Source organism: Frigidibacter sp. SD6-1 (assembly GCF_030143255.1).
Taxonomy (GTDB): Bacteria; Pseudomonadota; Alphaproteobacteria; order Rhodobacterales; family Rhodobacteraceae; genus TMP-24.
The window spans coordinates 1-111,811 of the sequence record NZ_JARJNR010000001.1; the positions used below are offsets into that span (position 1 = coordinate 1).

110 protein-coding genes (1 of these 110 cut by a window edge) are annotated in these 111,811 nt (G+C 66.2%); 55 read left to right on the plus strand and 55 right to left on the minus strand.

Annotation, left to right across the window (positions count from 1 at the left end):
• Positions 1–8,087: non-ribosomal peptide synthetase (locus tag P0645_RS00005; RefSeq protein ID WP_284162484.1), on the minus strand; the 8,087-nt coding region annotated here is incomplete at its 3' end.
• A 659-nt stretch (positions 8,088–8,746) separates the two neighbouring features.
• The gene (locus tag P0645_RS00010) at positions 8,747–9,331 is read right to left on the minus strand and encodes an FMN-dependent NADH-azoreductase (RefSeq protein WP_284162485.1); all 585 of its coding nucleotides are present in this window, start codon (positions 9,329–9,331) and stop codon (positions 8,747–8,749) included.
• A gap of 102 nt (positions 9,332–9,433) precedes the next feature.
• Here P0645_RS00010 and P0645_RS00015 point away from each other — a divergent pair, with 102 nt between their 5' ends.
• A complete protein-coding gene (locus P0645_RS00015; RefSeq protein WP_284162486.1) occupies positions 9,434–10,321 on the plus strand; it encodes a LysR family transcriptional regulator in 888 nt (295 codons plus the stop codon).
• Positions 10,318–11,217 carry a DMT family transporter gene (locus P0645_RS00020; RefSeq protein ID WP_284162487.1) on the plus strand — a complete coding sequence of 300 codons (900 nt, stop codon included), beginning with the start codon at positions 10,318–10,320 and terminating at the stop codon, positions 11,215–11,217. The genes P0645_RS00015 and P0645_RS00020 overlap by 4 nt, the downstream gene beginning before the upstream one ends.
• 27 nt (positions 11,218–11,244) lie before the next feature.
• Here P0645_RS00020 and P0645_RS00025 read toward each other — a convergent pair whose 3' ends face one another.
• The 3 genes from P0645_RS00025 to P0645_RS00035 all read right to left on the minus strand — a co-directional run bounded on the left by P0645_RS00025 (position 11,245) and on the right by P0645_RS00035 (position 15,840).
• A complete protein-coding gene (locus P0645_RS00025; RefSeq protein WP_284162488.1) occupies positions 11,245–13,266 on the minus strand; it encodes a glycoside hydrolase family 99-like domain-containing protein in 2,022 nt (673 codons plus the stop codon).
• 228 nt (positions 13,267–13,494) lie between these two features.
• On the minus strand, positions 13,495–15,213 hold the full coding sequence (gene metG, locus P0645_RS00030; protein WP_284162489.1) for a methionine--tRNA ligase: 1,719 nt from the start codon (positions 15,211–15,213) through the stop codon (positions 13,495–13,497).
• A gap of 60 nt (positions 15,214–15,273) precedes the next feature.
• Positions 15,274–15,840, minus strand: coding sequence for a YceI family protein (locus P0645_RS00035; protein WP_284162490.1), 567 nt, complete (start codon positions 15,838–15,840; stop codon positions 15,274–15,276).
• Positions 15,841–15,984: 144 nt separating this feature from the next.
• On the opposite strand from P0645_RS00035, the gene P0645_RS00040 reads away from it, so the two are divergent.
• The gene (locus P0645_RS00040) at positions 15,985–17,025 is read left to right on the plus strand and encodes an aldo/keto reductase (protein WP_284162491.1); all 1,041 of its coding nucleotides are present in this window, start codon (positions 15,985–15,987) and stop codon (positions 17,023–17,025) included.
• Positions 17,026–17,131: 106 nt separating this feature from the next.
• Here P0645_RS00040 and P0645_RS00045 read toward each other — a convergent pair whose 3' ends face one another.
• Positions 17,132–18,103, minus strand: coding sequence for a GlxA family transcriptional regulator (locus P0645_RS00045; RefSeq protein ID WP_284162492.1), 972 nt, complete (start codon positions 18,101–18,103; stop codon positions 17,132–17,134).
• A 130-nt stretch (positions 18,104–18,233) separates the two neighbouring features.
• Here P0645_RS00045 and P0645_RS00050 point away from each other — a divergent pair, with 130 nt between their 5' ends.
• Positions 18,234–18,575, plus strand: coding sequence for a hypothetical protein (locus P0645_RS00050; RefSeq protein ID WP_284162493.1), 342 nt, complete (start codon positions 18,234–18,236; stop codon positions 18,573–18,575).
• Positions 18,563–19,066 carry a lipocalin/fatty acid-binding family protein gene (locus P0645_RS00055; protein WP_284162495.1) on the plus strand — a complete coding sequence of 168 codons (504 nt, stop codon included), beginning with the start codon at positions 18,563–18,565 and terminating at the stop codon, positions 19,064–19,066. Before P0645_RS00050 ends, P0645_RS00055 begins: the two co-directional genes overlap by 13 nt.
• 11 nt (positions 19,067–19,077) lie before the next feature.
• Here the strand turns inward: P0645_RS00055 and P0645_RS00060 are convergent, their stop codons facing one another.
• Positions 19,078–19,944 carry a helix-turn-helix domain-containing protein gene (locus tag P0645_RS00060; RefSeq protein WP_284162496.1) on the minus strand — a complete coding sequence of 289 codons (867 nt, stop codon included), beginning with the start codon at positions 19,942–19,944 and terminating at the stop codon, positions 19,078–19,080.
• Between the two features lie 300 nt (positions 19,945–20,244).
• On the opposite strand from P0645_RS00060, the gene P0645_RS00065 reads away from it, so the two are divergent.
• Entirely contained in the window at positions 20,245–21,156 is a 912-nt protein-coding gene (locus tag P0645_RS00065) for a fatty acid desaturase (RefSeq protein ID WP_284162497.1), read from the plus strand.
• A gap of 11 nt (positions 21,157–21,167) precedes the next feature.
• Here P0645_RS00065 and P0645_RS00070 read toward each other — a convergent pair whose 3' ends face one another.
• A complete protein-coding gene (locus P0645_RS00070) occupies positions 21,168–21,863 on the minus strand; it encodes an NUDIX domain-containing protein (protein WP_284162498.1) in 696 nt (231 codons plus the stop codon).
• Complete coding sequence (locus P0645_RS00075) at positions 21,850–22,266, minus strand: DUF983 domain-containing protein (protein WP_284162499.1); 417 nt, start codon at positions 22,264–22,266, stop codon at positions 21,850–21,852. The genes P0645_RS00070 and P0645_RS00075 overlap by 14 nt, the downstream gene beginning before the upstream one ends.
• Before the next feature lie 154 nt (positions 22,267–22,420).
• On the opposite strand from P0645_RS00075, the gene P0645_RS00080 reads away from it, so the two are divergent.
• The 4 genes from P0645_RS00080 (at position 22,421) to P0645_RS00095 (ending at position 24,533) form a co-directional block, all read left to right on the plus strand.
• A complete protein-coding gene (locus P0645_RS00080; protein ID WP_284162500.1) occupies positions 22,421–23,020 on the plus strand; it encodes a CREC-EF hand family protein in 600 nt (199 codons plus the stop codon).
• An 86-nt stretch (positions 23,021–23,106) separates the two neighbouring features.
• Complete coding sequence (locus P0645_RS00085) at positions 23,107–23,706, plus strand: sigma-70 family RNA polymerase sigma factor (RefSeq protein WP_284162501.1); 600 nt, start codon at positions 23,107–23,109, stop codon at positions 23,704–23,706.
• A gap of 4 nt (positions 23,707–23,710) precedes the next feature.
• The gene (locus tag P0645_RS00090; protein WP_284162502.1) at positions 23,711–24,061 is read left to right on the plus strand and encodes a hypothetical protein; all 351 of its coding nucleotides are present in this window, start codon (positions 23,711–23,713) and stop codon (positions 24,059–24,061) included.
• Between the two features lies 1 nt (position 24,062).
• The gene (locus P0645_RS00095) at positions 24,063–24,533 is read left to right on the plus strand and encodes a periplasmic heavy metal sensor (RefSeq protein ID WP_284162503.1); all 471 of its coding nucleotides are present in this window, start codon (positions 24,063–24,065) and stop codon (positions 24,531–24,533) included.
• Positions 24,534–24,553: 20 nt separating this feature from the next.
• On the opposite strand, the gene P0645_RS00100 is transcribed toward P0645_RS00095, so the two are convergent.
• Positions 24,554–25,936, minus strand: a complete 1,383-nt coding sequence (locus P0645_RS00100) for a diguanylate cyclase domain-containing protein (protein WP_284162504.1) — start codon at positions 25,934–25,936, stop codon at positions 24,554–24,556.
• A gap of 118 nt (positions 25,937–26,054) precedes the next feature.
• Here P0645_RS00100 and P0645_RS00105 point away from each other — a divergent pair, with 118 nt between their 5' ends.
• From P0645_RS00105 to P0645_RS00125, 5 genes are all read left to right on the plus strand, one after another.
• The gene (locus P0645_RS00105; protein WP_284162505.1) at positions 26,055–26,339 is read left to right on the plus strand and encodes a DUF3572 domain-containing protein; all 285 of its coding nucleotides are present in this window, start codon (positions 26,055–26,057) and stop codon (positions 26,337–26,339) included.
• 71 nt (positions 26,340–26,410) lie between these two features.
• Entirely contained in the window at positions 26,411–27,115 is a 705-nt protein-coding gene (locus P0645_RS00110; RefSeq protein ID WP_284162506.1) for an HAD family hydrolase, read from the plus strand.
• Positions 27,116–27,212: 97 nt separating this feature from the next.
• Positions 27,213–28,766: a trimethylamine methyltransferase family protein gene (locus P0645_RS00115; protein WP_284162507.1), complete on the plus strand. Its 1,554-nt coding sequence runs from the start codon at positions 27,213–27,215 to the stop codon at positions 28,764–28,766.
• A 194-nt stretch (positions 28,767–28,960) separates the two neighbouring features.
• Positions 28,961–29,530 (plus strand): heme NO-binding domain-containing protein, encoded by a 570-nt coding sequence (locus tag P0645_RS00120; RefSeq protein ID WP_284162508.1) that lies wholly within the window; start codon positions 28,961–28,963, stop codon positions 29,528–29,530.
• Positions 29,531–29,541: 11 nt separating this feature from the next.
• Complete coding sequence (locus tag P0645_RS00125; protein ID WP_284162509.1) at positions 29,542–30,570, plus strand: GGDEF domain-containing protein; 1,029 nt, start codon at positions 29,542–29,544, stop codon at positions 30,568–30,570.
• A gap of 39 nt (positions 30,571–30,609) precedes the next feature.
• Here P0645_RS00125 and P0645_RS00130 read toward each other — a convergent pair whose 3' ends face one another.
• From P0645_RS00130 to carB, 3 genes are all read right to left on the minus strand, one after another.
• A complete protein-coding gene (locus tag P0645_RS00130) occupies positions 30,610–31,185 on the minus strand; it encodes an HNH endonuclease (protein ID WP_284162510.1) in 576 nt (191 codons plus the stop codon).
• A complete protein-coding gene (locus tag P0645_RS00135; RefSeq protein WP_284162511.1) occupies positions 31,182–32,153 on the minus strand; it encodes a DNA cytosine methyltransferase in 972 nt (323 codons plus the stop codon). Before P0645_RS00135 ends, P0645_RS00130 begins: the two co-directional genes overlap by 4 nt.
• 101 nt (positions 32,154–32,254) lie before the next feature.
• Positions 32,255–35,626, minus strand: a complete 3,372-nt coding sequence (gene carB / locus P0645_RS00140) for a carbamoyl-phosphate synthase large subunit (protein ID WP_284162512.1) — start codon at positions 35,624–35,626, stop codon at positions 32,255–32,257.
• Positions 35,627–35,820: 194 nt separating this feature from the next.
• Here carB and P0645_RS00145 point away from each other — a divergent pair, with 194 nt between their 5' ends.
• Positions 35,821–36,447 (plus strand): CPBP family glutamic-type intramembrane protease, encoded by a 627-nt coding sequence (locus P0645_RS00145; protein ID WP_284162513.1) that lies wholly within the window; start codon positions 35,821–35,823, stop codon positions 36,445–36,447.
• Here the strand turns inward: P0645_RS00145 and P0645_RS00150 are convergent.
• Both P0645_RS00150 and P0645_RS00155 read right to left on the minus strand, forming a co-directional pair.
• On the minus strand, positions 36,417–37,718 hold the full coding sequence (locus P0645_RS00150) for a glycosyltransferase family 87 protein (protein WP_284162514.1): 1,302 nt from the start codon (positions 37,716–37,718) through the stop codon (positions 36,417–36,419). The genes P0645_RS00145 and P0645_RS00150 overlap by 31 nt on opposite strands.
• Entirely contained in the window at positions 37,715–38,980 is a 1,266-nt protein-coding gene (locus tag P0645_RS00155) for a glycosyltransferase 87 family protein (protein WP_284162515.1), read from the minus strand. Before P0645_RS00155 ends, P0645_RS00150 begins: the two co-directional genes overlap by 4 nt.
• A 318-nt stretch (positions 38,981–39,298) precedes the next feature.
• On the opposite strand from P0645_RS00155, the gene aspS reads away from it, so the two are divergent.
• Positions 39,299–41,074 carry an aspartate--tRNA ligase gene (gene aspS / locus P0645_RS00160; RefSeq protein ID WP_284162516.1) on the plus strand — a complete coding sequence of 592 codons (1,776 nt, stop codon included), beginning with the start codon at positions 39,299–39,301 and terminating at the stop codon, positions 41,072–41,074.
• 126 nt (positions 41,075–41,200) lie between these two features.
• On the opposite strand, the gene P0645_RS00165 is transcribed toward aspS, so the two are convergent.
• Entirely contained in the window at positions 41,201–41,329 is a 129-nt protein-coding gene (locus tag P0645_RS00165; RefSeq protein WP_284162517.1) for a hypothetical protein, read from the minus strand.
• Between the two features lie 217 nt (positions 41,330–41,546).
• Between P0645_RS00165 and P0645_RS00170 the strand changes: the two genes are divergently transcribed.
• Positions 41,547–42,269, plus strand: coding sequence for a GNAT family N-acetyltransferase (locus P0645_RS00170; protein WP_284162518.1), 723 nt, complete (start codon positions 41,547–41,549; stop codon positions 42,267–42,269).
• Positions 42,270–42,306: 37 nt separating this feature from the next.
• On the opposite strand, the gene P0645_RS00175 is transcribed toward P0645_RS00170, so the two are convergent.
• Entirely contained in the window at positions 42,307–43,005 is a 699-nt protein-coding gene (locus tag P0645_RS00175) for a response regulator (RefSeq protein ID WP_284162519.1), read from the minus strand.
• A gap of 160 nt (positions 43,006–43,165) precedes the next feature.
• On the opposite strand from P0645_RS00175, the gene mce reads away from it, so the two are divergent.
• Together mce and P0645_RS00185 are read left to right on the plus strand one after the other, a co-directional pair.
• Positions 43,166–43,570 carry a methylmalonyl-CoA epimerase gene (gene mce / locus P0645_RS00180; RefSeq protein ID WP_284162520.1) on the plus strand — a complete coding sequence of 135 codons (405 nt, stop codon included), beginning with the start codon at positions 43,166–43,168 and terminating at the stop codon, positions 43,568–43,570.
• Complete coding sequence (locus P0645_RS00185) at positions 43,570–43,851, plus strand: DUF1467 family protein (protein WP_284162521.1); 282 nt, start codon at positions 43,570–43,572, stop codon at positions 43,849–43,851. The genes mce and P0645_RS00185 overlap by 1 nt, the downstream gene beginning before the upstream one ends.
• A 6-nt stretch (positions 43,852–43,857) precedes the next feature.
• Here P0645_RS00185 and P0645_RS00190 read toward each other — a convergent pair whose 3' ends face one another.
• The 3 genes from P0645_RS00190 to P0645_RS00200 all read right to left on the minus strand — a co-directional run bounded on the left by P0645_RS00190 (position 43,858) and on the right by P0645_RS00200 (position 46,366).
• Positions 43,858–44,547 carry an EI24 domain-containing protein gene (locus tag P0645_RS00190; protein ID WP_284162522.1) on the minus strand — a complete coding sequence of 230 codons (690 nt, stop codon included), beginning with the start codon at positions 44,545–44,547 and terminating at the stop codon, positions 43,858–43,860.
• Positions 44,544–45,122, minus strand: coding sequence for a nitroreductase family protein (locus tag P0645_RS00195; RefSeq protein WP_284162523.1), 579 nt, complete (start codon positions 45,120–45,122; stop codon positions 44,544–44,546). Before P0645_RS00195 ends, P0645_RS00190 begins: the two co-directional genes overlap by 4 nt.
• A gap of 146 nt (positions 45,123–45,268) precedes the next feature.
• Entirely contained in the window at positions 45,269–46,366 is a 1,098-nt protein-coding gene (locus P0645_RS00200) for a histone deacetylase-like amidohydrolase (protein ID WP_284162524.1), read from the minus strand.
• A gap of 59 nt (positions 46,367–46,425) precedes the next feature.
• Here P0645_RS00200 and P0645_RS00205 point away from each other — a divergent pair, with 59 nt between their 5' ends.
• On the plus strand, positions 46,426–46,677 hold the full coding sequence (locus tag P0645_RS00205; RefSeq protein WP_284162525.1) for a DUF167 domain-containing protein: 252 nt from the start codon (positions 46,426–46,428) through the stop codon (positions 46,675–46,677).
• Here the strand turns inward: P0645_RS00205 and P0645_RS00210 are convergent.
• Positions 46,674–46,913, minus strand: coding sequence for a DUF8831 family protein (locus tag P0645_RS00210; RefSeq protein ID WP_284162526.1), 240 nt, complete (start codon positions 46,911–46,913; stop codon positions 46,674–46,676). The genes P0645_RS00205 and P0645_RS00210 overlap by 4 nt on opposite strands.
• A gap of 156 nt (positions 46,914–47,069) precedes the next feature.
• On the opposite strand from P0645_RS00210, the gene P0645_RS00215 reads away from it, so the two are divergent.
• The 4 genes from P0645_RS00215 (at position 47,070) to P0645_RS00230 (ending at position 48,698) form a co-directional block, all read left to right on the plus strand.
• Positions 47,070–47,354 carry a DUF6455 family protein gene (locus tag P0645_RS00215; protein WP_284162527.1) on the plus strand — a complete coding sequence of 95 codons (285 nt, stop codon included), beginning with the start codon at positions 47,070–47,072 and terminating at the stop codon, positions 47,352–47,354.
• Between the two features lie 43 nt (positions 47,355–47,397).
• Positions 47,398–47,751 carry a YigZ family protein gene (locus tag P0645_RS00220; RefSeq protein WP_284162528.1) on the plus strand — a complete coding sequence of 118 codons (354 nt, stop codon included), beginning with the start codon at positions 47,398–47,400 and terminating at the stop codon, positions 47,749–47,751.
• Positions 47,752–47,794: 43 nt separating this feature from the next.
• Positions 47,795–48,157 (plus strand): diacylglycerol kinase, encoded by a 363-nt coding sequence (locus tag P0645_RS00225; RefSeq protein WP_284162529.1) that lies wholly within the window; start codon positions 47,795–47,797, stop codon positions 48,155–48,157.
• 124 nt (positions 48,158–48,281) lie between these two features.
• Entirely contained in the window at positions 48,282–48,698 is a 417-nt protein-coding gene (locus P0645_RS00230) for a BrnA antitoxin family protein (RefSeq protein ID WP_284162530.1), read from the plus strand.
• 354 nt (positions 48,699–49,052) lie between these two features.
• On the opposite strand, the gene P0645_RS00235 is transcribed toward P0645_RS00230, so the two are convergent.
• The 4 genes from P0645_RS00235 to P0645_RS00250 all read right to left on the minus strand — a co-directional run bounded on the left by P0645_RS00235 (position 49,053) and on the right by P0645_RS00250 (position 52,330).
• A complete protein-coding gene (locus tag P0645_RS00235) occupies positions 49,053–50,408 on the minus strand; it encodes a reverse transcriptase domain-containing protein (RefSeq protein ID WP_284162531.1) in 1,356 nt (451 codons plus the stop codon).
• Complete coding sequence (locus tag P0645_RS00240; protein ID WP_284162532.1) at positions 50,398–50,976, minus strand: SLATT domain-containing protein; 579 nt, start codon at positions 50,974–50,976, stop codon at positions 50,398–50,400. The genes P0645_RS00235 and P0645_RS00240 overlap by 11 nt, the downstream gene beginning before the upstream one ends.
• Positions 50,977–51,292: 316 nt before the next feature.
• Positions 51,293–51,718: an OsmC family protein gene (locus tag P0645_RS00245; protein WP_284162533.1), complete on the minus strand. Its 426-nt coding sequence runs from the start codon at positions 51,716–51,718 to the stop codon at positions 51,293–51,295.
• Between the two features lie 27 nt (positions 51,719–51,745).
• Entirely contained in the window at positions 51,746–52,330 is a 585-nt protein-coding gene (locus P0645_RS00250) for a flavin reductase family protein (protein WP_284162534.1), read from the minus strand.
• A gap of 75 nt (positions 52,331–52,405) precedes the next feature.
• Here P0645_RS00250 and P0645_RS00255 point away from each other — a divergent pair, with 75 nt between their 5' ends.
• The 3 genes from P0645_RS00255 to P0645_RS00265 all read left to right on the plus strand — a co-directional run bounded on the left by P0645_RS00255 (position 52,406) and on the right by P0645_RS00265 (position 54,443).
• Positions 52,406–52,894: a GNAT family N-acetyltransferase gene (locus tag P0645_RS00255; RefSeq protein WP_284162535.1), complete on the plus strand. Its 489-nt coding sequence runs from the start codon at positions 52,406–52,408 to the stop codon at positions 52,892–52,894.
• A gap of 50 nt (positions 52,895–52,944) precedes the next feature.
• Positions 52,945–53,703: an EcsC family protein gene (locus P0645_RS00260; RefSeq protein WP_284162536.1), complete on the plus strand. Its 759-nt coding sequence runs from the start codon at positions 52,945–52,947 to the stop codon at positions 53,701–53,703.
• Between the two features lie 197 nt (positions 53,704–53,900).
• Positions 53,901–54,443: a hypothetical protein gene (locus P0645_RS00265; protein WP_284162537.1), complete on the plus strand. Its 543-nt coding sequence runs from the start codon at positions 53,901–53,903 to the stop codon at positions 54,441–54,443.
• 490 nt (positions 54,444–54,933) lie between these two features.
• Here P0645_RS00265 and P0645_RS00270 read toward each other — a convergent pair whose 3' ends face one another.
• Complete coding sequence (locus P0645_RS00270; RefSeq protein WP_284162538.1) at positions 54,934–55,851, minus strand: PHP domain-containing protein; 918 nt, start codon at positions 55,849–55,851, stop codon at positions 54,934–54,936.
• Positions 55,852–55,957: 106 nt separating this feature from the next.
• On the opposite strand from P0645_RS00270, the gene P0645_RS00275 reads away from it, so the two are divergent.
• From P0645_RS00275 to P0645_RS00290, 4 genes are all read left to right on the plus strand, one after another.
• Entirely contained in the window at positions 55,958–57,196 is a 1,239-nt protein-coding gene (locus tag P0645_RS00275; protein WP_284162539.1) for a 3-deoxy-D-manno-octulosonic acid transferase, read from the plus strand.
• 144 nt (positions 57,197–57,340) lie between these two features.
• Positions 57,341–57,811, plus strand: a complete 471-nt coding sequence (locus tag P0645_RS00280) for an NUDIX hydrolase (protein ID WP_284162540.1) — start codon at positions 57,341–57,343, stop codon at positions 57,809–57,811.
• A gap of 62 nt (positions 57,812–57,873) precedes the next feature.
• Positions 57,874–58,293: a DUF1178 family protein gene (locus P0645_RS00285; protein WP_284162541.1), complete on the plus strand. Its 420-nt coding sequence runs from the start codon at positions 57,874–57,876 to the stop codon at positions 58,291–58,293.
• Positions 58,294–58,316: 23 nt separating this feature from the next.
• On the plus strand, positions 58,317–58,946 hold the full coding sequence (locus tag P0645_RS00290; protein WP_284162542.1) for an SDR family oxidoreductase: 630 nt from the start codon (positions 58,317–58,319) through the stop codon (positions 58,944–58,946).
• A gap of 17 nt (positions 58,947–58,963) precedes the next feature.
• Here the strand turns inward: P0645_RS00290 and P0645_RS00295 are convergent, their stop codons facing one another.
• Together P0645_RS00295 and P0645_RS00300 are read right to left on the minus strand one after the other, a co-directional pair.
• Complete coding sequence (locus tag P0645_RS00295) at positions 58,964–60,304, minus strand: DEAD/DEAH box helicase (RefSeq protein ID WP_284162543.1); 1,341 nt, start codon at positions 60,302–60,304, stop codon at positions 58,964–58,966.
• 234 nt (positions 60,305–60,538) lie between these two features.
• Entirely contained in the window at positions 60,539–61,549 is a 1,011-nt protein-coding gene (locus tag P0645_RS00300; protein ID WP_284162544.1) for a Hint domain-containing protein, read from the minus strand.
• Positions 61,550–61,643: 94 nt separating this feature from the next.
• Between P0645_RS00300 and P0645_RS00305 the strand changes: the two genes are divergently transcribed.
• Positions 61,644–62,423, plus strand: coding sequence for an SDR family oxidoreductase (locus tag P0645_RS00305; RefSeq protein WP_284162545.1), 780 nt, complete (start codon positions 61,644–61,646; stop codon positions 62,421–62,423).
• Positions 62,424–62,529: 106 nt separating this feature from the next.
• On the plus strand, positions 62,530–63,612 hold the full coding sequence (locus P0645_RS00310; RefSeq protein WP_502854672.1) for an ABC transporter ATP-binding protein: 1,083 nt from the start codon (positions 62,530–62,532) through the stop codon (positions 63,610–63,612).
• A gap of 52 nt (positions 63,613–63,664) precedes the next feature.
• On the opposite strand, the gene P0645_RS00315 is transcribed toward P0645_RS00310, so the two are convergent.
• Positions 63,665–64,372: a helix-turn-helix transcriptional regulator gene (locus tag P0645_RS00315; RefSeq protein WP_284162548.1), complete on the minus strand. Its 708-nt coding sequence runs from the start codon at positions 64,370–64,372 to the stop codon at positions 63,665–63,667.
• A gap of 31 nt (positions 64,373–64,403) precedes the next feature.
• Positions 64,404–64,730 (minus strand): hypothetical protein, encoded by a 327-nt coding sequence (locus P0645_RS00320; RefSeq protein WP_284162549.1) that lies wholly within the window; start codon positions 64,728–64,730, stop codon positions 64,404–64,406.
• Between the two features lie 191 nt (positions 64,731–64,921).
• Here P0645_RS00320 and tatA point away from each other — a divergent pair, with 191 nt between their 5' ends.
• From tatA to P0645_RS00340, 4 genes are read left to right on the plus strand one after another with little or no spacing between them, the layout of a single operon-like run.
• On the plus strand, positions 64,922–65,128 hold the full coding sequence (tatA, locus tag P0645_RS00325) for a twin-arginine translocase TatA/TatE family subunit (RefSeq protein ID WP_284162550.1): 207 nt from the start codon (positions 64,922–64,924) through the stop codon (positions 65,126–65,128).
• Positions 65,129–65,157: 29 nt separating this feature from the next.
• Positions 65,158–65,817 (plus strand): Sec-independent protein translocase protein TatB, encoded by a 660-nt coding sequence (gene tatB, locus P0645_RS00330; RefSeq protein ID WP_284162551.1) that lies wholly within the window; start codon positions 65,158–65,160, stop codon positions 65,815–65,817.
• Positions 65,814–66,665, plus strand: coding sequence for a twin-arginine translocase subunit TatC (gene tatC / locus P0645_RS00335; RefSeq protein ID WP_284162552.1), 852 nt, complete (start codon positions 65,814–65,816; stop codon positions 66,663–66,665). The genes tatB and tatC overlap by 4 nt, the downstream gene beginning before the upstream one ends.
• A complete protein-coding gene (locus P0645_RS00340; RefSeq protein WP_284162553.1) occupies positions 66,662–67,504 on the plus strand; it encodes an ATP-binding protein in 843 nt (280 codons plus the stop codon). The genes tatC and P0645_RS00340 overlap by 4 nt, the downstream gene beginning before the upstream one ends.
• A 51-nt stretch (positions 67,505–67,555) precedes the next feature.
• On the opposite strand, the gene P0645_RS00345 is transcribed toward P0645_RS00340, so the two are convergent.
• The 3 genes from P0645_RS00345 to P0645_RS00355 form a co-directional block, all read right to left on the minus strand.
• Entirely contained in the window at positions 67,556–68,470 is a 915-nt protein-coding gene (locus P0645_RS00345; RefSeq protein ID WP_284162554.1) for a carbohydrate ABC transporter permease, read from the minus strand.
• 10 nt (positions 68,471–68,480) lie between these two features.
• Positions 68,481–69,584, minus strand: a complete 1,104-nt coding sequence (locus P0645_RS00350) for a carbohydrate ABC transporter permease (RefSeq protein ID WP_284162555.1) — start codon at positions 69,582–69,584, stop codon at positions 68,481–68,483.
• Between the two features lie 94 nt (positions 69,585–69,678).
• A complete protein-coding gene (locus tag P0645_RS00355; protein ID WP_284162556.1) occupies positions 69,679–71,307 on the minus strand; it encodes an extracellular solute-binding protein in 1,629 nt (542 codons plus the stop codon).
• Positions 71,308–71,553: 246 nt separating this feature from the next.
• Here P0645_RS00355 and P0645_RS00360 point away from each other — a divergent pair, with 246 nt between their 5' ends.
• The 5 genes from P0645_RS00360 to P0645_RS00380 all read left to right on the plus strand — a co-directional run bounded on the left by P0645_RS00360 (position 71,554) and on the right by P0645_RS00380 (position 75,450).
• A complete protein-coding gene (locus P0645_RS00360) occupies positions 71,554–72,630 on the plus strand; it encodes an ABC transporter ATP-binding protein (protein ID WP_284162557.1) in 1,077 nt (358 codons plus the stop codon).
• A 3-nt stretch (positions 72,631–72,633) separates the two neighbouring features.
• The gene (locus P0645_RS00365; RefSeq protein WP_284162558.1) at positions 72,634–73,281 is read left to right on the plus strand and encodes an SGNH/GDSL hydrolase family protein; all 648 of its coding nucleotides are present in this window, start codon (positions 72,634–72,636) and stop codon (positions 73,279–73,281) included.
• A gap of 1 nt (position 73,282) precedes the next feature.
• The gene (locus P0645_RS00370) at positions 73,283–73,735 is read left to right on the plus strand and encodes an RbsD/FucU family protein (protein ID WP_284162559.1); all 453 of its coding nucleotides are present in this window, start codon (positions 73,283–73,285) and stop codon (positions 73,733–73,735) included.
• A 3-nt stretch (positions 73,736–73,738) separates the two neighbouring features.
• Positions 73,739–74,659, plus strand: coding sequence for a ribokinase (locus P0645_RS00375; protein ID WP_284162560.1), 921 nt, complete (start codon positions 73,739–73,741; stop codon positions 74,657–74,659).
• Between the two features lie 86 nt (positions 74,660–74,745).
• A complete protein-coding gene (locus P0645_RS00380; RefSeq protein ID WP_284162561.1) occupies positions 74,746–75,450 on the plus strand; it encodes an SGNH/GDSL hydrolase family protein in 705 nt (234 codons plus the stop codon).
• Here the strand turns inward: P0645_RS00380 and P0645_RS00385 are convergent, their stop codons facing one another.
• Complete coding sequence (locus tag P0645_RS00385) at positions 75,451–75,672, minus strand: hypothetical protein (protein ID WP_284162562.1); 222 nt, start codon at positions 75,670–75,672, stop codon at positions 75,451–75,453.
• Positions 75,673–76,109: 437 nt separating this feature from the next.
• On the opposite strand from P0645_RS00385, the gene P0645_RS00390 reads away from it, so the two are divergent.
• The 10 genes from P0645_RS00390 to argE all read left to right on the plus strand — a co-directional run bounded on the left by P0645_RS00390 (position 76,110) and on the right by argE (position 86,944).
• On the plus strand, positions 76,110–77,738 hold the full coding sequence (locus P0645_RS00390; RefSeq protein WP_284162563.1) for an OpgD/OpgG family glucan biosynthesis protein: 1,629 nt from the start codon (positions 76,110–76,112) through the stop codon (positions 77,736–77,738).
• Positions 77,735–77,920: a hypothetical protein gene (locus tag P0645_RS00395; RefSeq protein WP_284162564.1), complete on the plus strand. Its 186-nt coding sequence runs from the start codon at positions 77,735–77,737 to the stop codon at positions 77,918–77,920. Before P0645_RS00390 ends, P0645_RS00395 begins: the two co-directional genes overlap by 4 nt.
• A 3-nt stretch (positions 77,921–77,923) precedes the next feature.
• Complete coding sequence (gene mdoH / locus P0645_RS00400; RefSeq protein ID WP_284162565.1) at positions 77,924–79,741, plus strand: glucans biosynthesis glucosyltransferase MdoH; 1,818 nt, start codon at positions 77,924–77,926, stop codon at positions 79,739–79,741.
• A complete protein-coding gene (locus P0645_RS00405) occupies positions 79,734–80,951 on the plus strand; it encodes an OpgC family protein (RefSeq protein WP_284162566.1) in 1,218 nt (405 codons plus the stop codon). Before mdoH ends, P0645_RS00405 begins: the two co-directional genes overlap by 8 nt.
• A gap of 143 nt (positions 80,952–81,094) precedes the next feature.
• On the plus strand, positions 81,095–82,237 hold the full coding sequence (locus P0645_RS00410) for an aromatic ring-hydroxylating oxygenase subunit alpha (RefSeq protein WP_284162567.1): 1,143 nt from the start codon (positions 81,095–81,097) through the stop codon (positions 82,235–82,237).
• Positions 82,238–82,261: 24 nt separating this feature from the next.
• Complete coding sequence (locus P0645_RS00415) at positions 82,262–83,536, plus strand: flavin-containing monooxygenase (RefSeq protein WP_284162568.1); 1,275 nt, start codon at positions 82,262–82,264, stop codon at positions 83,534–83,536.
• A gap of 75 nt (positions 83,537–83,611) precedes the next feature.
• Positions 83,612–84,028 carry a RidA family protein gene (locus P0645_RS00420; protein ID WP_284162569.1) on the plus strand — a complete coding sequence of 139 codons (417 nt, stop codon included), beginning with the start codon at positions 83,612–83,614 and terminating at the stop codon, positions 84,026–84,028.
• Between the two features lie 94 nt (positions 84,029–84,122).
• Positions 84,123–84,806, plus strand: a complete 684-nt coding sequence (locus P0645_RS00425) for a DUF1028 domain-containing protein (protein ID WP_284162570.1) — start codon at positions 84,123–84,125, stop codon at positions 84,804–84,806.
• Positions 84,807–84,882: 76 nt separating this feature from the next.
• Entirely contained in the window at positions 84,883–85,815 is a 933-nt protein-coding gene (locus P0645_RS00430) for a LysR family transcriptional regulator (RefSeq protein WP_284163352.1), read from the plus strand.
• Entirely contained in the window at positions 85,802–86,944 is a 1,143-nt protein-coding gene (gene argE, locus P0645_RS00435; RefSeq protein WP_284162571.1) for an acetylornithine deacetylase, read from the plus strand. The genes P0645_RS00430 and argE overlap by 14 nt, the downstream gene beginning before the upstream one ends.
• A gap of 114 nt (positions 86,945–87,058) precedes the next feature.
• On the opposite strand, the gene P0645_RS00440 is transcribed toward argE, so the two are convergent.
• The 3 genes from P0645_RS00440 to P0645_RS00450 form a co-directional block, all read right to left on the minus strand.
• Positions 87,059–88,324 (minus strand): GSCFA domain-containing protein, encoded by a 1,266-nt coding sequence (locus P0645_RS00440; RefSeq protein ID WP_284162572.1) that lies wholly within the window; start codon positions 88,322–88,324, stop codon positions 87,059–87,061.
• A gap of 97 nt (positions 88,325–88,421) precedes the next feature.
• Positions 88,422–88,766, minus strand: a complete 345-nt coding sequence (locus P0645_RS00445) for an ArsR/SmtB family transcription factor (protein WP_284162573.1) — start codon at positions 88,764–88,766, stop codon at positions 88,422–88,424.
• Positions 88,767–88,877: 111 nt separating this feature from the next.
• The gene (locus P0645_RS00450; RefSeq protein ID WP_284162574.1) at positions 88,878–89,372 is read right to left on the minus strand and encodes a flavin reductase family protein; all 495 of its coding nucleotides are present in this window, start codon (positions 89,370–89,372) and stop codon (positions 88,878–88,880) included.
• 127 nt (positions 89,373–89,499) lie between these two features.
• On the opposite strand from P0645_RS00450, the gene P0645_RS00455 reads away from it, so the two are divergent.
• A complete protein-coding gene (locus tag P0645_RS00455; protein WP_284162575.1) occupies positions 89,500–90,462 on the plus strand; it encodes a CorA family divalent cation transporter in 963 nt (320 codons plus the stop codon).
• 67 nt (positions 90,463–90,529) lie between these two features.
• Here P0645_RS00455 and aroQ read toward each other — a convergent pair whose 3' ends face one another.
• From aroQ to P0645_RS00480, 5 genes are all read right to left on the minus strand, one after another.
• Positions 90,530–90,967, minus strand: coding sequence for a type II 3-dehydroquinate dehydratase (gene aroQ / locus P0645_RS00460; protein ID WP_284162576.1), 438 nt, complete (start codon positions 90,965–90,967; stop codon positions 90,530–90,532).
• A gap of 202 nt (positions 90,968–91,169) precedes the next feature.
• Positions 91,170–92,708, minus strand: a complete 1,539-nt coding sequence (locus P0645_RS00465; protein WP_284162577.1) for an indolepyruvate oxidoreductase subunit beta family protein — start codon at positions 92,706–92,708, stop codon at positions 91,170–91,172.
• Positions 92,708–94,855: a thiamine pyrophosphate-dependent enzyme gene (locus P0645_RS00470; protein ID WP_284162578.1), complete on the minus strand. Its 2,148-nt coding sequence runs from the start codon at positions 94,853–94,855 to the stop codon at positions 92,708–92,710. The genes P0645_RS00465 and P0645_RS00470 overlap by 1 nt, the downstream gene beginning before the upstream one ends.
• 7 nt (positions 94,856–94,862) lie before the next feature.
• The gene (locus P0645_RS00475) at positions 94,863–95,354 is read right to left on the minus strand and encodes a MarR family winged helix-turn-helix transcriptional regulator (protein WP_284162579.1); all 492 of its coding nucleotides are present in this window, start codon (positions 95,352–95,354) and stop codon (positions 94,863–94,865) included.
• Positions 95,355–95,361: 7 nt separating this feature from the next.
• Positions 95,362–96,150 carry a cyclase family protein gene (locus P0645_RS00480; protein WP_284162580.1) on the minus strand — a complete coding sequence of 263 codons (789 nt, stop codon included), beginning with the start codon at positions 96,148–96,150 and terminating at the stop codon, positions 95,362–95,364.
• A 224-nt stretch (positions 96,151–96,374) separates the two neighbouring features.
• On the opposite strand from P0645_RS00480, the gene P0645_RS00485 reads away from it, so the two are divergent.
• Positions 96,375–97,286, plus strand: coding sequence for a pirin family protein (locus P0645_RS00485; RefSeq protein ID WP_284163353.1), 912 nt, complete (start codon positions 96,375–96,377; stop codon positions 97,284–97,286).
• Between the two features lie 61 nt (positions 97,287–97,347).
• Here P0645_RS00485 and lpdA read toward each other — a convergent pair whose 3' ends face one another.
• From lpdA to P0645_RS00550, 13 genes are all read right to left on the minus strand, one after another.
• On the minus strand, positions 97,348–98,736 hold the full coding sequence (gene lpdA / locus P0645_RS00490) for a dihydrolipoyl dehydrogenase (protein WP_284162581.1): 1,389 nt from the start codon (positions 98,734–98,736) through the stop codon (positions 97,348–97,350).
• Between the two features lie 85 nt (positions 98,737–98,821).
• Positions 98,822–99,097 (minus strand): MAPEG family protein, encoded by a 276-nt coding sequence (locus P0645_RS00495; RefSeq protein WP_284162582.1) that lies wholly within the window; start codon positions 99,095–99,097, stop codon positions 98,822–98,824.
• A 683-nt stretch (positions 99,098–99,780) separates the two neighbouring features.
• Complete coding sequence (gene odhB, locus P0645_RS00500) at positions 99,781–101,043, minus strand: 2-oxoglutarate dehydrogenase complex dihydrolipoyllysine-residue succinyltransferase (RefSeq protein WP_284162583.1); 1,263 nt, start codon at positions 101,041–101,043, stop codon at positions 99,781–99,783.
• 49 nt (positions 101,044–101,092) lie between these two features.
• Positions 101,093–104,041 carry a 2-oxoglutarate dehydrogenase E1 component gene (locus tag P0645_RS00505; RefSeq protein WP_284162584.1) on the minus strand — a complete coding sequence of 983 codons (2,949 nt, stop codon included), beginning with the start codon at positions 104,039–104,041 and terminating at the stop codon, positions 101,093–101,095.
• Positions 104,042–104,045: 4 nt separating this feature from the next.
• Positions 104,046–104,546 (minus strand): DUF805 domain-containing protein, encoded by a 501-nt coding sequence (locus P0645_RS00510; protein ID WP_284162585.1) that lies wholly within the window; start codon positions 104,544–104,546, stop codon positions 104,046–104,048.
• A 33-nt stretch (positions 104,547–104,579) separates the two neighbouring features.
• A complete protein-coding gene (gene sucD, locus P0645_RS00515; protein ID WP_284162586.1) occupies positions 104,580–105,461 on the minus strand; it encodes a succinate--CoA ligase subunit alpha in 882 nt (293 codons plus the stop codon).
• A 12-nt stretch (positions 105,462–105,473) separates the two neighbouring features.
• Positions 105,474–105,920 carry a hypothetical protein gene (locus tag P0645_RS00520; protein WP_284162587.1) on the minus strand — a complete coding sequence of 149 codons (447 nt, stop codon included), beginning with the start codon at positions 105,918–105,920 and terminating at the stop codon, positions 105,474–105,476.
• Positions 105,921–105,997: 77 nt separating this feature from the next.
• The gene (locus P0645_RS00525; protein ID WP_284162588.1) at positions 105,998–106,375 is read right to left on the minus strand and encodes a hypothetical protein; all 378 of its coding nucleotides are present in this window, start codon (positions 106,373–106,375) and stop codon (positions 105,998–106,000) included.
• A 250-nt stretch (positions 106,376–106,625) separates the two neighbouring features.
• Positions 106,626–107,219: a hypothetical protein gene (locus tag P0645_RS00530; protein ID WP_284162589.1), complete on the minus strand. Its 594-nt coding sequence runs from the start codon at positions 107,217–107,219 to the stop codon at positions 106,626–106,628.
• A 73-nt stretch (positions 107,220–107,292) separates the two neighbouring features.
• Positions 107,293–108,486: an ADP-forming succinate--CoA ligase subunit beta gene (gene sucC, locus P0645_RS00535; protein WP_284162590.1), complete on the minus strand. Its 1,194-nt coding sequence runs from the start codon at positions 108,484–108,486 to the stop codon at positions 107,293–107,295.
• A 170-nt stretch (positions 108,487–108,656) separates the two neighbouring features.
• On the minus strand, positions 108,657–109,886 hold the full coding sequence (locus P0645_RS00540) for a hypothetical protein (protein ID WP_284162591.1): 1,230 nt from the start codon (positions 109,884–109,886) through the stop codon (positions 108,657–108,659).
• A gap of 155 nt (positions 109,887–110,041) precedes the next feature.
• On the minus strand, positions 110,042–111,286 hold the full coding sequence (gene pepT, locus P0645_RS00545; RefSeq protein ID WP_284162592.1) for a peptidase T: 1,245 nt from the start codon (positions 111,284–111,286) through the stop codon (positions 110,042–110,044).
• A gap of 65 nt (positions 111,287–111,351) precedes the next feature.
• On the minus strand, positions 111,352–111,811 hold the 3' portion of the coding sequence (locus P0645_RS00550; RefSeq protein ID WP_284162593.1) for a class I SAM-dependent methyltransferase. 209 nt of this gene lie beyond the right edge of the window; the window shows 460 of its 669 coding nt (coding positions 210–669); the start codon falls outside the window, past its right edge — the gene reads right to left on this strand; the stop codon is at positions 111,352–111,354.

A 111,811-nucleotide genomic window follows, 5' to 3' on the forward strand; every position in this document is an offset into this window, starting at 1 on the left:
GGGGCGAAGCTGAGGGTGAGGTCGAACTTGGTCCAGTCGCCACCGGCCTCGACCGGTTCGAGCCCGAGCCCGCCGAAGGCGAGTTGGCCCATCGGCGCGTTCTGCAGCGCCAGCATCACCTGGAAGAGCGGCGCGTAGCTGAGGTCGCGCGCCGGGCGCAGCGCCTCGACCAGCTGGTCGAAGGGCAGGTCCTGGTGGGCCTGGTCGGCGAAGGCCTCCTCGCGGGTGCGATCGAGCAGCGCAAGGAAGCTCTCGCCCGGATCGACGCGGGCGCGGATGACGAGCGTGTTGACGAAGAAGCCGATCAGCCCTTCGAGCGCCTCGTGGCGGCGCCCGGCGACCGGGGTGCCGATGGCGAGGTCCTCCGCGCCGCTCCAGCGGGCGAGGAGGGTGGCCAGAAGCGCGGTCAGCACCATATGCAGGCTCGCGCCCTGCGCCCGGGCGAGCGCCTCGAGCCTGTGCGTGAGGCCCGCCTCGAGCGTCAGCGCCACCCGGCCGCCGCGATGGCTCTGCACCGCCGGGCGCGGCCGGTCGGTGGGCAGCGCCAGAAGCTCGGGCAGGCCCCGCAGCCGCTCGCGCCAGTAATCCGTCAGCCGCGCCCGCGCCGGACCCGCCAGCCAGTCGCGCTGCCACTGGGCGTAATCGCCATATTGCAGCGGCAGGTCGGGCAGGCCCGGGATGTCGCCGGGCGGGCGGCCCGCCAGATGCGCCTCGTAGGCCAGCGCCAGTTCCCTCAGGAAGAGGCCAAGCGACCAGCCGTCGGAGATGATGTGATGGAGGGTGAGGAGCGCGAGATGCTCCCCGGCCCCGGTCCGGATCAGCCGGAAGCGCCAGAGCGGCGCGGCCGCGAGGTCGAAGGGCCGCGCCGCCTCGGCTTCGAGGAGCGCCCGGGCTTTGGCGTCGATCGCTTCGGTGTCGATGGCGTCGGCCTCGATGGCGTCGGTGTCGGCCCCGCCCGCCGCGGCGAAGAGATCGTCGAAGACCAGCGTCCCGGCGGTCGGCGCCACCGCCCCGGCCGGATGGACGATCTGCACCGGCGCCCCGTCGCGCAGCGCGAACGAGGTGCGCAGCACCTCGTGGCGCGCCACGAGCGTGGCAAGTGCCGCCGCAAGCGCCGCCCGGTCGAGCGGCCCCCGGAGCCTCAGCCCCAGCGGCTGGTGATAGGACAGATCGCCCGGATCGAGCTGGTCGAGGAACCACAGCCGCGCCTGCGCGAACGACAGGGGCGCCGGCGGCAGACCCGCCGCACCGGCGTCCGCACCTTCAGGCCCCGGCCCTTCAGGCCCAGACCCGTCAGCCTCACGGCGCCTGGCCGCCAGCACCTCCCGCCGCCGCCGCGGCGCCGGACCCGCCAGCAGCGCGTCACCGGCCGACCCGCCACCCAACCCGTCGCCACCCAACCCGTCACCGGCAGAACCAGCCGCGCCACCCCGCGCCGCGACCGCCGCCGCGACGACCGGCGCCAGGGCCGCCAGCGTCGGATGTTCGAACAGGGCCCTGAGCGGCAGCTCGATCCCGAAGGCCCGCCGCACCCGCGCGATCACCTGCGTGGCGAGCAACGAGTGACCGCCAAGCGAAAAGAAGGTCTCCTCCCGCCCGATCCGCCCGGCCCCGATCCCCAGAACCGAGCCCCAGATCGAGGCCAGAGCCGCCTCCACCCCGCCCCGCGCCCCCTCCGCAGACCCAAAACTCCCACCCGAAGGCACCGGCAACACCCGCCGGTCAACCTTCCCGTTCCCCGTCAACACAAACCCCCCAACAACAACCACCCGCCAGGGAACCATGTAGGAGGGAAGTTCGGCCGCGAGCCGGACGAGCAAATCGTCCTCGCGGCACTCGCCGACCACATAGGCCAGAAGCCGGGGAGCCTCGCCTTCCGGGGCGTGGAGTACCACGCAAGCCTCTTCGGCCCCGGCGCGTAGAAGCGCCTTCTCCACCTCTGCCGGTTCGATCCGGTAGCCGCGCAGCTTGATCTGCTCGTCCACCCGGCCAAGATAGTCGATGGCGCCATCCGGCCGGATACGGCCGAGATCGCCGGTGCGGTAGAGCCGGTCGCCGGGGGCGCCGAACGGGTCGGCGATGAACCGTTCGGCGGTCAGGTCGGGGCGCCCGAGATAGCAGAGCGCGAGCCCGTGGCCACCAAGCCATATCTCGCCGGGGACGCCGGGTGCGACCGGGTTCAGATGCGCGTCAAGGAGGCGGACCTTCAGCCCCGCGATCGGCCTGCCGATGGCGATCTCGGCCTGCGGGTCGGGGTCGGGCGCATATTCGGCCTTTGTGGCGACGATGGTCGCCTCGGTTGGCCCATAAGTATTGATCCAGCGGATGCGCTGTGCTTCGGGCCTTGCGCTCCAGTCGGCGAACTGGCGCCGGGTGACCTTCTCGCCGCCCACGACGATCAGCCGGACCGAGGCGGGAATGCCCGTCGTTTCGCGCAGCCACTGGTGCCAGAACTGGGTGGGCAGGTCGAGCACCGTGATGCCGTTTTCTGCGATGAATGCGTCGAAGAGGCGCCCTACCTCGAGGAAATCAGCAGGGCGCGGCACGAGGGTGGCGCCGGCCATGAGGGTGGGCACGATTTCCTCGATCGAGGCATCGAAGCCGGGCGAGGCGAATTGCAGCACACGGTCCTCGGGCCCGAGATCGCACAGTGCGATATGGTGGGCCGCATGGTTCATCAGCCCCAGATGCGGCACGACCACGCCCTTCGGGCGGCCGGTGGTGCCGGAGGTGTAGATCACATAGGCCGGATCGTCCGGCGCCGCGCGGTGGGCGGGCGGCAGATCGGCGGGCGGCGCGGCCATCAGGCCGGAAAAGAGCCGAACCTCGCCCGCGCCCGCCTCTTCGAGAAGCGCCAGATGGTCTTCCTCGGCCAGCACGATCTTCGGGGTGGCGTCTTCCAGGATGAGGTTCAGCCGTGCGGCGGGCGCGCGCGGGTCGAGCGGCAGCCAGGCGGCGCCTGCCTTCAGGCAGGCGAGGATCGCCACCACCAGATCGCTGCCCCGGTCGAAACAGAGGCCGATCCGGTCGCCCGGGCCCGCGCCGAGGCGGGTGAAATGGGCGGCGAGCGCGGTGGCTTCGCGGTCGAGCGTCGCATAGTCGAGCGGTCTTGCCCCGAGGATTGCCGGGTGGTGCGGCGCGCGGGCGACCTGGGCCGCGAAGGCGTCGAGCACGCGGGGCAGGCTGGCCGGATCGACCGGCGCGCCTTCGGTGGCCGCGAGGATCGCGCGGCCCTCCTCCTCGGCCATCAGCCGCAGGTCGGCGAGCGGCGCGGCCGGGCGCCGGATGATGTCGCGCACGAGATGTTCGAACTGCGCGGCCATGCGCGCGATAGTCGGCTCGTCGAAAAGGTCGGTCGCATATTCGAACCAGCCGGTCAGCGCGCCTGCCTCCTCGCCAAGGCGGAGCGTCAGGTCGAATTTCGACACGCGCCCCTCGATCGGCATCTGTTCGGCGGCAAGGCCCGAGGCGTTCAGATCGTCCATCGGGGCGTTCTGCAGCACGAACACCACCTGGAAGAGCGGCGAATGGCTGAGCGCGCGTTCGGGCTTCAGCTCGTCCACCAGATGTTCGAAGGGCAGGTCCTGATGGGCAAAGGCTTCAAGCGCGGTCTGGCGCACCTGCCTGAGGAAGCTTTCGAAATTTGCCTGTGGATCGACGTCGGAACGCATCACCAGCATGTTGACGAAGAAGCCGATGAGGTTTTCCACCTCGGCGCGGTTGCGGTTGGCGATATAGGTGCCGCAGGCCACATCGCGGCTGCGGGCATAGCGCGACAGAAACAGGCTGAAGGCGGCGAGGAGCACCATGTAGAGCGTGCTCTGATGGCGGGCGCCGAGGGCGTAAAGCTCCGAGGTGACATCGGGCGGCAGGCGCAGGTGATGGTTGGCGCCCCGGTAGCTTTGCACCGCCGGGCGCGGCCGGTCGGTGGGCAGCGACAGCACCGGTGGCGCGCCGTCGAGCTTGGCTTTCCAATAGCCGAGCTGACGGTCCAGCACGTCGCCGGTCAGCCAGTTCCGCTGCCAGTGGGCGAAATCGGCATACTGGATCTTCAGCGGCGGCAGCCGGTCGTCGCGGCCTTCGGTCAGGGCGCGGTAAAGCTCGACGAATTCGGTGACGAGAACGCCCATCGACCAGCCGTCCGAGACGATGTGATGCATGCGGAAGAGAAGCGCGTGGTCTTCGGCGCCGAGCCGTACGAGCGTCGCGGCCAGAAGCGGCGCGCGGTCGAGGGCGAAGGCGGTGCGGGCATCGGCGAGCGAGAGGCGGGTCAGTTCGGCCTCGGGGTCGTCGTGGGCGGAAATGTCGATCAGCGGCACATCGATGGTGAGCGAGGGCGCGATGCGCTGGACCGGCTTGCCGTCGCGGGCATGGAAGGTCGCGCGCAGGACGTCATGGCGGGCGATGATGCGGTTGATCGCGGCTTTCAGGGCCTTGGGGTCAAGCGGGCCACGCAGGCGGGTCGGCGCAAGGATGTTGTAGAACGGATTGCCGGGTTCAAGCTGGTCGAGGAACCAGAGCCGCTGCTGCGAGAAGGACAGTTCCTGCTCGGCGCCCTCGGGCGCCTTGCCGATCGCGGTCATGGTCGACAGCGTCTTCGAGGCGGCGAGCCGGTCGACGAGCGCGGAGAGCGCGCGCACGGTCGGCTGGTCGAACAGGATCGCCTCGATCGTGACCTCGACGCCGAAGGTGGCGCGGATCTTGGAAATGGCCTGCGTCGCCAGAAGCGAATGGCCGCCGAGATCGTAGAATTCCTCCTCGGCGCCCACATGGTCGAGTTCCAGAAGCTCCGCCCATATCGCCGCCATCGCGGTTTCGGTGGCGCCGGTCGGTTCCGCCTTCTCGGTAGCTGCCTCCGCTACATCGGTTTTCGCAGGCGCGCTGACGGTCGCCGCGCGGGACAGCTCTCCGGGCAGCGGGCAGTCGACGTCGCGCTTCGTCAGGACGTTTGCGAAATGGTCGGCGAAGGCGGCGATGGTCGCGGGGTCGAATAGGTCGGCGGCATGGTCGACGGCGGCGGCGAGCCCGTCGGCCTCTCGCCAGAGGCGGAGCGTGAGGTCATAGGGGGCCTTGCCGGACCCATGCGCGACGCGGCGGGCGGCAGCGCCGTTGAAGGAAAGGTCCTCCGGCGTTTCGTCGATCATCAGCGCCGCCTGGAAGAGCGGTGCCTGACCAGCCTGTCGGCGGGTGCCTGCGATCTCGATGATGCGGTCGAGGGGCAGGGCGCCGAAAGCGCGCGCCGCTGCAATGGCGTCTGCCGCCTGCGCGGCGATTTCTGCAAAGGTCTGGCCTTCGGCCAGCCGGAGGCGGACCGGCAGCATGTCGGCGACCCGCCCGATGGCGACCGGACGGCCCAGCTTTTCGTCGGCGCGGAAGGGCAGGCCGATCACGACGTCAGTTTGCCCCGACCAGTGCGAGAGGCCGAGCGCGAAGGCCGCCAGTAGCTCGGCCTCGCCCGATCCGGCCGGATCGGGAAGGCGCATGGCCAGCGTGGCGCCCCTGTGGCTGGGTTGCGCCGGGCGCGGGCGGTCGGTCGGCAGGTTCAATGCCTCCGGCATGCCTGCAAGGAGGTCCTTCCATGCCGCTTCGATTGCCGTCGCATCCGACCTGAGCCAGAGCTGTTGCGCCTCGGCAAAGGCAACATGCTGGGCGGCGAACTCTTCCAGCCGGGGCGTCAGGCCCTGGGCATGGGCGGAATAGAGCGCGGCAAGCTCTGCCGCCATCCGGTCCATCGACGCCTCGTCGGCAACGCAGGGGTGCGCGGTCAGCAGGAGATGCTGACATTCCTCGTCCGCCGGGTCAGCAAAGAGCGCAAAGCGGACGAGCGGGCCGGTGTCGAGCGCGAAGGGCAGGGCCGTCTCGGCGGCAAGCGCCGCCGGGATGTCTTCGGCGGGGCGGCGGGCAATGGTGACCGGCTCCAGCGGCGAAAGCGCGGCTTCGGGTCCGGCGTCACCGTCGGTGAAGACGTAGCGCAGCACCTCATGGCGGCGCAGAAGATCGGTCGCAGCGCGCGACAGTGCGGCGTCCGAGATATCGCCGTCGATGCGCAGATGGCGCGACAGGGTCTGAACCGCGCCACCCTCGGCATAGCCGCTCAGCCGGAAAAGGCGCGCCTGCTGGTGTGACAGCGGGCGGGGCTGGCGGTCGATGGCGGTCTCGGCGCGGGTTCGCGCCTCGGCCGCCAGCGCGCGGTCGATCTCCTGCCCGAGGCTTTCGATTGTGGGATTGTCGAACAGCGCGGTCAGCGAGATGTCGAGCCCGAACTCCTGATGCAGGGCCGAGATGATCTGGGTGGCGAGCAGCGAGTTGCCCGCGAGTTCGAGGAAATTGTCGCGGATCGAGACACGGTCGGTCTCCAGGAGTTCGGACCAGAGCCGGGCGAGGCGCTTTTCCACCGGCGTGCCGGGCGGGACGAAATCGGTCTGGGTCCCGGCGGCACCGGCCTGCCAGCTCCATATCGGGGCGAAGCTGTTGTCGGCGAACATGGCGGCGCAACGGAAGCGCTGGATCTTGCCGCTGGTGGTGCGCGGCAGATCCCCCGTCCGGACCAGAAGGAAGGCCGCCAGATCGCCGATCTCGTGCCGGTCGAGAAGCCGGGCGCGCAAGGCCTCGGCCAGCCCGTCGGTATCGAGCGCCCGGCGATCAAGGACCTCCTGCACCACCACGAGCCCGCTCGCGCCGCCCTCGCCAGCGGTGAAGACCGCGCATCCCCCGGGGCGGAAGGCCGGGCCCAGGCTTTCGACATCGGGCTCGATGTCCTGCGGGAAGAGGTTGCGCCCGGCGAGGATCAGCATTTCCTTCATCCGGCCCGAAACGAACAGCTCGCCGCGATCGAGGAAGCCGATATCACCGGTCCGCAGCCAGGGCCGGTCGTCGCCCTTGAGGCGTGCGCCGAAGCTTTCGGCAGTGGCGGCGGGGTTGTTCCAGTAGCCGCGCGCGACCGACGGGCCCGCGACCCAGATCTCGCCCGGTTGCCCATCCGTGCAGCGGGTGCCGTCGGGACCGGCGATGGCGACGCGGGGCGCCGGCCCGTTGGTCGCGAGCGGCCCTGCGTGAGTCAGTCCTTCGGCAGTGGCGTCGTGCGCCTGCCGGACCCTGGGCAAGGTGCCGCGCGACCGGTTCCGCGCGGCAGAGACGAAGAGCGTGGCCTCGGCAAGGCCGTAGGCCGGGGTGAAGGCGCCCGGGTCGAAGCCCGCCGGGGCGAAGGCTTCGGCGAACGTCGCCATCGTATCGGGGCGCACCCGCTCGGCGCCGTTGATCGCCACGCGCAGCGCGGAAAGGTCGAGGCCCGCGCGGTCCGCCTCAGTCACTTTCCGGGCGCAGAGATCCCAGGCGAAGTCGGGTGCGCCGGTGATCGTGGCGCGGTAGTCGCTCAGCGCCTTCAGCCAGCGCAGCGGGCGGGTCAGGAAGGCCGCGGGCGCCAGATGGACGGCATGACACCCGTTCCAGAGCGGCGAGAGGATGCCGCCGACCAGGCCGAAGTCATGATGCGGTGGCAGCCAGGAAACGACGACATCGTGCCGCGTCATGCCGAAGGCGGCCGTACTTTCGGCAAGGTTCGCCATCACGTTGGCATGGCTGACCATCACACCTTTCGGCGTTCCGGTGGAGCCGGAGGTATATTGCAGAAAGAGAAGGTCGTCCGGGCCGACATCGGGCATCGTCCAGGGCGCCCTGTCTGCGCCGTCGATCTGCAGACGGGGCAAGCAGGCGAGCGCAGGCTCTGCCGCGATCTTCTCGGCCAGCGCCGCGCTGGTCAGAATGAGCGTCGGGCCCGCATCTTCGGCGATCCGTGCGAGCCGCGGAAAGCCCTTGGCCGAAGTCGGCGACAGCGCCGGAACCGCGACCGCGCCCGCGAGCGAGAGCGCAGTGATGCCGATCACGTAGTCGCGCCCCGGCGGCAGGATCACCAGCACCCGTTCGCCGGTCGCCACCCGCGCCTGAACCCGCCCGGCGAGCGCCTTCGCCTCTGCCCCGAGGTCCGCGAAGCTCAGGCACTCGCTCTGGTCCCGGTCGAGAAAGGTGAAGGCGGGGCCTTCGATCTGGTCGAACTGGCGCAGAATATGCTGCAGGAAGGTCAGGGTCATGATCGCTGGCCGTCGTTCGGGATGAAAAGGGATCAGGCGTTGCAGGCGATGGGGGCGCGACGGTGAGGCGGCGGCCCGCCAACGGCACTGCCTTCGCGGCCCGCCCCGTTCGCAGGCCGTGAAATTTGATCATTCTTGGGTTGAATGCGGCTCTTCGCCCGCGCGCCTGGCCGGACGTCCCGGCCGTCCACCGTTTCGCCCCTCGCCGACATTCCTGGCGAGTAGCCCGTCCAAGGGCTGCGGGCAGCTGTATTTCCGGCTCTGTTCATAAACTATTTCGATATGGCGATGCGGGCGCTGACGGGTTCTAGACGCGTCGCCACGACAGTTTAAAAAAGTTTTTGTGTCAAGAAAAATAATTTTTGTAGCTTTATCATGTATCTAACGGATTTTTTTGAAAAATACGCGCTTGGGTGTGCGTGCGGCGCGGGTCCGTGGATGTAGTCCGCAGTCAGGCCGGAAGGGCAAGGATTGTTGGCGCCAGAGAAACGGTGCAGGACGAAAATTGGCAAGGCCTGGCGGCCTTGCCGTAGTGTTTTGTTATTGCAATGTGCGAATCTTGAAATTCGGAGGCGCCGTTCCGTCAGTGGTATCGAAACAACCGCGCAGCGAATCCTGTCAGGGGCGGGCCCTCCCGCCCCTTGATGGCGAGGCTGTCCTCAGGCGGCGATCCGGGCGATGGCAGTTTCGGCGCGGGCAATGGCGGCGCCCTCGTCGCGGGCCACACCCTCGGCGGCGACGAAGGTGACATCGGTCAGGCCGATGAAGGCGAGAACCTGCCTGAGATAGGCCGAAGCGAAATCGACCGCCGAGCCCATGGGCACCCCGCCGGAGGCATAGGCCACATAGACCGGCTTGCCGGCGACAAGACCCTCAGGCCCGTTCTTGCCGTAACGGAAGGTCTCGCCGACGCGGCAGACGAGGTCGATCCAGGCCTTCAGCGGGCCGGTGACGCCGAAATTATAGACCGGGGCGCCGATGACGATCACATCGGCGGCCTTCAGTTCGGCAATGAGCGCGTCGGAAAGGGCCAGCGCCTCGGCCTGTTCGGCTGTCCGGGCATCGGCGGGCGTGTAGGCTGCGCCGATCCAGGTCCCGTCGATCGCGGGCAGGCCCTGGGTGTCGCGTTCGCTCACCGTGCCGCCGTGGCGGGCGACGAGCCTGTCGGTCAAACGGTCGGTCAGGCGGCGGGTCACCGAGGCGCCGCCCTTGATGGAACTGTCGATACGAAGAATGCGGGTCATCTGATCACCTGTGCGTGAATCTGCGGATGCCCCTGAATCTAGGGCTTGCGCTCCTTCAGAAAACTGCACATTCATAACATGCTATGTTTGTGGGTGCACAGAATGAGCTTTGAAACCTGGGATGAGATCCGCACCGCCTATCAGGTCGCACGCCTTGGCACCGTGTCCGGCGCCGCCGATGTGCTGGGCGTCCATCATGCGACGGTGATCCGCCATATCGACGCGCTGGAGGGGCGGCTCGGCTCGAAACTCTTCCAGCGCCATGCGCGTGGCTATACGCCCACCGACGCGGGGCGCGAGCTTCTGGAAGTGGCGCAGGGCGCCTCCGACCGGTTCGACCAGCTCGCCGCCCGCATCAAGGGGCAAAGCGAGACGGTGTCGGGCGAACTGATCGTCACCGCGATCTCTGGCATCCCGCGCCTTCTTGCCCCGTCGATCGCTGCCTTCCAGAAGGAACATCCCGGCCTGCATATCCGCTTTCTGACCGACATGCGGCTTTTCCGGCTGAATTCCGGCGAGGCCCATGTGGCGATCCGGGCGGGCGCGCGGCCGGAGGATCCTGACTACGTGGTGCAGAAGTTCATCCAGCTCAGGAACGGGATGTATGCGGCGAAATGCTATGCCGACCGCCACGGCCTGCCGAAGACCGAGGCGGAACTGGCGCGCCACTGGTTCGTCGGACCCGATGACCCGCAGGCGCGGGCGCCCTTCTATCAGTGGTTGCGCGGCGCGGTTCCGGCCGAGCGAGTTATCTTTCGCACCTCCGAGGCGGCGGCGACCGAGGCGGCGGTGCGCGCGGGTGCGGGGATCGGCTTCATGACCCTGCGCGAGGCAGCGCGCGACCCCGACCTGATCGAGGTGATGGCGCCCCGACCGGAATGGACCTCGTCGCTTTGGCTTGTCACCCATGTCGATCTGCACCGGACGCTGAAGGTTCAGAAGTTCCTCGCCCATATCAAGACGGCGGCGGAGGGCTGGACCGACATATGAGCGCGACCGCCGCCGCCCGCCTGACGCCTGCGCTGCGCGGCCATCTGGCGATGCTGGCCTTCTCGGCGCTGATCGCGGGGTCCTTCTCGCTTGGTGGCCAGATGGCCAACATGATCTCGCCGGTCGCCTTTTCGGCCGTCAGGTTCCTCCTGGCCGCGCTCTTCGTCGGCGCGGCGGCGCTGGCGACCGGCGCCTTCCGGGCGGGCGATGGCAGGGCGCCCTGGCGCTACCTGCTGCTCGGCCTCTGCCTGTCAGCCTATTTCGTCCTGATGTTCGAGGGGCTGAAGACCGCGCCGCCCGTATCTACCGCCGCCGTCTTTACCCTGACGCCGATCATGGCTGCGGGGTTCGGCTGGCTTCTCCTGCGCCAGATCACCACCCTGCGGATAGCGCTCTCCCTTCTGGTCGGCGGCCTCGGCGCGGTCTGGGTGATCTTCCGCGCCGATTGGGGGGCGCTGATGCGGTTCGAGATCGGCCGGGGCGAGGTCATCTATTTCTGGGGCTGCGTGGCGCACGCGCTTTATACGCCGCTCGTGCGCAAGCTGAACCGGGGCGAAAGCCCGATGGTCTTTTCCTTCGGCGTGCTGGTGACGGGCTTCCTGGTGCTGACGTTCTGGGGCTGGAGCGATATCCGCGCGACAGACTGGACGAACCTGCCCGCCATCGTCTGGATCACGCTGCTCTACACGGCCTTCTTCGCCAGTGCGGTGACCTTCGTCCTTCTGCAATATGCGGCGCTCAGGCTGCCGTCGTCGAAGGTTATGGCCTATACCTACCTCACACCTTCCTGGGTAATCCTGTGGGAGATCGGCTTTGGCAATGCCGCGCCCGCGCCGCTGATCCTGCTCGGGGTCGGCGCGACCGTCCTGGCGCTTGTCGCCCTGATCCGGGACTGAGCGGGCGCCTGCGCCCGCCGCAAACCCTCAGGTGCTTGTCTCGGCCACGCTGTAGCCTGCCTGCTGAGCCGCAACAGCGATGATGCGTTCGATCGCATGCGCCCAAGTGCCATCCGCAAGGCCGGCCTCGACCCCCCAGAAGGCGTCAGGATCGATCTTGTCCAGCGCTTGCAGCGCCTCTGGCCGGAACCAGAACATCGAGCCTGCCGGGAAATGATCGCGCTTGAATCTGAAGCCCAGGATCTCGGACAGGGCTTCGACATTGTCCGCGTTGTAGGTTTCGCTCTTGTCGGTGTGCGGAATGTAGGACCCTTTCGGCACGACAAGACCGAGACGTTCATCTGCGGCGAGTTGCGCGGGGCAATTGCCGGAAACAAGCTTCTCGATGATCGTCTGGCGCAGGTTTTCCCCGTCGGTGCGGTAGGTGCTTTTCTTGGAATGCAGCTTGCAGATCGACCGGTACCCGAGCGGCCGGATACGGCGCAGCACCGAAAGGAACGGGCGGATGTCGCGACCGCGATTCTCCACGAGTTCGACCCATGCATCGGGCCGGTCGGCGCGGATCCGCTCGGCGATGGCAGTGCTCGTCGTCGTGACATAGAGATCATGCGGTCCGATCCGGTCGAGCTGCGCTTTCAACTCCGGCCAAGTCTCTTCGTAGTGGGCGTGCAGGATCACGCCGGTATCGTTCCGCCGTGCAACGGGAAGCTCCTGCACCGGCCAGCCCTGCGGGCCTAGCGACGCCACCACCTCGTAAGTTGCCTGCAGGTAGCCGAAGCCATGCTTGCGGTCGGGTTCAAGGTGCGTGCCCTCGGCCCATTCATTCCAGGCGTTGATGAAGACGAGTTTCTCGTCCTCGGAATACTTCGGGTTGGCCGCAACGCGATGGCACAGTGCCGAGAGCCACTGCGCATATTTCGTGACGCTGAACCTTGCCATTATGTGGGAAGCGTTCTGCCTGCGGGCGGTATTGTCCCACGACAGCATCGCGGTCCGGAAAAGCTTGTAGCTCGGCTCGGGTCGGGTGACGGCGTTATCGACGATCTGTTCGTAACTGTAGATCGCGCCGGTGTAAGCGGGATTGACGATCTCGACCTCGTGACGGATCGAATCCGACGCCATGCGGTGCGGAGGAAATTCGACCGCCGCGTCGAAACCGTAGGGCCGAGGGCTTGTGACGTCGAAGCTCTGTGCGCAGACGATATAGAGGCCCTTGAAGCCGAGCTTCCTGGCCTCCTCGCGCCAGGCGACAACGATATTCCTGAGGTCGGGAATGATGTCGGCGCGATAGATGATGAACAAAGGCTTGTCATCGATGCGGATATAGCGGGGGTCGGCGAAATAGGCCGCGAAATGACGCAGGAGTGCGAGCGAATCCTCGATCGAATGCTTCTGGGCGATCAGGACGTCCTCTTGCGCCCCGTCCCAGCGGCGCGTCCAGTTCTCGTTGGCCCAGGTGAAGCAGAAGGGCGCGTCCGCCTTGGGATTCTCAAGCATCGCCTTCAGCGGCGTCTCCATCAGGATCTTGCCGCCAAACCAGTAGAAATAATAGGAGAAGCCGTGAAGGCCGTATTCCTTCAGGACACGCGCCTGGTCCTCCATGACCTGGGGAACGCGCAGGTCATAGTAGCCGAAATGGATCGGGCAATGCGGTTGATAGTGCCCCACGAAATTCGGGACGGCTTTGCCGACATTGGTCCATTCGGTAAAGCCCTTGCCCCACCATTCGTCATTTTCCGGAAAGGGGTGGAACTGTGGAAGATAGAAGGCGATCAGCTTCACGCGCGGCGTTATCGCCTTTGGCGGTCCGTACGGCACGAATTCTTCCCGGACTGTGGAAAAGCCAACCTTGGGAATATCGGTCTGCGTAACCGCGCGCGCGCGAGCGAGGACGTCGGCGGCGATCTCCGGCTGTGCCAGAAAGTCATCACGGAATCTCGGGTCGCGCTTGTAGGCCGAACGGCGGAAGCGTTCGGCCGTGCGCTTCGGCAGCAACGGGCCGAGAGCCAGGACTGCCGTGAGGATCCGAAGGGTCAGCTTGTCGTTCATGATACGCCGCCATCAATATCTACACACTGCCGTTATCGCTCGTGTGCGCTGTCGTGCTGACGCCCATGCGCGAGGCACCGCCAAGTCGCGTCCGGAAGCCACAGACCCATGCCCCGGAAGACCAGTGACCCAGAGGCCGCACCGGGGAGGCGTTACTGTACGCCCTCGTCACTGTAAAGTCGCAATCGGGACTTCGGCGAGCATCCGGCGATCTGCCGCCCGACAGCACTAGCCGCGAGTTCCTGCGAAACGCTTGGACCATTCCTCCCGTTCCTCGTCGGCGATCTTGCGGAAGAGGACTTCCGGAACCGCGAAAGCGTGGCCGGGGGAGAGGGTTTCGAGCGCCTCGGTCACCGGGCCGGGCCAGGTGCGGTTGTCGGTCCCCATGTCCTTCAGCATCGTGGCGGCGGCGTCGGGGATGAAGGGTTCGGACAGGACGGCGTAGAGGCGGACGAGGTTGAGCGAGAGGCGGACGATGGCCGCCGCCGCCTCGGGGTCGGTCTTGAAGACGGTCCAAGGGGCGGCGGACTGGAGGTATTCGTTGCCCGCGACCCAGATGGCGCGGAGTTCTGTGGCGGCCTTCCTGACCTCCATCTCCTGCATATGGGTTTCGTAGGCGCGGACGCGGGTTTCGAGGTCAGCGATCAGTGCTTGGGCGCGCTCGTCGTATGTTCCGCCCGCCGGGATCGCGGGGCCGTATTTGGCGGCGCAGAATTTGGTGATGCGGCTGACGAAATTGCCAAGGACATCGGCGAGGTCCTTGTTCACCGAGCCTTGGAAGTTCTCCCAGGTGAATTCGCTGTCCGAGGATTCCGGGGCGTGCGAGAGAAGCCACCAGCGCCAGTAGTCGGACGGCAGGATGGAAAGCGCCTGGTCCATGAAGACGCCGCGCCCGCGCGAGGTCGAGAACTGGCCGCCATCGTAGTTCAGGTAGTTGAACGATTTCAGATAGTCGACGAGCTTCCACGGTTCGCCCGAACCGAGGATGGTGGCGGGGAAGGAGAGGGTGTGGAAGGGCACGTTGTCCTTGCCCATGAACTGGTAATAGGTGACGTCGGCGGCGCCCTTGTCGGTGCGCCACCAGCGTTGCCAGTCGGCGTCGGGCTTGCCGTTCGCGTCGGCCCATTCGGCGGTAGCGGCGATATATTCGATGGGCGCGTCGAACCAGACATAGAAGACCTTGCCTTCCATGCCCGGCCAGGGGTCGTCGCCCTTTTGCACCGGAATGCCCCAATGCAGGTCGCGGGTGATGCCGCGATCCTGCAGCCCGTCGCCGTCATGGAGCCATTTCCTGGCGATCGAGGTCGTCAGGACCGGCCAGTCGGTCTTTGAATCGATCCAGGCTTCGAGCTTGTCCTTCAGCGACCGCTGCATGAGATAAAGGTGCTTGGTTTCCCGTACTTCCAGATTTGTCGAGCCCGAGATCGTGGAATGCGGGTCGATGAGGTCGGTGGGGTCGAGCTGCTTGGTGCAATTGTCGCACTGGTCGCCGCGCGCGCTGTCATAGCCGCAATTGGGACAGGTGCCCTCGATATAGCGGTCGGGCAGAAAGCGGTTGTCGTCGATGGAAAAGACCATCTTTTCCGTGACTTCGCGGATGAGACCATTGTCGGCCAGCTTGCCCGCGAAATGCTGGGTCAGGCGGTGGTTGCGCTGGCTGGACGACCGGCCGAAATGGTCGAAGGACAGGCGGAAGCCGCGGGCGAGGTCCTTCTGGACCTCGTGCATCCCGGCGCAATAGACGTCGACCGGCTGGCCGGCCTTGGCGGCGGCAAGCTCGGCGGGCGTGCCATGTTCGTCGGTCGCGCAGATGAACATGACCTCGTGGCCACGGGCGCGCATGTAGCGGGCGAAGAGGTCGGCGGGCAGCTGGGAGCCGACAAGATTGCCCAGATGCTTGATGCCGTTGATGTAGGGGATCGCCGAAGTGATGAGGATGCGCGCCATGCTGTCCGTCCGTTCCATTCCCGGCCGGATTTAGCGGCTTACGGGGGGAAGGGCCAGCACTCAGTTGTCGGAGGCAAGGCGGATATGGGCGGTGATGTCCAGCCGCACCTCGTCGCCCACAAGGTCGGGAAAACCGTTGGCGCCGAAGTCCGCGCGGCTGACGCGGCCGGTCAGGCGGATGGTCAGATCCTTGCGGTGGCCCTCCGCGCTGCCGTTCGGCCGGAAGAGGCGTGCGGCAAGGGTGATCGGCCGCGTCACGCCGCGGATGGTGATCTGGCCATCGACGGTGGCGCCGTCGCCCCTGGCACGGAAGCGGGTGCTTTCGAAGCGAATTTCGGGGAAACGTTTCGTGGCCAGCACCTCGGGGCTTTTCATCGCCTCGGTCGCGAAGGGCAGGCCCATGCGGGCGTCGGCCGGATCGAGCGTCACCGACACCCTGCTTTGCGCGGCCTTGTCGAAATCGAGAAGGATGTCGGCGCGCGTGACCGGCATCATGCCTTTCAGCGGGCTATGGCCCATCGTGACCTCGAACCCGACCTCAGAGCTGTCGGCATCAAGCGTGTACTGCAGGGGCGTGGCGGCAAGGGGCTCCGAAAGAGCCAGCCAGATCACGAGAGGTTTCAGCATGGTTCACTCTCCCCCGACGCCGGGTCATTCTAGCCTGCGGCGGCGGCACTGTCGCTCATATTGGCGTGATGGGCGAGGGCGCGCCGGGCGGTTGACCTTGCCCGGCGCCCGGCCGACAACAGGGCGCGGACAGGAGGGACGGTAATGCGAAAGGTCAGGCTGGGGCGAAGCGATCTGGACGTGTCGGCGATCTGCCTGGGCACCATGACCTGGGGCAGCCAGAACAGCGAGGCCGAGGGGCATCGCCAGATGGACCAGGCGCTGGCGGCGGGGGTGAATTTCCTCGACACGGCCGAGATGTATCCAGTCAATCCGGTCAGGGCCGAGACCATTGGCCGGACCGAGGAGATCATCGGCAGCTGGAACCGCAGGACCGGGCGGCGGGGCGACTGGGTGATCGCGACGAAGATCACCGGCGAGGGCGGCAAGGCGCGCGGCGACGAGCCGATCAGCGGCGATGCGATCGGCCGGGCGCTGGAGGGCTCGCTGAGGCGGCTGGCGACCGATCATGTCGACCTCTACCAGCTGCACTGGCCCAATCGCGATGTCTATCACTTCCGCGCGGGCTGGCATTTCGACCCGCGCACGCACGACAAGGCAGCGATCCTTGGTCATATGGAGGATGTGCTCCAGGCGCTCGACCGGGCGATGAGGGCGGGCAGGATCCGTCATTGGGGCCTCTCGAACGAGACGACCTGGGGCACGGCGATGTGGCTGCAGCTGGCCGACCGGATGGGCGTGGCGCGGCCTCTGACCCACCAGAACGAATATTCGCTGCTCTGCCGCCTGTGGGATCTGGATCTGGCGGAGCTTTCCCACAATGAAGGCATGGCGCTGTTGGCCTTCTCGCCGCTGGCGACCGGGCTTCTGACCGGAAAATATCAGGGCGACGTGATTCCGCCCGGCTCGCGCCGGTCGCTGAACCCGACCCTGTCTGGCCGGGTGACGGAGCGGGTCTGGGGGGCGGTCGAGGCTTATCTCAGGATCGCGCGGGAGGCGGGGCTCGACCCGGCGGCACTGGCGGTGGCCTGGACGATGGCCCGGCCGGTCGAGACCCTGCCGATCATTGGTGCCACGACGCCCGCGCAGCTTGCGGTCGCGCTGTCGGCGGCAGACTTGCACCTGTCGCCCGAGGTGTTGGCGGCGATCGAGGGGGCGCACAAGGCCCATCCCTGGCCCTATTGAGGATTTCGTCCCGCGCCTTGCGCGGGCCGATCCGCCGGGGGAGGCTCTGCCTCCCCCGGACCCCCTCCGAGGTATTTTTGCCAAGATGAAGGGGTGGGGGAGGGGACTAGGGGCGGCGGAGTGAGGAGGCGGTGGCCTTGAAGCGGGCGCGGAAGGCGCGGGCGAAGGCGGTCTGGCTGGCAAAGCCGGTGCGGAGCGCAATTTCCTGAAGGGAAAGGCCGGTGTCCACGGTCAGGCGGCGCGCCTCGTCGAGGCGCAGGTCGAGGAAGAAGCGACCGGGGCTGAGCGAAAGCCGTTCGGCGAAAAGCATTTCGAGCCGCCGCTGCGAGAGGCCGATGCGGCGGGCGATTTCTGCGATGGGCAGGGGATCGTCGACATGCGCCTCCATCAGCGCGATGGCGCGGGCGAGGGCGGGATCGGCGCGGGCAATGCGGGCGGCGGGCATCGCCATCTGCGGCACCGAGCCCGCGTGCAGGGGTTCGTAGAGGAAGGCGCCCGCGACGCGGAGCGCGAGCTCGGCGCCCCAGCGGCTGCCGATGAGCGCGAGCATCATGTCAAGGCAGGGCGCGGCGCCGCCGGTGGTCACCATGGGGCCGGAGATCACATAGCGGTCGCGCCGGACATCGACGGCGGGAAAGCGCGAGGCGAATTTTTCGAGGTCTTCCCAGTGAGTTGTCGCGGCGCGCCCATCCAGAAGACCGGCGCGCGCCAGAAACCAGCTGCCGCCGTCGACGCCTGCCATCGCCCGGACCTGCGGGGCAAGGCGGCGCAGGCGGGAGAGGAGGTCGGGGCTCGCCTGTTCCTCGAGCCGGAAACCCGCGACGATGACGAGAAGGTCGAAATCGGCCTGATCGGGCAGCGGGCTTGCGGCGATCTCGAACCCGGCGGTCAGGGGTACCGGGGCGCCTGTGGGCGACAGGAAGGTCCAGCGAAAGAGCGTGCGTCCGGCCCGGCGGTTCGCGGCGCGCATCGGATCGACGCAGGCGGCGAGCGAGAAGGCGTTGGTCTCGGGCATGACGAGGACGCCGACCGAGAGGGCGGCGGGATCGCGGGTAAAGAGCGAGACTTCGGTTTTCATCCAGTCTTTCGTATTGTGGCTGTCCGGCTCACGCAATCCCGGAGCCGGGCGCGACACTCGCCTCTTGCCTTCCGGACGCGAACCGTCGAGGGTCGCGCACGGTTGACGGGCGGTGGAAAAGCGAGGGCAGATGCGGCGGGGGTTCCAAGGTCTGGCAGTGCTGGGACTGGTGCTGATCGCCGGCTGCAAGGTCGGCGGCGCCGACAGGGGCGCGCTGGCGCCGGTGGGCGAGGCTGCGACCGATCTGGTCCATGCCCAGTGCATCCGCTCGGGCGGCGAGTTCGTGCATGCGACGGGCGGGTTCCTGTGCCAGAGCGTGCCGCGCGATGCGGGCAAGGCCTGTTCAAGCGGGCGGGACTGCGAAAGCGCCTGTCTTTCCCGTTCGCGCAGCTGCGCGCCGGTCACGCCGCTTCTGGGATGCAACGAGATATTGAACGACGGCGGCGTGGCGGTGACCCAATGTATCGAATGACGGTCGCGGGGCTCTGCCTCATCGCGGCCTGCGTGCCTGCGCCGCGGCAGGCGGGCTTCCGCGATCGGTCGGTGCCGATTTCTTCCTCGACCGCTTTCGATCCGGCGCGCTTTCAGGGGCAGTGGCAGGTTGTCGGTGCCTTTGGCGACGCGGCGCGGTGTGGTGTGCTGGATGAGGATTGGCGGATCGGCACTGCAGCGTTCGTGATCACGGGCATGCGCTGTGGGCCGCAAGGGGGTACAGGTTATCGGACGGTGGCGCGGCTTTCCGGGCCGGGGCGGGTTTCGCGCGACGGTCCGGGGGGCGCCGAGGAAATCTGGATCCTCTGGGTCGATGCCGATTACCGCGTCGCGGCCTTCGGCACGCCTGATGGCGGGTTCGGCGGCATCCTCGCGCGGCCCGGACAAGCCCGGGCCGACCTTCTGACGGCGGCCCGGGAAATCCTGGACTTTAACGGATACGATATTTCGCGGCTTCAGTTCCTGCGCTGAGCGGGCTTTGCTTATCCCTTTGCAACCTCTTCCCTGAGACGCGCCAGCAGCGAGGGGAAGTCCCGCGCGCCGATATCTGCCTCGCGCACCAGACCGTCGAAATGCGCCGAAATCGCGTCGATCCGTTCCCGGTCGCGGAAGACGATGTAATTGCGCCCGAGATAGAGCACGGCGAGCAGCGGGCCGAAGATGGTGACGGGAGAGGAAAACACGCGCCGCGCGTCGTAGATATAGATCCGCAGCGTCGGGTAGAGTTGATCGTAGAGCGCGACGAGTCGGTCGATCTGTTCGATCCGCAAGGCGCGCTCAAGGCCCCGGTAATAGCCTTCGGCGCGCGCCAGCGCCTCGATCTCATGACAGGGGATCGCGATTTCATAATCCGACCGGGCCGCACGCATCCACGACAGCCGGTCTTCCGAGGCACCGATCGCCTGATCGGCCGTGCGGCCGAGCTGCGGCTCATACTCCCAGCGCATCACGGCGCGGGTCTTCAGCATGTCGGGCAGGGTGGCGGGCACATGGCGGATCTTGTAGCCCGCCGCCTCGCGGTGCCAGCCGAAGATCCGTTCGTCGATCAGCGCGCGCGGCGCCTCGGTGATCGTCAGAGAGGCGGCGAGCAGGTCGGCCAGCCGCTCCGGCCGGTCCGAGAGGCCGAGAAGCCAGTCGGCCGACACGCCAAGCGCCGCGGCACATTCCGCCACCACCTGGGCATTCGGCAGCCGCGCGCCCTGATCGCCGAGAAGCTGCGAGATGGTCGACCGGTCGACGCCGACCGCGCGGGCGAGCCCGCTCTGGGTCAGGGGCTTTTCGGTCATCGCGCGATCTAGCCGTTGCCGGAACAGGTCGGCCCGTCTGCGTTTGTCGGTTTTTTCGATCATGTGATGATAAATATCACGCCTAGTGAGGTTTGTTAACCAAATTCCGGATGTTCACCAACGACCTGCGGGTGCGAAATGATCGTGGGAAGGTGCTGACGGTGCGCTGCCGCAAGGCGGCCATGAATGCTGTGTCACGCTCCGCCGGGCTGACCGGGTGCCCTCCCACTTGGAGTTTTGACCGCCCACGCCGAGGGCGGCTTGAGCGGGGCATGGATGAATGCGCGTGAACGGACCCTGGCGAAAATGGTGTTGTGGAGTCTTCCCGGGCGCGTGTGCGCCGGGGCCGGTCAGAGGTTGGCCATGACTGAGCGCGCGGGGCTCAAGGCGCCTGCCGTGGAATGGCCGACGCTTGCGCTGATCGCCGCCTGCCATGCGCTCTGGTACCTCGGAGTAAGCTGGGCGGCCTCAACGTTTCTGCCGTTCGGGATGGCTTTGACCATCCTCGCGATCACGCTGCATTCCTCCCTGCAGCATGAGGTTCTACACGGTCACCCGACGCACGTCCGGGCACTGAACGAGGCGCTGGTCGCGCTGCCGCTCGGCCTGCTCTTCCCCTATGGCCGGTTCCGTGACCTGCATCTCGCGCATCACCGCGACGAATATCTGACCGACCCCTATGACGATCCGGAAAGCAATTTCCAGGACCCGCAGGTCTGGGCGCGGCTGCCCGGGCCCTTCAAGGCGCTTCTGCGCTTCAACAATACGCTCTTGGGCCGGATGCTGGTGGGTCCGGCCATCGCCTGCGCGACCTTCGTGCCCGCAGACCTGCGCGCGATCCTCAGGGGCGACCGCGCCATCGCCCGCGACTGGGCGCTGCATCTCGCCGGTCTGGGGCTGCTCACCCTGATCCTGCGTGGGGCAGAGATGCCCTGGTGGGCCTATCTCATGTCGGCCTATGCGGGCCTCGCCATCCTGAAGATCCGCACCTTTCTGGAACATCGCGCGCATGAGATCGCGCGTTGCCGCTCGGTCATCGTCGAAGGGGGGCGGGTTCTGCCGTTTCTCTTTCTGAACAACAACCTGCACATCGTTCATCACACGAAACCCGGCCTGGCCTGGTACCTCTTGCCCGCGCATTACCGCGCGCACCGGGCGGAGTATCTCAGGCGCAACGACAGCTATCTCTATCGCAACTACGGCGAGATTTTCCGTGCCCATTTCTTGCGCGCGAAGGACCCCGTGCCGCACCCGCTGCGCCCCGGTGAGGGCTGAGGCGGCGCCGGTCAGGCGGCGATGCGGCGGAAGGTCGGCACCGGGCCGGAATTGTCGAAGAAGGGGACCGAGGCCGGCGCGGGCAGGGGCGCGCCGGGTGCGAGGCCGCCGAGCAGCGTTGACAGTTCCGCCAGCACCACTTCGGTGATGAAGGGCAGGTTCAGGCGCCGCGCCTCGGCGACCGGCACCCAATGCAGATGCGAAAGCTCGTCCGAGGCCCGGCTGAAATCGTCCGGGTCGGCGTGAAGCGCCGCCGCATCGGCAAGGAAGAAGCGTGCGTCGAACCGGCGGGGCCGCCCGGGCGGGGTGATGGCGCGGAAGAAAAAGCGCAGTGCCGAGGCTGAGGGCGCAAGGCCCGTCGTCTCGAATCCGCTCCAGCCTTGCGGAGCAGCCCCCGGCGCGCCAAGCGCGAGGCCGGTCTCCTCCCACAGTTCGCGCACGGCCGCCGCCGCAAGCGCAGTTTCCAGTCCGGGATCGGATTGCCAGCCAAGGCGCGCGGCGCAAAGGGGCCCGAGCCCTGCCGCGAGCGCCACATCGGCGTCGGCGGCATCGACCGCGCCGCCCGGGAAAACATACTTGGACGGCATGAAAACCGCGCCCGCACCGCGCTGGCCCATGAGGACGGTCGGCTCCGGCCCGTCGCGGCGGACAAGGATGACGGTCGCCGCCGCGCGCGGCCGCAGGTCCTGAACCTCAGTCCCGCCCATCCTGCACCCCGAAACCGTGCATCCGCTTGGCCCATTGCAGCGCGACGAGCGCGCCCTTGAAGCGGGGAAGCAGGAACAGCGACAGCCCGACACAGCCCGCGGTGAAGATCGCGACCAGCACAAGAGGCGACGGCCGGAATTCGACGAAGGCCCACATCAGCAAGGGGGCCATCAGGTGGCCGACGACGAGAATGGTCATGTATGCCGGTCCGTCATCGGCGCGGTGATGGCTGAAGGTCTCGCCGCAGGCCGGGCAGGCGGGCCGTACCTTCAGATAGCCCTCCAGCATCCGTCCCTCGCCGCAAGAGGGGCAGCGTCCGCGCCAGCCCCGCCAAAGCGCGGGCTTGACCGGGCGGTCGGTCGCCTCGGGGTCGATAGCGGTGATGGGCGAAAGGTCGGGCATGCCCCCCCTTAGCAGGGATGGCGGGCAAGGGAAATGCCGCCGCGCCGCGCTGCGCCCCGAAAAAAGTCCCTGGCCCCTGCGACGGAACGTCCCGGCAGCGCCGTTCTACCAACAGAGGGCCGGACGGATCGGCCCGCTTGGCAAGGAGAGAGAGATGACCAAGACCGGATTTTCGCTGGCGCTGGTGGCCGGTGTCCTGATCGCGGTTCCCGCATTTGCCTTCGGTGGCGGCGGCGGCATGGGCATGGGTGGCCCGGGCATGATGGGCGGGCCGGAGGCCCTGTTCGATGAGGCCGATGCCGATGGCGACGGCAAGGTGACCAAGGAAGAAGCCGAAGCGCTGAAGGCGGCGCGCCTCGCGGGCCTCGACGCCGACGGCGACGGGTTCGTCACCGCCGAGGAGATGGCCGCCCAGATGATGGCGCATATGCAGGATCGGGTGACGAAGATGGCGCGGCACCGGATCGTCGATCTCGACAGTGACGGCGACGGCAAGGTCAGCACGGCCGAATTCGCCGGCGAGGACCGGATGGCGCGGATCTTCGAGCGGCTTGATGCCGACGGGGATGGCGCCGTCAGCAAGCAGGAAGTTCAGGCGATGCGTGCCATGCGCGGCGATGGCAGGGGCGAGGGCAGGGGCGAGGGCAGGGGCGAGGGCCGCGGCGGGTTCGGCCGCGGTGGCCACGGCCATGGCCACGGCGACGGCCCGCGCGGCATGCCGTTCTGGCCCTGGGGCGATGATGATCAGGAGTGACGGGTGAGGCCGGCCGCGCGCGGGTCCGAAGTCGCGCGCGCGGCCGCAAGATTGCGGTCTTCGGGGCAGGGGTCTAAGACGAAAGCATGGTGCAGGCCGCTGACACCGATGAACGGGCTGCGGCGCCGGGTGGCGCCGATGAAGCCTTGCTGCGGGCCTATGCGGCGGGCGATGCCAGCGCCGCCCGCGCCATGGCAGAGCGGTTCGGGCCTGCGGCTTTCCGTTTTGCCTTGCGGCTGACCAACAGCCGCGCCGATGCCGAGGATGTCGCGCAGGAGGCGATGATCCGGCTTTATCGCGCGGCGCCCGGCTGGCGGCCGGATGGCGGACAGGTCACAAGCTGGCTCTACCGGGTGATCGCCAATCTCGCCACCGATCTGGTGCGGCGCCGTCAAGCCGAGCCGATCGAGGCGGCGCTTGATCTTGCGGACGGTGCACCCGGCGCCGAGGCCTGGCTGATGGCCCGCGACCGCGAGGATGCCTTGTCGCGGGCGCTTGCGCGCCTGCCGGATCGCCAGCGGCTCGCCGTGGTTCTGCGCCATATCGAGGGGCTGACGAACCCCGAGATCGCGGCGATCATGGAGATAGGGACCGAAGCGGTGGAAAGTCTGACGGCGCGCGGCAAGCGGGCCTTGGCCGAGGCTCTGGCGGGCGAAAGGCAGGCGATTGGATATGCGGAAGGGTAAGGGGATGAGCGAGGACGGCGAATTCGAACTGATGCTGGCGCGGGCGCGCGGCGATGAAAGCCCGCCGCCCGGGTTTGTGGCGCGCGTCGCGGCGGCGGGCGCGGCGATGCAGCCCGCGCCCGAGGTGGAACAGGCCGCCATGGCCGGGCCCCGGCCCGCGTCCGGTTTCTGGACCGACCTGGCCCGGGCGATCGGCGGCTGGCGCGGCGCGGGCGGGCTGGTCACCGCGACGGTGGCCGGTGCCTGGATCGGGCTCGCCGATCCGGGCGGGCTGCTGATGTCGGCTGCTTCTGCGGGGACGGTTGAGCTGATGCCCGGCACGGGCGATATGTTCGGAACCGAGGTGGGAGATTGAGATGACGGAACGGACCGAAGGCGGGCAGGGTGGCAAGCTGCGCGTCGCGCTTTATCTCTCGCTCGCGATCAACCTCTTGTTCGTCGGGCTGGTCGTTGGGCGCATGGCGGGCGGGCACCCCATCGGGCGTGGCGGCATGATGGGGCCGGATGTGGGTTTCGGGCCGATCACCGAAAGCCTCAGCCATGCCGACCGGCGCGAGCTTTTCCGGCGTTTCCGCGATGTTGCGCCGGATTTCCGCGCTATGCGCGGCGCCGTGCGCGAGGATTTCGCCGCCCTCGCCACGGTCCTGCAGGCCGAGACATGGGAACCCGCCGCAGCCGCCCTGATCCTGGATCGGCAGGCAGAGCGAAGCCGTGACCGGATGGCGCAGGGGCGGCAGGTCTTTCTCGACTATCTCGGCAGCTTGAGCGCGGAGGCACGGCGCGACCTCGGGGCGCGTATCGCGGCAGACCTGGACAAACGGCGCTGAGGCATCCGTCGAACCCCCGCTCAGGCAGCGGTGCGGTTGACCGTGACCTGATTGCGGCCCTCGGCTTTCGCCACCAGCAGCGCCTGGTCGGCGCGGTCCATCAGCATCGCGGTCGTCTCTTCGCTGTCGGGGCGCGAACAGCCCATGGCAAGGCCGATCGAGAGCGTCATCGCCACCTGTCCGCCACCGGGTAACCTGAAGGGAAGATCACCGATCACCCGGCGGATGCGTTCGGCAACCGCATGGGCTTTTTCGAAGCCGATGTCGGGCAGGGCGATCAGAAACTCCTCGCCGCCGATGCGCGCCAGAAGGTCGCCCGCCGCGAGGTTGTCCTTGAGCCGCCTTGCAACCTCGACCAGCACAGCGTCGCCCGCCGCATGGCCCCAGGTGTCGTTCACCGTCTTGAACCGGTCGAGGTCCAAGAGCAGCGCCGCGAAAGACCGGCCGCCGTGGCGGGCATGCTCAGTGATGCGCTGCAGATGCGACAGGCCATAGCGGCGGTTGTGAAGCCCGGTGAGCGGGTCGGTCATCGCAAGCCGCAAGCCATCGGCGACGTTCGAGCGCAGCCGGTCGGCCTGGCGCTTGGCGCGCAGCTGGGTGCGGATGCGCAGGGCCATTTCCTCCGGCTCCGCCCCGTTGTCGATCAGGTCGCCCGCGCCGAGGTCGAGCGCGGTTGCGGATATGTCGCGCGCCGTCGATGGCAGAACCAGGCAGACCCGGGAATGCCGTGTTGCCTGGCGCGAGCGAAGCTCCGACAGAAAGCGCAGCCCGTCGCCCGGTCTGCCAAGATCGGCCGCGACTACAAACAAGTCTGGTGCCTCGCCCTCGGCGATCTCGCCAAGTGCCGCATCCCGGTCGAGAACCAGCAGCCGGTCGCTGAGATGGGGCTGCAACTCGCGCTTCCAGCGCAGCGCGGTTTCCACCCGTGCGGCGACGAGGCCGATGAGGCCGGGACCGATGTAGTCGGGCGCGGGTTCGGCGAAGCCGAACTCGCGGTAGGTGCCGTCGCGCAGGCCAAGTTGTTCGCGCGCCTCGCAGGCGCGCAGCAGGCTGCGGATGCGGGCCATCAGCACCAGCTCGTCAAGTGGTTTCCAATAGACATCCTCGGCGCCTGCGCGCAGGGCCTCGATGCGCCGCTCGCTGTCCTGGAAGGCGCTGATCATCACCACGGGAATGTCGCGGGTTGCCGGATCGGCCTTGAGGCATCGGCAGACCTCGATGCCCGAGACATCGGGGAGTTCCATGTCAAGAAGGATCAGGTCGGGGTGGCTTTCCTCGGCAATCCGCAGGGCCTCGGCGCCGGAAGCGGCCTGCAGCGCGTCATAATAGGCGGATGCGAGCTTGACGCGCAGGACGATCCTGTTCGTCGCGACATCATCCACGATGAGTATCTTGCCTGTCACAACCCCACTCCATAGGAATACTGGCACCCGGTGCGGTCATCTTTCGTTCGCAATGGTTAAGAAATGATTGCCAGAATTGGGTAGGCTTTGGGGAAAACTTGCAGGATCGGAACCTAGGATGACCCATCAGCGGGAAAGCGCCGAAGTGATCGCGGCGGAAGCGCTTGCCTGGCTTGCCGGTCAGGACGAGCTGCTTGCGGTCTTCATGGGGGCAAGCGGCATCACGATCGACGAGATGCGGCAGCGCGCGGCCGAGCCGGAGTTTCTGGCGGCTGTTCTCGATTTTCTCTTGATGGATGACGCCTGGATCACCGGCTTCTGCGACGCCGCGGGCCTGGCCTACGACCAGCCGCGCGCGGCGCGGGCGGCGCTGCCCGGGGCGGCTCTGGATGACTGGGCCTGAGGGGCCGCGCCCCATTGCGCCTGCCGCCGGAATCGGAAATGGTCCGGCCGAATTGCCTTGGGGGGACTGGAATGGCCGAGATCCGCGGACTGCTGTTTGACAAGGATGGAACGCTCTTCGATTTCCATTCGACCTGGGGCGGCTGGACCGCGCGGGTGATCGAACGGCTGGCCGGACCGTCGGCCGAGACCCGCCGCGCCGTGGCCGAAGTGCTGGGTTTCGATCTCGACGCGAGGCGGTTCGACGAGGGCAGCGTGGTGATCGGCCATACGGTCGCCGAGATCGCGGCCCTTCTGACCGAATTCGCGCCGGGCCGCCCGGTCGAGGCGCTGGTGGCCGATCTCAATGCCCTCGCGGTCAGGAACGACATGGTGCCTGCCGTGCCGCTCGTGCCGCTCTTCCGGCGCTTCCGCGAGATGGGGCTGAAGCTTGGCCTGGCCACCAATGACGCCGAGGAACCGGCGCGCGTGCATCTCGAAAATTCCGGCCTGACGCCCTATTTCGATTTCGTCGCGGGTTTTGACAGCGGCTGGGGTGGCAAGCCCGCCACCGGCCAGATGCGCGCCTTCCTCGACCGCACCGGCCTTCAGGCAACTGAAACCGCGATGGTCGGCGACAGCCTGCATGACCTGCATGCGGGGCGCGCGGCGGGGATGCGGACCGTGGCCGTCCTGACAGGTATCGCGGGCCGGGAAGAGCTCGCCCCCCATGCCGATATCGTCCTTCCGACCATCGGCGATCTGCCGGGCTGGATCGGCTCCTTCGGCGGCGCCTGAAGTCAAATCCGCCAAATGCGACGCCAAATGGTCGCAAAGCGCGGCGAAGACGCGCCGCGCTGCCCCCATTCCTTGAGCATCAAGGGGAGGGTCGCGCATGGTGGCGGAGCTGAAACGCAGACGGGCGGGCGGGCGCATCGGCCATGCCGAACGCGCGGGCAAGCGGGCGATCGACCAGATGAGCTGGCGCATCCCCCAGAACCATGACCGCCCGGTCGAGCCGATGGGGCCCGAAGGCGTCGAGGCGATCCACAAGGGCGCGATGCGCATCCTGAAGGATATCGGTATCCGTTTCCTGAACGACGAGGCGCTGGAGATCTTCCGCAAGGCGGGCTGCAAGGTCGATGGCGAGACCGTCCGGATGGACGAGGATTTCGTGATGGAGATGGTGCGCAAGGCGCCATCCGAATTCACCGTCACGCCGCGCAACCCCGACCGCGCGCTGCCCTTCGGCGGCAAGGCGATGCTTTTCGGCAATGTCTCCTCGCCGCCCAACTACTGGGATCTGGAACGTGGCAAGGTGTCGGGCTTCATGGACGGGTTCCGGACCTTCATCAAGCTGACCCAGTATTTCAATTGCATCCATTTCGCCGGCGGCTATCCGGTGGAGCCGGTGGAAATCCATGCCTCGGTCCGCCATCTGGACTGCCTCTATGAAAAGCTCACGCTGACCGACAAGGTTTGCCACGCCTATTCGCTGGGGAAGGAGCGGGTCGAGGATGCGATGGAGATGGTGCGGATCGCGGGGGGGCTCAGCCATGAGGAGTTCCGCGCGAAGCCACGGATGTTCACCAACATCAACTCGGTCTCGCCCCTGAAACACGATTTCCCGATGATCGACGGGGCGCTGAGGCTGGCGCGCGCCGGTCAGGCTGTGGTGGTGACACCCTTCACGCTGGCGGGCGCCATGGCGCCGGTGACGATGGCGGGGGCGGTGACCCTGTCTATCGCCGAGGCTTTGTCGGCCATCGCGCTTCTGCAATATGTGCGCCCCGGCGCGCCTTCGATGATCGGCACCTTCACCTCGAACGTCGACATGAAGTCGGGGGCGCCGGCCTTCGGCACGCCGGAATATATGCGCGCGACCCAGATGACCGGTCAGATGGCGCGGTTCTACGGGCTGCCCCTGCGGTCGTCCGGCGTCTGTGCCGCGAACGTGCCGGACGGGCAGGCGATGTGGGAAACGTCGAACTCGCTTTGGGCCGCCGTGCAGTCGGGGACGAACCTTGTCTATCACGCGGCGGGCTGGCTGGAGGGCGGGCTGATCGCGTCGCCTGAGAAATTCGTGATGGACTGCGAAGTGCTGCAGATGATCCAGCGCTATATGGAGCCGCAGGTCTGGGCGACGGGGGCGGAGGAGATCGCGGTCGAGACGATCGCCGAAGTGGGGCCGGACGGCCACTATTTCGGCTGCCAGCACACGCAGGACCGTTATACCACAGCCTTCTACCAGCCCTTCGCCAGCGACTGGCGCAATTTCGAGGCCTGGCAACTGGACGGCAGCGTCTGGACGGCCGAGCGGGCGCACCGGATCTTCAAGGACATATTGGCCGATTTCACCCCGCCGCCGATGGATGAAGGCGTCCGCGAGGAACTGAGCGACTTCGTCGCCCGCCGCAAGGCGGAAGGCGGCGCCCCGACCGATTTCTGAGCCGTTTGCGCCGCGCGCGCCCCGGAGCGGCGTTGATCCGGCGGAGCGCGGGCCCGCGGGCCCGCGCCTGCCTGTCTCTCACCCGGCCCCGCGCCTGCGGCGCAAGGCCGGGTTCGGGCGGGCGCCGGCCGCCTTCGCTTCGCTCTTTCTTAACGCGCCCGGCCTAGGATCGCGGCATGTGACGAGAGGTGCGCATGCACGGGCTGATCAACCGATCCTTGCAGAGCTTCCTGCGCGATACCTACGGGCCCGCGCTCTGGTCGCGGATTGCCGAGGCCGCAGGCGTTGGCGCTGAGGGGTTCGAGGCGATGCTGACCTATGAAGACAGCCTGACCGACAGGGTGATCGAGGCGGCGGCAGCCGCCCTCGCCAAGCCGCGCGAGGCGCTGCTTGAGGATATGGGCATCTATCTTGTCTCGCTCGAGCCCTTGCGGCGGCTCCTGCGTTTCGGCGGGGTGGATTATGTCGATTTCCTGCAGACGGTCGATGAACTGCCGGAACGGGCGCGTCTGGCAGTCGCCGACATCGGCCTGCCGGACCTTGTGCTCGACGCGCCCGAACCCGATCACTTCACCCTGCATTTCGCTGATGGTCATCCCGGTTTCGCGCCGGTCTTTGCGGGCATCCTGCGGGCGATGGCCGACGATTACGGCGCCTTCGCGCTTGTCGACCTCGACGGCACGCGCCGCGTGAAGGTGGAGCTTTTGCAGACCGGCTATGCAACGGGGCGCGCCTTCGATCTCGCCCGGCCCGAGGGCGCGTGATGGACGGACAGATGATGCAGGATGCAGCTTTGGTCGGCACCGATGCGCTGGGCAGGCTGATGCCCATGTATCTTTGGGTCACGCCCGCCGGTCTTATCCGTGCCGTGGGTCCGACGCTGAGGAAACTCTGCGGTGAGGGTTCGCTGATCGGCACGCGGTTCCTTGACCTTTTCGAGGTGGAGAAGCCACGCGCGCTGCTCAGCATGGCCGATGTCGAGGCCTTCACCGGCCAGCGCATCCTCGTCACGCTGAAGCGCGGGCAGGGGACGACGCTGCGCGGTCAGGTCCAGCCGCTCGACGCCGGGCAGGGCTGGATCCTCAACCTGTCCTTCGGCATTTCGGTCGCCGAGGCGGTGCGCGATTACCGGCTGACCAACGCCGATTTCGCGCCGACCGACCTGACGGTCGAGCTTCTCTATCTGACCGAGGTGAAGGCCGCTGTGATGAGCGAACTGGCCGCTCTCAACCGGCGGCTGGAGGCGGCGCGCGCGGCCTCGGAGGCGCAGGCGCTGACCGACGCGCTGACCGGGCTGGCCAACCGCAGGGCGCTCGATGCCGAACTGGCGCGCGCCTGCCATCTCGCCGCGCGCGGCGAGGGGCAGTTCGCGCTTCTCCATCTCGACCTCGATTTCTTCAAGGCGGTGAACGACACGCTCGGCCATGCGGCGGGCGATCTGGTACTGACCGAGGTCGCGGGCGTGCTGCGGGAAGAGACGCGCAAGTCAGATACGGTGGCGCGGGTCGGCGGCGACGAATTCGTGATCCTCCTGCGCGGCGAAGCGGACGCCGACCGCGTGGCACGCATCGGCGCGCGCATCATCTCGGAACTGGAACGACCGATCCTGTACGAGGAGCAGCCCTGCCGCATCTCGGGTTCGATCGGCGTCACGCTGTCGCGCTTCTATGCGACCCCCGATCCCGAGAGGATGCACAGCGATGCCGACGAGGCGACCTATGCCTCGAAGCGCGGCGGGCGGGGAAGGTGCACGGTGTGGGACGTCAATGGTCGCGACGACACCGCCAAGGGGGCAGCTGAGTGACCCAGACTGTCTGCGGTGCGAACGGCTCGGCGGGCCAGATCAGTCCTTCGGAAATTTGTCCCGCAGCCACTTCAAGACGGCGCGCTGATCTGATGCGGTCGCTCGTCTGATCTGAACAAGGAGTTTGAGCAGCGACGGTCTGTCATGAGTCAGGTTCGCCGCACCTTCGTTGCAGACCGAGCAGAGAGCGCGGAGGTTGCCGACATCGTCGGTCCCGCCCAGGCTTTTGTCGATCACATGGCCGATGTGAAGGCGCGTCTTGCGGGCGGGATCGTAAGGGTGCGGCTCTCCCGCCACGGCGCCACATTGCTGGCAAGTAAAGCCGTTGCGGTCGAGTACGAAGGCACGAGTCTCCTTACTTATGGCCCTTTCGAATGCAGGCTGGGGCTTGGCGGTTTCAAGCAGATACTGGCCGGGTTTCAACTCACTGCGGTCATTGTGCGTCAGGATTTGATAACCCTCTTCGGTCCTGAGTTCCCGGACACGTCTGGCCCATTCCGAAATGTTGCCGGAGACGTGGCGCAGCTCCTCTGCCTCCAGCACGCGGCCAAGATTGCAAAGAAAGAAAGCCCGCAGCTTTGAACGCGCGCCGCTGGGGGGCTTTGACAGCCTCATTCGGCCGCCAGGTCAAATTGCACTTCGGCTTCTGCCACACGGATTGCCTTGGCTATCGACAGGCCTAGGGCTTTCGCGACAGGCGGCGGGAATGCGTTGCCGATCTGCTTGTAAGCTTGGGTTTTTCTTCCGACGAAGTGCCAGTCATCGGGGAACCCCTGCAACCGTGCGACCATGCGCGGGGTGAGGCGCGGAAATCCCTCGAAGCCGGGCTCTGGCGCATCCTCCGCAATGGTCTTGCCATTCACCCGAAGCGTCTCCCAGGCGGCTCGTGCCCGGGTCGGGCCGAGATCAGGGCCGCCATGCTTCTTGGACCCTCCTACGATGGTCGGCGCGATATCGTTCGCTCGCAGCGCCCAATCCGCAGCGCCCCGCCACCCCTTGGCGGCCATCAGGTCAAGCAATACCTTACCGACGGTCGCAGGGCGGTCCGGCCGCGCCTCAGGGAAGCGGAAGAATTGCCAGTATTTCGGCTGCCCCGCCACGATCGCAACGCGGGGGCGTAGTTGCGACACACCGAAGTCCGAAGCGTTCAGAAGGCGCCAGTCGACCTTGTAACCCAAGGCTGCAAAACGCTCACGCAGACTGTTGCGATAAGACTCGAATGTCGGGCCAAGGAAGCCGCGCACATTCTCGATCAGGACCATTTTCGGAGCCGCCTGCCCCACAATTCTGAGGGCATCCTCAAACAGGTTTCGCTCGTCCCTTTCCCCAAGCTGCTTTCCGGCAACGGAAAACGGCGGACAGGGCAAACCGCCTGCGAAAAGGTCGATATCGCTGAATTCCGAACCGGTCACCTCTCTTAGGTCCTGCCGGACAATGCGCCAGCCGGGTCGATTGTGCTGCAGCGTGCGAACGCAGTGATCGTCGATATCAATGAGAAGCTCATGAAGGAACCCCGCCTGCTCCAGCCCGAGCGCCTGACCGCCCGCCCCGGCGCAAACCTCAATCGATCTCAGAGCACGCATCCCGACCTCCCGAGAGTGCAGCATATTCTGTGTCACTGGCATTGCAAGCCACTATCAGTGGCGCCCGGGTGCCAGATTAATTTTGAGCCGTTAAGAATTTCTTATCCCTGCAGCGTCCGCACCCCGTATCCCTCATCCCGGGCCTTCATGGCCGCGACGGCGGACACGGCGGCAGCCGCCGTGGTGAAATAGGGGATCTTGTCCATCAGCGCGACGCGGCGGATGTCGCGGCTGTCACTGATGGCCTGCTTGCTGTCGGTGGTGTTGAAGACCAGCGTCACCTCGCCGTTCTTCATCATGTCGACGATGTTCGGTCGGCCTTCATAGACCTTCAGCACCGGCAAGGTGCGGATGCCCTTTTCATAAAGCCAAGTCGCGGTGCCGCGGGTTGCGACGATCTCGAACCCCAGCGCGATCAGGTCGCGGATGGCGCTGGCGAGCGCCTCGGACTTGTCCTGGTCCTTGACCGAGACGAAGGCGCGCCCCGTTTCCGGCAGTTGGGTGCCCGCGCCCATCTGCGCCTTGAGGAAAGCAAGCGCGAAAGTGCGGTCCCAGCCCATCACCTCGCCGGTCGAGCGCATCTCGGGGCCGAGCAGCGGGTCGACGCCGGGGAAGCGGGCGAAGGGCAGGACGGCTTCCTTGACCGAGAACCACGGCGTGAGCGGGTTCGCGAGCGTCATCGGGTCGGCGTAGGGCAGGACGGTGTCGGGGCCGACGCCCTGGGCGTAGGGCGCGCGCATCGGGAAGGATGAAAGCGGCTCGCCCGCCATCAGCCGCGCGGCGATGGACGCAATGGCGCTGTCGGTCGCTTTCGCGACGAAGGGCACGGTGCGCGAGGCGCGGGGGTTCACTTCCAGCACATAGATCGTACCGTCCTTGATCGCGAACTGCACGTTCATCAGCCCGACGACCTTCAGCGCGAGCGCCATCTGCACGGTCTGGCGCTTCAGCTCCTCGACCGTCTCGTGCGTCAGGTTGTGGGGCGGCAGGCAGCAGGCAGAATCGCCGGAATGGACGCCCGCTTCCTCGATATGTTCCATGATGCCCGCGACATGGACGTTTGTCCCGTCGGAGAGAGCGTCGACATCGACCTCGATCGCGCCGGAGAGGTAGCTGTCGAGGAGCACCGGGTTCTTGCCCGAGACGTTCACCGCGGTGGTGATGTAGCGCTTCAGCTGGTCCATGTCGCGCACGATTTCCATCGCGCGGCCGCCCAGCACATAAGACGGGCGGATGACCAGCGGGAAGCCGACACGGTCAGCGATTTCGATGGCTTGCGCGTCGGACGCGGCGATGCCGTTGACCGGCTGCTTCAGGCCCAGATCGTTCAGAAGCTTCTGGAACCGCTCGCGGTCTTCGGCAAGGTCGATCGCGTCGGGCGTGGTGCCGAGGATCGGGATGCCTTCGTCGTGGAGCGCGTTCGCGAGCTTCAGCGGCGTCTGGCCGCCGAACTGGACGATGACGCCGTGAAGGGTGCCCCTTTCCTGCTCGACCCGCAGGATTTCCATCACATGTTCGAAGGTCAGCGGTTCGAAATAGAGCCGGTCGGACGTGTCATAGTCGGTCGAGACGGTTTCGGGGTTGCAGTTGACCATGATCGTCTCATAGCCCGCTGCGGTCAGCGCGAAACAGGCGTGGCAGCAGCAATAGTCGAACTCGATCCCCTGGCCGATGCGGTTCGGGCCGCCGCCGAGGATGACGACCTTTTTCGCCTCGGACGGGCGGCTTTCGCATTCGACATCGCCCATCGCGGGGACTTCATAGGTCGAGTACATGTAAGGCGTCTGCGCCTCGAACTCTGCCGCGCAGGTGTCGATACGCTTGAAGACGGCATGGACGCCCTTGGCGAGGCGGGCCTTGCGGATCTGGGCCTCGCTTTGGCCGGTCAGCTTGGCAAGGCGGGCATCGGTGAAGCCCATCATCTTCAGGCGCCGAAGCGGCGCCTCATCGCCCGGAAGGCCTTCGGCCTTCACACGCTCTTCGGCGTCGATGATCTCGCGGATACGGGCGAGGAACCAGGGGTCGAAGGCGGTGGCGTGCTGGATATCGTCGTCCGAAAGGCCGTGGCGCATGGCCTGGGCGATGAGGCGCAGCCGGTCCGGCGTCTGGGCCGAGATGGCCTTGACGATGGCGGCGCGGTCGGATGGGTCGAGGTCCCGGGTCAGGCCCGGGACGAGTGTTCCCTGAACACCCGCGATCTCGATCTCGTCGAAGCCCGTCAGCCCGGTTTCGAGGCTCGCGAGCGCCTTTTGCAGCGATTCATGGATGGTGCGGCCGATGGCCATCGCCTCGCCGACGGATTTCATTGCCGTGGTCAGCGTGGCCTCGGAGCCCGGGAATTTCTCGAAGGCAAAGCGCGGGATCTTGGTGACGACATAGTCGATGGTCGGCTCGAAGGACGCGGGTGTGACCTTGGTGATGTCGTTGTCCAATTCGTCCAGCGTGTAGCCGACGGCCAGTTTCGCGGCGATCTTGGCGATGGGAAAACCCGTGGCCTTGGACGCCAGCGCCGAGGAGCGGGAGACGCGCGGGTTCATCTCGATCACGACCATGCGGCCGTCCCTGGGGTTGATCGCCCACTGGACGTTCGAGCCGCCGGTTTCCACCCCGATCTCGCGCAGGACGGCGATCGAGCCGTTGCGCATGATCTGATATTCCTTGTCGGTCAGGGTCAGCGCCGGGGCGACGGTGATCGAGTCGCCGGTATGGACGCCCATCGGATCGACGTTTTCGATGGAACAGACGATGATCGCATTGTCCGCGCGGTCGCGGACAACCTCCATCTCATATTCCTTCCAGCCCAGCAGGCTTTCATCGACGAGGATCTGCGCGACGGGCGAGGCGTCGAGGCCCGAGCGGCAGATCGCCTCGTAATCGTCGCGGTTATAGGCGACGCCGCCGCCGGTGCCGCCCAAAGTGAAGGCGGGGCGGATGATCGCGGGCAGGCCGACATATTCGATGGCCTCCATCGCGGCACGGACGCCTGCGTTGATGTCGTAGCGGCCGTCGGCCTTCTTCGGTGCGGCGATGATCGTCGCCTTGGGGTTTTCAAGGCCGATCCGGTCCATCGCCTCGCGGAAGAGCTTGCGATCCTCGGCCATTTCGATGGCCTCGCGGTTGGCGCCGATCAGCTCGACGCCGAATTTCTCAAGCACACCCATGTCGGCGAGTGCCAGCGACGTGTTGAGGCCGGTCTGACCGCCCATCGTCGGCAAAAGCGCGTCGGGCCGTTCCTTTTCGATGATCTTTGCAACAACCTCGGGGGTGATCGGCTCGATATAGGTCGCATCCGCAAGGCCCGGGTCGGTCATGATCGTCGCGGGGTTCGAGTTGACGAGGATGACGCGGTAACCTTCCTCGCGCAGCGCCTTGCAGGCCTGGGCGCCGGAATAGTCGAACTCGCAGGCCTGACCGATGACGATGGGGCCGGCACCGATGATCATGATCGACGTGATATCGGTTCTCTTCGGCATGTCAGCCCCCTTCAGCGCAAAACTTCGCGGGTTATAGTCAAGCTCAGACCGGGCGCAAGGCCCGACCGTCAGCGGATCGCACAAAAAGCGCAGCCTGCGGGGGCGAGCGGTTCAGCGGTCTTGCCTAAGCCGGGCGAAGCGGCCAGTCTCGACCGGTGGCGGTGGCGGTGGCGGTGGCGGTGGCGGAGAGCGGAATGTACAAACGACTTTGGGCGGAGTTCCTGCTGCTTTTCCTCGCCGTGCCGCTTCTGGTCGCGGTCTTTCTGCCGCCGCGCCGTCTTTTCGCGGCACTCCTTGTGTTTTCCCTCGTCGGTCTGGTGCTGCTGGCCAGAACGCCGGGGTTCCGCTGGCGCGAACTCGTCTCCGGCGGGTTGCCCTGGCGCCCGGTCATGCTCTTTGCGCTCGTCACGGCGCTGGCGAGCGGGGCGGTGATCGCCGTGACCCGGCCTGACGCCGCCTTCCTCCTGCCGCTGGAACGGCCGCTCGTCTTCCTGATGATCGTCTGTCTCTATCCGATCCTGTCGGCCCTGCCGCAGGAACTGATCTTCCGCCCGCTGTTCTTCCGTCGCTACGGGCGGCTGCTGCCGGACGGGCGCGGCGCGCTCTTCCTGAACGCCGCCGCCTTTTCTTTCGCCCATCTGATGTATTGGAGCGCAACGGTCGCTGCCATGACCTTCGCGGGCGGGCTTTTCTTCGCGCAAGCCTACCTGCGTCACGGCTTCCCTCTGGCGCTTCTCCTGCACGCGGTCGCGGGCTGGATCATCTTTGGCTTCGGCCTTGGGATCTACTTCTATTCCGGCAATGTCGTCAGGCCGTTCTGATTGCCGGTCCTGGCGTCGCGCGCGAAGGGGATGAGGCCAAGGATCACCAGCCACCCGGCCGTCGCGACCCAGACATATGCCAGCGTCGGCCACGGCATCAGCCCGGTCAGAAGCAGCGTGGCAAGCGCCGACGAGACCAGCGCCGCAGCGACAGCGATCAGGCGGAGTCCGTCGGCGAGCCGGAAGATCAGGCCGGGCAGAAGGAAGAGCGGCAAGAGGTAATAGTGCTGCCAGCCGAGCGGACCGAAGAGCGGGATGATGAGGGCTATCGTCAGCCATGAAAGCTCCAGCCGCGCCGACCTCTCCAGTCGCCGGAGCCGCATGAGCCATCCTGCAGCGATCAGTAGGGCGGAAATGGCCATGGAGCGGCCGATCCAGCCAGGCATGTCGGGAATGAGGAAAATGCTCTGTTGTGGATCGAAGGTTGGTGCGGCGCCAGCCACACCCGCCATTCCGTAGAGGGCAGTACGAAGGGACAGATTGGCGACCGACATCAGACCGGTATCGCCGACAAGGCCAAGAGCCGCAAAGAAATGCCGGTGGGCCTCAATGCCGCACAGCAACAAGCCAAGCCCCGCGAGCAAGCCGCCCGCGACCGCAAAGAAAGCCAGGGCGCGCGCGCGGCGTTCGACAAGCAGGATCAGCAAGAAGAGGACGGGCGAGATCTTGAGGCCCACGGCAACTGCCAGGCACAGGCCCGCCATTGCATCCCGACCTGATTGCAGCCTGTCGAGGCAGAGAAGAAGCAGGAACATGGTCAGGATGGTCGGCTGGTTCTGCTCGAGCGCGTTCTGAGCGGGGGCGGAGAATTGAAGGACGGCGACCGCAACGAGCGCCGAACACCAATAGGGAATCGCGCGCTGTCGGGCCTGCCTTGCGACGAGGATAGTCGAGGCGACGACAAGCACGAGATGCAAGACATAGATGGCGCGCGAAAATTGGAACGCATCCACCCATCCGGTCAGCGGTGCGACCAGAGCGGCCCAGAGTGGCGGGTAGACATAGGGATAGACCGTTGCTTGAGGCCCACCGATCTGTTCGGCCAATCCGATCCAGCTGGGCGGTGTGCCGCCAAAGAAGTGCGGCGGCGCGTCGTAGATCAGGCCTGGCGCGCCGTTGTTCAAGAACCAGCCTGCGAAATAGACCGCCGACAAGTCGCCCGGAAGTTCGTTCCAGAAATGGAAGAGCTGGAAGATCGCCCAGGTGCCTACGATTGCAAGTGCGAAGATGCGATCAGCTGCGCCTCCAGAGTTGAATGCACCCTGTCTCACGACCCGTTGGCCTGATCGCGACGCCACATGCTCGTCGTGCGCGTCCCGCCGATCAGGAACAGAACGGCGAGCAGGGAGAAAGCGGCTGTACCGAGAAGCTGACAGATCGCGCCCTGCTTCGCTAGGGTGGTAGCTCCGAAGGGAATCCAGGAAAGCGCGAACGGAGAGGTGAGCAAGGCAGAAAGGACGAGGGCGCCGGTCCCGATCCAGCGACCGGCTCGCTCGATCAGCGAAGGCACGAAGGCGAGCGGGGCAATGAAATAATAGGACCAGGCAAGCGGACCGGTCAGGGCCAGCAACGTCAGCGCAGAAGGCCACAGTGACGCACGAATGTAGTCTCGCGAGCCCGTCCTCTCCGCCCTGCGAAAAAGGAAAAGAACGGTGATGATGCCCGCAACCTGCATGAGGTTGGAGCAAAAATGAAACATTGGCGGCTCTGACAGGACCGAAAAGCGCCCGACAGCGGCGGGATCAGCAAGGGTGGAAGCGGCGGTAATCACCTGCAACTGATCCGAGAAAAAGAGAATCGCCGCTGCGCTTTCCAGCGAGAAGTTGAGACGTGTCATCATCGAGGTCGCGCTGATGTCGCCAAGGACCGAAAGAAACTCGCGGTGTAGCGGCCAGCCCGCGCACAGGATCGACGCAAGCCCCAGGGCAGTGCCTACCAGCCCGAAGCTCACCGCTGCGCTTCGTCTGCCGGTGGCAATCCAGATCAGCGCGATCACAGCTGGGAAGAGCTTCAGGCTCGCGGCAAGCGCCAGCGCCGCGCCGCCCAGCTTTCCGTTGCCGTGCTCGGTACGTTCAATCGCAAGGAGCGTCAGGAATGCAACGAGAATCTGCGGCTGGTTTTCATAAAGAGCAATGATGCCGGAGGCAGACACCAGAAAGAAGCCAAGGCCGACAAGCATGAACCGTGTCTGGCTCATCCGGGGCGCGGCAAGCCGATGAGCGAGCGCAAGCGTTCCGACCATCATCAGCGCGTTCAGGGCGCTGGCGATCCGTATCAGCGTACCGATGTCGGAAATCTTGGCGAACTGGGCGGCGACCCAGGCCCAGAGCGGTGGGTAGACGAAGGGGTAAACAAGACCTTTGTAGCCTTCCGCCTTCAGCTCTGCCACCCATTCGATCGGCGGCTGCATGGTGTATACGCCGTTGTGTGGCGGGTAGATCAGGTCGTACCTCCCCTCGGCAAAGGCCCGCCCCGCCATCCAGCCGGCACGAAAATCGGCCGATGCGCCACCGCCGAACTGCCAGACCGTCAAAAGGACCAGCACGAGTGCGACGACGACAGAGCCGGGTGTCAGGCCGAAGATTCTTGGGCCAGTCCCAAGACCGGGCGCTCTGCGCGACATGCGGACGGTGATTGTTTCCGAATTCATGAAGTTCGATTGGTGGAAAAATCTGGCGCGACTATGGCGTAAAGCGAAAGATATTGGGCTTCGTCAAGTCCATGTTGCTGCATCTCGCAGTGCAAGAGGCATCTGCGCCACGACCAATGGGTGGGGCGGCCCCCTTGACTTCGGCCCCGCGCGCATGTGTATCGGCGCGAACCGAAAGATTGCCTCTCGAAGGGGACGACCATGCACGCCTACCGCAGCCATACCTGCGCCGATCTCAACAAGTCGCACGCGGGCGAGACGGTCCGCCTGTCGGGCTGGGTCCATCGGGTGCGCGATCATGGCGGGGTCCTCTTCATCGATCTGCGCGACCATTACGGCATGACCCAGGTTCTGGCCGACGGCGACAGCCCCGCCTTCGCGGCGATCGAGAAGCTGAAGGCCGAAACGGTGATCCGTGTGGATGGCCGCGTTAAGGCCCGCGACGCCTCGCTCGTGAACCCCAAGATCCCGACCGGCGAGATCGAAGTCTATGCGATGGCCGTCGAAGTGCTCGGCCCGGCCGAGGAACTGCCGCTGCCGGTCTTCGGCGATCTCGACTATCCCGAGGAAACCCGCCTGACCTACCGCTTCCTTGACCTGCGCCGCGAGGGGCTGCACCGCAACATGATGCTGCGCTCGAACGTGGTGCGCTCGATCCGCAACCGCATGTGGTCGGCGGGCTTCAACGAGTTTCAGACCCCGATCATCACCGCGTCCTCCCCCGAAGGCGCGCGCGACTTCCTGGTGCCTTCCCGCCTGCACCCCGGCAAGTTCTACGCCCTGCCGCAGGCGCCCCAGCAGTTCAAGCAGCTGATCATGGTCGCGGGCTTCGACCGTTATTTCCAGATCGCGCCCTGCTTCCGCGACGAGGATCCCCGCGCCGACCGGTCGCCCACCGATTTCTACCAGCTCGACATCGAGATGTCGTTCGTCGAGCAGGAAGATGTGTTCGCCGCCGTCCAGCCGGTCATTCAGGGTCTTTTCGAGGAGTTCGGCGGCGGGCGGAAGGTCTATGCCGACTGGGAACGGATCGCCTACAAGGACGCGCTGAAATGGTATGGCTCCGACAAGCCCGACCTGCGCAATCCGATCAGGATGGCCGATGTCAGCGAGCATTTCCGCGGCTCGGGCTTCGCGATCTTCGCCAAGCTTCTGGAACAGCCGGGCAACGAGGTTCGCGCCATTCCCGCCCCCACCGGCGGCAGCCGCAAGTTCGCCGACCGGATGAATGCCTTCGCCCAGAAGGAAGGGCTGCCGGGGATGGGCTATATCTTCTGGCGGAAGGCCGAGGACGGCTCGACCGAGGCGGCCGGGCCGATTGCCAAGGCGCTGGGGGACGAAAAGACCGAAGCGATCCGGGTGGAGCTTGGCCTGAACGAAGGCGACGCCGTCTTCTTCCTCGGCGGCAAGCCGGAAACGTTCGAGGCGGTCGCGGGCCGGGCGCGGAACGAGATCGGGCGCGAGCTGGGCCTGACCGAAGAAAACTGCTTCAGGTTCGCCTGGATCGTCGATTTCCCGATGTACGAGAAGACCGACGAGGGCAAGATCGACTTTTCCCACAACCCGTTCTCGATGCCGCAGGGGGGCATGGAGGCGCTGATGGGCGATCCTTTGAAGGTCCATGCCTACCAGTACGACCTCGCCTGCAACGGTTATGAGCTCATCTCCGGCGGCATCCGCAACCACAAGCCCGAGATCATGTTCAAGGCCTTCGAATTGGCGGGCTATCCGAAGGACGAGGTCGAGAAGCGCTTTGGCGGCATGGTCAAGGCGTTCAAATACGGCGCCCCCCCGCACGGCGGTTGCGCGGCGGGGATCGACCGGATCGTGATGCTTCTGGCCGACGAGGCCAACATCCGCCAGGTCATCATGTTCCCGATGAACCAGCGGGCCGAGGATCTGATGATGGGCGCGCCGTCGGAACCGACGAACGAGCAGTTGCGCGACCTGCGCCTCAGGGTGATTCCGAAGGAATAAGGCCGCGCGCCTTGGGAAAAGACAAAGGCCCGGGGTCAAACCCCGGGCCTTTTGCTGCCTGCCGGCGTCACCGTGAGTATCGCGGCCGAAATGCCGCCCGTTCGCGGTACAGGCGAGAAAACTGTCCTAGAGGGCCGACGCGGCGGTTGCCGCGATCGAGAAAACCAGCGAGGCGGCGCCAAGCGTGAAGACCGTCCAGTGGGCGGCGCGGGTCAGTCTGTCGTTCAGGGCGATACGCAGAATGCGGTCCGTCATCTCAACCTCATGTCCGGCGGCGGCCGGGAAATACAGATGGGGCAAGGATCGCCGCCAATTGGGGCCGAAATGCGGAATGCGGGTGACGGGGCGGGGGCGATTTCCGCCAGATATCATGGCGGCAGACCTGCTGCGGCGCTTTGCGCCTTTCGCGGCGGCATGGCAGCCTGAGCCGCGCAAGCGCCGCCCGAATCGGCGCAGGAAAGGCCATGGCGAGATGACGAAGACTGCCCCGACAGGGCCGGACGTGCCGGACTGGCGCCCCGCCTGCCGGCCCGAGGAGAAAGACATGGCGGGCCGCCACGTCAACCTCGAAAGGCTGGGTGCGGCGGCGCATGCGACAGAGCTGCATGCGGCCTTTGCCGGTCGGCCTGACCTCTGGACCTACATGGGCTACGGCCCCTTCGCGGCCGAGGACGACTACCGGCGCTGGATCGAAGGGATGGAGGGCCAGCGCGACCCCTGTTTCTACGCGATCCGCGATCTGTCCAGCGGCCGGGCGGCGGGCGTCGCCGCCTTTCTGCGCATCACGCCCGATCATGGCACCATCGAGGTCGGCCATATCTGCCTGTCGCCGGCGCTGCAGGGCACCCGCGCCGCCACCGAGGCGATGGTGCTGATGATGGGCTGGGCCTTCGCCAACGGCTATCGCCGCTATGAATGGAAATGCGATGCGCTGAACCGCCCGTCGCGGCGCGCCGCCGAGCGCTTCGGCTTTTCCTACGAGGGTACCTTCCGCCAGCATATGGTCTACAAGGGCCGCAACCGCGACACCGCCTGGTTCGCGATGACCGATGGCGACTGGGCGCGGCTCGAACCCTGCTTCGACCGCTGGCTCGCCGACGGGAATTTCGATGCTGAAGGGCGGCAGCGCGACAGCCTCTCGGCGCTTACCCGCCCGGTTCTGGTGACGACCGACCCCGACCGCGCCGCGGGCTGAGGCCGCAGGCGCGCCGCCGGTTCTGTCGCGGCCCCTGTCAGAAGGAAGAACCCGCCGCCAGCCGGTCGCGGACCAGTGCCGACAGTTCGCCCGGCGCGTGGTCATGATCGCCCGCCATCGCCTCTGCCGCGTCGGCAAGCGCGCCGTCATGGGCGATGCGTGCAACGCCCACGAGGAAGCGCGACAGATAGTCCAGCCGCCCGTCATCCGGCGCATGGTCGAGAATATCCGCGGCATGCAGCAGGTCGTCGCGGAGCGCCATCCGGTCGGGTTCGATCCGGTCGCCCGGCTGGATCTGCGGCCGGGCGCCGCCGACGGCGGGCAGGGCGGCAAGGATCGCGCGCTGGAAGGCCGCGAGGCTTTCGATCGGCTTTGTCAGAAACCCGTCGGCGCCGCGCGCCCGCGCCTCTGCCTCCAACCCCGGATCGCCGCTTGCCCCGAGGATCGCGGGAATGCGCGGCCGCGCGGCCGCGAGCTCGGCGATCAGATCAAGGCCCGATCCGTCCGGCAGGCCGGGATCGACGATCACCACCGTCGGCCGGTAGGTCATCAGATGCCGCCGCGCCGAGCCCAGACAATCCGCACGCCTGATCCGCGCGCCGGAGCGCAGGCAGAGAAGGCGCATCGCTTCGCAGGCAAACCTGCTGTCCTCGACCACCAGCACGGTCAGCCCCCAAAGCGGGCGGCCCGGTTGCGGCGCCTGTGTCACCAGAAGTTCGGTCAGATCGTCGGCCATCTCGTCCCCTTGCGGTTCGTCGGCTGGGTCATCGGGGACAAGCCTAGAATCGCTGTAGCTAACGGACGGTAAACAGCAGCCAGGAACCTGTGCGACAGTCTTTCGCTTGCGTGGGCCGCCGCGCCGCCGCATAACTCGCCGCGACCAGATGGGGGAAAGAATGATCGGCCGCCTGAACCATGTCGCCATCGCCGTGCCCGACCTCGAGGCCGCCGCCGCGCAGTATCGCACCACGCTCGGCGCCGCCGTACGCGCCCCGCAGGACGAGCCCGACCATGGCGTCACGGTCGTCTTCATCGACCTGCCGAACACCAAGATCGAACTTCTCTATCCGCTTGGCGAGAACTCCCCGATCCAGGGCTTCCTCGACAAGAACCCCTCGGGCGGCATCCATCACCTCTGCTACGAGGTCGAGGATATCATCGCCGCCCGCGACCGGCTGAAAGCCGAGGGCGCGCGGGTTCTGGGCACGGGCGAGCCGAAGATCGGCGCCCATGGCAAGCCGGTCCTCTTCCTGCACCCGAAGGATTTCAACGGCTGCCTGATCGAGCTGGAGCAGGTCTGATGAACCTCACCGGCGGCATCGTCCTTTTCGCGGTCATCTGGTTTCTGGTCTTCTTCGTCGTGCTGCAGGCCACGCCCGGCAGTCAGGCAGACGCAGGCGATGTGGTGCCGGGCACGCCCGCATCGGCGCCTTCGGACGCGCGCATCCTGTGGAAGGCGAAGATCACCACGATCATCACAGTGCTGATCTGGGCCGCGATCGCCGCCGTCATCTTTTCGGGCGTCATCGATATCTACGACCTCGATTTCTTCGGCCGCCTCGGGCCTCGCCCGGCGGGCTGAGGCGCTTCAGCGCCCCGTCAGCCGGTGGAAGATGTGGGTGAAGGTCGCAACCCCGAGGACCGGGATCACCAGATTGATGAAGGGTAGGGACAGCGGCGCCGCCATCAGCGCCCCGGCCAGCCAGACCGTGCCGCCGTTCGCCCTGCGCAGCGCCTTCGCCTCGACCGGCCCGAGCCGCCGCGCCGCGACCGTCTCGAAATATTCCCGCCCCAGCAGATAGCCGTTCACCGCCCAGAACATCAAAGGTGCGAAGGGGCCGACGAAGAGGTAGAGGATCAGCGCCAGGAGGTTCACCGCGATCAGGACGCCGAAGAAGTTCACCGACCGGACCAGGCCCTCATAGAAGCTCTGGCCCCGCGCCGGGGGCAGGCGCGGGTAATGGCGGTCCTCGACCGCGTCCGCCACATCTTCGAGGAAAAGACCGGAAAAGAGCGCGGCGACCGGCAGCATCAGGAAGACCGAAAGTCCGATCATCAGGAGGAGCGATCCCCAGCCGAGCAGGTCCTTCACCCAGTGCACCTCGCCGATGAAGGGCAGGGTCAGGCTGTCGGGCGTGAACCAGCCGATGAGCTGCAGGAACAGCGCATAGAGTGCGAAGAGAAGTGCCAGCGCGAGGCCGACGCCCAGCGCGAAGACCTTCAGGAACCGCCGGTCGCCGAGCTGCCCGATGGCGGCGAGGAAGGAGGAAAGGATCATGCCGGGGCCCAGGTGACGATCTTCTCAAGGTCCGGGCGCGGCCGGTCGGGCGGCACGGAGGTCTCGGTGCCGAGATGGACAAGACCCGCCACCCACTCACCGGGCTGAAGGCAAAGCCCCTCGCGGCAGATCACCTCGTCCGAGGCGACCCAGCCGGTCAGCCAGTTCGCGCCATAGCCTTCCGCCGCCGCCGCGTTCAGAAGCGTGACGCAGACGGCACCGGTCGACAGCACTTGTTCGATTTCCGGAATCTTTTCGGTCGAACAGGGGCGTTTCACGACGGCAATTGTCAGATTTGAATCGGTGAACTGCGCGACGCCCTTCGCTGTCTGCTCGGCATCGCGACCGGTTGCTGGCCCGCGGACCGCCGCGAGCCGCGCCAGACGGTCAAGCGCGGGTTTGTCCAGCACCACGAACCGCCAGGGTTCCAGCTTGCCATGGTCGGGCACGCGGACGGCGGCGGTCAGGATGCGCAGCAGCTGCTCCCGCCCCGGCACCGGCAGTGTCAGCGTCCGCGCCGGACGCGAACGGCGGGTCAGAAGAAAGTCCATCACGGCGGGGTTCGGATCGGGCATCGGCACCTCCTTGGTCCCCGCTGATGTCGGCCATCGCAACCCGACAATCAAGGGGTGCGGATTTCGTGACGAAATCCGCACGGACCCTTTGAAAGGGTCCGGTCCGATTTCTTTGCAAGAAATCGGTTGGCCGGATACCGGCGTGGCTACAGGAAATAGTCGGCAAGCCGCCCGATATGGGCGGAGACATGCGCGCGCCACTCCGGCCCCGGCTGGCGCGCCTCAAGCGCCGCCGCCAAGGGATCGGGGGCACGGATCGCCGATCCGGTCAGCGCCTCGATCGTCGCATGACCGCAGAAGGGCACATGCATTTCCGAATAGCCACCCTCATGCACGAGGACGAGCCGCCCCCGGCACAGATCTTCCGCCGCCGCCTTGACCCGTTCGGTCAGGGCCCGGAAGGTCTCCGCCGTCGCCACCATCCGCCCCAGGGGATCGAAGGCCGATGCGTCATAGCCGCAGGCAACCACGATCGCCTCCGGCCGAAAGCGGCGGAGCGCGGGCAGCACGATCCGCTCCATCGCCTCCAGATAGCTTTCGTGTCCGCTTCCGGGCGGCAGCGGGATATTGATGTTGAACCCATGGCCCTTGCCCTCGCCGCGCGCCTCGGGCTCGCCTGTATCCAGCGGATAGTTCCGCTCCTGATGCAGCGAGACGGTCAGCACATCGGGGTCCTGCCAGAAGATCGCCTCGGTGCCGTTGCCATGATGAACGTCCCAGTCCACCACCGCGACCCGCCGGGTCAGACCCGCCGCCTGCGCCACGCGGATCGCCACGCCGATGTTGTTGAAGAGGCAAAAGCCGTTCGGCCAGTCGGCGGTGGCGTGATGGCCGGGCGGGCGGGTCAGCGCATAGGCATTCGCATGCTCGCCTCTCAGGACCGCAAGCAGCGCGGTCGTGGCGAGACCCGCCGACAGGGCCGCCACCTCATAGCCGCCCCGCCCGAAGGGCGTGCGCAGGCCGAGCTCTCCGCCGCCCGCATCCGAGGCCGCCCTGAAGGCGTCGAGGTAACTGGCCGGATGCACGCGCAGCAGTTCCTCGCGCGTTGCCGGCGCGGCAGACCGGACCTGCATTTCCGCCATCAGGCCCGTGACTTCCAGAAGGTTCTTCAACCGCCGCTTGGTTTCTGGATTCTCCGGCAGGCCGCCGCCGGGCTGCACATGGCCACCTGCAGGCGCTGTCAGCACATAATTGCCGCCATGATGCCAGAAGCACCGCTCGTCGGTGAAAAATCCTGTTCTCATCCGCCTCCCCCTTTGCCTCGACCCTAGCCCCGCGTTAGAAGCGCCGCCAGAGAGGATTGATGACCGATCTCAGCCACCTCGCCGCGCCCGGCACCGAGTTCACCGTGCGGGTCACGCCGAAAGCCTCGCGCGGCCGGATCGTCGCCGAGGGCGGTGAGGTCCGTGTCTATGTGACCGTCGCGCCGGAGGACGGCAAGGCCAACCGGGCTGTTCAGGCGGCCCTTGCCAAGGCCATTGGCATCGCAAAGTCACGGCTGAGACTGGTGCGCGGCGAGACCCAGCGCGACAAGACCTTCCGGGTGGAGCCTTAGGCCTTGCGGTCCTTCAGCCGGTAGACGCCTTCCGGCAGGTTCAGCGCCGCCGCGAGTTCCTGCACCTGGTGCATCGAAAGGACGATCTTCACCACCATGTCCTCGCGCGGATCATATTGTTCGACCGTCACGCATTCCTCAAATCCCTGGATCACCACATCTTCTTCAAGGTGGCTCGACCCTTCGTCGACCAGGGTAATGACGGTGGCGTCGAAATCATGCTCGATCGTAAACATGGACCCGAGTTTAGCGCCCCGCCCGGTCGGGCGCCAGTGGTCCTGGCGCAGTTCACCGGGCTGCGGCCCTTGATCTGGCTCAATGTCGCCGCCGCGGCGCCGTGTGAAGCTCGGCGTGCGGCCGGCTGTGGCCGCCAGCGCACGGAAGGCCGCATCATGCAAACCGAAGCCGCGACCCGCCCGCGCCTTGCGACGGATATGGATCTGCACCTTTACCTCACCCGGGAAATGGCGCGGCGCCACGGCGTGAACCTGTCGGAGGCGATGCATCAGGGGTTTCTCTCGCGCAGCGATTTCGCCGCGTTGGTCGACCGCTGCCGCGCCTGCACCGGGTCGGCCGACGACTGCCGGGATCATGTCGAGGATCATGACCGGGCAGAGGCCGCGCCGCCCTGGTGCGCCAATGCGGCCGTTATCGAGGGGTTGCGGGGCCTGGTCTGAGCAGCCTGCTTGACCCCGCCTGCCGTCCGGGCGAGGAGGGCATATGCGCATCCTCGACACCGGCATCAATGACCGTGGCTCCAGATATGCCGTCTCGGGCGGCCCTGTCCGGTCGCGCGCCGAGATCCTGTCCTTTCTTGCGGCGCTGAAGCGCGAGAAGCGCTTCGCCCGCGCCACCCACAATTCCTGGGCGGCGGTCCTTGCTGACGGCGGCCCCGTGAAGGGAGACGATGGCGAGGCGGGGGCGGGCAATGTCATATTGCAGCATCTGCAGGCGGCTGGCCTGACCGATCATCTGATCGTCGTCACCCGCTGGTACGGCGGCAAGCATCTGGGCGGCGACCGGTTCCGTAACGTCGCTGAAACGGTGCGGCTTTATCTCTCCTCCCTTCCCTGAAACATCGTCCGCCGCTACTGTCGGCGGAAAACGGGAGGGATCTTTGTTCATCTTCGTCAGGGGCCAGTTCCGGCGCTTTCTCAATACCTGTCTCTGGTCGCTGCAGGGCTGGATGGCCGCCTGGGCCAGCGAGATGTCGCTGCGCCAGTGGACCATCGTCAACATCCTTTCCGCCGCGCTGGCCTTCACGCTGGATCTGACGGCGGCCGAACGGGCGATTATCCTTGGATTTGGACTACTTATCCTCGCCGCCGAACTCTTCAACACCGCCATCGAGGAGATCGTCGACCATCTCAGCCCCGAACGTCACCCCTTCGCCAAGAAGGCCAAGGACTGCGGCTCGGCGGGGGTGGCGCTGACGGCGATGGCGGGGGGCGCGGCCTGGCTGGTCCTGCTGATCGGATAGGCCGCCCCAAGGTGCCCCGCAACATGGGCCGGGACGTATGGCACACCAGCACACCCGCGCGCCGCCTTTACCGGCCCTGAACCCGACCCGCCGAGGATGGCCCTGATCACCAAGGGGGCAAGCCATGGCACGCATCGCGGGCCGCACCAAACGGCAACGCGCGCATTACCACCACCTGGCCGAGGCGCTGAAGGAGCTGGAGTTCCACCTGTCGTGGGATCTGGCGGCGTCAGGCCAGCTGCCCGAGGCCTGGCAGGAGATCGCCCGGCAACGCACGCCCTCGCGCAAGGTCCGCCTGTCCTTGTGGGTCGAGGAGGAGGTGGTCCGCTTCTTCCGCGCCATGGGGCCGGGGCATACGGTGCGGATGGCGGACGTCCTGCGCACCTTCATGCACGCCCGCCTCGCCGGGGTCCTCTCCGGCGCCGAGGGGGTGGTCTATGAACCGCTGACGGGCGCCGAGCGGCGGGAGCGGATCGCGATGCTGCAGGAAATGGCGCGGCTGATGGCCGAGGAACAGGCGGAGCACAAGCGGCTGGAATGAGGCCCGGAGGACCGGCAGGAAACGTGCCAGCGGCACGTTTCCCGGTCCGTTTGGCGCGGGCGCAAGACCGCGCCAAGGGGCGATGGGAAGAACCGGACGATTGGGCACGGGCAGCGCCCGCCCCGGTGGGGGCGAATGCCCCCGCCGCCCGGGGGGGTGATGAGGGATCAGAAACGTGCCGGTGGCACGTTTCCCCGAAGAACGCCGCGCCCGTGGCGCGGCCGGGAGGGGCTGACCGTGCGGCTTCGGGCCGCCCGGTCGGGATGTCTGAGGCCGGTCGCGGCGCGCAGGGCGATGGCCCTGCGCTTTGGGGAGGGTGGGAAAGAGTCGGGGTGAACCCGGACCTACGGCTTGCTAGTAGCCACCAGAGTTCGCCCCGAAGTCCACGGTCTCTCGCTCCATTTTCGCCACTTGCCCACGAACGATCGACCAGTACAGTTCGTCTAAGTCTTCCCGCTCCATCACTCCCAACCGCTCCTCGGATAGCCCGCGAATAAGTGAGATGACGCGGATTTTGTCGGCCAACGTGAAGTTATCAAAATCTGGAATGTAGCTTGTCGCTTTTCGATTGTACCTGATTTCACGGTATACCTTCACAAAGCTCTTGGCTCTGTCTGTCAGGTGCACGAGGCCATAGAGGCCCATTTGCTTCGCCACAAAAGCGTCCATTCTATGAAATTGCGCCATGTCTGTTGACTGCCGAAAAAAGAAGACCCAGCCGACGGAGCGACTTTCAAAACGGCAGCCGGTAACAATCAAATTGAGCTTCCAAAGCACTTGCTCCGCCGTGGCCGTGCCTCTCAATCTCCTTAAACAGCCAACAATTGCGCGAAACATTTTCTTGTAAGAGGTATCGCGGATGCTGAGGCCGGTGGAGCTAATCCTATAGCCCAAGTAATCGGTACCTGCCGCCACATCGGAAATCATTGTTTTACGGCCGCCTTCCTCTAGCGGGTGTGTTTCTAGGCGTAGCTGATCTGACAGATAGGTTTTGATTTGTGCATGAACTTCCGCAACATTTCCCTTCTTTGCCAGTACAACAATGTCATCCACATAGCGAAAATACTCATAGTTCAGATTACAGAAAAAATCGAAATCATGGAGGTACACCATTGAAAGTATGTTGGAAATGCTCAGGCCCTGCGGGACGCCCACGGTGCGCGTCCCCAGTTCGTCAAACCCGGTTGGAGTCGCGATTGCGTTATGAACGAGCTGTAAGGCTAGGTCATCCGGTACACGTTTTTGAAGCCGCGCGAGCAGTAGATCGTGAACTATAGTCGGGTAGAAGTTGACCACATCCATCCTTAGAAATTGGTCGTCTGGCATCGCTGTACTCGCTGCAGTCGCCAAGCGTTTGATGACATCATGCGGCGGTTTCATACGGCAATCGTCGAAAAATTCAGTTAGATAATCACATAGGGCGCGCAACACCAAGGCATCTCGAACGGTTGGGATTGCGATCTGCCTTGGCGGCTTCCTATGGTTCTTGAGGATGAGCTTTTCACGATACCTCGTGAACCTGTAGCGCCCCGTCTGTACCTTCTTCGCCGCCGTCTCAACAACTCCATCAAGGTCTGCTTCAAGCGAAGAAGCGCTCACCCCATCTAAACCAGTAAATCTTGCATCTTTGACACGTTCGTTAAAGATACGCGTTAAGTTTTCTTCTGAAAAAAATGATGCGAAAGCTTCGCTTGGCTCGCTAGAGGGCATAGATCACAGCAATTACAATCGCGGGAGTGAAAACAAGAGCCGCCCCAACCACCCAAAAAAGAAGCTCACGAACCAAATACTTGGCCGCCCGAGCAAGCCCCATCTTTATCGGTCCTCTTGCCGTATCTATCGACGTTGATTCAATCCATACCTTTCGAAAAATGAAGCGCTCGTAGTCAAAGTCGCTGTGATTAGGATACCTGTCTAGTATACCTTGATAGGTGGCCTTTTTTTCTCCTGCTTCCAAGTCTGATTCATAGAGCCTTTGCAGGGCTAGATAGCAGTCGCGATGATCGCGTGCCTTTTCTCCGAACCCGAGTCCCCAAACGACCAGTGAGGCACAAAGTATGCTCGCCGAAAGCACTATAGAGATTTCCGAGGTGTACGGACCTAGAGGAGTGTTTGCCAAGTGATGCTGGAATACGGAAAAGCCAAGCAAGGCGACTGAGTAGATTGTCAGCACTATGTGGGAAAGCTGGTCGAGTCGCGTGAACTTCGCATGAGCGTCCATACGAACTCGACTTGTAATCCAGATGTTTCCAAAGGGGTCGCCGCTCGTGTCGCTCAAAATTGGTCTCCTAGGGTGTGCGAGCGTAATTATTTCACCGTTTAGACCCCTAGAGGCCCTAGAGGCAGCCAAGGCTGGGCCGTTGACCCGTGCTTTAAGTTTAGTCCCTGCTATGGGAACTAGCGATGTACGCTCCGCTCGCACACAACACTATTGTAGGAATTGCCAGGACAATTTCAACAGGAACTATTACGCCCCAGCACACCAATGAAGTGTTGCAATCTTGTATGTGGCGAATGACCGGTTCGGGGAAGCTGCACCACAGCGCCCGGCGATGACGCGGACGTCAGCTCTGGGGCGATTTGGTCGATCACCTTCACCCCTCCACCACCTCAAACCCGTGTGTGACCTCCGCCGTCTTGGCCATCATCACCGAGGCCGAGCAATATTTGTCGGCCGAAAGCTCGACCGCCCGGGCGACCTTCTTCGGGTCCAGCCCCTTGCCCCTGACCACGAATTGCAGGTGGATGCGGGTGAAGACCTTGGGGTCACTCTCGGCCCGGTCGGCATCGACGCGGACCTGGCAATCCTCGACGTTCTGGCGGCCCTTCTCGAGGATCGCGATCACGTCCCAGGCCGAACAGCCGGCGGTGCCGATGAGGAGAAGCTCCATCGGCGAGGGGCCGGGTTTCGGCGCCTCGCCCCCGGCATGGTGGTGCGCGGTGCCGAAGGCGATGGCATGGCCGCTCTCTGTCTGGCCGACGAAGGTGCGGTTGCCCGCCCAGGTGACGGTGGCTTTCATGGGGAGGTTCCTTCAGGTCTCATCGGGTCAGGTTTCATCGGGGCGGGTCATCTGGAAATGCTCGGTGACCACGGAGTAGTCCTTGTAGCCGCCGCGCGCCACCGGGCGGAAGAGGGTGGCGCGGAAATAGCCGTCAATCAGGCAGTCGTCGCGCAGGTGGATGCCCGTGACCTCGCCCAGGATCAGGAAATTGTCGCGGCCCCTGAGGGGGAGGATCTGCGTGACGCGGGCCTCGAGCGTGGCGGGGGCATGGGCGAGGCGCGGGCAGTCGATGGTGGCGCATTCGGCCTTTTCGAGGCCCGCGAGGGCGAATTCGTCGGTGTCGGGCGGGTAGCTGCCGGAGGTGAGGTTCATCGCCTCGCGGGCGGCCCATTCGACGATGTTGACGGCGAAGGCGCCCGAGGCCTCGGCATTCGTGACAGAATCCTTGCGGCCGGTGGAGGCGAACATGACCTGCGGCGGCGCGTAGGCGACGGCGTTGAAGAAGGAATAGGGGGCGAGGTTGTCGCCCATGGGGCCGCGGGTCGAGATCCAGCCGATCGGGCGGGGTTGGATGATGGCGGTGAGCGGGTTGTGCGGCAGGCCGTGGCCGTTTTTCGGTTCGTAGAACATGGGGGCCTTTCGTCAGGGTTTGAACGGGAGTTAGGCCCATGTTAGGCGCGTTGGCCAGAGGAATCGGAGGCGCGCTTGTACAGGCTGGAGGAGGAGACCGAGGCCGACTGGTGGGAGGTGGAGGCGCTTTACGACCTGTGCTTCGCGCCGGGGCGGACGGCGCTGTCTTCCTACCGGCTCAGGGATGGCGTGCCGCCGGTGCGCGACCTCTGCCACGTCTTGCGCGACGATGACGGGATATTGGCCGCCGTGATCCGCTATTGGCCGGTCCGGGTGGCGGGGCAGCGGGTGTTGCTTCTGGGCCCCGTGGCGGTGCATCCGACGCGGCAGGGCGAGGGGTTGGGGGGCCTTCTGATGCGCGAGAGCCTCGGCGAGGCGCGGCGGCTTGGCTGGGAAAGGGTGCTTCTGGTCGGCGACGCGCCCTATTACCGGCGTTTCGGGTTCGAAAAGCTTGAAGGCGTGGAAATGCCGCCGCCGACGAACCCCGACCGGGTCCTGGGGCTGGAGCTGCTGCCCGGGGCCTGGGCCGGCGTGAAGGGCCGGGTGGAGAAGGCCGGGTCTTGAACCGGGCGCGGCAGGGGCCATTTCGACAGGAGGGGCTCAAGGAGGGCCGGATGGACGAGATAGACCTGCTTCCCGAGGAAATGGCGCGTGAGGTGACGGCGCTGGCGCGGCGCGCCGCAAAGGTGAACGGGCCGATGATGCGCGCCCTTAATGCGCTGGGCGGCAAGGCGGAGGCCTGGTTCGCGGGCCTGCCAGCGCCCGCGCGCACGGCCTTCGACGCGGGATCGCGGCAGATATTGACCGGGCTTTACACCGGCGCGGGGCAGGCGCGGGAGCGTCTGCCGGATGCGGGCGCCTGGGGGCACAAGATCGCCGCGGCCGCAAGCGGGGCCGCGGGGGGTTCGGTGGGGCTTGCAAGCGCCATGGTCGAACTGCCCGCGACCGTCATGGTGATGTTCGGGGCGATGCAGAAGGCCGCCGCCGAGGCGGGTTTCGACCCGGAAGCCGAGGAGGTGCGGCTGATCTGTCTCGACATCTTCGGATCAGGCGCACCGGGGCCGGGGGACGACGGGGTGAACTCCACCTTCCTCGGCGCACGGCTGTCCCTGAACAGTGCCACGCTGAATGCGGTGCTGGCCCGCGTGCTGCCCGCCTTTTCGGCGATGCTGGGCAAGACCTTGGCGGCGAAGGCCGTGCCGATCCTCGGCGCCATGGCCGGGGCGGGGATCAACTATGCCTTCACCGATTATTATCAGGAGATCGCACGGGTCCGCTTCGGCGTGATGCGGCTGGTCAAGGACCATGGCGAGGAGGCAGTGCACCGGGCGTTCCGGGCCGAGATGGCACGGCTGGTGACGGCGGAGGGGTGAGGCAGTTGATTGTTATCGCAATCGGGTCGGGAAGGGCCGCTTCCGGAGGCCGCCGTTGAGACTGGAGCAAGTCATGAGCTGCACTCGGAAGGAGCGCTTAGGTCATGTCGACAAATCACAGAGCCAGATCTGGACTTGAAAGTTAAGCGCTAATAAGTCCATGAAGCCCGCACAATAATGCCGCATAGAAAGAAAAAATGGACAGCCGATTAAAAGCGCCTCTAGGTGTCAGACTCCTGCTGATAGTCATCATTCTCGCCAGCGTATTAAATTACGCACTCCATGGCGCAGGCTTCGCAATTTTTAGTGAAGATATTGTGAACAGAGTAATATCTGATGGATTGCAACATGAGATCGCAAATCTACGCAAGTCGGATCGATATGCGTTATCGGCAGACTCATACTCTAGCTTTCTCGTAATTATTACCCTGCAAGTCTATGTGTCATGGATTTTACTACTCACACTCATTATAAGGCAAATCTTGGTAAGACTCTCTGCGATTCGCGAGATGGAAATTGAGCGTCTTCTGGTTCTATCTGGTATATTTTTGTCGATAGCAATAGTTTCGTATTATTTATCCCCGATTGGCCCTTCAATTGTCTTTAGCGATAACCCAAGGTTGGGGGGTAAATCAATTTTGGTCGGAATGGCATTTCTTGCAGGTCCAATGCTGCTTCTGTTAAGCGGCCTGGTACTCTGCCTATTGGCTCCTGGAATAATAAACGATGCATCAAACTGAGCAGGAAATCATGTCAGAAAACTATGAAGATACATCTACATCACTCTTTGTGGTTTATCGAGTCTTATTTTTATAACTTTCTGTCGTTTGGCGAGATAGCATCGATTTTTGAATATTTTAGCAGATCTCAATGATCGGATAATGGAAGCTGTGGCAAGATCCATCCCCGGCGTCGATTTAAAATATATGTCACATAGACTATAAGCAGAGCGGGAACACAACCTCGGCAGCCAAGTGCGATATTAGGCCGTGGATCAGTCGGCGCGGCGACAGTGGCAGATCGCCAGCTGCCTTGCGGGCTGTTTCCGCAAATGAGGCCGGATCGCCCGGCGCTAACGGCGGAGAGAGCCGCCCCGGGCAGCGCCCGACCGCCCCGGTGAGCGGGCGCTTCGTCACCACCTGCGCGGGGTGGGCCGGGGGAGGGGCGTTGCGATAAAGCGAGGATCTCGGGCCGGGAGGCGCCCGCGCCTGCGCTGCGCGTCGTCGCGGGTCAGAGCCAGTAGGGGTTCGTCCAGGCGCGGCGGCCGGCGGCGTCGATGACGGTGACGCGGATCCAGGGGGAATTGCGGAAACGCTCGAGCAGCACCTCGGCCCGGGTCATGGAATGGCCGTGGATGGCGCGGGCCGCCGTGCCCTTGCCCTGGACGATCACCGAGGTGGCGGCGGAGCATTCGACGACGACTGCCTTGTCGGTGATCTCCACCCGCCGGATTTCCGGGCCTTGCGAGGAATAATGGTGGCCGGCCTTGAGCGCGGCGAGGATCGCGTCGGGATCGTTCTCCTCGGCCTTGACCATCACCCAGCCGCCGAAATGGTCGGGTTCGGAGAAATGCGCGTCATCGGTGGCGACGAGCGAGAGCGCGCGGCCTTCGGTCAGGAGGAGGTCGTTGATGGCAAAGCCGTCGCCCCGGTCGCAGCCCGCGTAACAGCCGTGGTTGTAGATCTCGACCGCATGTGCGGCCTCGATCGTGCGGGCGTCGGCGAGCGTCAGGCCCGACCATTGCGGATGGGCGACGGCGACGAAGGCGCCCGCGTCGCGGGCGCGGGTGGCGAGGGTGGCGGCACTTTCCGAGGTCTCGTGGGGCGCGAACCAGGGCTGGTCGGGGGGCGTGAAGTCGAAGGGCAGGCCCACGGCGAGGATATGCCAGACCTCGCCGTTCTGCATGGTGCCCGCATGCAGCTCGGCGCCGATGAGCGTCGTGAAGTCCTTCGTGCGGAAGTCGCGCGTGTCGACCATCGGGTATTTGAAGGCGCCGACGAAATGGTCGGTCAGCGCCATGAAGTCATAGCCTTCGGCGCGGTAGCGGCGGCAGACTTCTTCGGGCGGAAGGACGCCGTCGGAGCGGGTCGAGTGGGTGTGGAGATTGCCGCGCAGGAAGCGGCCGGGGGCGGTGAAGGCGTCGGTCATCGGGGGCTCCGGGTTTCTTGGGCGGAGAGTGCCCTGTGACGGTGGCGAGGGGAAGGGGGCTGCCACGGACATTGCGTCAGCGGACGGGCCGTGGCAGAGCGGGCGCATGGTGATCTACCGGATTTTTTCCACTCTGGCCTGCCTGTGGCTGCGTCTTTCGCGCGGCGCGGCGGAGCGCGAGCGGTTCGAGGTGCCCGGGGCCTGCGACGGGCCGGTCGTCTGGCTGCACGGCGCCTCGAACGGCGAGATGCAGGCGGCGCGGGTGGCGGTGGCGCGGCTGAGGGCGCGCTGGCCGGAGCTTCGCCTGATGATCACCGTCAACAGCCTGACGGCGCGGGATATGGTGCGGGGCTGGGGCCTTGCGGCCTGCGAGGTACGGCTGGCGCCGGTCGATCATCTGCCTTTGGTTCGGGGCTTTCTCGACCGGGTGCGGCCGGTGGCGCTGGTGATGATCGAGAACGAGCTTTGGCCGCATCGGCTGAGCGAATGCGCCGCGCGGGGCGTGCCGGTTCTGGTTCTGGGCGGGCGGATGTCGGCGCGGTCGGCGAGGGTCTGGGGCTGGATGCCGGGGCTGGCGCGGCGGCTGGTGGGCGCGATTTCCTGGCTGGCGCCGCAGGACGAGGCGGCGCGGGCGCGGTTCCTGGACCTCGGTCTGCCCGAAGCGCGACTTGGACCGGTGACGGTTCTGAAGGCGACGGCCGTGGCGGGGGACGAGCCTGTCGCGGGGTTTGACCGGGCGCGGACCATCCTTGCGGCCTCGACCCATGAGGGCGAGGAGGCGGCGGTGCTGGAGGCGTTCGCGGCGGTCCTGCCGCGCCATCCCGGCGCTCGGCTGATCCTGGCGCCGCGCCATCCGCGACGGCGCGACGAGGTGGAGGCGGAGATCGCGGCGCGGGGGCTTGCTTTCGCCACGCGGTCGCGCGGGCAGGGGCCGGAGGGAGGCGCGCCGGTCTATTTGGCCGATACGATGGGGGAGATGGACCTGTGGTATGGCGCGGCGGGGCTGTGTTTCGTGGGCGGCTCGCTCGCCCCGCGCGGCGGGCATACGCCGTTCGAACCGGCCGCCCATGGCGCGGCGATCCTTCATGGGCAGTCGCTTGACAATTTCGCGCCTGCCTATGCGGCACTCGCGACCGCCGGGGGCGCGGTCGCAGTGGGCGGTGCGGGCGATCTGGAGCGGGCGTTCGACCGGCTTCTGGGTGACGGCGACTGGCAGGCGGTGTTGGCCGAGACGGGCGCGCGCGCGCTTGCGGCTTTCGGGGCGGAGGCGGGCCTTGCGGCCTTCGAGGGCGAATTCGCGCGGCTGACCGGCCTGAAACCGCGTGCAAACGCGGCGGAAAAGTAACATTTTCGAAAGCTTGCGGGCGGAAGCTGCCTCAAGGGGTGGCATAAGGCGCCAATCCTGCTAGCCTGTTACAAAATCGTTACATACCGGGACCCACGTAGACTGAGGCAGGGACCGGGGCGCCAAGACCCCGGAAGAGCAGAAATGAAGGAAGGGAAACGCACCAGTGGCGCGGGCCGTGCCCGCCAGCATGCCGCGCTCTGCTATCGGCGGGCGGGCGGCGAGGCGTGCGAGATCCTTCTGGTGACCAGCCGCGACACCGGGCGCTGGGTGCTGCCCAAGGGCTGGCCCAAGAAGAAGGAAGAGGGCGGCGCCTCGGCCTTGCGCGAGGCGCATGAGGAGGCGGGCGTCATCGGCCGGCTCATCCCCGGCGAGGCGGGCGCCTATTCCTACGACAAGGCGATGCCCGCGGGGGCCGCGATCCCCTGCCGGGTCAGCGTGCATGCGGTCGAGGTGAATTACCTCAGCTATGCCTTCCCCGAGATGGGGATCAGGCGGCGCGAATGGTTCAGCCCCGAGGCAGCGTCGATAGCCGTGGCGGAGCCGGAGCTGAAAAGCCTGCTTGCAGCGTTTCGCCCGCCGTCGGAAACCGGGGCGGCTGCGGGAAAAGGTTGAAACCGCCGGGAAAATCGCCATCTCTGTCACGTCAGATTCGATATTCTTGCGCGTGAAGGACCATGATCCGTTACCGGCTTACCTGCGATCAGGACCACGGCTTTGAAAGCTGGTTCAAATCGTCCGACGCGTTCGACAGGTTGCAGGCGGCCGGGATGGTCGCCTGTTCGGTCTGCGGGTCGGTGAAGGTGGCGAAGGATCTGATGGCCCCTGCGGTCAGCCACGGGACGGAAGCGGCCAAGCCGCTTCAGCGCCCCGCGAGCGAGGTCGAGGCGGCGCTCGCCGCGATGCGCCGTCAGGTCGAGGAAAATTCCGAATATGTCGGGCTCAATTTCGCGGCCGAGGCGCGGGCGATGCATGAGGGCGAGCGGCCGCACCGGTCGATCTATGGCGAGGCGCGGGGCGACGAGGCGAAGAAGCTGATCGAGGAGGGCGTGCCGGTCGCGCCCCTGCCGTTCATGCCCGCGCGCAAGGTGAACTGACTTTTCAAACAGGGGAGAGGCCGATGCGGGTGCTGATCACCGGGGCTGGGCGCGGGATAGGCGCAGGCCTTCTGGCCGCCTATCGCGAACGGGGCGATGAGGCGACGGGTACGGTGCGCGGCAGGCCGGGCGCGGGTGAGATCGGCATGGATGTGCGCGATCCGGCGTCCGTCGCTGCGGCGGCAGAGACCTTTGGCGCGGGGCCGCTCGATCTTCTGATCTGCAATGCAGGCGTCTTGCCGCGTGGCGCGGCGCCGGATCTGTGGGCCGAGGGGTTCGCGGTCAATGTGACCGGGGTCTTCCTGACCATCGAGGCCTTCCTGCCCGCGCTGCGGCGGGCGAGCGGGGCGAAGATCGCGATCCTCGCCTCGGCCATGGGGTCGAGCACGCGGGCGCCGGGGGGAAGCTATATCTACCGGGCCTCGAAGGCGGCGGCGGTGAATCTGGGGCGCAATCTGGCGACCGACCTTCGGCCCGAGGGGATCGCGGTCGGCCTCTATCACCCGGGCTGGGTGAAGACCGACATGGGCGGATCGTCGGCCGAGATCACCGTTGCACAGTCGGTTGGCGGACTGATGGCGCGGATCGAGGCGCTGTCGCCCGCGACAAGCGGCGTGTTCGAGGATTGGGCGGGCCAGCCGGTTCCGTTCTGAACCAGCTGCGTCCCTGATCAGTGTTGCTTGGCGCGCACCGGGGCAGACGCGCCGCCATGCGCCGCGCCCTGCTGGGCCGATTTCGGGCGGCGCGAGGGGCGCCGGGCGGGGCGTTTGTGCTGGCCATCGGCGGTCTTCCCGCCATGCTTCTGTCCCTGGTTCTGGCCCGGTCGGGCACCTTGCCGCTGACCATTGCGGTTGCGGTTGTCGACCTTGGCGGCCTCGGCCGGGATCTCGCCGCCGATCACCGGGATCGGCTGTGCCATGGTCTTTTCGATGGACCGCAGTTCGGCGAATTCCATCGGCGAGCAGAAGGCGACGGCGCGGCCGTCCTTGCCTGCGCGACCGGTGCGGCCGATGCGGTGGACGTAGTTTTCCGGCACGTTCGGCAGGTCGTAGTTGTAGACATGCTTCACGTCGGGGATGTCGATGCCGCGCGCGGCGACGTCGGTTGCGACCAGCACCTTGATTTCACCGGCGCGGAAGGCGGCAAGCGCCTTTTCACGCTGGTTCTGGCTCTTGTTGCCATGGATCGCGGCGACGCCGAACCCCCAGCTTTCGAGAAGCCGGCAGAGCTTGTCGGAGCCATGCTTGGTGCGGGCGAAGACCAGGGCGCGTTCCTGCAGATGCTCGCCGAGGTAATCGGAGAGGAGTTTCGCCTTTTCGCCCTGGTTGACGAAATGCACGCCCTGGTCGATCCGGTCGACGGGCTTGCCGGGGGGCGTGACTTCCACGCGGACCGGATCCTTGAGGTATGTCTGGGCCAGTTCCTCGATCAGTTTCGGCATGGTGGCCGAGAAGAGCATGGTCTGGCGTTCGGCGGGCAGAAGGCGGGCGATCTTGCGCAGCGCATGGATGAAGCCGGTGTCGAGCATCTGGTCGGCCTCGTCGAGGACGAGGAAGCGGACTTCGGCAAGCGAGATCGCCTTGCGGTCGAGAAGGTCGAGCAGGCGGCCCGGGGTGGCGACGAGGATATCGGTGCCGCGTGCCAGACGGTCGGCCTGGGCGTTGATCGAGGCGCCGCCCACCACGCGGGCGGTGCGCACCGGGGTTTCGGCGGCGAAGGCCTGCAGGTTTTCGGTGATCTGGGTGGCAAGCTCGCGGGTAGGCGCGAGGATGAGGGCGCGGGCGGTTTTCGGCAGAGGACGTTTGCCGATGGCGAGGAGAGCCGAGAGGATCGGCAGGCCGAAGGCCGCGGTCTTGCCGGTGCCGGTCTGGGCAAGGCCCAGAAGGTCGCGGCCCTTCAGCAGTTCGGGGATCGCCCGGGTCTGGATCGGCGTGGGAGTGGTCAGCCCGATGGGCGCGAGGTTTTCAAGGATGCGCGGCGCGATGCCGAGCGTGGCGAAAGTCGTGGTCACGTATGGTCCTGTCTGGCGCGGTTCGGCGCCGAAGAGAAAAAAGGCCGCCAGCCCGCATATCGGGCGACGGTATCGGGCGGGGCGTGGCCCATCATGGCCACTGGACCCCCGCGTGATTTGGGAACCTTTCGTCCGGCCTCTTGCGCCTCGCTCTGGGGCGCGACTGCTCACGCGGCAGCGGCACTGGACAGCGGGGACATGGGGGCAAACGGCCGGGAAGTCAAGCGAAACCGGTCAGAACTTGCGCTCGGGGCGGAAGAAATGCTGGCGTCCGTGGCTTTCCAGCGCGTGTGCGCCGGCCTCGGTGCCGTAATACTGGCTTTGTCTGAGGCCCGGGAAGCGGGTGCGCAGGTCGTCGGCGAGTTCGTCAGGCAGAAGGCGCACGGTTTCCTCGTTCACCATCAGGCTTTCGGCGGCGACGCCTTCGGCGAAGATGATCTCGTGCCGGTCGAAGACGAGGCTGTAATAGTCGACGAAACCGCCTTCGCGCCGCCAGACCCGGTCGCCATCGACGAGGTGCTTGGCCTGCACCAGCACTTCGGCGGTGGCGCCAAGGCGGCGGGCGCCGCGCTGATAAAGGAAGATGCGGTGATGCGGGCTGACCACCAGTTCGCCAATGTTGCCGAGCGTGCCCGCAGAGATGACCACGGGCGCGAAGGACCCGGCGGCGCGCAAGCTCGCCTTGCCGATCCAGCGGATCGGCTGGGGGCCATTGTCGCGGGTCAGGACCGGATCGCCGATCCTCAGCCGCTCGATCGCTTCGGGTGCCCCGCCGGGGCGGGTGATAAGCGTTCCGGCAGCGAAGGAAACGCAGATCACATCGCCGAGCCGCAGCCCCGCGAAATCACGGTGTGCCTCGACCAGCGTATATTCGACGCCCGGCATCATCGGTGACAGCGGCATGGCGAAAGTCGTTTCGGACGCCTCATGCCAGGCGGTGACGAGCGCGAGCCTTTCGCCGTCGGGGGCAAGGAAGGTCAGGACGGCGAGCGGGTGGACGAGGTCGCCGGGGCGGCCGACATCGGAGCCCGGAGCCACCTGCTGGGCCGCGCCGGGCGTGCCGCCGAGCGCCAGCACCAGACGCTTCGTGCGCGCTTCGGGCTTCAGCCGGTAGACATCGCCAAGCGCCACATCCTCGACCCCCCCTACGGGATCGCGCAGGTTGGCGCCGACCACGACACGGATCGCCCCGGCCTGATAGGCCTGGATCGCGGGGCCGGGTCTGATGATGCCTTGCTCCTCCATGCCGCTCCCTTGCGCCGGAACCGCACTAGCGTCAAGTCGCCTCTGGTCAGAGGCGGCGCGTCCGGGCAGTCTTCTTTGTCACAGGGAGGATAGGATGGATCTTGGAATCAGGGGTAAACGCGCGCTGGTGACGGCGGCCTCGAAAGGTTTGGGCCGGGGCTGCGCCGAGGCACTGGCGGCGGCGGGGGTCGATCTGGTGATCAATGCGCGCGGCACCGAGGCGCTTGAGGCGACGGCGGCGGCGATCCGGGCGGCGCATGGCGTGACGGTCACGACAGTGGCGGGGGACATCACCGATGTGGGCGCGCGGGCGGCGGTTCTGGCGGCGGCGGGCGCGGTCGATATTCTGGTGACGAATGCGGGCGGGCCGCCGCCGGGGATGTGGTCGGACTGGTCGCGCGAGGATTTCCTTCGGGCGCTTGATGCCAACATGCTGACGCCGATTGCCCTGATGCAATGGGCGCTGCCGGGGATGATCGCGAAGCGTTGGGGGCGGGTGGTCAACATCACCTCTCAGTCGGTGAAGGCGCCGATCCCGCAGCTGGGGCTCTCAAACGCGGCCCGCGCCGGGCTGACCGGCTTTGTCGCGGGCACGGCGCGGCAGGTGGCGCCCGAGGGCGTGACGATCAACAACCTTCTGCCCGGCATCCATGCGACCGACCGGGCGGTATCGCTCGACGCAGGTGTATCGAAGGCGAAGGGCATCTCGATGGAGGCGGCGGCGGCGGAGCGGATGGCGACGATCCCGGCGCGGCGTTACGGGACGGCGGCGGAATTCGGTGCTACCTGCGCGTTTCTCTGTTCACAGCATGCGGGCTTCATCGTCGGGCAGAATATCCTGCTGGACGGTGGCGCGATGAATGCCACTTTGTGAGCGCAAGCTTGCCCCTGTCGCTTGCCGGGACCGGGCAGCCCTGCTATCGGGTCGGAAAGCCCGACATTTTCTCTAAGGGATGGGCGGGGCGGGCAAGGACGGACAAGTGAGCGATCAGACCCGGCGGCTTGAGGTGCAGAGCCTGACCCGCGCCTTTGGCGGGCGGCGGGTGGTTGATGATGTCTCTTTCACCATTCCGGCGGGGCAGGTGACCTGCCTGCTCGGCCCGTCGGGCTGTGGCAAGTCGACGACCTTGCGGATGATCGCGGGCGTCGAGATGCAGGACGCGGGCAAGATATTCGTGGACGGCTCGCTGGTGTGCGACACGGTCTTCCGCATTCCGCCGGAACGCCGCGCGATCGGGCTGATGTTTCAGGATTTCGCGCTTTTTCCCCATCTGACGGTGGCGGAGAATGTGGGTTTCGGGCTGGCGCGCCATGCGCCGGACCGCGCGGCGCGGATCGGCGGGCTCTTGGAGCGGGTGAAGCTTTCAGGCTTCGGGCGGAAATATCCGCATGAACTGTCGGGCGGCGAACAGCAGCGCGTTGCGCTGGCGCGCGCGCTCGCGCCGCGCCCGCGCACCCTTCTGATGGACGAGCCCTTCTCGGGTCTCGACGAGCGGCTGCGCGATGGCATCCGCGACGAGACGCTGGCGCTTCTGAAGGAAGAGGGGACGGCGGTGCTGCTGGTCACGCACGAGCCGCACGAGGCGATGCGGATGGCCGACGAGATCTTGCTGATGCGCGCCGGGCGGATCGTGCAGCGGGGCGCGCCCTACAATATCTACAATGCGCCGGTTGATCGGGCGGCGGCGGCTTTCTTCAGCGATATCAACGTACTGGAGGGCGAGGTGCGGGGGGCGCTGACCGCGACGCCCTTCGGCGAATTCCTCACGCCGGGCGTGCCGGACGGCACGGCCGTCGATATCGTCATCCGCCCCCAGCATCTGAAGATCGATTTCGACCGCAATGGGCGCGGTCCGCTGCCGACGCCGCAGGACGGGACGGCGGCGCGGGCGGTGGTGGAGCGGGCGCGGTTTCTGGGCCGCGAGAGCCTGGTCGAGTTCCGGCTTGAGGATGGCGGCGCCAGCCTGAAGGCAACGGTGCCTGCGGTCTTTCTGCCGAAACCGGGCACCGCCATGTGGCTGATGCTCAGGCGCGACCGCTGTTTCATCTTTCCCAGGGTATAGCCTCGTCGTCGCCTTCGGCGCTCCTCGGGGTGCCTGGCCCGACGAGCGCCCGTCAGGGCGACGAGGAGGTGCTCTGGGAGGAGGTGCTCGGGGCGGTCGCCATACGTGCCTTGAAATCGGCGAGCGTCTTTCCGGGTTCGGCGCTGAATGTCTCGCCGGTCGGTGCGAGATGGCGGATCAGGTCGACGCGGAAACTGCGGAAATCGCGGCGCCTCTCGCACCAGGCGGTCGCGGTCCAGACCCGGCCCCAATATTCGAGCTGCAGGGGCCTGATGCGCCTGAGACTCTCGCGTCCCGCAAGGTCGCGGTAGGTCATGTCGAGCTTTTCGCAGGCCGAGATCGCGGCGCGCAGCGGCGGCAGGTGGGGCGCGGCCTTCTGTGCCTCGGGTCCGGCGAAGACGAATGTATCGACGGGCGGCAGGTTGCCCGCGGCGGGCGAAACGGCGGCGATCTTCTGACCGAGCGTGTGTGCGGCGTAGGAAAGCCCTGCGTCGGCGGCGCTGGCCACCAGTGCGATGCCGAGGCGCAGCGCCTCCATCTCCTGCAGCGTCAGCGCGACCGGGGGCAGGGTGATCGGCGCGGTCAGCATATAGCCCACGCCGCGTTCGCCTTCGACCGGCAGGCCCGAGGCCTGCAGGGTGCCCATGTCGCGCCAGATCGTGCGCGTTGAAACCTCGAGCCGCGCGGCGAGGTCCGCCGCGCGGTGGAGTTTTCCGTCCCTGAGAATCTGGATCAGGTCGAAGAGCCGGTCCGAGCGCATGGGTCAAAGCATGACCGCGCCGGGGCGCGCGTCAAGCCTCGGTCATCATGGCGGTGCGGCGAAGCGCCACCTCGGCATGGATCATCGCGACGCTGGCGGGCTGGATCGCCTGCATGAAGGGCGCGGCGGACGGTTCTGCCATGAAGGCCTCGCCTGCCGCCTGCGCCTCGGCGCGGCTGGCCCATAGGACATGGTCCATCCAGGTGCCGTCCTCTGCGCGGCTGAGGGTGCGGGCGATGAAGCCGGGCTGGCGTTCGAGCCATTCGGTGACGCCCGAAGCACGGGCCCGCACCTCGTCGGCGCTGAGGCCATGTGCGGCTCGGAATGTCACGATCTCGGCGGTGAGGGTCTGGGTCATGTCGGTCTCCTTTTCTTCAAGCGACGGCTTGGCTATAGAAGAGGACAACTGACATAAACCTGTCAGCAGTAGCATCGACCTGAACCGGGTATCGCGAGGGTGACATGCAGATTGGCCCTTTGATCGGACCGCGCGCGGGACTAGATCAGGGGCGACGGTCGCAGAGGGCGGCCTATCCGGAGGATGAAGACATGCAAATGGGACCCTGGCAGCTTCTGTTGATCGCCGTGGTGGTTCTGGTGCTTTTCGGGCGCGGCAAGGTCAGCTCGCTCATGGGCGAGGTGGGCAAGGGCATCACCGCGTTCAAGAAGGGCGTCAAGGACGGCACCGAGGAGATCGAGCGCGAGGCGGCCTCGACCGCCAAGGACGTGACGCCCGAGGAAAAGGACAAGGCCTGACAGGCCCTTAGCCCTGAAGGGAACGCGTCATGTTTGGCGATATCGGCTGGATGGAGCTTCTGGTCATCGGTGTGGTGGCGCTGATCGTCATCGGGCCTGAGGACCTGCCGGAAATGTTCCGGCAGCTTGGCCGTTTCACCGCGAAGATCCGGTCGATGGCGCGCGAGTTCCAGCGCGCCATGGATCAGGCGGCGCGCGAATCGGGTGTGAACGACGTGGCCAAGGATCTCAAGGCCGCGACCTCGGCCAAGAGCCTTGGTATCACGGCGGTCAAGGATGCGGCCGACAAGTTCGAGAAATGGGATCCGCTGAAATCCGCCAAACCGGCCGCGAAGGCGGCGTCGGCGGCCGCTGCCGCGAAAACGGCCGATGCCGCTCCGCCGGCGGAAGCCGCTGCGGCAGCCCCGGAGGGGCCCGCGACCAAGGCGCTGCGCGACAAGCAGGCGGCGCGCAAGGCGGTGATCGAGGAGATGGGTGCCAAGCTCAAGGCGGTCGATGCCGGTGATCTGACGGTTGCAGGAGCGGCGGTCAAGAAGCCGGGGCGCACGCGCAGCGCCGCCACCGCCACCGCCACCGCCGCCGCGAAACCCGCGAGGAAACCCGCCACCAAGGCTGCCGAAAAGACTGCCACCAAGCCTGCGGTGAAAGCCGCCGTCAAACCGCGCGCGAAGAAGGCCCCTGACGCATGAGCGCCAACGACACGATCGACGATACCGCCCAGCCGCTGATCGAGCATCTGAAAGAGCTGAGGAACCGCGTCCTGATCTCGATCAGTGTCTACGCGCTCTGTTTCATCCTCGGCTATGTGATCTGGCAGCCGATCTTCAACATCCTGTCGCATCCGATGTGCCAGGTGCTGGCCGAGCGCGGCGAGGAATGCCGCCTCGTGCTGATCAAGATGCAGGAAGGCTTCTTCGTCGCCATCCGCATCGCGCTCTGGGGCGGGTTCGCGATGGCATTCCCGATCATCGCCTACCAGATGTGGCGTTTCGTGGCGCCGGGCCTCTACCGGTCGGAAAAGAACGCCTTCCTGCCGTTCCTCGTGGCCTCTCCTGTGATGTTCTTCATGGGCGGGGCGTTTGCCTATTTCGTGATCCTGCCCTTCGCCTTCACCTTCTTCCTCGGTTTTGCCGACACGTTTCAGGAGCAGGCGGCATCGGGGGGCAGCGCGCTGGGCGCGGTGCCGACGGGCGTCGTCTATCAGGGTTCGATCGAGGCCTATCTCTCGCTGACCATGACCTTCGTGATGGCCTTCGGCCTGTGCTTCCAGCTGCCGGTCCTCCTGACGCTGATGGGGCGGGCGGGGCTGATCTCGTCCAGGGGGCTGAAACATACGCGGAAATATGCGGTCGTCGGCATCCTTGCGGTGTCCGCCATCGTGACGCCGCCCGACATCTTCTCGCAGATCATCCTCTTTGCCGCGGTCTATCCGCTCTATGAAATCTCGATCCTCTTCGTGCAGAAGTTCGAGCGCGACCGCGAGGCGCAGGCGCGGGCCGATGGCACCTGGGTCGAGGATGAGGAGGAGGGGGCGTGAGCGAGCACGACCTCGCCAGGATCGCGGCGGCGCTGGAACGGCTGGCGCCTGTGCCGGGGGCGGCGCCCGACTTCACGTCGGCCGATGCCTTTGTGTGGCACACCGGGCCGGACCGGCTGGACCCGGTGCCAGAGGTCAACCGGGTCGATCTGCCGCTTCTGGTGGGCATCGATCGGGCGCGCGACACGCTTCTGGCCAATACGCTGCATTTCGCGCGCGGCCTTCCCGCGAACAATGCGCTTCTGTGGGGCGCGCGGGGGATGGGGAAATCCTCGCTGGTCAAGGCGGTCCATGCGGACGTCCTGCGGCAGGGGCTGGCGCTGGCGATCGTTGAACTGAGCCGCGAGGACCTGCCGTCGATCGGTCGGCTGCTCACGCATCTGCGTGCCGCGCCTGACCGTCGCTTCCTTCTGTTCTGCGATGACCTGTCCTTCAGCCATGACGACCAGCATTACAAGGCACTGAAGGCGGTTCTGGATGGCGGGATCGAGGGGCGGCCCCAGAACGTGATCTTCTATGCCACTTCGAACCGGCGGCATCTGATGCCGCGCGACATGATCGAGAATGAACGCTCGACCGCGATCAGCCCGTCGGAGGCGGTGGAGGAGAAGGTCTCGCTTTCCGACCGGTTCGGCCTGTGGCTGGGCTTTCATCCCTGTTCGCAGGACGAATATCTCGCGATGATCCGGGGCTATTGCGAGGCCCATGGTGTCGTGGTGGGCGAGGAGGAGCTGCGCGCCGAGGCGATCGAATGGCAGGCAACGCGCGGCGCGCGGTCGGGCCGGGTGGCCTGGCAGTTCTTCACCGATCTGGCGGCGCGCAAGGGCGTGCGCATCTGAGCCTCGGGCGCAGGGCTCGTCGAAGCCCTTCGGGCACTCCTCGCGCCGGGCCTATTTCACGGCGCCCGCCGCCATGCCCTTGATGATATAGCGTTCCAGAAGGACGCCGATCACGATCAAGGGCAGGATCGCCGCCCATGAGAGTGCCGCCATCGACCACCAGCTGATGCCCTGGCTGCCGGTCTGGCTCGCCACCATCACCGGCAGCGTGTTGGCGTGCGTCGAGGTGAGGAGGGCCGCGAAGAAATATTCGTTCCAGGTCAGGACGAGCGACAGGATCAGCGCCGCCACCATGCCGGGCAGGGCGATGGGCAGGACGATGGTCAGGAAGGCGCCCCAGATCGACAGGCCATCGACGAGGGCCGCCTCCTCCAGCTCGGTCGGGATGCCCGCGAACTGGTCGCGCATGATCCAGACGACGATGGGCAGGACGGTCAGAGTATAAAGGAGGATCAGGCCGATGCGGCTGTCGAGAAGGGCGAGCTCCTTGTAGAGGACGAGGAACGGCAGCGCGAGCACCACGGGCGGCAGGATCAGCTGGCTGAGGAAGAAGAAGGAAATGTCGGAATTCCTCATCCACAGGAATTTGTAGGAAAAGCGCGACAGCCCATAGGCCGCGAGGGAGCCGAGGATGACGGCGAGGATCGAGGCGGAGACAGAGATCGTCAGCGAGTTCATGAAGCGGCCGAGGAATTCGGCGCGCACGGTGGAGTCCTGCCCGATGGTGGCGGGCGAGAGGCCGAGCGACTTCCACCCCAGCCAGTCGGGCCCGTAGTCGATCCAGGGCAACATCGCCCCCTTCATCACGTCGGGCGCCTTCTTGAACGAGGTCGTCAGCGTCCAGTAGATCGGGAAAAGCGCGACGAAGGCCCAAAGCGACAGCGCACCATAGATGGCGAGGCGTCCGGTGAACCATTTCGCCTTGTGGGCGAGGTCGGTGTCGCTGTCCTTGAATATCTGGGTCATCTGTCGGGCCTCATGTCTGCGGCCGGAGCCAGCGGTCGGCCAGCTTCAATAGCCCGAGCATCGCGATGATGATGAAGACGAGGTAGACGATGGCCAGTAGCGTGCCGTAACCCACGTTCGAGCGGTCGCGATATTCGCGGAAGATGAAGCTGGTGACGCTGTCGGTCGCGCCGCCCGGGCCGCCCGAGGTGACGTTGATGACGATGTCGGCGAGCTTCAGCTTGAAGATCAGCCGGATCATCAGCGCAGTGACGGAGACCGGCAGCATGAGCGGGAAGGTCACTTCCCAGAAGGCGCGCCAGCCCCTGGCGCCGTCGACCTTCGCCGCTTCCTGCAGTTCCTTCGGGATCGCCTGCAGCCCGGCCAGCAGCATGATCATCATGAAGGGGATATAGGTCCAGGCGTCCATCAGCATGATCGTCGTGCGCGCCATTTCCGGCGTGCCGAAGAAGGACGGATTGTCCCACCCGAGGGCGCGGGCGAGGCGGGCGATGGGGCCGAAGCGGATTTCGGTCATCGACTTGCCGATCATCCAGCTGACCGCGACGGGCGAGAGCATGAGCGGCAGGAGGAAGGCCACGCGGAAGAACTTCCGCGCGCGGATTTCGGCGTTCAGCAGAAGGGCGAGGCCGAAGGCCACGGCATATTCGACAAGGATCGCGAGGCAGTACCAGACCATGTTGCGAAGGGCGTTCCAGTAGAACGGGTCGCCCCACATCTGGCGGACATTGTCGAGGCCGTTGAACTGGCGGCCGAGCGGCGAGGAGAGGTTCCAGTTGGAAAAGGCGATGATGAGGCCGAAAACGAGCGGAATGATCGCGAGCGAGAGGACGAAGAGGACCGCAGGCAGAACGAAGAGCACCCGCTTGCCCTGTTCGCCCCGGATCAGCACCTGCGCCCAGCAGAGCGAGGCCGACATCAGCGCATAGGCGTAAAGCGTCGGGCGCCAGTTCCGGAAGCCGAGGTCCAGATGGCCACCGGCCTGAAGGGCTTGCAGCAGGCCCACGATCAAGAAGAGCGCGACCGAGCCCCAGAGGATCATCCGCCCGAAGCCGCGTCGGGCGGGTGAGATATTGTCGTTGATGACAACGTGGAGAAGGTCGCCTGTATTCAAATCCTGCCCCGGCTTGCGAATGCGGCGGGAGCGCGGACTGCGCTCCCTGCCAATGTCTCAGGCTCGTAGGATGGGCAATCTGCCCATCCCCGCCTCACATCCCCAAACTCGCCTTGTAAAGCGCGATCTGGCTGTCGCGGCCGATCTGGTCGGTGATCTTTTCCCAGGCGGCGGCAATGGCGTCCGCGGTTTCCTGCGCCGATCCGTATTGTCCGGCGAAGCCCTTCGCGAGTTCGTCCTCGGCCACCGAATAATACTGGAAGATGCCGGGGATGCGCGGTTCGATCGCGGCGTTGGGATGGTTGTAGCTGTCGCGGTTCGAACCGAGGTAATCCTCGACGAAGGCCCGGTCGTAGCCCGCCGCTTCCCATTCCTCGAAGATGAAGTGGGAATTGCGGTAGGGCTGGAAGCCCGAGGGATAGGCCGCCATCCAGAGCGAGATGTCCTTGCCGCCCAGGTGCGCGGCGGCCGACCAGGCGGCCTTGCGCTTGGCCTCGTCGCCCGAGACGCGGTTCGTCACATAGACGCCCCAGCCGAGGTAGGCGAGGTTCGGGGCGAAATTCTCGGTCTCTTCCCAGGCGCCGGCGGCGTGGTTGTAGACGCGTTTCGCACCGGGGTTGATGTCGAAGCCCACGACATCGCCCACGACCGACGTGTCCGACGTGCGGGCGTTAGAGCCGACGTCGCCCCACCAGGTCAGCGCCGCGCCGGTGCCCGCAAGGAACTGCTGGAAGGCGGTGGTGCCGGGGTCGGCGTTGATCTGGTCGGCCGGATAGGCGCCCGCCGCGTTCAGGTCCATCACATCCTGGATCGCCTGCACCCAGCCCGGGTTGTTGACGCGCGGCTTCATCGTGTCGGGGTCGAAGAGCCAGGCGGGGTCGGACGGGTGCTTCACATAGGCCGTGGCCCGGTCTTCGAGGAAATAGAAGCCGAAGCCGCCCCAGCCCTTCAGGGGATCGAGGAAGCCATAGGCCGGAAGGCCGGTCAGCGGGTCGGTCTGGCCCTTCAGCGCCAGTGACATCGCGTTCACATCTTCCCAATGCCTGGGCATCTCGGCCCCGCCGATGCCGCCGTCGCCGAAATAGTCCTTGCGGAAGGCGAGCGTATGGCAGTCGCCGTCGATCGTGATGCGGTAGGTCTTGCCGTCCCAGGTGCCGACCGGCGGTTGCAGGTAGGCCACGAGGTCGTCGGCCTCGATCTGGTCCTTCACCCAGTCTGGCATCGGGTCGAGCAGGCCCTTGCCGGCCGTGTCGCCCTCGAACGGGGCGCCCATCTCGATGATGTCGAAATCGACGGTGCCGGTGGCGATCGCCTGCTGGAGGCGCGGGTTGTAGTCGGCCTGGGCGAGGTCGATCCAGTTGATCTTGGCGCCGGTATAGGCCTCCCACGGTTTCAGGAAACCGCGGAAGAGGACATTGTGGAGGTTCTGGTTGTTGAGCCCCATGAAGGTCAGTTCGATCCCCGCAAACTCGCCCTCGGCGACATTGGCCCTGGTGGGGCCGAGGCAGAGTTCGCCGACCTTCTGCCAGTCGGCGTCAGTGGGCGAGCCCGCCCCCACGCCGGGGATCGCAAGGATCTGGGCGCGCAGATTGTCCTCGGCGGCGGCGGGCCGGAGCCCCAGCCCCGACATGGCCATGGCACCGCCCATCGCCGCCACGCCCTGCATCAGCCGCCGCCGCGTCATCGCCTGTCGCGCGGCCATATCGTAAAGTCCCGGTTTCATGTCGTCCTCCCATGTTCTCCCGATCGGTCGGGGGCCTCGGGTGTCCGCATTCGGGCCACCCGGCCTGCGGCCGGGCGCAGCACACCCAACAGCGTACTCCCCGTCCGGTTCCCGCCGGACGCCGGGGAAAGCTTCTCAGTCCGGCCGGGGCGAGTCAAGAACTAGCATGTTAGTATGGTCAGGCGGTGGACAGGTGAAAAGCGCTGCGCTATCCCTGAACTGGCAAGCCGGGGGGAAGGGGACGGGATGGCGGAAGTTGCAATCCGGGGGGTGCGGAAATCCTACGGCGGTCATGAGGTGGTGCATGGCGTCGATATCGAGATCGCGGATGGCCAGTTCCTGGTGCTGGTCGGCCCGTCCGGCTGCGGGAAATCGACGCTTCTGCGGATGGTGGCGGGGCTGGAGGCGATCTCGGGCGGCACGATCTCGATCGGCGACAAGGTGGTGAACAACCTGCCGCCCGCCGAGCGCGACATTGCGATGGTCTTCCAGAATTACGCGCTTTATCCGCACAAGACGGTCGCGGCCAACATGGGCTTCGCGCTTAAGATGGCGCGGATGGACAGGGCCGAAATCGACGCGCGGGTGAAGAAGGCGGCCGCGATCCTTGGGCTGGAACCCTATCTCGACCGCTATCCGCGCGCCCTGTCGGGCGGGCAGCGGCAGCGCGTGGCGATGGGGCGGGCGATCGTGCGCGAACCCAAGGTCTTTCTGTTCGACGAGCCCCTGTCGAACCTCGACGCGAAGCTGCGCGTGCAGATGCGGTCGGAGATTCGCGAGCTGCATCAGCGGCTTGGCACGACGACGATCTATGTCACGCACGACCAGATCGAGGCGATGACCATGGCCGACAAGATCGTGGTGATGCGCGATGGCCATATCGCCCAGGTGGGGGCGCCACTCGACCTCTATGACCGGCCCGCGAATGTCTTCGTCGCGGGCTTCATCGGCTCGCCCGCGATGAACCTCCTGAAGGGGCGTCTGGTGCGGGCGGGTGAGGATTGGCGGGTGGATATCGGCGCGGGACTGATGCCGCTGCCCGCGATGGAAGGGCTGGCGGAAGGGCGCGAGGTGATTTACGGCATCCGGCCTGAACATCTGATCCGCTCGGGTCAGGGCATTCCGGCCCGGGTTGCGGTGGTGGAGCCGACCGGGTCGGAGACGCATCTGGTCGCGCGCCTCGGCGCGGAGGGTGCAGGCGGACAGGAGGTGATCGCGGTCTTTCGCGAACGCCATGCGTTCAGGCCGGGCGAGGAGGTGCGGCTGATGCCCGCGCCCGCGCATGTGCATCTCTTCGATGCGGCGAGCGGCGAGCGGATCTGACCCATGCGCACGGTCCTTTGTTATGGCGACAGCAACACCCACGGCACGATGCCGATGGCGACGCTGGACGATCTGGACCGGCTTCCCAGGGCGGAGCGCTGGCCCGAGGTGATGGCGGCGGCGCTTGGACCGGGTTTCGAGGTGATCGCTGAGGGGCAGCCCGGGCGCACGACGCTGCATGACGATCCGGTCGAGGGGCCGCACCGCAACGGGCTGACGGTGCTGCCCGCGGTGCTGGAAAGCCATCGGCCGGTCGATCTGGTGATCCTGAAGCTCGGCACCAACGATCTGAAGCCGCGGTTCGCCGTCTCGGCCGCCGACATAGCCCTGTCGCTGGGCAAGCTGGTGCGGGTGATCCGGGCCTCGGGCGCGGGGCCTCAGGGCGGGGCGCCGGATGTTCTGGTGGTGGCGCCGCCGCCGGTCGAGGAGGCGGGGTGCCTGGCCGAGATTTTCGCGGGCGCGGCGGCGCGGTCGCGCGCCCTGGCCGGGCCTGTGGCGCGGGAGGCGGCGCGGCATGGCGCGGGTTTCTTCGATGCGGGCGAGGTGATTGCCGTATCGCCCGTGGACGGGGTTCATTACGATAGGGACATGCACCGGACGCTTGGGCTCGCGCTGGCCGAAGCGGTCGGGCGCCGGTTGGGAGGGGACTGAGATGCTGAAGGGAATCGATCCGCGGCTGAATGCCGAGGTGCTGGGCGCCCTGAGGGCGATGGGACATGGCGATACGCTTGTGGTGGCCGACACGAACTTCCCGTCAGACTCCATTGCCCGCCAGACCGTGCTGGGGAGCCTTTTGCGCATGGACAACCTGACCTGTGCCCAGGCGATGAACGCGATCCTGTCGGTCTTGCCGCTGGATACGTTCGTCGACGATTTCGCGGGCCGGATGGAGGTGGTGGGCGATGCGGCTGCCGTGCCCAAGGTGCAACGAGAGGTTCAGGTAGAGATTGATCAAGCCGAAGGCCGAGAAAGGCCGATGATCGGTATAGAAAGGTTCGATTTTTATAAGCGCGCGAAGACGGCCTATGCGGTGATCCAGACCGGCGAGCGGCGGTTCTATGGCTGTTTCATCCTCAGGAAGGGTGTGATCCCGCCGGAGGCGTGAGCGATGGGCAAGGTTGTAGTTTTGGGAGTCTTTGTCGCCGATACCGCCTATCGCGCAGCGCGCGCGCCGAAGATGGGCGAGACGATCATGGGCGAGAGCTTCGCGCTCGGCCCCGGCGGCAAGGGATCGAACCAGGCGGTCGCGGCGGCGATGGCGGGGGCCGAGACGCATTTCCTCTCGCGTCTCGGGCGTGATCCCTTTGCCGACATGGCGCTGGCCACGTGGAAGAAGGCGGGCGTGATCCCGGCCGTCAGCCAGCATGACGAGAGCTACACCGGGGCGGCCTATATCTTTGTCGAGGCGGCGACCGGCAATAATGCGATCATCGTCTGCCCGGGCATCGCGGGAACCATCGGGCCGGGCGACATCGCGGTACGGCGGGCGCTGATCGAGGGTGCCGAGGTTTTCGTCACGCAGCTGGAACAGCCGATGGAGGCGGCGATGGCGGGGCTGACCCTGGCGCGGGCGGCCGGTGTCACGACGATCCTCAACCCCGCCCCGGCGGCGGTTCTGCCCGAGGGGATGCTCGCGCTGTGCGACTATGTGACGCCGAATGAATCCGAGGCCGAGGCACTGACCGGCCTGCCGGTCGGTACGGTCGAAGAGGCGGCGCGCGCGGCCGGGGCCTTGCGAGCGGCGGGGGCGGGGGTGGCGATCATCACGCTGGGCGAGAAGGGAGCGCTGTACCATGACGGACGGCAGACGGTGCATGTGCCTGCGGTCAGCGCAGGGCCGGTGGTCGAGACGACGGGCGCCGGAGACGCGTTCAACGGCGCTTTCGCGGCAGCCCTCGCAGGCGGCATGGCGCCGGTCGAGGCGGTGGGTTTTGCCTGCGCGGGGGCGGGGATTTCGGTGACGCGGCCGGGCACCGCGCCCTCGATGCCCGCGCGGTCCGAGATCGAGGCGCTTCTGGCGCGCGGGTGAGCCGAAATCTTTCAAAGATTTCGGACCGGATTTCGTATCGAAATCCGGCGCTTCCGTCGGGCGCGCGCGCGCGGTAGTCTCTGGCGATGCGGTTCGCGATCTTGCTCTTCCTGACGCTCGGGCTCTGTCTGCCGCTCTGGCTTTACGGGGTGGTTGGCGCGCCCGTCACCGGTGGACCCGCCACCGGCGCTCAGGGCAACCGGGCGCCGGAACCGGGCGGGGCGGTCGGCGGGCACATCCTCCTTCTGGGCACCAGCCTGACCGCGCGCGGCGACTGGCCTGAGGCGGTGCAGGCCGAACTGGCGTTGTGCGCGCCCGGTGTCCGGGTCGAGCGGCTGGCGCGGGCGGGCGGGGCGAGCGGCTGGGCGGAAGGCGCGCTGGAGGAGCGGCTTCGCACCGACACGCCGGGGGTGGTGGTGATCGAGCTTTCGATCAATGACGCCTCGCTTTGGCAGGGCGTGCCGCTGGTCCTCAGCCGCGCCCGGCATCTGCGCATGATCGCGGCCGCGCGGCAGGCGGGGGCGGTGGTCTTTCTTGCGCTGCTCAATCCGGCCTTTGGCGCGAATGGCTGGGAACGGCCGGGCGAGGCGCGGTACCGCGCGCTCTACCGCGATCTTGCCGAGGAGACCGGGGTAGGGTTGATCGACACCGACCCGTTCTGGCGCAGCCTTGGGGAAGAGACCCAGGCGGAGATGATTCCCGACGGGCTGCACCCGACCGGGGCGGCGATGCGCGCGGGGGTTGTGCCTGTCTTGGTCGAGGTGCTTCGGCCCGTGATCTGCCGCGGCTGATCAGCCCCGGCGGAGGTGCGGGGCGCGGCGTTCCGGCCCGGCCGATGCGGCAAAGCCGCGCAGGATTTCAACCTGCAGGTCGAAATCGGCAAGGAAGATGTATTTCTGACGATCCGCGTCGCATCCGGGCGCTATCGTCCATTCCAGCGCGAGAACGTAATCCCGGGGCGCAAAACGGCGCGTAAGACTCTCCGTCGGGTCGTCGTAGCCGGGCGCAGCCATAATGCCACCTGTCAAATTGCCCCCTCCGCTGACGTCGGGGAAGATTCAAGAATTGGTAGGTATATAGCTTTGTCAAAACAAAATGTAAGGGCTTCTGTTGAACAATCTGATAAAGAGATAGCGATTGTCGCTAATGAAGGCTCAATCCGGGGATTGCCAAGCCCCGGGGCCCGACCCGGGCCCGACCCGGGCGATCGGCAGGAGCGGCGGGTCTGACCCTTTCGCCGGCGCGCGATCGGCGGTGCTTTGCCGATCTTTCCGCATGGCTGCCCAAAAAAGCGCCGTTGCGCGACCAATGCGCCAAAGGTAGTGCCATCTAACCGACCGGCATCTTTACAAGAATACCGGAATGGCGGATATGCGCCGCCGGCATGGCCCGCGTCTGGATATCGCCCGGACGTTGTGAGATTGACCTGCCGACTGGATTCCGCTGCGACATGACCGACAGAACCCACAAGACCTTTCCCGACCCGGCGCGGCGGAGCTTCCTGGTGCGGGGCGGCAGCCTCGGGCTGTTTCTCGCCACGACCGGCCTGCCGACCTGCCTTGCGGCACAGGAAACACCGGTCCCGGCGGTCGATCCGGCCGCTGCGCCGCCTGTGGGGGCGCCCTTCAGCTTTGACAGCCTGACCGAGGCGGCGCGGGCCCGCGCGGCGGGCGAGGATCCGGTGCCCGCGCCCTTGTCGGATTTCCTCGCCGGGCTCGATTACGACAAGTACCAGCTGATCCAGTTCTGGCCGAAGCGCGCGCGCTGGGCCGAGAAGGAGAGCCTCTGGCGGGTGCTGCCGTTCCATGTCGGCTGGCTGTTCAAGGAACCGGTGACGATCTACGAGGTAATCGACGCTCAGGCGGTTGAGATGGGATTCACCACCGCCGATTTCGAATATCGCGGTGCCCTCAAGGCCGAGGTGCCGGAGAATTTCACCCTGCCGGGGGTTGCGGGCTTCAAGCTCAACCATCCGATCAACCGGGGCGATCTTTTCGACGAGGTGATATCGTTCGTGGGGGCCAGCTATTTCCGCGTGCTGGGGCAGGGCAATGCCTATGGCCTGTCGTCGCGCGGGCTGGCGATCGACACCGGCCTGTCGAAGGCCGAGGAATTCCCGCGCTTCACCGGCTTCTGGCTGGAAAAACCCGCGCCCGGGACGCAGGTGGTGACGGTCTATGCAGCACTCGACAGTGCGAGCGTGACCGGGGCCTACCGGTTCGTGATCACGCCCGGCGTCGAGACAGTGGTTGACGTGACCGCGCGGCTGTTCTTCCGCAGCGAGGTCACGGAACTGGGCATCGCGCCGCTGACTTCGATGTTCCTCTATGGCGAGGTCAACCGCGCGCGGTTCGACGATTACCGCCCGCAGGTCCATGACAGCAACGGGCTGAGGATCGAGCGGGCCGATGGCGACGTGATCTGGCGGGCGCTGAACAATCCGCTCACGCTCGCCTCGTCCTATTTCGCCGAGACGCGGCCGCGCCGGTTCGGTCTGCATCAGCGCGGGCGCGATTTCGACGCCTATCAGGATGCCGAGGCGCATTACGAGCGGCGCCCCTCGGTCGATATCGAGCCTTTGGGCGATTGGGGCGCGGGCCGGGTGCGGCTGGTCGAGATCCCGTCGGCGCTTGAAGTGCATGACAATATCGTCGCCTACTGGGTGCCGGACCAGAAGCCCGCCGCCGGGTCGTCGCTGGAGATCGCCTACCGGATGCATTGGGGGCGGCTTGACGGGCCTGCGATGGACGACCGGGCGCGGGTCCTGGAGACGCGCGGCGGCGTCGGTGGGGCGGCTGGCAACGACAATCCGCCCGACACGCGCAAGTTCGTCGTGGATTTCCGGGGCGGCATGCTGAGCCGTCTGCCGCCCGACGACGCGGAGATCAGGCCGGTGGTGACGGTGACGAACGGCAAGGCCGAGAATGTCACGCTGCACCGGATCGACGGAACCGACATCTGGCGGCTGGTGTTCGACGTCGCCTCCGACACAGGCGCTGTCGCGGAATTGTCAGCCCATGTCGCGGGTTATGGCAGGAAGCTAACGGAAATCTGGATGTTCCAGTGGGTGAAATCATGATGCGCCAGAGCATGTTCGACGATCAGGCCACGGCGGCAGAAAGGGTTGCGCAGGCGCTTGAACTCGGGCGTTTGCCCGAGGCGCCGAGGGTCATGCCGACGCAGGTGCTTGAGCGGCCGCAGGGGCGGCTTCAGGCCTGGATCGCCATGCTGACCGCCGGGCCCGGGGCGGCGCGGACCTGATCCATGGCCCGGCCCCGCCAGAGCGAGGAGAGCCTTCAACGGCGCGTACTTCTGGTACGCGCCGTCGCCGTTTTGCTGGCGCTTGCAACCGGGGCGGGGGCGGCGGCGATCTTCATCCAGTATGCGGCGGCTGACGGGCTGACGCCGATGGCGGTCTTCAGCGCGCTGCTCTTGTGCTTTTCGACCAGCTGGCTTGCATGGGGCGCCTGTCTGGGGCTGATCGGGCTGAAGCCCTCGCGCTTCCGCGCGCCACGCCACGAGGGGCCGATTGCGTCGCGTACCGTGGTCATCGTGCCGGTCTGCAACGAAGACCCGGTGGTGACCTTCGCGCGGGTGGCCGCCATGTACCGCTCGGTCAGCGCGGCGACGGCGGTTCCGGTGCATTTCGCCATCCTGTCGGACAGCCGCGATCCGGGCATCGCGGCGGCCGAGGAGCGCTGGTTCGCCCGGCTGATGGCCGATACCGGCGGGGCGGGGCGGCTTTTCTACCGTCGCCGCAGCCAGAACACCGGGCGCAAGGCTGGCAATATCGAGGATTTCTTCGCCCGCTCGGGCGGGGCCTATGACCTCGCGCTGATCCTCGATGCCGACAGCCTTATGGAGGGCGACGCAATCGTCGAGATGATCCGGCGGATGGAGGCGGACCCGTCGCTTGGCTTGTTGCAGACGCTGCCGGTGGTGGTCAGGGCGCAGTCGATCTTCGGCCGGGTGATGCAGTTCGCGGCCGCCTTCTTCTCGCCGGTCTTCTCGCGCGGCCTCGCGCGGTTGCAGGGGCGCACGGGGCCCTTCTGGGGACATAATGCCATGGTGCGGGTCGAGGCCTTTGCCGCCGCCTGCGGCCTGCCGGTCCTGTCAGGCCCGCCGCCTTTCGGCGGCCATATCCTCAGCCACGATTATGTCGAGGCAGCCCTTCTGGCGCGGGCGGGGTGGAAGGTGCGGCTCGATATCGACATCAGGGGGTCGTATGAGGAGGCGCCGGAAAGCGTGGTCGAACATGCCAAGCGTGACCGGCGCTGGTGCCAGGGCAACCTGCAGCACCTCAGGATCATCGGCGCGCCGGGGCTGAAGGCCTGGAGCCGGTTTGTCTTCCTGCAGGGCGTCTTTGCCTATATCGCGCCGGTCCTCTGGGCGGGGTTCCTGATTTCGGTCGTGGTCGATCACGTCACCCAGCCGCCGCCCAACTATTTCCCCGACCCCCACCAGTTCTTCCCGGTCTTTCCAAGCGACGAGACGGCCAAGGCGATCGGCCTTGCCATCGGCATCTTCGGACTCTTGATGATGCCGAAGCTGTTGACCACGCTCGAGGCGCTGATCGCCGGGCGGACCAAGGGGTTCGGCGGGACATGGAACGCGCTGAAATCGGTTCTGGCGGATTTCCTGCTGCTCAGCTTCCTTGCGCCGATCCTGATGGCCTATCAGACCCGCTCGGTCTGGCAGGTGCTGATGGGGCGTGACGGCGGCTGGCCTGCGAACCTGCGGGGTGACGCGCGTCTGAGCCTTGCTGAGGCCTGGGCGGCAAGCCGGTTCATCGTGCTGGCGGGGGCGGCCTGCCTGACCATCGGCTACTTCCTGACCACGCAGATCCTTGTCTGGCTTCTGCCGGTCGCGGTGCCGATGCTTCTGGCGCCGGTCGCGATATCCCTGACCTCGCGCGCCGCGCGGCCCGCCGTCGGGCGCGCGCGGCTCTTCACCACGCCCGAAGAGCTGGCGGTGCCCGCGATCCTGACGCTGCATGACCGGGTACTGGCGGGCTGGCAGCCGGTGGCGGTCGCGCCGGCCGAGGTCAAATCCCTTCCCGAACCGGAGCTTGCCCGTGGCTGACGCACTTGCCCGTATCGAGCCGGGCGATGCCGCCCCGGCCGAGGACCGTATCGTCCGCCTTGCGCCCAAACCGCAGGTAAAGAAGCCGCGTGACCGCAGGCTGGATGTATTCCGTGGCCTCTGTCTGGTGATGATCTTCATCAACCATGTGCCGGGTACGATGTTCGAAGGGCTCACCAGCCGCAATTTCGGCTTTTCCGATGCGGCGGAGGCCTTCGTCTTCATCTCCGGCTGTTCGGCGGCGCTGGCCTATGCGAGCGGGTTCGATGGTGCCGCGCGGCTCTGGCCCGGCATTTCGCGGATGTGGGGGCGGGCCTGGACGCTCTATCTCGTCCATCTTCTCGTGACCTTCTGGGCCATCGCGATCGCCGCTGCCGCCTGGCGGTTCGGCGGCGACAGCACCCTGTTCTTCAAGGACAATATTCAAGTCTTCGCGCGCGACCCCTTGGGCGTTCTGGTCGGGCTGCCGCTGATGAGCCATCAACTGGGCTATGTGAATATCCTGCCGATGTATGCGGTCTTGCTGCTGACCGGTCCGGCGATGATCATGGCAGGCCTCCGCGCGCCATGGGCGACCTTTGCGGGGGCGCTCGGCGTCTGGGCCCTGTGCGGCTTCTTCTATGTCGATCTGCCGAACTTTCCCAATCGCGGGGGCTGGTTCCTCAATCCGCTGTCGTGGCAACTGCTCTTCGTCGCGGGGCTTATGACGGGGCTGGCGCTGAGACGCGGCGAGCGTTTCGTGCCGCGCCATCCGGTTCTGATCGGTCTTGCGGTGGCGGTGCTTCTGGGGGCGATCCTGTGGATGAAACTGCCGGGCGGCGGCGCGGTCGGCGCCAAGATCGTGCGGTTCCTGCTCGACCTTGGGCTGCCGCGGTCGCTGGCGGATTTCGACAAGACCTATCTGTCGCTGCCGCGGCTTCTGCATGCCTTCGCGCTGGTCTATCTTCTTGGCGCGCTTGGCTGGGTGCGGAGCCTCTGCAACAGCCGCTGGCTGGAGCCCTTGGCGCTGATGGGCCGGATCGCGCTGCCGGTCTTTGCCTTCGGCACGATCCTGTCCTTCGCCGCGCGGGCGGTGAAGGAGGTGTCCCCGGAAAGCCTCTGGCTCGATGCCGGGCTGATCGCCGGTGGCATCATCGCAATGTGGGCCCTGGCCTTCACGCTGCAGACCGCGCGGGCGGCAGCGAAGGCCGGGCAGGTCCGCCCGGCCTGAGTTAGGCAGTATCTAACCGTTGGTCTTTCAGAGTTTACTTTTCTCTGATCCAACTCTGCGTCATCACGGGGCAAAGGCAAGGGTCGGCGCGGAAGACGCCGCCTTGGGCTGAGGTGCGTCCCGCACCGGCAAGGGAGAAGCGCATGACACGACACGAGATGCTGAGCCCGGCGGCGGAACTGCATGCCAATGTCTCGGTCCCGTTCGAAAGCGCGCGGGCGATGCCCAAGTCGGTCTATACCTCGCCCGCCTTCCTCGCACTGGAACAGAAACATATCTTCGGCCGCGAATGGCTGTGCGCGGGCCGGGCCGAGACGCTGCCCAACCCGGGCGACTATCTGACGATGGAGATCGCGGGCGAACCGGTCATCGTCCTGCGCGACCGGGCGGGAGAGATCCGCGCCATGTCGAACGTCTGCCGCCACCGGATGTCCACGCTGCTGGAGGGGCGGGGCAATGTGCGCTCGATCGTCTGCCCCTATCACGCCTGGACCTACAATCTGGACGGCTCCTTGCGGGGGGCACCCGCGATGGGCCGGAACGAGGCCTTCTGCAAGGATCAGATCACTTTGCCGAGCGTGCGCTGCGAGGTCTGGCTCGGCTGGATCATGGTGACGCTGAACCCCGACCTGCCCAGCCCGCAGGAGACGTTGAAGGATGTCGAAAGCCTCGTCGGCTATCTCGACATGTCCTCTTACGTCGAGACCTTTCAGGAACAGTTCCGCTGGGCCACCAACTGGAAGGTTTTGGCCGAGAATTTCATGGAAAGCTACCATTTGCCGGTCTGTCACGAAGGCACGATCGGCGGATCGGTCGATCTGAACCAGATGACCTGCCCCGAGGGTTTTGCAAGCTTCAACTATCACTGGATCGTCAAGAATGACACGATCCCTTTGTCGCTTGCTCACCCGTCCAACACGACCCTGACGGGCGATCAGCGCCGGATCACCTGGCTTCTGTCGATCTATCCCTCGCTTCTCATCACGCTGACGCCGGGCTATTTCTGGTATCTGTCGCTGACGCCGGACGGGCCGGGCCATGTGAATGTGCTCTATGGCGGCGGCATGTCGGCCGACTGGATCGCCGATCCCTCCTCGGGCGATCACATCGCCGCGCTGCGGGCGCTTCTTGCCGACGTCAATGACGAGGACAAGGGCTGCACCGAGAAGGTCTATCGCGGGCTATGTTCGGACCTTGGCGCACCGGGGCCGCTCAGCCATCTGGAACGGCCGAATTTCGAGTTCGCCCAATATATCGCCAGCCGGGTTCCGGCACAGGCGACCTGACATCGGCGCGGGAAGGGACCTGCCATGACGGTGGAGAAGACCGAGGTGCTCGTCGTCGGCGGCGGGCAGGCGGGGATTGCGGCCAGCGAGCATCTGGGCCGCGCGGGGGTGCCGCATCTGGTCTTGGAGCGGCACCGGATTGCCGAGCGCTGGCGGTCGGAGCGTTGGGATTCGCTCGTGGCGAACGGCCCGGCCTGGCATGACCGGTTCCCGGGGCTGATGTTCGACGGGCTGCACCCGGACGCCTTTCCGGGCAAGGAACGGGTGGCGGATTATTTCGTCGCCTATGCCGAAAAGATCGGCGCGCCGCTGCGTACCGGCGTGGAGGTGCTGTCGGTCAGGCGCAACGAGGGGCGCGCGGGCTTCACGGTCGAGACGTCACAGGGCCGGATCGAGGCCCTGAACGTGATCGCGGCGACCGGACCGTTTCAGCGCCCCGTCCTGCCCGCGATCATTCCGGCCATGCCGGGCCTCACGCAGATCCACTCCACCGCCTACCGCAACCCCGGCGCTTTGCCGGAGGGCGCGGTCCTTGTGGTCGGCGCTGGATCGTCCGGCGCGCAGATCGCCGATGAACTGCTGGCCTCTGGGCGGCGAACCTTCCTGTCGGTCGGCCCGCACGGGCGCCCGCCGCGCCGCTATCGGGGGCGCGACTTTGTCTGGTGGCTGGGGGTTCTGGGCAAATGGGACATTCCCGCGCCGCAGCCGGGGACCGAACATGTGACGATCGCCGTCAGCGGCGCGGGCGGCGGCGAGACGGTCGATTTCCGCCGCTTCGCCGCGCGCGGCATGGTGCTTCTCGGCCGGACCGAAGGCTGGCGCGATGGCAGGCTGAGCTGCGCGGGCGACCTGGCCGCGAATATCGCCGGGGGCGATGCCGACTATCTCTCGGTTCTCGACGAGGCCGACGCCTATATCGCGCGCAATGGCCTTGATTTCCCTCAGGAGCCCGAAGCGCGCCGGATCGGCCCCGACCCCGACTGCCTGACCCGGCCGATCCGCGCGCTGGACCTCGCGGCCGAAGGGATCACGACCGTGATCTGGGCCACCGGCTTCGCGCTCGATTACGGCTGGCTCAAGGTCGATGCCTTCGACGACAGGGGCAAGCCCCGCCATCAGCGCGGCGTCTCGTCGGAGGCGGGCATCTATTTCCTCGGCCTGCCCTGGCAATCGCGGCGCGGGTCGAGCTTCATCTGGGGCGTCTGGCACGATGCGCGCCATGTGGCCGAACATATCGTCACGCGGCGGGTCTACGGCGCCTATCAAGGCCATGCCGAAAGGCGCCCGGGCGAAAGCTGACGCCCGGCTTTCCGGCAGGCCCGACCCATGCCATCCTCACCCGAACCCGAACCCGAACCCGACCCGGAGGCCCAAGTGGCGCATTACAGACACCGCAAGTTCAACACCCGCGACACCTATCCCGAACAGAAGCTCGACAATGACCTCGCCCAGGCCGTGGTCACGCGGGGCGGGCGCACCGTCTGGCTGCGCGGCCAGTGCCCGCAGGAGCTTGACAGCGCGAAGAACATCGGCAGCCACGATCCGGTCGAGCAGACCCACAAGGTGATGCAGAATATCCGCCAACTGCTGGAGGAATGCGGTGGCGGGATGGAGCATCTGGTCAAGGTCGTCGTCTATATCACCGACGTCCGCCACCGCGAGGCGGTCTACCGGACGATGGGCGAGTACATAAAGGGCGTGCATCCGGTCTCGACCGGGCTCGTCGTCTCGGCGCTGGCCCGCCCCGACTGGCTGGTCGAGATCGACGGTACCGCCGTGATCCCGGACTGAGGCCGATGATCCGCTTCGCTTCCACTTTCGTTTGCAAATATCCCCGGGGGTCCGGGGGCAGGCAGCCCCCGGCGCGCGGGCCGAGGGCACAGCGATGACCTTCTCTCTCATCGCCCGCGATCCGGGGACCGGCCAGTTCGGCATGGTAATTTCCTCCTCCTCGCCCGCCGTTGCCGCCCGCTGCGTGCATCTGCGCGCGGGGGTTGGCGCGGTTGCTTCGCAGAATGTCACCGATCCCGGCCTCGGGCCGCTGGTGCTTGACCGGCTGGCCAAGGGCCTCGGCGCGGCGCAGGCGATCACCGATGTGGTGACCGGTCGTGCCCATGTCGGCTACCGTCAGCTGATGGCGGTCGGGCAGACGGGCGGGCAGACGGGAGGTCCGGCGATCTGGTCCGGCGATCAGGTTCTGGGGCTTTGGGGCGAGGCCGTGGGCGAGCATTGCGCGGCGGCGGGAAACCTTTTGGCGCGCGCCGATATTCCGGGCCTGATGGTGGCGGCCTTCGAGGCGGCGAGGGGGAGCTTCGGCGATCGGCTGATGGCGGCGCTGACGGCGGGTCTTGCGGCCGGGGGCGAGGCCGGGCCGGTGCGGTCGGCGGGGCTGAAGATCGTGGGTGCGCCGGACTGGCCGATCGCCGATCTGAGGATCGACTGGCATGACGATCCGATCGCGGCGCTTTCCTTGGCGTGGGAGGTCTACCAGCCGCAGATGGCGGCATACATCCAGCGCGCGCTCGATCCGACCGTGGCGCCGTCTTACGGCGTTCCGGGCGACGAATAGCGGCGCTGGCGCGATGAGGCTTTGCTTGTTAGCTTCGGCCTAAGCCAAATGGGAGGCGACGTCGCTTCGGTTCACCCTGCGCCAGCTTGAATATCTCGTGACCGTGGGCGAGACCGGCTCGATCGCCGCCGCCGCCGAGCGGTTGCATGTCTCTTCCCCCTCGATCTCGGTCGCGATCTCGCAGATCGAGGCGGAGTTTGGACTGGCGCTCTTCACCCGCCGCCATGCACAGGGCCTGTCCTTGACGCCGGGCGGGCGGCAACTGGTCGATCAGGCGCGGAAGGTGCTGGCCGAGGCGGGCGGTCTGGTGACGCTCGCGGGCGACATCGCGCAAAGGGTGGGCGGGCCCCTGTCGGTCGGCTGCCTCCTGACCTTCGCGCAGGTGGTGTTGCCGCAGATCCGCCGCAGCTTCTGCGATGCCCATGCGGCGGTCGAATTCCGCCAGTATGAGCGCAATCAGGCCGAGATTTTCGACGGCCTGCGCAGTGCGGAACTGGACGTCGCCCTGACCTATGACCTTGATATTCCCGGTGATATCCGTTTCGTGCCGCTGGCGAGCCTTGAGCCTTATGCGCTGCTGGCGGCGGATCATCCCTTGGCGGCGCAGGCCGAAGTCGCGCTCGCCGATCTCGCGCCCCATCCGATGGTTCTGCTCGATCTGCCCCTGTCAGGCGATTACTTCCTGTCGCTCTTCACCGCGCAGGGGCTGCGGCCCCAGATCGCCGAGCGGACCCGCGACATGGGGGTGATGCGGTCGATGGTGGCCAATGGCTTTGGCTATTCGATCGCCAATATCCGGCCAGAGAGCGATCTTGCCCCCGACGGGCGGCGGCTGGCCCATGTGCCGCTTGCCGGTCGGGTCCGGCCGCTCTGGCTTGGCCTTGCGCTGGCCGAGGGGGCGGGCCTGTCGCTGACGGTCAGGGCCTTCGTCGATCATGCCCGCGCCGCGATCACGCCGGAGACGGCGCCGGGGCTCGGAGCAGGGGGAGGCGCCGGTGCAGACCGTTGAGATCCTCGAGAGGCTGGTGGCCTTCCCGAGCGTCTCGTCGCGCTCGAACCGCGATATTGCCGGTTGGATCGCAGAGTACCTTGGTTCGGCGGGGTTCGAGGTCCTGAGGCTGCCGGATGCGACGGGCGAGAAATGCGGGCTTCTGGCGCGAATTGGTCCGCGCCTGGACGGCGGGCTTCTTCTGTCGGCGCATATGGATGTCGTGCCGGTCGAGGGGCAGGTGTGGGCGAGCGATCCGTTCCGGTTGAGCGCGCGGGACGGGCGCTATTACGGGCGCGGCACGGCGGACATGAAGGGCTTTCTGGCCGCAGCGCTCGCCCTGGCCGCTGACGCGGCCGCCGGGCCGCTGGCGCGGCCCTTCCTCCTGTCGCTCTCCTATGACGAGGAGGTGGGTTGCCGGGGCATTCCCGCGATGATCCCGCATGTGCGGGCCTTCTGCGGGCGCCCGGCGCTGTGCCTTGTGGGAGAGCCCACGCGGCTCGACATCGCGACCGGCCACAAGGGCAAGGTCAGCGGCCTTGTGCGCTGTCACGGCACGGCCGGCCATTCGGCCCTGGCGCCGCGCCATGTGAATGCGCTGCATCTGGCGGCCGACATGATCGGCGCGATGCGGGCCGAGCAGGCGCGGCTGGAAGCCGAGGGCGCGCGGGACGAAGGGTATGACATTGCCTGTTCGACGGTGCATGCGGGCCTCATGCGGGGTGGGCGGGCGCTGAACATCGTGCCTGACCTCGCCGAGATCGAGTTCGAGATCCGTCATCTCGCCGCCGATGATCCGGCCGACAGTCTCGCCCGCCTGAGGGCGGCGGGTCAGGCACTGGCCGCCGCCGCGCATGACCCGGCCGCGCGGGTCGAGGTGGAGCTGGTCACTGCCTATCCCGGCCTCGGCGCCGATGCGGGCGGCGAGGCGGTATCAGTGCTGCGCGCCCGGCTGCCGGACGCGCGGCTGATCAAGGTCGCCTATGGCACGGAAGCGGGTTTCTTCCACGCTCTGGGCATCCCGACACTGGTCTGCGGACCTGGTGACATGGCGCAGGGCCACAGGCCCGACGAATATGTCGAGGCCGGTCAGCTTGTGCGGTGTGAAAGGCTTCTGAAGGCGCTTCTGGACGATCTGACGGGTCGCTGAGCGCATCGTCCCACGCGCTGCTCGATATCTTCTGTAAGATATCGAGCCGGAACCTTTGAAAGGTTCCGGCCCGGATTTCGTGACGAAATCCGGCGCCCGCGAGGTTGCAGCCGCTCAGATTTCCTCGCCCGGCTCCGCGTCGGTGTCGGTCTGGGCGTCGGTCTGGGCGTCGGTCTGGGCCGGTTCGGCGGCCATCGCATCATGCACAACCGTGCAGAGTTTGCGCAGCGCCTTGTCGACCGCTGCGTCGGGCGCCAACGGCTTCTCCCCGGCCGCGAACAGGCGCAGGCGGCGCCGTCGCCCGCTGGTGACGGCCTCGGCAATCGCGGGCGGCAGACGTTCGGACGCGGCAAGCGCCCTGGCCCAGGCAAGCGTCAGCGAGGGCTTGCGCAGCGTTCCCTCCTCGCACCAGGCATGTTCGAAGAGCGTCATGATATAGTCGAGCACTTCGTCTCGGGGATGGCGGCGGTCGGGCTTGAAGGGGCTCGCGAACACGTCGGTCACCAGCTCGTACGACGGCCAGTAGTGCAGGACGCCCTCGTCGCGGAACTCGCGCACCACCTCGTCGATGGCGACGCGCAGGACCGATTTCGAGACCGAGTTGGCCGTCAGGCAGGACACGTCGCGGAAGGTGGCGATCAGCGGGATCGGCGAGAGGGTGAAGAGGATCTTCGCATCTGGCCGATGTTTGCGGATCATCTGGTAGATGGCGCGCAGGTTGTCGCGGTTCTCGTCCACCGTCGAGACGCGGAACTTGTGGCGCGAGGGATCGTAGGCATCCTTGGGGATCGTCCGCCAGAAGACATTGCCCGTCGGTTCGTCATACCAGACCTCGGACAGGCCGAAGGTCAGGATGAAGACATCCGTCTCGTCGAAGATGCGCCGCGTCTCGGCCTGGACCTCGGGGTCATAGCCATATTCCTCGGCCTTGTAACCGTGCCAGAGGGCGCCGTCGAAGGTCTTGCCTTCCCAGGCCCATTCGAACTGCTGGCGGATGACGAAGCTGTTGACCATCCCTTCGCCGCAAGCGACGACATAGGCTTTCTTGGCCTCCTCTTCGCGGGTCAGGACGCGGAAGCGGCGCTTCGACAGCCAGTTGGAGATATTGGCGGCAAAGCAGCTGCCGAAGGCGGTGATCTGGGTGTCGGGCCGGATCATCGGTTCCTTGGGGGCCCAGCCGTGCAGCACGTATTTCGCCGCAGCGCCAATGTCGAACATGCGGGCGACATCGGGGTTGTAGTTGGTATGTTCGCCCCGGAACCAGGTGCGGAATTCGGTGCCATGGCGCGACGTGGTCTGAAAGTTCAGGACACCGGTACCTGCGCGGCTGCGGTTCACGACCTTCCGTTCCGGGGCGGGGGTCTTGGACAGATCGGACAATGGTCACTCCTTACGATGTCGGCTCCGATCAGCCTAGCGGCCAATCATGTCGCATTTTGGGACAGTTTGTGGTCCGCAGGGCAGATTTTGCAGCAGCTTAAGCACCGCTGCAAAACATCTCGTGAACAAGCGTAACGAGCCGGGCCGAGCGCGGGTCGGCGAGCGAATAGAAGATCGCCTTGCCCTCGCGGCGGGTATGGACCAGCCCTTCCAGGCGAAGCCGCGCGAGTTGCTGGCTGACCGCGGCCTGGCGGCTGCCAAGGAGCGCCTCAAGCTCGGTCACCGATTTTTCGCCGCCGACGAGATGGCAGAGGATCATCAGCCGCCCGCCATGCGACAGCGCCTTGAGGAAGGCCGCGGCCTCGTCGGCCCGTGCCGCCATCTGCCCGCTCATGTCTGCGGCGGCGGGTTGGCAGCCTGCGGTTGCCTCAGCGGTCATCATTGTCTGGTCCACCTGCGATAGCGCGTTGCGAGACGGGGCTACATAAGCATGAATCGCGCGGATTTCCAGCGTGGCGATCGTGGCCCGGGGCCAAGCGCGCGTCGGCAAGGCTCAATCATGCTTGAGGAAATCGCCGTAAAGCCCGCCCCAGAAGAGTAGCGGCGCGCCGTCGCGGAAGCTTGCGCGCAGGACGCGGCCCACGAGGATCGCATGATCGCCGCCATCATGGAGCGCATGCGCGGCGCAGTCGAACCGCGCCAAAACGCCCTGAAGCGCCGGGGCGCCTTCGGGGGTCATGCCCTCCTGCGGGCCGGTGAAAGCGTCGCCCGCACGGGCGAAAGCGAGGCCGAGATCGAGCTGGTCATGGGCGAGCACATGGATGGCGAAATGCCGCGCCGCGGTCAGGGCGGCGAAGCGTGCGGAGCGGCGGGCGGGACACCAGAGCACGAGCGGCGGGTCGAGCGAGAGCGCGGTGAAACTGTTCGCCGTCATGCCGACCGGGCCGTCAGCACCCATGGCCGTCACCACCGTGACCCCGGTCGCATAGCGCCCCAGAGCCGTCCGGAAGGCGCGCGCTTCCTCGGGGCCGGGGGTCAGTTCGTTCATCCGGGTTTCGTACATATGTACAATATATCCGTTTCCGTCGGCCTGCTCAAGTCATGGCTTTCGTTCGCTTCCTGGTTATCATGTCCCGGGCAGACTAGAGAAGTCGAGAACAGATCGGACCTTCGCCATGATCCAGCTCTTCGTCGCCTCCGGCCCCGGCCTGACCCAGATGCCGGGGGATGCGCCGCCCGGGCAGGCGCTGTGGATCGACCTTCTGCGGCCGACCGGGGACGAGGTGGCCCTGGTCGAGCGCCTGGGCATTTCCGTGCCCTCGCTGCAGGATATGGAAGAGATAGAGATCTCGAACCGCCTCTACCGCGATCAGGGGTATGAACTCATGACCGCGCTTCTGCCCGGCCAGACCGAGGCGATGGGGCAGGCGAGCATGCCGGTTACCTTCATCTGTGGTCATGGCCGGCTGATCACCGTGCGTCATCACGCGCCGCGCCCGTTCGAGACCTTTCCGACCCGCGCCGGGCGCAGTTCGGCGGGTTGCGCGAGCGGCGAACATCTGTTCCTTGGCCTCACCGAGGAAATTCTCGGGCGCCAGGCCGACCATCTGGAAGGCGTTGGCCGGACGCTCGACCAGACCTCGCGCGAGGTTTTCAGCGGTGATGCGACGCAGAAGCCCGCGGTTCTGCAGTCGGCCCTTGTGACCATCGCCGCGCAGGGCGAAATCCTGAGCCGCGTGACGCTTGGGCTGATGACGCTCGAACGCGCGGTCGCTTATTTCGGTCAGGCGCTGGAGGAGCGGCCCGAGGCGAAGGCCTTGCGCGCCCATGCCAAGGCGCGGCTCCGCGATCTGCAGGCTTTGCAGGTCCATGCCGATTTCCTGTCGGGGCGGCTCTCGCAGGCGATGGATGCGACGCTTGGCATGGTCAACCTTGCCCAGAACATGACGGTGCGGATCCTGTCGGTGGTGGCGGCACTTTTCCTGCCGCCGACGCTGATCGCCTCGGCCTATGGCATGAATTTCGCGACGCTGCCCGGTGTTGCCGCCGCGCCCTGGTCCTTCGCGCTGTCGATCCTACTCATGGCACTGTCGGCGGTCGCCACCTATCTGTTCTTCCGCTGGAAGAACTGGCTCTGACCGCCGGGGCCGGGCGCCGAAATCTTTGAAAGATTTCGGACCGGATTTCGTATCGAAATCCGGCCGGTCAGCCTGCGAGAAGGTGCGCCGCACGAAGGATGGCGAATTCGTATCCCTGGATGCCCGCCCCGGCGATGACCGCTTCGGCGCGGGCCGAGACATATGAATGATGGCGGAAGCTTTCGCGGCGGTGGATGTTGGAAATGTGGACCTCGATCACCGGGCCGTCGAAGGCGTTGAGCGCGTCGAGAATGGCGATCGACGTATGGCTGAAGGCGCCGGGGTTGATGACGATGGCGGCGGCGGTCTGGCGCGCCTCGTGGATCCAGTCGATCAGCTCATATTCGCGGTTCGACTGGCGGCAGACGGCCTTGTGACCAAGCGCCTCGGCCGTGCGCGCGCAGAGCGCCTCGACATCGGCGAGCGTGTCGAAGCCATAGACCTCGGGCTGGCGCTGGCCGAGGATATTGAGGTTGGGGCCGTTCAGGACCAGGATCGGTTTCATCGGCGTCTCCGGCGGATGCGGGGGCGATCATCGGCAAAGCGGCCTCTGCCCGCAAGCTCTCTATCCGCACGAACTGAAGCCTGTTGCCCGGCTGCACGGGAGCGGTTTCGCCGCGCCTTCGGGCGCGAGGGTCCGCCCGGGGGGCGCTGCCCCCCGGGACCCCCCGGAGTATTTCGGGACAGAAAGTGAAATGTTTGAAATATCAGACCGAGTCTGACGCGAAGCTGCGGATCGTCGCGAGGGCGCCGTCGAGCGCCCGGCCGTGCTCGTCCTGCAGGGCGGCCTCGCGCAGGCGGCGGGTCCAGTCTGCGGCATCGGGGCGGCCCGCGACGAGACGGGCGCCTGTGCGGACCCGGTCGAATTTCGAAAGCCCGCGCGCGTAGGTGTCTGCGTAGCCCTTGATCAGGCGGCGGGTCTTCACAAGCTCGACGGCGAGCGGGTAATCGCGGTCGATCTCGGCCAGCGCCTCGGCGAGCCAATCCTCGAGATGGGCCATTTCGCGGCGGTGGCGCAGCATGCCGCGCCTCCAGCGGCGGAGGCCTGCGAGCAGATAGAGCTGCAGGAAGGGCCAGAGCCGGTCGGTGCGCAGCCTGTGGCCGTGGTTGAAGAGCCGGTCGATGAGGCGCATCGCCCGGGGCGAACCTTCGAGGCGGGCGCCGAGGCGGGCAGGCAGGAGGCTGACCAATTCCTCGGCGCGGGGGTGCAGGAAGTCGGTCATCCAGAGTGCGGCGCCGTCCGGCGGCGTCATCTCGGCGCGGATGCGGGCAAAGCGGGCGGCGCGGGTCTTGAGGTCGGCCACCCGGATCACGTCATCATAGGCCATGGCGCGGGCGAGATATTTCGCGGCCTCGCGGGTGAAGGCGAAGCCTTGCGCTGCGCTGTCGCGGGCGGCGATGGCGGCGAGCCGGTCGAGATAATCGCGGCCATAGGCGGGGTCCTGAAAGTCGAGGACGGCGTGGAGGCCCGCGGTGGCAAGATCGCGCGCGGGTTCGGGCAGGCTTGCGAGGCGGTCGGCGAGCGGAGGCGGCAAAGCGGGCGTCTTGGCGGGAGGCAGGGCAGGTGGCTCGGGCGCGGCGGCGGGCGGTTCGGTTGCGGCCTCATGGGCGCGGGCAAAGGCGCGGAGGCTTGCCTCGGCGCCGCGGCCGGTGGCGCGGATCGCCGCCTCGAAAGCGGCGCGCGGGAAGGGCAGCGTGCCGGAGGCAGCAAGGGCGCCGAAGAGACTTGCGGATATGACCGTGCCTTCCTCGACCGCGATCCGGTCCATGTCGAAGGCGATGAGGCGGCGGGCGGCGATCTCGGCCGCCGCCAGCACCTCTTCGGCCTTCGCGATCCCGTCGCCGGGCACCGTCTTTTCCGAGACGGCGAGCGCGCGGTGGGTCGAGGCGATGAGCGTGGTGCGGTCGGGCGTCACGAAGCCGCGCAGGATGGCGCGGCCCGCCTCCATCAGTTCGGCGGCGATCAGGATATCGACATCGCCTGCCGCAGGCATCAGCGAGAAGACCGGGGTGCGGGGGCCGGCGGGGGCCATCTCGATGTAATAGATGGTGGCGCCGGTTCTTTGGGCGACGCCCGCGACCGAGGTCGCCTGGACCGCATAGCCTGCGGCCCGGGCGCAGTCCTCGATCCAGCCGGTCAGAACGCCGCCGCCCTGGCCGCCGACCGCCATCACGGCAAGCTTGAGGATGCCCGAAAGCGCGGGGTCGGGGCTGGCGCCTTGCAAGGTGATCTTTTCGCGGGCCATCAGGCGAGCCCCGCTTGCGCGGCGCGGCGCCCGTCGCGGCGGGCCTGCAGCCGGGAGATGATCGCGGTGCGGAGGCGCGCCATCGCACGTTCCCACGGACCGGGATTGTGCACCACATCGGCGCGGTAGAAGGAGGGGCAGAGCACCGCGGCATCGGCGACCTCGCCGCAATTGCCGCAGCCGACGCAGCTTTGGTCGATATGGGCGACGGGATCGTCGCGCAAGGGATCGCCCGTGCGTTTCAGCGAGAGCGACGGACAGCCCGAGAGACGGATGCAGGCGTGATCGCCGGTGCAGATATCCTCGTCCACCCCGAAGCGGGGTTTTTCGACCCGCCGCCCCTCGGCGATGGCCTTCGCGGCAAGCGGGCGTTCGCGGCGCTGGCGGTTCAGCATGCATTCCGACGAGGCGACGATGACCTTCGGGCCTTCATGGCTGGTGGTCAGCGCGTCGTTCAGGACCGCGCGCAGTTTCGGCACGTCATAGGTGCGGTCGACCTGCCTGACCCAGGTGACGCCGATGCCCTTGACCGCCTCGGCAATCGGATGGCCGGTCGATTTCGAGCGGTTCTGCGCGCGGGAGGACATCACATCCTGCCCGCCGGTCGCGGCGCTGTAATGGTTGTCCACCACCACGATCACCCCGTCCGACTTGTTGTAGACCGCATTGCCGAACGAGGTGGAGAGCCCGTTGTGCCAAAACCCGCCGTCGCCGATGATGGCGATCGGGCGCCGCTCGCCGCCGCCGTCGAAGGCGCCGTTCGAGGCGGGGCCGAGGCCGTAGCCCATGGTGGCGCCGCCGATCTCGAACGGCGGCAGCGACGCGAAGAGGTGGCAGCCGATGTCTGCCGCGATCTGGTGCTTGCCGCTTTGCTGTTCGACGAGTTTCAACGCGGCGAAGATCGGACGCTCCGGGCAGCCGGTGCAGAAGCCGGGCGGGCGGATCGGCACGGTTTTCGCAAGGTCAGGGAGCGCGGGGGCGGCGCTGTTCGGGGCGCGGACCTGCGCAGGCAGCATCTCGGGCGCGGCCTTGCGGATGAAGGCCTCGACGCCGTCGAGCATCACCTGGCCGGTATATTCGCCCGCGATCGGCAGCATGTCCTTGCCGTGAAGGACCGGCCCCGCGCCTTCCTTGTAGAGGATCGCGCCAAGCGCCTGTTCGATGAAATCGGGCTGGCCCTCCTCGACCACCAGAAGCGCGTCCTTGCCCTTTGCGAAGTCGAGAAATTCCGTGTTCACAACCGGATAGGTGACGTTCATCACGTAAAGCGGCACTTGCGTGTCGCCGTAGATGTCGGCAAGGCCAAGGCGCTGGAGCGCGCGGATCACGCCATTGTACATCCCGCCTTGCAGGACGATGCCGATTCTGCCGTCCGCGGGCCCGAACCGTTCGTTCAGCCCGTGGGTCGCGATATGGGCTTGCGCTTTGGGCCAGCGGTTCCGGATCTTGTCCTGTTCCTGCACGTAAGACATCGGCGGCAGGACGACACGGGAATAGTCGCTTCTGGGGTTCGAAAGCGCGTCCCTGACGGTCAGGGGCGGGGGGCGGTTGTCGGCGGCGGTGAAGCTGCCGGTGACATGACAGGAGCGGATGCGGACCATCAGCATCACCGGCGTATTGGTCGCTTCGGACAGTGCGAAGCCCTGGCCCACCGCCTTGACGATCGAAGGCAGGTTGGGGCGCGGGTCGAGAAGCCAGACCTGCGATTTCATCGCGAAGGCGTGGCTTCTTTCCTGCATGATCGAGGAGCCTTCGCCGTAATCCTCGCCCACGATGATGAGCGCCCCGCCGGTGACGCCCGAGGAGGCGAGATTGGCGAGCGCGTCGGAGGCGACGTTCACGCCGACCGGCCCTTTGTAGGTGACGGCGCCCCGGATCGGGTAATGGACCGAGGCCGCGAGCATCGCGGTGGCGGCTGCTTCCGAGGCATTGGCCTCGAACCTTACACCAAGGTCCGAAAGGATATCCTCGGCATCGGCCAGCACATCCATCAGATGGCTGATCGGCGCGCCCTGATAGCCGCCGACATAGCCCACGCTATTCTCCAAAAGCGCCTTGGTGATCGCGAGAATGCCCTCGCCGGTGAACTGCTCGCCCGCGCCGAGCCTCAGCTTCTTGACTTCCTCGGCAAAGGATCTCTCGGCCATATCGTCCTCAGATCTCGTGCCTGCGCACGTTTTTCAGCATCTTCTGCAGGGTGGCGACGAAGGCGCGGCGCTCGTCCGCGTCGATGCCGCGGAACATGTGGTCGTGGGCGGCCAGCATCGTGGGCCAGAGCGTTTCAAACGCAGTGCGGCCCTCAGGGGTCAGGTAGAGCCGTGTGGCGCGGCTGTCGTCGGGGTCGGGTTCGCGCCGGATGAAGCCGTCCGCCGCAAGCTGGTCGAGCGCGCGGCTGAGCGTCGATTGTTCGGTGACGGTATAGACCGCGAGGTCGCGGATCAGCAGACCCTCATTGACGGAAAGGACCGCAAGCGCCCGCATCTTCGGCGTCGTGAGGCCGAGGGCCGCCATGTCTTGCCGGAGGTCAGAGTTGTAGCGCCCCATGATGCGGTTCATGAGGTAGGGCGCATAGGCGGCAAGCCCTATGTCGCCCAGGGTCGGCGGCGCCTCGGCGCCGCCGGGTCCGGTTGGGGCTGGCCGGTCCATCCGGTGATCAGCGCGCGACAAGCGCCAGCGCGCGGATCGGCGAGCCGGTGCCGTTCTTGATCTTCAAGGGAGCGGCGATCAGGATCGCACCCTTCGCGGGCAACCGGTCGAGATTGGCGAGCGAGGCGAGGCCGAAGCGGTTGTGCTTGTGCAGAAGATTGTGCGCCGGGAAGGGCGGGTTCATGCCGCCCGCCTGGCCCGCATCGGTGCCGATACACTGGCTGCCCCAGCCGACGACGCCCTTGCCGATCAGGTAATCGATGACCTCTGCTGTCGGGCCCGGCGTATGCGGGCCGGTTTCGTTCGCATTGAGGAAGAGCTCCTCGTCATGCGCCCGCTTGTCCCAGTCGGAGCGCAAGACCACCCATTCGCCCGTGCCGATGGCACCGTGTTCAGTTTCCCACGCGTTGACATGGTCGATGGTCAGGAGAAAATCGGGGTCTGCCGCGCATTCCTTCGAGAAATCCAGAACGTTCACCGGCGCCGCGATCCGTTGCAGCGACAGCGTATCGGTGAAACCGTCGGGGTAATCCTTGCCGGTGATCCAGTGATGCGGCGCGTCGAAATGGGTGCCGGAATGTTCGCCGAGCTTCAGCCAGTTCCAGGCCCAGAACGGCCCGTCCTGATCATACTCGCTGATCCGGTGGATCTCGATCTTCGGCGTGTCCTTGGCGAAGTCGGGCGGCAGTTTCAGAAGCGGCGTGTCGGGGCCGAGCGTGCCCGAACAATCCACGACCTCGATCCGGCCCGAAAGCAGCATCTGGCCAAGCTGGCCCAGCATGTCGGCGGCAGTCATTCCATCCTCCCTGGTTTCCCGGCTGCGCGGCTGATGGCCTGAGTCGGGTTGATGGCAGGATAGGAAAAGAACATGCATTTGCACATATTTTTGTGGCGGATGTGCGGTAGGGTCCGCGGGTTGCGACTTGCGTGCGATGGTGAACATATGTCGGGCACCTGTGCGCACTTGTTTCCCGGCCCCGGCGGCGCATATTCCGGGAAACGCAAATGACGGAGGTTTCCATGTCGATCCGGCCCATCCTCGAAACCCGCCGGGCCCAGCCTGCCCGCGAAGGGGCGGGGGTGAACCTGCACCGCGCCTTCGGCTTCCGCGATCCGACGGAACTGGACCCGTTCCTGCTGTTCGACGATTTCCGCAATGACAATCCGCGCGACTACCTGGCCGGATTTCCCTGGCATCCGCATCGTGGGATCGAGACGATCACCTATGTTCTGGCCGGAACGGTCGAGCATGGCGACAGCCTCGGCAACCGCGGCAGGCTGGGTGCGGGCGATGTGCAATGGATGACCGCGGGGTCGGGGATCCTGCATCAGGAGATGCCCAAGGGAAACATCGCCGGGCAGATGCATGGCTTCCAGCTCTGGGCGAACCTGCCGTCGGGGCTGAAGATGACCGCCCCGCGCTATCAGGATGTGAAGTCGGCCGACATTCCGGAGATCGTGGATGACGACGGGACGCGGGTGAAGGTGATCGTCGGGTCGTTCTGGGGCCGGACCGGGCCGGTCGACGGCATTGCGGCCGATCCGCAATATCTCGACATCTTCGTGCCGCCGGGCGTGAGGAAGAGCTTCAAGGTAGACACTTACCGCCGCGCCTTTGCCTATGTCTTTCAGGGCGCAGGCCGGTTCGCCGATGCGTCACGGCCCGAGGGCGTGCTTCTGGAAAAGGACGTGATGGGCGAGGAGGTCAATATCCGCGACCTCTCGGGCAACCGCACGCTGATCCGCTTCGGCACCGGCGACGAGGTGACGGTGCAGGCGGGCGAAGAGGGGGTGCGGTTCCTGCTGATCTCGGGCGCACCACTGGAGGAGCCGGTCGCCTGGCACGGGCCGATCGTGATGAACACGCAAGACGAGTTGCGCCAGGCGATGGCTGATTTGAGGAACGGCACGTTCATTCGTCCCGGTCACTGAAGGGCAGGGCGGCCGGGGCGGAAAATCCTTCGCGAAGGATTTTCCGCGGGACCGTTGCGCCTCAGGCGTGAATCGCCCCGTCGCCGCAGGCGAGTGCCGCCTCGCGCACCGCTTCCGAGAAGGTCGGGTGGGCGTGGCAGGTGAGCGCCACGTCCTGCGCGCTGGCGCCGAATTCCATCGCGACGCAGATCTCGTGGATCAGTTCGCCCGCCGCTGGCCCGATGATATGGGCACCCAGCACCCGGTCGGTCTCGGCGTCGGCCAGAAGCTTCACGAATCCTTCGCCCTGGAACACCGCCTTGGCGCGGGCGTTGCCCATGTAGGGGAACTTGCCGACCTTGTAGGCGCGGCCTTCCTCCTTCAGCTGTTCCTCGGTCTTGCCGACGTTCGCCACTTCGGGTGCGGTGTAGATGACGCCGGGGATGACGGCATAATTCACATGACCCGCCTTTCCGGCCAGCACCTCGGCGACCGCCATCCCCTCGTCCTCGGCCTTGTGGGCGAGCATCGGGCCCTGGATCGCGTCGCCGATCGCGTAAAGGCCCGCGACATTCGTGGCGAAATGGCTGTCGGTCACGATCTGGCCGCGGGGCGTCATCTCGACCCCGAGCGCGTCCAGCCCCAGGCCCTTGGTGAAGGGCTTGCGGCCGGTGGCGACGAGCACGCAATCGGCCTCGACCGCGTCTTCCTTGTCGTTCTTCCTGAGCTTGTAGCGCACGGTGGCCATGCCCTTCTTGACCTCGGCCCCCTGAACGGCGGCGCCGAGGACGAATTTCAGGCCCTGTTTCTTCAGGATGCGTTCGAAGGTCTTGGCGACCTCGGCGTCCATGCCGGGGGTGATCGCGTCGAGATATTCGATGACGGTCACCTCGGCGCCGAGGCGGGCGTAGACCGAGCCCATTTCAAGGCCGATGACGCCAGCGCCGATGACGGCGAGCTTCTGGGGGATCGCGGAGAGCGCGAGGGCGCCGGTGGAAGTGACGATCACCTTCTCGTCGACCTCGACGCCGGGGAGGCTCGTGGGCTCGGACCCGGTGGCGATGACGATGTGCTTGGCCTCGTGCACCTCTTCCCCGACCTTGACCTGGCCGGGGGCGGGGATCGAGCCCCAGCCCTTCAGCCAGGTGATCTTGTTCTTCTTGAACAGGAACTCGATGCCCTTGGTGTTGGTTCCGACTACATCGGCCTTGTAGGCCTGCATCTGAGCCCAGTCGACGGTGGGCGGCGCGCCGACGAGGCCCATCTTGGCGAAATTCGCCTCGGCCTCGTGGAGCGAGTGCGTGGCGTGGAGGAGCGCCTTCGAGGGGATGCAGCCGACGTTCAGGCAGGTGCCGCCCAGGGTTTCGCGCCCCTCGACCACGGCGGTGGTGAGGCCAAGCTGCGCGCAGCGGATGGCCGCGACATAGCCGCCGGGGCCGGCGCCGATGATGATGACGTCATAAGTTGCCATGGGTCGGGTCCTTTTGTCTGGTGGAGGCCGGGGGGCTGTCTGCCCCCCGGAGCCCCCCGAAGGTATTTGAGCCAAGATGAAGGCATCAGATCAAGGATGCGATGATCATCGTGAGGGTTGCGGCGAGGCCCGCGCCCCAAAGGACCGAGCGCCAGGGGCGCCAGCCCAGGGCGTAGGCGGGGACATAGAGGATACGGGCGGCGAGGTAGGTCCAGGCGGCATATTGGGTGGTGGGGCTGGACTGGTTGCCGAGGATGACGACCAGGGTGGCGATGGTGAAGAGGATGAGCCCCTCGAAATGGTTGTTCATCGCGCGCTGCAGGCGGCCCGCGAGGGCGAGGGCGGTGAGTTCGGGGGTCATGATGAGGCCTCCGGCGGAGCGCTTCCCCTCCCCCTTGTGGGGAGGGGAGAGGGGAGGGGGGTGTTGCGCTGGGTATCGGTTCGGCTCATGCGGCGGCTCTCCCCACCCCCGGCCCCTCCCCACAAGGGGGAGGGGAGGCGCGGGGGGGCGGGCAGGGTGATGGGGGCGGAAGTGGCGTCCAGGAGGGCGCGCTCCAAGCGGGTATCGCTGCGCCAGAGGGTTTGTTCGAGGGTGGAGAGGAAACTCATGGGTCACGTTACCTGAAGCTGCTCAAGTCGCTTCGCATAGCGGCTTTTAGCTTATCTGTAGCTTCAACTCTGCCAGGACTGCCTGGCTCGGTCGCCGCCCACCTACTGAGTAAGGGCAGCATCACCTGGAGCGCAACAAATTGGCAACGCAACAGCCAATGTCCAACATCGAGCGAATTCTCATGGGATATGCCATCTCGCTCTTGCCTCACCCAAGCTTCGGCAAGTCCTATATATGCCTCCTTTCGCTCGTCGTAAGTACGCCGAAGGGCAGACGTTCGGTTAGCCAGAACGTATTGGATCAGTACCGTGACGACTGACCCAAACCCAAATGCAGTCAGGATCGCCAAAAGGTCCAAAGCATTGCCCTCCAACCGCGCCCTCCTCGTGACTCCATCAGCATCGTAGGATGGGCAATATTGCCCATCCTACGGGTCACAAATCCATCAGCAACCGTCTCGGATCCTCCAGCGCCTCTTTCACGCGCACGAGGAACGTCACCGCGCCCTTGCCGTCCACGATCCGGTGGTCGTAGCTCAGCGCCAGATACATCATCGGGCGGATCACGATCTGGCCGTTCACCACGACCGGGCGGTCCTGGATCTTGTGCATGCCGAGGATGCCCGATTGCGGCGGGTTGAGGATCGGCGAGGACATGAGCGAGCCATAGACGCCGCCGTTCGAGATGGTGAAGGAGCCGCCCTGCATCTCGGCCATCGACAGTTTGCCGTCGCGGGCGCGGAGCCCTAGTTCGGCGATCTTCTTCTCGATGGCGGCGAAGCTCATCTGGTCGGCGTCGCGGACGACGGGGACGACGAGGCCGGACGGCGTGCCGACCGCGACGCCCATATGGACGTAGTTCTTGTAGACCACGTCGCCGCCGTCGATCTCGGCATTGACCTCGGGCACTTCCTTCAGCGCGTGGCAGCAGGCCTTCACGAAGAAGGACATGAAGCCCAGTTTCACGCCGTGCTTCTTCTCGAACGCGTCCTTGTATTCGTTGCGCAGGCCCATGATGCCCGACATGTCGACCTCGTTGTAGGTCGTGAGCATGGCGGCGGTGTTCTGGGCGTCCTTGAGGCGGCGGGCGATGGTGGCGCGCAGGCGCGTCATCTTCACCCGTTCCTCGCGGGCCGCATCCTCGGCCGGGACCGGGGCGCGGGGGGCGGCGGCCGGGGCGGGGACAGCGGAGGCGACGGCCGGCTGGGCGGCCGCCTGGCCCGCGACGGCGCGGGCCACGTCTTCCTTCATCACGCGGCCGTCGCGGCCCGAGGGCTGGACCTGGTCGCGGGAAAGGCCCGCCTCCTCCATCGCCTTCTTGGCGGCGGGGGCATCTTCGACATCCTTGCGCGGCTTGGTATCTTCGGGGCCCGCACCGGGAGAGCCGACGTCGGCTGCGGCCTCGATCTTGGGATCTTCGGCCTTCGGCGCAGCCGATTCTGCCTTGGGGGCGGCGGCGCTGGCGCCTTCGCTGATGATGGCGAGGCGGGCCTTGGGGTCGACCGTCGCGCCTTCGGGGGCGAGGATTTCGGCCAGTATGCCTGCGACGGGCGAGGGGACCTCGACCGAGACCTTGTCGGTTTCCAGTTCGCACAGCATCTCGTCGACCTTGACCTGATCGCCGACCTTCTTGAACCAGGTCGAGACGGTGGCCTCGGTCACGCTTTCGCCGAGGGAGGGGACCATAACATCAGTCATTTCACTTAGCTCCTGAGAGGTTCGGGGGTGAGGCGCAGGTTGGGGGCCGTCAGCCCAGAGCCTCTTTGACGAGGGTTTCCTGTTCATACTTGTGGCGCGAGGCGAGGCCGGTGGCCGGAGAGGCCGAGGCGACACGGCCCGCATAGCGCGCGCGTTTGTGCGTGGCGCCGATGTCGGTGAGAATCTCCTCGAGCGCCGGGTCCATGTGGAACCAGGCGCCCTGGTTCTTCGGTTCTTCCTGGCACCAGACGATCTCGGCCCCGAGGAAGCGCGACAGTTCGGTCCGAAGCGACTTGCCCGGCACCGGATAAAGCTGTTCGACCCGCAGAAGGTAGGTATCGTCCTGCCCGCGCGCGTCGCGTTCGGCCAGAAGGTCGTAATAGACCTTGCCCGAGCAAAGGACCACGCGCTTGATCTTGGCGTCGGGTTTCAGCTTCAGCTCCGAATGGCCCTTCTGGGCATCGTCCCAGAGGCAGCGGTGGAAGTAGGAACCGTCGGTGAAATCCTCGGCGTCCGAGATGGCCATCGGGTGACGCAGCAGCGATTTCGGCGTCATCAGGATCAGCGGCTTGCGGTAGTCGCGGTGCATCTGGCGACGCAGGATGTGGAAATAGTTCGACGGTGTGGTGCAGTTGGCGACGATCCAGTTGTCATGGGCCGACAGCTGCAGGAACCGTTCCAGACGCGCCGAGGAATGTTCCGGCCCCTGGCCCTCGAACCCGTGCGGCAGCAGGCAGACGAGGCCCGACATGCGCAGCCATTTACTCTCGCCCGAGTTGATGAACTGGTCGAACATGATCTGCGCGCCGTTGGCGAAATCGCCGAACTGCGCTTCCCACAGCGTCAGCGCGTTGGGCTCCGACAGCGAATAGCCATATTCGAAGCCAAGGACCGCATATTCCGAGAGCATCGAATCGATGACCTCATAACGGGACTGGCCGGCGCGGATATGGTTCAGGGGGTAGTGCCGTTCCTCTGTCGTCTGGTCGACCCAGCCGGAATGGCGCTGCGAGAAGGTGCCGCGCGTGCAGTCCTGCCCCGAGAGGCGGACCGGGAAGCTTTCGGTCAAAAGCGAACCGAAAGCCAGCGCCTCGGCCGTGGCCCAGTCGAAACCCTTGCCTGTTTCGAACATCCTGGCCTTGGCTTCCAGCTGGCGGGCGACGGTCTTGTGCAGGTCGAAGCCTTCGGGCACGCGGGTCAGGGCCGCGCCGATTTCCTTGAAGGTCTCGGCCTTGATCCAGGTCTCGCCGCGCTGGTAATTCTCCAGGTCCTTGGCCTTCATCCGGCCCCAGCGGCCATCCAGCCAGTCGGCCTTGTTGGGCTTGTATTCGCGACCGACCTCGAATTCCTCGTTCAGACGGGCCTGGAAGGCGGCCTTCATATCCTCGATCTCGCCTTCCGGGATCAGCCCATCTGCGACGAGACGATCGGTATAAAGTTGCAGCGTCGTCTTCTGCTTGCGGATGCGGGCATACATCGCCGGGTTGGTGAACATCGGCTCGTCGCCTTCGTTGTGACCGAAGCGGCGGTAGCAGAAGATGTCGATCACCACGTCCTTGTGGAACTTCTGGCGGAATTCGGTCGCGACCTTGGCGGCATGGACCACGGCCTCCGGGTCGTCGCCGTTCACATGGAAGATCGGCGCCTCGACCATCAGCGCGATGTCGGTCGGATAGGGCGAGGTGCGGCTGAATGCTGGCGCGGTGGTAAAGCCGATCTGGTTGTTGACGATGATATGGAGGCACCCCCCCGTGCGGTGGCCCTTGATGCCCGAAAGCTGCAGGCATTCGGCCACGACGCCCTGACCGGCAAAGGCTGCATCGCCGTGCAAGAGCACGGGCAGCACCGCCATCCGGTCGGCGGTGTCGCCATACTGGTCCTGCTTGGCGCGGACCTTGCCGAGGACGACGGGGTTCACCGCCTCGAGGTGGCTGGGGTTGGCGGTCAGCGACAAGTGAACGGTATTGTCGTCGAACGTCCGGTCAGAGGAAGCGCCGAGGTGGTATTTCACATCGCCCGAGCCATCCACGCTGTCGGGTTTGAAGCTGCCGCCCTGGAATTCGTTGAAGATCGCCCGGTAGGGCTTCTGCATGACGTTGGCGAGGATGTTGAGCCGCCCGCGGTGCGGCATGCCGATGACGATTTCCTTCACGCCATGGGCGCCGCCGACCTTGATCATGGCTTCCATCGCGGGGATCAGCGCCTCGCCCCCGTCAAGGCCGAAGCGCTTGGTGCCGGTGTATTTCACATGCAGGAACTTCTCGAACCCTTCGGCCTCCACGAGCTTGTTGAGGATCGCGCGGCGCCCTTCGCGGGTGAAGCTGATCTCCTTGCCATAGCCTTCGATCCGCTCCTTCAGCCAGCCCGCCTGCTCGGGGTCGGAGATATGCATGTATTGCAGCGCGAAGGTGCCGCAATAGGTGCGCCGCACGATGTCGATGATCTCGCGCATCGAGGCATGTTCGAGGCCCAGCACCATATCGATGAAGATCGGCCGGTCCATGTCGGCTTCGGTGAAGCCGTAGGAGGCGGGGTCAAGTTCGGGCATGTAGGGCTTTTCGGCGAGCCCGAGCGGGTCGAGGTCGGCGGCGAGATGGCCGCGGATCCGGTAGGCGCGGATCAGCATGAGCGCCCGCAGGCTGTCGGTCACGGCGCGCTTGAGATCGCCGTCACTGACCTTGGCGCCAACCTCCGCCGCCTTGGCGCGGATCTTCTCGCCCACCGCTTTCGCATCGGCGGGCCATTCGCCGGTCATGGCGGCGGTCAGGTCGTCGGTCGGGCTGGGCGGCCAGTCGGCGCGGGTCCAGGAAGCGCCCTGCGCCTCTTTCTTCACATCCACTTCCCGGTCACCCAGCGACCGGAAGAAGGCGGCCCATGTCGGGTCCACCGCCTGCGGATCAGCGGCGAAACGGGCATACATCTGTTCGACATACTCCGCATTCGCGCCCTGCAGGAAGGAGGAGGCGTGGAACTGGTCGTTCTGGGGATGGTCGGTCATGGGTTTAGACCTTCTCAGATTTCGGTTCATGGATATGATTTGAAGGCGCGATGAGTACGATCAGCAAGATCAGCGCCGACACCAGAAAGGCGATCGGGCAGACGAAGACGACGAAGAAGCCGGCTATCGGCTTGACCAACTCTGGAAGCCCGAAGGGCGGCGGGTTGGCGGCCGGGCCGCCTGAGATCACAAAGAAACCGGCCGAAAGCAGCAGTGCGAGGGGCGGCAGCCAAAAGAAGAGAACCGACGCTCCAGCGTCTTTGACGCGTCGGATCATGGCGGCAGCAAGCGGCAGGGCAAGCAAGGCCAATGGCCAAAATGCAAGATTGTCGGTTTGGCGCGCCGTTGGATCTGTGGCAAATGTCGTCTGGCCTGTGGTGATGTAAAGGATCAGGCAGGCAGTGATCGCCAGCGACGCGAACCACCAGAATTCCGACCGCGAGGTGCGGCCGGAGAACCGGAAGCTCTTCCGAAGACAGGTGATGATGGCCTCGAATGGTCCCATCTTGCACTCTCGTGCGGCTTGGCCGCGAAACAGTTACCCGATTGCTTTAAGCACCGCCTCGCCCAGATGGGCTGGGCTGTCGGCCACCACGATCCCGGCGCTCTTCATCGCCTCGATCTTGCTCTCCGCATCGCCCTTGCCGCCCGCGACGATGGCGCCGGCATGGCCCATGCGGCGGCCTTTCGGCGCGGTGCGGCCGGCGATGAAGCCCGCGGTCGGCTTCCAGCGGCCGCGCTTCTTCTCATCGGCAAGGAACTGGGCGGCCTCTTCCTCGGCCGAACCGCCGATCTCGCCGATCATGATGATCGACTGGGTCTCGGGGTCGGCGAGGAACATCTCCAGGACGTCGATATGTTCGGTGCCCTTGATCGGGTCGCCGCCGATGCCCACGGCCGAGGACTGGCCGAGTCCGAGATCGGTCGTCTGCTTGACCGCCTCGTAGGTCAGCGTGCCGGAACGCGAGACGACGCCGACCGAGCCCTTCTGGTGGATATGGCCGGGCATGATGCCGATCTTGCATTCGCCGGGCGTGATGACGCCCGGGCAGTTCGGGCCGATGAGGCGAGACTTCGAATTGATCAGCGCGCGCTTCACCTTCATCATGTCGAGGACCGGAATCCCTTCGGTGATGCAGACGATGAGTTCCATCTCGGCATCGATCGCCTCGAGGAGCGAGTCGGCCGCGAAGGGCGGCGGGACGTAGATGACCGAGGCATTGGCGCTTGTCGCGGCCTTGGCCTCATGGACCGAGTCGAAGACCGGCAGGCCGAGGTGATCGCTGCCGCCCTTGCCGGGGGTCACACCGCCGACCATCTGGGTGCCATAGGCGATGGCCTGTTCGGTGTGGAAGGTGCCTTGCGAGCCGGTCAGCCCCTGGCAGATGACGCGGGTGGATTTGTTGACGAGGACGGACATGTTTCGCTCCTGCTATTGGCTTTGCATGAGGACGCCAGCGCCCCGCATGAAATGAAAGTCACCGACATCCATCGCGCCGATATGAACCTTGACGCCGTTGACGGTCGCTACCCATTCAGCGAGCGCATCGCCATCTGTCGGTTGGACCGGTTTGGCGCCGGGTATTCGCGAGACGATCTCTTTGGCCAGGTTCACCGCCTGTGCTCCGGAGAGCTTGCTCACCGCGATCATGCAACCGGAATGATCATTCGAGGACGTCGTCGTGCCCGCCAGAACACGACGACCGTTCTTGGAATAGAGCCGGAAACGACCCGACGAGAGTTCGAAGCGCCAGCCGCTATCCTTCATGGTCGTATGGGCGGCCTTCGAGTCCGGGAACGCTTGCAAGCAGGTCTCAAACCCGGCTTTGCCCACATCGGAGAGTGTTTCGGCACCGGCCGAGTTCGCATGCGCGGTCAACACCGCAGTCGCACACAGCGCGCGGAAGAAGCGCCGAAGGCCTGACCGGCCCCGTTCCTGTCTTGGTGACGAGCGCGTCATGGAACCACCACATAGGCATGATAGTAGGCGCGCCCTCTTTGTCGGCCCGCGCGTTCGAAAAGGATCGTTGCACCGCCCTTGGCCTTGGAGACAGACGCTCCGGTACGCGGATCAATGCCGACCTCTGCCGGTCCGCCGTGCAGCGCGCCGGTCATGCCGAAGGCGAGAGCGAGCACATTCGCCTCCTCGCGCGAGGCGAAGATCATCGAGCAGGTCCCGCCCTTGCCGGGTTTGACAAGGAAGGAGAGATCGAGTGACTTGTGCACATAGGTATCGGTTGGTGCGGAATAGGTTACCGGCAGCTTCGCGAGCGCCGATTTTGACGCGGCGAAACGCGGTAGCCCCTTCAGGCAAACGCTGTCAAACAGGCTCATCGCGGCATCCATCGACACAAGTCCCGCGCCCGGGGCAACGGCCCCCGGCCGCAGCGGGGCAAGATCAGCCTTGACCGGTCCGATTGGCGCAGAGGGCTGTTGATCCTGCACGCAGCCTGCGAGCGTCAAGGCGGCTGCGAGGGCGATCGATGCGGCGCGGGTCGAAGAGAAGCGGCGGGACCGGGCGCAATCTGTACTGGAGATATCAGCGAACATGATGCGGTCTTTCGGATTGCGGGGCATGTCTTGTTCAGGGAGCCAGAATCAGCAGCATTGAATGGGCGACATATCGGTGCGTCGTCGTACGGCCCGGCAGCGAGCTTTGCAGCAGGATGGCATGGGGCTTTCCGCCGCGACGGTAGACAGCCTTGTGGTTGATCTGGTCGACGGGGGGATAGACGGCTTTCTCTGTGGTGCGGCTGAAGGGCGTCTGCGCCGTGAAGCCCCGGGCCGCGATAGCCCTGGAGACGTCCGCGACAATCTCATCCGACCAGGCGCCCTGAAAACCGATGGCACAGCCGTAACTCTTGTAGCGGCCGGTCCCCGGATCGGGGATGCCGCTGACCACGAACTGCGGTTGACCGGAGCGCTTGATATCGGCGGGTTCGGCGATACCGAAGTCGTATTTTTCGGCCACGCGCGCGATGTCTGCCTTGGTCAGGCTGTCGGCCAGGCAGAGATCCGAGAAGGCGGCAATCGCCTCGTCGATCTGCAGCGACTGGCGGGCAACGGCGCGACCGCTTTCGACCGGTGTGCCGGTCTGGCAGGCTGAAAGCCCGACCGTGGCCGCCATGAGAAGGCCGACAGTGGCAAGGTGGGCCGTCTTGTGGGCGAGGCCAGACATCTGCATTCTCCGTAGGGCGGGGTTCACCCCGCCAGTGGTGAGGTCGCAGGCGGGGTGAACCCCGCCCTACGGGTTATCCTTTGACCGCCTTCACGATCTTCTGCGCCGCGTCGCTGAGGTTGTCCCCGGCGATCACGTTCAGGCCCGATCCGGCGATGATCTCCTTGCCCTTCTCGACGTTGGTGCCCTCAAGCCGGACGACCAGCGGGACTTTCAGGCCGACTTCCTTCACCGCGGCGATGATGCCCTCGGCGATGACGTCGCAGCGCATGATGCCGCCGAAGATGTTGACGAGGATGCCCTTCACATTGGGGTCGGAGGTGATGATCTTGAAGGCCTCTGTCACCTTCTCCTTCGTCGCGCCGCCGCCGACGTCGAGGAAGTTGGCGGGCTCTGCCCCATAGAGCTTGATGATGTCCATCGTGGCCATCGCAAGGCCTGCGCCGTTGACCATGCAGCCGATCTCGCCATCCAGCGCGATGTAGTTGAGGTCGAACTTGGAGGCCGCGAGTTCCTTCGGATCCTCCTCGGTCTCGTCCTTCAAGGCGAGGATGTCGGCATGGCGGTAGAGCGCGTTGCCGTCGAAGCCCATCTTGGCGTCGAGGCATTTCACGGTGCCGTCTTTGGTGACGACGAGCGGGTTGATCTCCAGCATCTCCATGTCCTTCTCGACGAAGAGCTTGTAGAGCGTGCGGATCAGCGCCACGCATTGCTTGACCTGCGCGCCTTCAAGCTTCAGCGCGTAAGCGACGCGGCGGCCGTGGAAGTCCGACAGGCCCGTGGCGGGATCGACCGAGAAGGACAGGATCTTTTCCGGGGTCGAATGGGCGACCTCCTCGATATCCATGCCGCCCTCGGTCGAGCAGACGAAGGAAATGCGGCTGGTCTGGCGGTCAACGAGGAGGGCGAGGTAGAGTTCGCGCGCGATGTCCGAACCATCCTCGATATAGATGCGGTTGACCTGCTTGCCCGAAGGGCCGGTCTGATGCGTCACCAGCGTGCGGCCGAGCATCTTGCGGGCCTCGTTCGCGGCTTCCTCGACCGAACGCGCGATACGCACGCCGCCCTTGTCGCCGGCCTCGGCCTCCTTGAATTTGCCCTTGCCGCGGCCACCGGCGTGGATCTGCGACTTCACCACCCAGATCGGGCCGTCAAGCTCGCCCGCGGCGGTCTTGGCGTCTTCCGCCTTCAGAACCACCCGGCCGTCGGAAACGGGGGCGCCGTAGCTGCGCAGAAGCGCCTTGGCCTGATACTCATGGATGTTCATGAAATTGGTCCCGTGCTGGTCATGCTTTCGCGCGTCATGACATAGCGGCGGGGGCTCACCAAATGATAAATGCGTTTGCGGGCCGGATCGGGGCGAAAAAACGCCTTATGTGATCACACGATAAAAAAGTGTGATCACATAAGGCTGGCGGCGACGCGACGGGCCGGAAATCAGTTCAGATAAAGCGCCATCATCAGGCTGTCGCCGCTCAGCATCCGCTCGAAGCCGGTCCAGCTGTCGCCGCTGACGAGCGGTCCTTTCTCCAGATAGGGCAGGGCATCGGCGCCCTGGATCCAGCCGACCGGATCGAAGGGGCGTGGATCGGTGAAAAGCTTGCCGATATTCACCCCGGCCTCTGGCCCAAGCCGCCAGTAGGGCACGAGCTTCTCACCTTTGAGAAGCGCCTCGGCATCGGCAAGCACGGCAAGCCAGCGCGCGCCCGTGCCTTGCGGCAGCTCGATCCCGAGGGCCGCTTTCTGCCGGTCGTTCGGCAGCCATTCCCGGTCATCGTCGGTTTCCAGCGCCACAGCCTGCCAGAACTGGCGGTTGTCGGCGATCATCGCGAGGAAATGGTCGTGAGCCGCGAGAAGCCTTTCGCGGTCGGGGTCCTGCCGCAAGGCCCAGAAGAGCGGTGCCACGCTGTCAACCGTCGCACCGAAGCCGGTCAGGAAATCGTAACTCTCCGGGTCGGGCGGCGGCAGGGGGCTGAGGCTTTCGAAGGCGGCGTGGCTTTCCAGAACGCGCCGGTAGCCATCGGTCGGGTCGTAGGCGAGGATCACATCGGTGACGCCGCCGAGAAGGTGGGTGTAGGCCCGCAGCCAGTGCGCATCGGCCGCGTCGAACCGCACGGTGGGGATGGGTGCCGCCGGGTCACGCTCCGACCAGCGCCAGCCGAGAAGTTCGGGGCCGAGGATCTCGTAGAGGCTTTCCTCGGGCGCGCGTTTGCCGTCGGCGTTCACGTCGAACCAGAGATCGCCGAGCGAGATTTCCAGTCCGAAATCCGCGCCGGGCGGCAGGCTGTCCAGTGGTTCCCGTGCCGCATCGAGCCCGGTATTGGCGGCTTTCAGAAGATCGGCCATCGCCTCGGGGCGCATCGGCCCGTCGCGGTGCGGCGCTTGAGGCGCGAGGCGGGCAAAGGGGATGACGCCGGAGGCATCGTAGATCCCCTCGCGCAGCTGGGCCTGCAGCGCGACCTCCACGACATGCAGGAACCGGACCCCGGCGAGCGCGAATGTCTCTTCGGGTGTCGGCGCAGCAAGGGCCGCGAGCCGTGCCTCGGTCGCGGCGAGCCCGTTCGCGCCGATTTCCTGTGACAGGGACAGATCGGCAAGGGCAGGGCTGGTGGTTGCAGCGGAAACTGCGAGGGCGGCCCAGAGGGCCACTTGGCGTGCGGGGCGCATGTTGATCTCCTTTTCAGGGCGATAGTCGCGCGGGCGGTCGCTGGGATCAACCGGTCGATAGGTCGGGTATTCCCGACCCGAGGCCCGCCTCCTCGGACATTTCGTGTCTCGTCGGTCGACGAGGAGTGCACGAAGTGCTCGACGAGGCCGCGCTTTCAGCCCGTCCTGCCGGCTGCCCGGGCGACAAGCCCCAGGCAAAGTTGCGTGGCCAGCGCCATGTCCTGCACCGAAATCCATTCGAGCGGGCCGTGTATCTCCTGCATGCCGGTGAAGAGGTTGGGGCAGGGCACGCCCATCTCGGTCAGGCGCGAGCCGTCGGTGCCGCCGCGGATCGGGACGGAAACAGGCTCGATCCCCAGATCGCGGCAGGCGTCGCGGGCAAGATCGACGGGCGTCATGTCCTTCTCCAGCCAATAGCGCATGTTGCGGTACTGGGGCTTGATCTCGACCTCGATCCTCGCGCGCGGTTCGCCCGCCTGCACGGCGGCGCAGACCTGACGGAGAAGCTCGCCCTTCGCGGCGAGGCCTTCACGCTCGAAATCGCGCAGGATGAATTTCAGCACCATCTCGGACGACCCGCCGGTCATGCTGGTGGCATGGATGAAACCCTCGATCCCGTCCGTCACCTCGGGCGTCATCGTCGCCTGCGGCAGGGTCTGGACGATCTTTGCCGCCAGATGGACCGCATTCACCATCTTGCCCTTGGCAAGGCCGGGGTGGATCGAGACACCGGTGATCGTGACGGTCGCGCCGTCGGCCGAGAAGCTTTCATATTCGATCTCGCCAGCCTTGCCGCCGTCGAACGTATAGGCGAAGTCGGCGCCGAGGTCGGCGGGCAGGCGCGCGTCGACGCCCCGGCCGATCTCCTCGTCGGGCGTGAAGGCGATGCGCAGGGTCGGGCGGGGGGCGCCGGGGTTCGCCAGAAGATGGCGCGCGGCGGTCATGATCACCGCGACCCCCGCCTTGTCATCGGCGCCGAGAAGCGTGGTGCCCGAGGCGGTGACAATGTCCTCGCCGACCTTGTCGGCGAGATGGGGCGAGGTCTCGGGCGACAGGACCAGTTCGGGATTGTCGGGGAAGGTGATGGCGCCGCCGTTGTAGCGGCGGATCACACGCGGCTTCACACCGGTCGCGTTGAATTGCGGGGCGGTGTCGACATGGGCGAGAAGGCCGATCGTCGGGCCGGGCAATGTGCCGGGGATGGTGGCGAGCACCGCGCCATAATCGGTGATCCGCACATCCTGCGCACCGATCCCGGTCAGTTCGCGTTCCAGAAGGCGCGCCATGTCGAGCTGGATCGCGGTCGAGGGCGAGGTCGCGCTTTCATCGTCGCTCTGGCTGTCTATCGCGCAATAGCGGGTCAGGCGGTCTTCGAGTTCGGCGTCGAATTGAGTGGTCATCGCAGGCTCCGTTGGTCGGGCGGATGAGGCGTGGTGTGGCCATCGGTGTCAAGACCGCGGCGCCGTCAGCGCGGCAGGGCGCGGAAGAGGACCTGCCCGCGCGGCAACCGGTCAGGCAGGCGGGTCAGGGTGAAACCGGCCGCGCGCGCATGGGCCTCGACGGTCGCCGCGGGCAGATGCCAGGGGGCGCGGTCGGGGTGGGTGACGACCCCGTCAGGCTGGCGGTGGGGGTGCTCGGCGCCGGTCTCGGGCGCGAGAAAGACAGTGAAGAGCAGCCGGTCAAGCGCCGGGAAAGCGGTGCGAATTCGGGCGAGGCCACGGGCCAGCATCCGATCCGGCAGATGGGTGAAGACGGCAAAGGCGATGGCATAGTCGATGGTATCGGGGATGCCCGGGAAGGCGAAATCTCCATCCTCGACAAGCTGGCCAATGGGCAGCCGCTCTTTCGCCTTCAGCTCCGCCTCATGGCCACGTCGCATCAAGGCGCCCGACAGATCGGTGCCCCAGTACTGGCCGGGGTCAAGG

Excerpts from the sequence above, each read along its gene's own strand:
- P0645_RS00010 (WP_284162485.1), bottom strand. The coding sequence starts at position 9,331 with ATGACCCGCATTCTTCGTATCGACAGTTCCATCAAGGGCGGCGCCTCG.
- P0645_RS00015 (WP_284162486.1), top strand. The coding sequence starts at position 9,434 with ATGAGCTTTGAAACCTGGGATGAGATCCGCACCGCCTATCAGGTCGCA.
- P0645_RS00020 (WP_284162487.1), top strand. The coding sequence starts at position 10,318 with ATGAGCGCGACCGCCGCCGCCCGCCTGACGCCTGCGCTGCGCGGCCAT.
- P0645_RS00025 (WP_284162488.1), bottom strand. The coding sequence starts at position 13,266 with ATGAACGACAAGCTGACCCTTCGGATCCTCACGGCAGTCCTGGCTCTC.
- metG (WP_284162489.1), bottom strand. The coding sequence starts at position 15,213 with ATGGCGCGCATCCTCATCACTTCGGCGATCCCCTACATCAACGGCATC.
- P0645_RS00035 (WP_284162490.1), bottom strand. The coding sequence starts at position 15,840 with ATGCTGAAACCTCTCGTGATCTGGCTGGCTCTTTCGGAGCCCCTTGCC.
- P0645_RS00040 (WP_284162491.1), top strand. The coding sequence starts at position 15,985 with ATGCGAAAGGTCAGGCTGGGGCGAAGCGATCTGGACGTGTCGGCGATC.
- P0645_RS00045 (WP_284162492.1), bottom strand. The coding sequence starts at position 18,103 with ATGAAAACCGAAGTCTCGCTCTTTACCCGCGATCCCGCCGCCCTCTCG.
- P0645_RS00050 (WP_284162493.1), top strand. The coding sequence starts at position 18,234 with ATGCGGCGGGGGTTCCAAGGTCTGGCAGTGCTGGGACTGGTGCTGATC.
- P0645_RS00055 (WP_284162495.1), top strand. The coding sequence starts at position 18,563 with ATGTATCGAATGACGGTCGCGGGGCTCTGCCTCATCGCGGCCTGCGTG.
- P0645_RS00060 (WP_284162496.1), bottom strand. The coding sequence starts at position 19,944 with ATGATCGAAAAAACCGACAAACGCAGACGGGCCGACCTGTTCCGGCAA.
- P0645_RS00065 (WP_284162497.1), top strand. The coding sequence starts at position 20,245 with ATGACTGAGCGCGCGGGGCTCAAGGCGCCTGCCGTGGAATGGCCGACG.
- P0645_RS00070 (WP_284162498.1), bottom strand. The coding sequence starts at position 21,863 with ATGGGCGGGACTGAGGTTCAGGACCTGCGGCCGCGCGCGGCGGCGACC.
- P0645_RS00075 (WP_284162499.1), bottom strand. The coding sequence starts at position 22,266 with ATGCCCGACCTTTCGCCCATCACCGCTATCGACCCCGAGGCGACCGAC.
- P0645_RS00080 (WP_284162500.1), top strand. The coding sequence starts at position 22,421 with ATGACCAAGACCGGATTTTCGCTGGCGCTGGTGGCCGGTGTCCTGATC.
- P0645_RS00085 (WP_284162501.1), top strand. The coding sequence starts at position 23,107 with ATGGTGCAGGCCGCTGACACCGATGAACGGGCTGCGGCGCCGGGTGGC.
- P0645_RS00090 (WP_284162502.1), top strand. The coding sequence starts at position 23,711 with ATGAGCGAGGACGGCGAATTCGAACTGATGCTGGCGCGGGCGCGCGGC.
- P0645_RS00095 (WP_284162503.1), top strand. The coding sequence starts at position 24,063 with ATGACGGAACGGACCGAAGGCGGGCAGGGTGGCAAGCTGCGCGTCGCG.
- P0645_RS00105 (WP_284162505.1), top strand. The coding sequence starts at position 26,055 with ATGACCCATCAGCGGGAAAGCGCCGAAGTGATCGCGGCGGAAGCGCTT.
- P0645_RS00110 (WP_284162506.1), top strand. The coding sequence starts at position 26,411 with ATGGCCGAGATCCGCGGACTGCTGTTTGACAAGGATGGAACGCTCTTC.
- P0645_RS00115 (WP_284162507.1), top strand. The coding sequence starts at position 27,213 with ATGGTGGCGGAGCTGAAACGCAGACGGGCGGGCGGGCGCATCGGCCAT.
- P0645_RS00120 (WP_284162508.1), top strand. The coding sequence starts at position 28,961 with ATGCACGGGCTGATCAACCGATCCTTGCAGAGCTTCCTGCGCGATACC.
- P0645_RS00125 (WP_284162509.1), top strand. The coding sequence starts at position 29,542 with ATGATGCAGGATGCAGCTTTGGTCGGCACCGATGCGCTGGGCAGGCTG.
- P0645_RS00130 (WP_284162510.1), bottom strand. The coding sequence starts at position 31,185 with ATGAGGCTGTCAAAGCCCCCCAGCGGCGCGCGTTCAAAGCTGCGGGCT.
- P0645_RS00135 (WP_284162511.1), bottom strand. The coding sequence starts at position 32,153 with ATGCGTGCTCTGAGATCGATTGAGGTTTGCGCCGGGGCGGGCGGTCAG.
- carB (WP_284162512.1), bottom strand. The coding sequence starts at position 35,626 with ATGCCGAAGAGAACCGATATCACGTCGATCATGATCATCGGTGCCGGC.
- P0645_RS00145 (WP_284162513.1), top strand. The coding sequence starts at position 35,821 with ATGTACAAACGACTTTGGGCGGAGTTCCTGCTGCTTTTCCTCGCCGTG.
- aspS (WP_284162516.1), top strand. The coding sequence starts at position 39,299 with ATGCACGCCTACCGCAGCCATACCTGCGCCGATCTCAACAAGTCGCAC.
- P0645_RS00165 (WP_284162517.1), bottom strand. The coding sequence starts at position 41,329 with ATGACGGACCGCATTCTGCGTATCGCCCTGAACGACAGACTGACCCGC.
- P0645_RS00170 (WP_284162518.1), top strand. The coding sequence starts at position 41,547 with ATGACGAAGACTGCCCCGACAGGGCCGGACGTGCCGGACTGGCGCCCC.
- P0645_RS00175 (WP_284162519.1), bottom strand. The coding sequence starts at position 43,005 with ATGGCCGACGATCTGACCGAACTTCTGGTGACACAGGCGCCGCAACCG.
- mce (WP_284162520.1), top strand. The coding sequence starts at position 43,166 with ATGATCGGCCGCCTGAACCATGTCGCCATCGCCGTGCCCGACCTCGAG.
- P0645_RS00185 (WP_284162521.1), top strand. The coding sequence starts at position 43,570 with ATGAACCTCACCGGCGGCATCGTCCTTTTCGCGGTCATCTGGTTTCTG.
- P0645_RS00190 (WP_284162522.1), bottom strand. The coding sequence starts at position 44,547 with ATGATCCTTTCCTCCTTCCTCGCCGCCATCGGGCAGCTCGGCGACCGG.
- P0645_RS00195 (WP_284162523.1), bottom strand. The coding sequence starts at position 45,122 with ATGCCCGATCCGAACCCCGCCGTGATGGACTTTCTTCTGACCCGCCGT.
- P0645_RS00200 (WP_284162524.1), bottom strand. The coding sequence starts at position 46,366 with ATGAGAACAGGATTTTTCACCGACGAGCGGTGCTTCTGGCATCATGGC.
- P0645_RS00205 (WP_284162525.1), top strand. The coding sequence starts at position 46,426 with ATGACCGATCTCAGCCACCTCGCCGCGCCCGGCACCGAGTTCACCGTG.
- P0645_RS00210 (WP_284162526.1), bottom strand. The coding sequence starts at position 46,913 with ATGTTTACGATCGAGCATGATTTCGACGCCACCGTCATTACCCTGGTC.
- P0645_RS00215 (WP_284162527.1), top strand. The coding sequence starts at position 47,070 with ATGCAAACCGAAGCCGCGACCCGCCCGCGCCTTGCGACGGATATGGAT.
- P0645_RS00220 (WP_284162528.1), top strand. The coding sequence starts at position 47,398 with ATGCGCATCCTCGACACCGGCATCAATGACCGTGGCTCCAGATATGCC.
- P0645_RS00230 (WP_284162530.1), top strand. The coding sequence starts at position 48,282 with ATGGCACGCATCGCGGGCCGCACCAAACGGCAACGCGCGCATTACCAC.
- P0645_RS00235 (WP_284162531.1), bottom strand. The coding sequence starts at position 50,408 with ATGCCCTCTAGCGAGCCAAGCGAAGCTTTCGCATCATTTTTTTCAGAA.
- P0645_RS00245 (WP_284162533.1), bottom strand. The coding sequence starts at position 51,718 with ATGAAAGCCACCGTCACCTGGGCGGGCAACCGCACCTTCGTCGGCCAG.
- P0645_RS00250 (WP_284162534.1), bottom strand. The coding sequence starts at position 52,330 with ATGTTCTACGAACCGAAAAACGGCCACGGCCTGCCGCACAACCCGCTC.
- P0645_RS00260 (WP_284162536.1), top strand. The coding sequence starts at position 52,945 with ATGGACGAGATAGACCTGCTTCCCGAGGAAATGGCGCGTGAGGTGACG.
- P0645_RS00265 (WP_284162537.1), top strand. The coding sequence starts at position 53,901 with ATGGACAGCCGATTAAAAGCGCCTCTAGGTGTCAGACTCCTGCTGATA.
- P0645_RS00270 (WP_284162538.1), bottom strand. The coding sequence starts at position 55,851 with ATGACCGACGCCTTCACCGCCCCCGGCCGCTTCCTGCGCGGCAATCTC.
- P0645_RS00275 (WP_284162539.1), top strand. The coding sequence starts at position 55,958 with ATGGTGATCTACCGGATTTTTTCCACTCTGGCCTGCCTGTGGCTGCGT.
- P0645_RS00280 (WP_284162540.1), top strand. The coding sequence starts at position 57,341 with ATGAAGGAAGGGAAACGCACCAGTGGCGCGGGCCGTGCCCGCCAGCAT.
- P0645_RS00285 (WP_284162541.1), top strand. The coding sequence starts at position 57,874 with ATGATCCGTTACCGGCTTACCTGCGATCAGGACCACGGCTTTGAAAGC.
- P0645_RS00290 (WP_284162542.1), top strand. The coding sequence starts at position 58,317 with ATGCGGGTGCTGATCACCGGGGCTGGGCGCGGGATAGGCGCAGGCCTT.
- P0645_RS00300 (WP_284162544.1), bottom strand. The coding sequence starts at position 61,549 with ATGGAGGAGCAAGGCATCATCAGACCCGGCCCCGCGATCCAGGCCTAT.
- P0645_RS00305 (WP_284162545.1), top strand. The coding sequence starts at position 61,644 with ATGGATCTTGGAATCAGGGGTAAACGCGCGCTGGTGACGGCGGCCTCG.
- P0645_RS00315 (WP_284162548.1), bottom strand. The coding sequence starts at position 64,372 with ATGCGCTCGGACCGGCTCTTCGACCTGATCCAGATTCTCAGGGACGGA.
- P0645_RS00320 (WP_284162549.1), bottom strand. The coding sequence starts at position 64,730 with ATGACCCAGACCCTCACCGCCGAGATCGTGACATTCCGAGCCGCACAT.
- tatA (WP_284162550.1), top strand. The coding sequence starts at position 64,922 with ATGCAAATGGGACCCTGGCAGCTTCTGTTGATCGCCGTGGTGGTTCTG.
- tatB (WP_284162551.1), top strand. The coding sequence starts at position 65,158 with ATGTTTGGCGATATCGGCTGGATGGAGCTTCTGGTCATCGGTGTGGTG.
- tatC (WP_284162552.1), top strand. The coding sequence starts at position 65,814 with ATGAGCGCCAACGACACGATCGACGATACCGCCCAGCCGCTGATCGAG.
- P0645_RS00345 (WP_284162554.1), bottom strand. The coding sequence starts at position 68,470 with ATGACCCAGATATTCAAGGACAGCGACACCGACCTCGCCCACAAGGCG.
- P0645_RS00355 (WP_284162556.1), bottom strand. The coding sequence starts at position 71,307 with ATGAAACCGGGACTTTACGATATGGCCGCGCGACAGGCGATGACGCGG.
- P0645_RS00360 (WP_284162557.1), top strand. The coding sequence starts at position 71,554 with ATGGCGGAAGTTGCAATCCGGGGGGTGCGGAAATCCTACGGCGGTCAT.
- P0645_RS00365 (WP_284162558.1), top strand. The coding sequence starts at position 72,634 with ATGCGCACGGTCCTTTGTTATGGCGACAGCAACACCCACGGCACGATG.
- P0645_RS00370 (WP_284162559.1), top strand. The coding sequence starts at position 73,283 with ATGCTGAAGGGAATCGATCCGCGGCTGAATGCCGAGGTGCTGGGCGCC.
- P0645_RS00375 (WP_284162560.1), top strand. The coding sequence starts at position 73,739 with ATGGGCAAGGTTGTAGTTTTGGGAGTCTTTGTCGCCGATACCGCCTAT.
- P0645_RS00380 (WP_284162561.1), top strand. The coding sequence starts at position 74,746 with ATGCGGTTCGCGATCTTGCTCTTCCTGACGCTCGGGCTCTGTCTGCCG.
- P0645_RS00385 (WP_284162562.1), bottom strand. The coding sequence starts at position 75,672 with ATGGCTGCGCCCGGCTACGACGACCCGACGGAGAGTCTTACGCGCCGT.
- P0645_RS00390 (WP_284162563.1), top strand. The coding sequence starts at position 76,110 with ATGACCGACAGAACCCACAAGACCTTTCCCGACCCGGCGCGGCGGAGC.
- P0645_RS00395 (WP_284162564.1), top strand. The coding sequence starts at position 77,735 with ATGATGCGCCAGAGCATGTTCGACGATCAGGCCACGGCGGCAGAAAGG.
- mdoH (WP_284162565.1), top strand. The coding sequence starts at position 77,924 with ATGGCCCGGCCCCGCCAGAGCGAGGAGAGCCTTCAACGGCGCGTACTT.
- P0645_RS00410 (WP_284162567.1), top strand. The coding sequence starts at position 81,095 with ATGACACGACACGAGATGCTGAGCCCGGCGGCGGAACTGCATGCCAAT.
- P0645_RS00415 (WP_284162568.1), top strand. The coding sequence starts at position 82,262 with ATGACGGTGGAGAAGACCGAGGTGCTCGTCGTCGGCGGCGGGCAGGCG.
- P0645_RS00425 (WP_284162570.1), top strand. The coding sequence starts at position 84,123 with ATGACCTTCTCTCTCATCGCCCGCGATCCGGGGACCGGCCAGTTCGGC.
- P0645_RS00445 (WP_284162573.1), bottom strand. The coding sequence starts at position 88,766 with ATGATGACCGCTGAGGCAACCGCAGGCTGCCAACCCGCCGCCGCAGAC.
- P0645_RS00450 (WP_284162574.1), bottom strand. The coding sequence starts at position 89,372 with ATGAACGAACTGACCCCCGGCCCCGAGGAAGCGCGCGCCTTCCGGACG.
- P0645_RS00455 (WP_284162575.1), top strand. The coding sequence starts at position 89,500 with ATGATCCAGCTCTTCGTCGCCTCCGGCCCCGGCCTGACCCAGATGCCG.
- aroQ (WP_284162576.1), bottom strand. The coding sequence starts at position 90,967 with ATGAAACCGATCCTGGTCCTGAACGGCCCCAACCTCAATATCCTCGGC.
- P0645_RS00465 (WP_284162577.1), bottom strand. The coding sequence starts at position 92,708 with ATGGCCCGCGAAAAGATCACCTTGCAAGGCGCCAGCCCCGACCCCGCG.
- P0645_RS00470 (WP_284162578.1), bottom strand. The coding sequence starts at position 94,855 with ATGGCCGAGAGATCCTTTGCCGAGGAAGTCAAGAAGCTGAGGCTCGGC.
- P0645_RS00475 (WP_284162579.1), bottom strand. The coding sequence starts at position 95,354 with ATGGACCGGCCAGCCCCAACCGGACCCGGCGGCGCCGAGGCGCCGCCG.
- P0645_RS00480 (WP_284162580.1), bottom strand. The coding sequence starts at position 96,150 with ATGACTGCCGCCGACATGCTGGGCCAGCTTGGCCAGATGCTGCTTTCG.
- P0645_RS00485 (WP_284163353.1), top strand. The coding sequence starts at position 96,375 with ATGTCGATCCGGCCCATCCTCGAAACCCGCCGGGCCCAGCCTGCCCGC.
- lpdA (WP_284162581.1), bottom strand. The coding sequence starts at position 98,736 with ATGGCAACTTATGACGTCATCATCATCGGCGCCGGCCCCGGCGGCTAT.
- P0645_RS00495 (WP_284162582.1), bottom strand. The coding sequence starts at position 99,097 with ATGACCCCCGAACTCACCGCCCTCGCCCTCGCGGGCCGCCTGCAGCGC.
- odhB (WP_284162583.1), bottom strand. The coding sequence starts at position 101,043 with ATGACTGATGTTATGGTCCCCTCCCTCGGCGAAAGCGTGACCGAGGCC.
- P0645_RS00505 (WP_284162584.1), bottom strand. The coding sequence starts at position 104,041 with ATGACCGACCATCCCCAGAACGACCAGTTCCACGCCTCCTCCTTCCTG.
- P0645_RS00510 (WP_284162585.1), bottom strand. The coding sequence starts at position 104,546 with ATGGGACCATTCGAGGCCATCATCACCTGTCTTCGGAAGAGCTTCCGG.
- sucD (WP_284162586.1), bottom strand. The coding sequence starts at position 105,461 with ATGTCCGTCCTCGTCAACAAATCCACCCGCGTCATCTGCCAGGGGCTG.
- P0645_RS00525 (WP_284162588.1), bottom strand. The coding sequence starts at position 106,375 with ATGAGCCTGTTTGACAGCGTTTGCCTGAAGGGGCTACCGCGTTTCGCC.
- P0645_RS00530 (WP_284162589.1), bottom strand. The coding sequence starts at position 107,219 with ATGTCTGGCCTCGCCCACAAGACGGCCCACCTTGCCACTGTCGGCCTT.
- sucC (WP_284162590.1), bottom strand. The coding sequence starts at position 108,486 with ATGAACATCCATGAGTATCAGGCCAAGGCGCTTCTGCGCAGCTACGGC.
- P0645_RS00540 (WP_284162591.1), bottom strand. The coding sequence starts at position 109,886 with ATGCGCCCCGCACGCCAAGTGGCCCTCTGGGCCGCCCTCGCAGTTTCC.
- pepT (WP_284162592.1), bottom strand. The coding sequence starts at position 111,286 with ATGACCACTCAATTCGACGCCGAACTCGAAGACCGCCTGACCCGCTAT.